Here is a 113,740-nt window from a genome sequence, read left to right as displayed (position 1 = left end):
AGGAGGGCGAGCAGCTGCCGCCCGAGTCGACACGGGTGCAGGTCAAGGCCGAGGACGTGCTGCGGGAGACCGCGGCCACGCTCACCCGGCTGTTCGACGTCACCGCCACGAAGGACTGGGCCAACTGCACCGCCCGCGCCGACGTGACGGTCGACGGCCGTGTTCTCGTCGCCGACGTACCGGTGTCCTATCTGCTCTTCCTCGAGAAGCAGCTCGTCGACCTGAGCGCCTTCGTGCGCAGGCTGCCCGTGCTCGACGCCTCCGAGTCCTGGGCGCAGGACCCGTCCACCGACGCGTGGAAGACCGAGCCGGTGCGGACGCTGCGCACCAAGAAGGTGCCGCGCAACCATGTGAAGGCGGAGGCGACCGACAAGCACCCGGCGCAGGTCGAGGTGTACTACGAGGACGTGCCGGTCGGCTACTGGACGACCGTGAAGTTCTCGGGAGCCCTCCCGGCCCGCCGGGTCAACGAGCTTCTGACGCGCCTGGAGAAGGTGCAGCAGGCGGTGAAGTTCGCCCGGGAGGAGGCGAACGGCGCCGATGTCGTCGACCAGCGGGTCGGTGACGCCGTGTTCGGCTATCTGTTCGGGTAGCCTTCGAGACTCCCCGGCCCTTCGAGACCGGGGTGCGCGAGGAGCGCAAGCTGAACCTGAAGCTTGTCGTGACGAGCGAACCGTACCCGCCGGGCAATCCTGGGACGGATCGCGTTGAATCTCAGACTCTTGCTCCAGACTCAGCATTCGCCGCCGATCGCCGGAGCGACCGGGCCCAGGCCCCCGGACGTCGAATTGCCGGTTCAAGTCCGGCCCGCGCAGCTCGATGCGCGGTGGTCCAAAGGCAGGACGCGACGACATCACGACTGACCTGGGTCCTCAAGTGCGCCGGTGTGCGACATGGGTGGCTCGACAGGGGCCGGGGGCAGGCTACGCCCCCGGTCCCGCTCCCGTTTCCGCCCTTGCGTTCATAAAGAACGCGGGATCCGGGCCAGGCGTCACCTCGCCGAAACACAACCGTTCCCACCTCTCCAGGACCGCGCCGTACCGTGGACATCACAGCTCACAGCTGACAAGCCCCGGCCACCGTCGCCCGAAGGCACACCCCGCCCTCGCCCCGACAGGAGCTCCGTGTCCCCGCGCCCGCACATTCCCGCACGCGCATCCGCCTCCCTCGCCGCTCTTCCGCCCTGGCTCGCCCACGCCCTGCGTGCCCAGCGCGGGCCCGTCCCCTGGAGCGCGGTCACGCGGGGGGCGCTGGCCGCCGGGCCGCTGCTCCTGGTGTCCGTCCTCGCCGACCGGATCTCCCTCGGGGTCGTCGCCGCCATCGCCGCGATGCTCGCCGGGATCAACGACCGGCCGGGCAGCAGGCGGACCGCCGTGAAGCGGCTGGGGGCGCCCGCGCTCGTGGGTGCGGGAGGTCTGCTCGTCGGGACCTATGTCGGGGATCACGTCGGGGCCGTCGCGCTGACGGCCGTCCTCACCGGGCTCGGACTCCTCGCCGGCGGGATGAGTGCCATCGGGCCCGTCGCGTCCGGCGCCGGGACGCAATTGCTCGTCGCGGCGGCGATCGGGGCCGGGATGCCCGTCCCGGAGGCCGGATGGATCCGCGCCCTCGCCTTTCTCGCCGGCGCCGGATGGCTGCTCGCGCTGCGGCTCGTACTGCCCACGCCCGGGGCGATGACCGGCGACTTCCGCTTCGACGGCGAACGGGACGCGGTGGCCCGCGTGTACGACGCCGTCGCGGAGCTGCTCGACGCCGTGGGTACCGGACAGGCCACCGCCCGCCGCGCCGCGCTCACCGCGGCCCTCGATCATGCCCAGGACGCCCTCGCCGGACCCCGGCTCCGGCGCGGTGCCGGCTCCGCCGCCGAACGCCGGCTGCACGCCCAGTACGCCGCCGCGCTGCCCTTGGCCGAGGCCGCGACCGCCCTCGCCTGGGCCGCTGAGCCGCTGTCGGAGCGGGCCTCGGCCGGGCCCCGACGCCTCGCCGCCGCCGTCCGCGAGAACACCCACACCGGGCCGCTGCCCGCGCCCTCCCGGTCCGCCCCCGCGCTGCGCGCCCTCGACGACGCCCTGCTGCACGCGGCCGACGCCTTCGACCAGGGCAGCGGCGGTGACCTGCACGCGCGCCGGCGCGGTGCGCGCGACCTGCTGCGCACCGCGTTCGGGGCGGGCGGCCGTGAGTACGGGCTGCGGGTCGCCCTCTCCTTCGGGGCCGGCGCCGCCGTCGCCCAGGCCCTCTACCACTCCCAGTGGTACGGCCGGCACACGCACTGGTACTGGCTGCCCGCCACGGCTGTCTTCCTGGTCAAGCCCGACCTCGGGCCCCTGGTGTCCCGGGTGCTGTGCCGGGCCGCGGGGACCGTCCTCGGGGCGCTGTTCTTCGCCGGTCTCGCCGCCGTGCTGCCCCGGCCGGAGGGGCTCGTGGCGCTGGTCGCGCTGTGCGGAGCGCTGATCCCCGTGTCCACCCGGCACTTCGCGGCCCAGACGGCCGTCGTCACCGTGCTCGTGCTGTCCCTGGTGATGGTCGGCGGAGAGCCCCAGGCCTCCGCGGCCCGGATCGCGGAAACCCTGCTGGCCTGCGCGATCGTGCTGATCGTCGGGCATCTGCCGATGCCGGGGGAGCGCGGCGGCCAGGTGCGGGCCCGGCTCGCCGCCGCCGTGGACGCCGCGCACGCCTACCTCACCCATGTCCTCGACGGCCCCGACGACCGTGCCGTCCGCTGGACCCTGCGCCGCGAGGCCTACCGCGCCCTCGCCGAGGCCCGCACCACCATCGCGCTCGCCGCCCACGAACTGCCCGCCGTCGCCCGGCACACGGAGGGCACCGACGAGGTCGCCGCCGTTCTCGAACGGCTCGTCGACACGACCACCGCCTGCGCCGTCCACCTCGACGACACGGGACGGCTCGGCGCACGGCACAGGGAGCGCCTCGCCGAACTCCTCGACGAACTCGCCGCGGGGCGGGACCGGTTGGGGCTGCGGGCCCCCGTGCCGGATCTGCCGGTGGCCGGATAGGGCCCTGCCCCTGCCCCTGCTGCTGCCGCTGCCCCCGCTTCTGCCCCTGCCTCTGTGACGGCGGGGCCGTCTCCACCGCGAGGAAGCCACGGCCGGACCGCCTGAGGTGGCCGCGGAGCCGTCCGTCTGCACGGGCCGCGGTCGTGCCGGGTACGCGCGCGTGTCGGCCGCATCCCCCCAGCGGCGTACGGGGCTGGTCACGCCGACCTGGACGCCCGGCCGTCGCGGTGCGCGGACAGCGCCGCGTGCCAGGTGCCGCCCATCGTCTTCAGAAGCACCGTCTGCCGGCGCCCCGGGTTCCCCGACCTCCGGACGCCGAGCACGTCCGGGCCGTCCAGGAGTACGACACCGGAAATCCGTTCCGCGCGGGCGATGAGTTCCGCGCCGCCCGTGAGTCACCCCTCCGACGGACCGTCGCACAGGAGGGGCAGCCATGGCGCATCCGGAGCTTCCGGAGATCGTCTCGCGCGAGGAGTGGCGCACCGCGCGCGCGGAACTGCTGGCCAAGGAGGAGGCGGTGACACGCGCGCGTGACGCGCTGTGCGCCGAGCGGCGTGCACTGCCCATGGTCGAGGTCGACAAGGAGTACGTCTTCGAGGGCGGTGACGGCAAGGCCCGGCTCCTCGACCTCTTCGGCGGCCGACGTCAACTCGTCGTCCACCACTTCATGTTCGCCCCCGAATGGCAGTCCGGCTGCCGCTGCTGCGCGGCCTTCCTCGACCAGGTCGGTCATCTCGCGCACCTCAACGCGCAGGGCGCCTCGTTCGCCGTGGTGTCCCGGGCGCCGTTCACGCGGATCCTGCCGTTCAAGGCGCGCATGGGCTGGACGGTGCCCTGGTACTCCTCGTACGACGACGACTTCAACGGCGACTTCGAAGCGACGGTGGGGCAGCCCGGCGGTTTCGCCGAGCGGCCCGGGGTCAGCTGCTTCCTCCGGGAGGGCGAGCGGGTCTTCCACACCTACTCGGTGTTCGACCGCGAGCTCGGCCGGCTCGGCCCGGCGACGAGCTTCCTGGACCTGACGGCGCTGGGACCGCAGGACGGCGCGCGGGTCCGCTACCACGACGAGTACGAGTTCTGACACGCAGCGTGCCCGACGTGTTCGTAAGGTGACGGGATTCTCACCCTCTGCGCTGAACGAGTGTCAACTGCGTCTCAGTCCCGCAACCGGCCGAGGCCTTCGACCTCCCAAGAGCGTTAACTCCTACAAGCAGCAGCTGATCGGAGGTGCGAGATGGTGAACGGGCGAACCGTGCTCGAGCGCTTTCCCGCGGGTGGGCCGCGGGGCTCGTGGCCGGCGGAGGAGTTCGCGCAGGCACGACGGATGGAGGGGCTGGCCGCCGAGGTCGTCATGGACCTCGCCTCGGACACGTTCCTGGTGGTCGTCCGGGGCGGCGACACCGCGCGGTGAGCCGTCAGCCCGCCTGGGACGGGGCGGGCACCTGCGCCGTGAACTGTTCGGCCTGGAGCGTGTACAGCTCGGCGTAGACGCCACCGCCCGCCAGCAGCTCGTCCGGGGTTCCGGACTCCACCAGCCGGCCCTGGTCCAGGACGTGCACCAGATCCGCGTGCCGGACCGACGCCAGCCGATGCGTGATCAGCACGACCGTCTGGCCGCTGTCGGCCAGCGCGCGGATCTTCTCGAAGACCTCCAGCTCGGCGCGGGCGTCCAGGGCTGGCGTCGGCTCGTCCACGATCAGGATCCGGCCGCGCCGGTACGCGGCCCGGGCGATGCCTAGGCGCTGCCACTGGCCGCCGGACAGCTCGTGACCGCCGCTGAAGTGCCGGGCCAGCAGGGTGTCCAGGCCGCGCGGCAGGTCGTCCACCACCTCCTGGGCACCCGCCTCCGCGACCGACGCGGCCAGCCGTTCCTCGGTGAGCGGCGCGGCGGACCGGCCGATGGCGACGTTGACCCGGGCCGTGAACGGCCACCGCTTGAAGTCCTGTGCCACCATCGCGATGCGCTCGGCCAGCTGGTGGCGGTCCGCTGCCGCCGCGTCCACGCCGTCCCACAGGATCCGCCCCCGGTCCGGGTTGTACAGCCCCGCCAGCAGCTTCACCAGGGTCGTCTTGCCGGAGCCGTTCTCGCCGACGAGCGCGATGATCCGGCCGAGCGGGAGCGAGAGGCTGACGTCGTCGAGGGCGGGGACGCGCCGACTCCCCCGGATAGCCGAACGTGACGTTCTCGAAGCGGATCTCGCGCGGCTCCTCCGGCAGGGCCGCGCCGCCCACCGGGATCGCCCGTTCGGCCGCCTCCACGTAGAGGCGTTGCAGATCGCCCACGAACAGGGCCTCCTCGTGCAGCTGGTTGACCTCCAGGACGAGGGTGTTCAGGCTCCCGGAGCCGCTGCGGATCGCGATCACGGCGGTGCCCGCCATCGCCAGCGCCATCGTCCCGGTGAGCAGCAGGCCGCCCAGCGTGACGTACGTCGCCAGCGTCGCCAGGCCCGTCCAGGTCGCCGCGAACAGTCCGGTGCGGGCCGCGAGCCGGGCCAGCCGGGCCTGCTCCGCCTCCGCCGTCTCCGACATCGCGCGGAAGTGCCGCAGCAGGAAGGGGCCGACGCCGTGGACGCGGATCTCGGGCGCGGCCGCCGGTTCGGTGAGGAGACCGGCGATCAGGTGACCCGCGCGCGCGTGCTGCACCCAGGTGTGGAAGGACTCGTAGCGGCGCCGGGCGTTGGTCAGCGCGCTCCAGGCGCTCGGCAGCGTCATCGTGACCAGCAGCGGCAGCAGGAGCGGGTGGAGCACGGTGAGCACCCCGGCCGACGCGGCCAGCGAGATCATGGCGTTCACCACGCGCGTGCCGTGACTGATCATGTAGCGGCTGGACCGGGCGCCGTACTGAGCGGTGTCCAGCAGCTTGTGGAAGGCGTGGTCGATCGCGGCCAGCTCGACGGCGGCCGCCCGCTCCAGATAGAGCTCGGTCGCCACCCGCTCCACCTTGGGCTCGAGCCGCCCGGTGGCATAGATCGACGCGGCCCGCAGCAGCGCTCCGATCAGCAGGACGGCGGCCATGGCGGCCAGTGCGGGGGCGGCGCCGCGCAGCCGGTCCTCGATCGGGCCGCCGGTGATGAGCCGGCCCAGCACGGCGTTCATGGCGAGCAGGCCGATCGCCTGCGCCACGCCCCGGGCGATCTCCGCGGACAGCACGATCCGGGCGGCCTTCGGGTCGGCCTGCCGGGCCAGCCGGAGGCTGGTGCGCAGAAGGGACGGCAGCCGGGTGATCATGGCGCGGAAGTTCAGCTCCAGAAAGGCGTCCCGGTGCTGGTTCCACCCCGTGTCGTAGCGGAGCGGGCCGCCGAAGAGGAGCCGCTCCGACCCGGACACGTCACGCTCGTCGGAACCCTGTGGTTTGCGTGCCGTGCCCGGCTCCGGTGCCCTGCCCGCCTCCCCAGCCGTGCCCGCCTCCCCAGCCGTGCCCGACCCTCGTGCCTCTCCCACCGTCGGCCTCCCCGGTCGCGATAGTCGACGAACGGCCACTATCCCGGGACGGGGCGGGTGAGGGCAGGGCGCGGGACGGGAGAGCCGGGACGCGCGGGCGTGCGCCGGGACAGCCCCGGGGCCGTCCCACGCAGGGGCGCCGGGCTACGCGCTGATCGCCCGCGACCAGGTGGGCGTCGTGCCCGTGAGGCGGCACATGGCCAGGTAGAGAGGGATCGGCGGGGTGTACGGAACCGTGCCGTCCGGTCGGTGGATGAGGCCCGGAACGTGCGGTGAGTCCGGCAGGAGGGCGCCCGTGGCGTAGTGCGCGGGGGCGGGCCACTCCAGGGCGTAGTCGGAGTCGGACGGCACCAGCCACCACCAGCGCGCCTCGTCGGCGTAGACGCAGCCCACGCGCGGCAGGCGGGGCATGAGCAGCGGGCCGAGGCGGGCGGGGACGGAGACGGCGTCGCAGCCCAGCGGGACCGTCATGCCGTCGGGCACGGCCAGTCGGCGCGGCGGCACCGGGGGGTGTGTTCCGCCCGGCCCGCGCTGGAGGCGGACGAGGGTGTCGAGGGTCAGCAGCGGAATCCGGCCGGAGACCGCGCTCATGCCCTTCCCCGCTCGCGGCCGTGCTCGAGCGGGAGGGGTCCGGCCAAGTGGCCGGCCGGCCTTCCGTCGCGACCGCCCTCGTATCCTCCGTGGCCGCCGGGCGTGCGGTGCCACTGCGGCGCGATACGGGGAGCCGGACCGTCGGGTGCGGCGGGTGCGGGCTTGACGGAGGCGGGCAGGGCCGGCGGCGCGGGGTGCGGTCGGGCGGCCCGGCCGGCCATGGCGCGGTACCACTGCTCGGCCTGCTCGTCCTCGTCGGCCGGGCCGTCGGACGGTCCCGGCTTCGGGCGGGACCCCCAGCCGAGGTCGTTGCGGGGCCCGGCGGGGCCGGTGCGCGGCTCGGCCGGACCGTCGTGGAACTCGTCGAGGGTGTCGAGCAGCTCGCCCAGGTCGGCGTGGTGCGGTTCGGCCGCGTCCAGGCTGTTGCAGGGCTCGGCGGGATCGCGCAGGGCGTCGGCCTTGCGCGTCAGGTCGGCCCAGACCAGCAGGCCGGGTCCGTGCTCCTGGGCGCCCCAGGCATGACAGAGGGCTTCGACGAGGAGCAGTCCCCTGCCGTGCTCCTCCTCGGGGCGCTGCGGGGAGGGGTGCGGCTCACCCGGCGCGCACCCCTGGTCGCGCACGGCTATGCGGACCAGGTCGTCGCCGTCGTGCAGCTCGCAGACGACGGTGTCGCTCGCGGTGTGCACGATCGCGTTGGTGACCAGCTCGGATATGACCAGGGCGGCGGTGTCACAGGTGTCCTCGCACACCGACCAGCCGGTCAGCCGGGCCCTCGTCAGGCGTCTGGCCTGGGCGGGGGAACCCGGATGGGCGGCCAGTTCGAATCGGAACCGGCGCTCGGCAGCGGCCTGGTCTGGGCCTGCTCCCGCGCTGGCACCGAGACCCTGGGGGTGGCCTGCGGCGGCGTCTGTTCCTAAGGGCGCGGACGGAATCACGCTTGCCACTATCTCCCCGCCATGAACACTTGGCAAGTGTCACTCTGAAAAATGCAGAGTGCTGTGTGACGCGGTGGGGGGCCGTGGCACACTGCTCGCAACAGCACGTTGAACGGCGCCACTTGGGATCGTCGAAGATCCGTACGTATGCGTACAGACCTTCGGACGGATCTCGAGCGGCGCCGTAAGGCTGTCGGGATTCTTTTCGTGACCGGCCGGGTCGGGGCTCGTTCGGCCCCCGCATGAGCGGCCGGGCTCTTCGTGGAGGTGGAGCGTGAGCGAACCGCGGTCCGCGCCGACGGTCGGACAGGTCGTCCTCGGCCGGCGCCTGCTGGACCTGCGGGAACGCGCCGGGCTCAAGCGCGAGGAAGCCGCCCGCATCCTGCGCGTCGCGCCCGCCACGGTCCGTCGTATGGAGATGGCCGAGGTCAGCCTCAAGATTCCGTACCTCCAGCTGCTGCTGAAGGCCTACGGAGTCACCGACGAGGAGGCCGAGGGCTTCGTCCAGCTCGCCGAGGACGCGAACAAGCCGGGTTGGTGGCAGCGGTTCCACGACGTCCTGCCCGGCTGGTTCTCGATGCATGTCAGCCTCGAGGGCGCCGCCGCCCTGATCCGCCAGTACGAGCCCCACTTCGTGCCCGGCCTGCTCCAGACCAAGGACTACGCGCGCGGTGTCCTGACGTCCGGAGCCATCGGCCAGACCCGCCCGGAGGACATCGAGCGCCTCGTCGACCTGCGCATACAACGCCAGGATCTGCTCACCCGTCAGGACGCCCCCCGGCTGTGGGTCGTGATGGACGAGACGGTGCTGCGTCGCCCGGTCGGCGGCCCGGAGGTGATGCGCGCGCAGATCGACACCCTGCTCCAAGCCGCGAAGCTGCCCAATGTGACCTTGCAGATCGCCCCGTTCGAGAACGGGCCGCATCCGGGCACGTACGGGCCCTTCGTGCTGTTCCGATTCGCCATGCCGGAGCTTCCGGACATGGTCTACAGCGAGTACCTGACCGGCGCCGTCTATCTCGACGCCCGCACCGAAGTGGCGACCCACCTCGAGGTCATGGACCGCATGGCGGCGCAGGCCGCTACAGCACATCGCACGAAGGAGATCCTCCGGGATCTCCGCAAGGAGTTGTGAATGAATCACATCAGGACCCAGTCCAGGCCGAGGATCCGCGCGCAGCGGATCTACAACGGCATGCCCGCCCGGGAACTGGGCAGCGAGGGCTGGCACAAGCCGTGGAGCGGCGGCAACGGAGGCAACTGCCTGGAAGCGATGAAGCTCGCCGACGGCCGGATCGCCGTCCGGCAGTCCACCGACCCCGACGGACCGGCGCTGATCTACACCTCCGACGAGATGACGGCCTTCATCGAAGGAGCCAAGGCGGGGGAGGCGGACTTCCTGCTGTCCTGAACGGACCTGAACGCACCTTTGCTCAGCGCACCCCCCACCCCGTTTGATCCACCCGTCCACCTCGTCCGTCTTCGTCCCCCCGGCTTCCGGCCCCGCCCCCGCCTTCGCTCGACTTCCTCAACTTCCTTAATTTGGTGCTGACTTGAACACTATCCACGTCACATGCTTACGGAGTGCCTCATGACCGGGCAGGACCCCACCGGAGCCGTCGAGATCGACACCAGCAAGCCCCATCCCGCACGCATGTACAACTGGTACCTCGGCGGGAAGGACAACTACCCCGTCGACGAGGCGATGGGCCGGCAGATGCTCGCCCTCGACCCGCGCGTGCCGGTGATGGCACGAGTCAACCGGGCCTTCATGCACCGCTCCACCCGTTGGCTGGCGCAGAACGGCGTACGGCAGTTCCTGGACGTCGGCACGGGCATCCCGACCGAGCCCAACCTGCACCAGGTCGCGCAGCGGATCGCGCCCGACGCCCGCGTGGTCTACTGCGACAACGACCCGATCGTCCTGGCCCACGCGGCCGCCCTGCTGCGCAGCACGTCGGAGGGCGTCACCGAGTACCTCCAGGCGGACGTCCGTGATCCGGACGCCATCGTCGAGGGGGCCGGGAAGATCCTGGACCTCGGCCGGCCGGTGGCGCTGTCGCTGGTCGCGCTGCTGCACTTCGTCTCCGACGAGGACGGCGCGCACGAGCTGGTGAACCGGCTGCGCGCCGTACTGCCCTCCGGCAGCTACCTGATGATGACCCACGCCACCGCGGACTTCTCCCCGGAGGAGTCCGCGGCGGCCACGGAGAAACTGAAGGCGGCGGGCGTCACCCTCGCCCTGCGGTCCCGCGAGGAGTTCACCCGCTTCTTCGACGGGCTCGACCTGGTCGAACCCGGCGTCGCGGTGGTGCCCGAGTGGCACCCCGAGCTCGGCGAACCCGTGCCGGGGCAGGACGACGGCGTGATCCCGGGCTACGGGGCGGTGGGCCGCAAGCGCTGAGGACGCCGCGACCGGTGCCGTGCGCGCCGTGGGACGTCCCCGGGACGCCCCACGGCGCCCCCTCATCCGGGGGCGGGGCGCCGCCGCGCGTCCGGCGGCGGCAGGATCCGGCACAGGGCGTCCAGCGCCGCCCCGTAGGCGTGCTCCGGCGGCGTCGCGTACCCGACGACGAGACCGTCCTCCGCCGCCATCTCGGTCGCCGGATGCCGGAAGGCGGCCAGGCCGTCCAGGGCGACGCCCTGCCAGACGGCCGCCTTGAGCGCGGACCGCTCGGTGCCGGGCGGCAGCCGCAGCACCGCGTGGAGACCGGCCGCGACCCCGGTGACCTCGACATGGGGCGCCTGCGCGGTGAGCGCCTCGACCAGCCGGTCCCGGCGACCGCGGTAACGCTGCCGCATGCGCCGGACATGACGGTCGTACGCCCCGGAGGCGATCAGGTCGGCCAGGCTCAGCTGGTCGAGGACGCTCGCCCAGGCCTCCCGCTCGCCCTTGGCCGCCAGGACGCCGTCGACATACCGCTCGGGCAGCACCATCCAGCCCAGGCGCAGCGCGGGCGACAGGCTCTTGCTGACCGAGCCGAGGTAGATCACCCGTTCGGGATCGAGCCCCTGGACGGCGCCGACGGGTTTGCGGTCGTAGCGGAACTCCCCGTCGTAGTCGTCCTCGAGAAGCACCCCGCCACGCGCGCGTGCCCAGTCGATCACGGCTGTCCTGCGGCTCGCGTGCAGGGGGCCACCGGTCGGGAACTGGTGCGCAGGGGTGAGCAGCACCGCCCGCTCGCGGTCCAGCCGCTCCACGCGTGCCCCGTCCGCGTCCAGGGGCAGCGGAACCGTTCGCACGCCGGCCGCCGCCAGCAGCCCCCGGTGGAAGTCCAGGCCGTACGCCTCCACGGCCAGCGGACCGCGCAGGAGCCCGCCGCCCGGGCCGAACAGCAGCCGCAGCGCATGGGCGAACCCCGAGCAGATCACGATGCGCTCGGGCTCGGTGCGCACGCCACGCGCGCGTGCCAGGTACTCGGTCAGGGCCTCCCGCAGTTCCCGGCGGCCGGCCGGGTCGCCGGGACCGAACACCTCGTGGGGCGCCTGCTGGAGCGCTCGGCGGTAGGAGGCCAGCCAGGCCGCGCGCGGGAACGACGACGCGTCCGGAGTGCCCTGCCGCAGGTCGTGCCGGGGGCCACGCGCGCGCGTGGGCGCCTTGACGGGCGTGCGCTCCGCGGGCCGCAGCGGTCCGGTCCGGTCGGCGACCCGCGTACCCGATCCCTGCCGGGCGGTCAGCCAGCCCTCCGCGACGAGTTCCGCGTACGCGTCGGCCACCGTGTTGCGGGCGACGCCGAGATCGGCGGCGAGTGAACGATAGGGCGGCAGGCGGGTGCCCGGAGGCAGGCGTCCACCGCGCACGGCCTCGCGCAGCGCCCGGGTCAGGGCGGCCCGCCGACCGCCGGGACCGGCCAGCTCCACATGCAGGTCGGCGCCGATCCGCTCCGCGGAATTGACCCACGAATCCACCATGGAACTGCACCCTACAGGGGGTCTTTCAGGCCCGTAGGTTGGGGACATGACGACGGAGACGACGACGCCGACCATGACCGTACGTGACGAGGGGCGGGGCGAGGGGCGGGACAGGGGGCGGGACATGACGGCCGGCGTGACGACGGGCGGGACGGCGCACGCGACCGGTACCGGTGTGGCGGCCGCGGTGGCCGGACGGTCCCGCCTGGACTTCGGGGAGACCGCCCCGAAGGCGTTCCGCGCCCTCATCGGCTTCGACGCCGCCGCCCGACAGGGCCTCGAGCCGGCGCTCGTCGAACTGATCCAGATCCGCGCCTCGCACCTCAACCACTGCGCGTACTGCCTTCACCTGCACACGAGCGACGCCCGCACGGCCGGCGAGAGCGAGGAGCGGCTGCACATGGTCGCCGTCTGGCGCGAGGCCCGCCACTTCTTCACCAGGAGGGAACAGGCGGCGCTGGCCCTGACGGAGGCCGTCACGCTGGTGGCCGACGGCGGCGTCCCGGACGCCGTCTACGACGAGGCCGCCGCCCGCTTCGACGAGCAGGAGCTGGCGCAGGTGCTGGCCCTGATCTGCGCGATCAACATCTGGAACCGGGTGGCCCTGGCCACGGGGAAGGTCGCCGGGACGGACGAGCGCCGCTGAAACGATCCCGCCCGGCGCCGCCCTGAGCGCCCGGTCCAGGACGCCCGGTTCCGGATGCCCGGTCGGGACGCCCGGTTCCGGATGCCCTTTCCAGGAGGTGGCGGAGGGCCAGGAGGTCCAGGCGGTCCGGGCGGTCCAGGAAGTCCAGGGCTAGCTGGTCATCGGACGGTCGTACGGGCCGATCGGGGTCGGCAGCCGCGAACTCCCCGTCAGATGGCGGTCGACGGCCGACGCCACCGCCCGCCCCTCCGCGATGGCCCACACGATCAGCGACTGCCCGCGCGCCGCGTCCCCCGCGGCGAACACGCCGGGGACGTTCGTCGCGAAGTCGCCGTCCCGCGCGATCGTGCCGCGCGGCTCCAGCGTCAGCCCCAGCTGCTCGACGAGCCCGTCCTCCCGGTCGGGCCCGGAGAAGCCGAGGGCGAGCAGCACGAGGTCGGCGGGGAGTGCCCGCGCGGTGCCTTCCACCGGCCTCCGTCGCGCGTCGACCTCGACGAGGTGCAGCGACCGCACGTGGCCGGTCCCGTCGCCGGTGAAACGGAGCGTGGACGCCGCGAACAGCCGTGCGTCCGCGTCCGCGGCCGGCGCGGACTCCAGATCGCGCGCCTCTTCGTGCGCCGCCGAGAGCCGGTAGATCCTCGGATAGGTCGGCCAGGGGTCGGTGTCCTCGTCGCGCTCCGGACCGGGCTGCGCGTAGATGTCCAGCTGGGTCACGGACGCGGCGCCCTCACGCACCGCCGTGCCCAGACAGTCGGCTCCCGTGTCGCCACCGCCGACGATGACGACGTGCTTTCCGGCGGCGGACATCGGGGACGACTCCAGGTCTCCCTCGCCGACCCGGTTGGCCAGCGGCAGATACTCCATCGCCTGCTGTATGCCGGTCAGCTCCCGCCCCGGAACGTGCAGTTCCCGCCATTCGGTGGCACCGGTGGCGATCACCACGGCGTCGTAGCGGACCCGCAGATCCGCGGCCATGACGTCCCGCCCGATGGTGGTCGAGGTGCGGAACTTCGTGCCCTCGGCCCGCATCTGCTCGATCCGCCGCTCCAGATGGTGCTTCTCCATCTTGAAGGAGGGGATCCCGTACCGCATCAGTCCGCCGATCCGGTCGTCCTTCTCGTAGACGGCGACCGTGTGCCCGGCCCGGGTCAACTGCTGTGCGGCGGCCAGCCCGGTGGGCCCGGAACCGATCACCGCGACCGTCTTGCCGGACAGCCGGTCCGGCGGTCGCGGCGGCGTGAGACCGTCCGCCCAGGCCCGGTCGGCGATGGCGGCCTCGACGTTCTTGATGGTGACGGCCGGCTGGTTGATGGCGAGGACGCACCCGGCCTCGCACGGTGCAGGGCACAACCGGCCGGTGAACTCGGGGAAGTTGTTCGTCGCGTGCAGCCGGTCGCTCGCCGCCCGCCAGTCCTCCCGGGACACCAGGTCGTTCCACTCGGGGATCAGGTTGCCGAGCGGACAGGCCTCGTGGCAGAACGGGACGCCGCAGTCCATGCAACGGTCGGCCTGTCTGCTGACGATGGGCAGCAGCCCCCCGGGGACGTACACCTCGTCCCAGTCCCGCACCCGTTCCTCGACCGGCCGCCGGGGCCAGTCCTCGCGGGGTGTGGTCATGAATCCCTTGGGATCGGCCATGGGCGTCTTCCTCGCGTACGCGTACTGCAGGCCGAGCGTCATCGGGTGGCACTCTTTTGGCCACGATACGTCGCGTCGGCCACCCACGCAGAGTGGCGGACAGCGCTTTCCGCAGTGGGCGTCCGGTGCCCTGCCCGGAGTCCGTTCCCCTTCCTTCCACGAGTCCGTGCCCTGTTCCCTTTACGAGTCCGTTCCCTGTCCGTCTACGCTTCCGCTTCCGCTTGCGCGCCGGGTCAGACCAGGGCCAGGACGTAGACGACCGCCGAGGCCACGGAGGCGACCGCGCGCACGTGGTTCCATCGCGTCCACTGACGCAGATAGACCGGCCAGTACGTGACGGCCTCCGGCGTGCCCGGGTCCAGCTTCGCCAGGGCCTCGTTGCGCGGCACGTTGGCCGTCACGGTCACCCCCAGAGCACCGCACAGGTACAGCGCGCTGCCCAGCAGCAGGTGGACCGTCCCGCCGTCCGGCCACAGCACGAAGGTGACGACGGCGATCACCGCGCACACCGCCGCCGCACCGAGGAACAGGACCATGAACGCCGGTGTCATCGCCGAGGAGTTGATCGCGTTCATCGCCGCGACGCCCTGCGCGGGCGGGAGCGCGGCGAGTCCCCGCATCACCAGGACCGAGAAGGCGCAGAAGACCCCGGCCATCAGCCCCGTGGTCACAGTGCCCACCGCCGCGAGCACCTCGTAGGGTCCATCGATCATGACAACGTCAACTCCCACCCGTAGAGCGGAGATCCTGCCCGGGACCGTCCGCCGGCTCAAGTGAAATCCCGTTCATGAGCCGTGACCATGGGCGAGACGCGCGGGACCATGCGCGGACGTCCACCGGACGGTCGTCCGCACGCCGGATCCGTCCCGTCGGTCCCGTGGGTCGCGTCGGTGCCGTCGGTCACGTCTGTGCCGTCAGTCCCTCCTGGCCCTCCCGCCACGTCCGCAACAGGGCCTCCACGTCCGACGCGATCCTCCGGCGTGCCTCGGGCCGGGGTACGCCGATCATCAGCAGCCGGTCGTACGGCGTGTCCAGATGACGTACGGACGCCACGACCGCCGAGACGACGGCCCCCTCGGACAGCGCCCGCCCGGCGGCGCTGCGTCCCCACCCGGCCACTGCCCCGCAGTGAGGCGTGCACGGCGATCCCGCGCGCCCGCTCTCCCGGGCAGCCGGGAAGCAGCCGCAGGATCTTCGCCGCGAACGCCTCCGCGAAGCGCTCGTCCTGCGCCGCCCGAAGCCGCGCGTCCCGGTCCGGCGCCGCCGTGCCTCGGCGTCCGCCAGGCACCGCTCCTCGGCCCGGACGAGCGCCGTCTCCTCCACCAGGACGCCCTGGCGCTCATAACGCCCCTTGCGCCGGTTGAACCGGACCACCACCGCCGACAGGCCGCTCTCCTCCCGCGACCGGCGCGTCAGTGCGGTGTCACCGCGCGGCAGGAACACCAGGTGCCCGAGATCGGCGCAGTCGAGGCAGCGTGGCGCGGCATCCTCCATGACCAGCATCGGCAGCGGCCCGCTTCGGCACCCGGCGCAGTGCTTCCGCCGCAGCGGCTGGACGACGAGAAGGCCGGTGCGGGGCGCGGGAGCGGGGAGGACTGCGGCTGCCATAGGGCCTTCATGCCCTGTGACGCACGCGGCAGCACTTGGCCACCGGACGCGAGCCTTGGCCACCGGCCCGGGCGGATGGACCGTGGCCGGCCCCCGCCGTGTGGCCGCCGTGCCGGGCGACCAGCCGCGTGCCTTCCGGCGCCAGTTGGCCCGGCCGCTGACCCGGGCCCGGGTCCCGGCCGTCGGCCCTCGACTCCGGGGACTCGGTCGCACCAAGGTCGGACGGCTGGAGCGGCTGCTGCGCGCCTCCCCGCAGCAGCCGGAGCGACTGCCCGCCCGGCCTCGGCCCCCGGCCGCGCTGCCCGGCCCCCGGCCCGCAAGCTCCGGTCGTGCCAGGGCGAGGCGGCCGGGTCGGCGACTGACGCATCATGGGGCGTGTGCGACTCGAAGCGATCACCTGGGAACGGCTCGGCGACCTCCTCGCCGAGCGGCTGCTCGATCTGAAGCCCGACGACGGCATCCGTCGGCCACGCATCGCCTTCGACGGCGCACCCGCCGCCCGTCCCGGTGACCTCGCCGAGCGGGTCGCCGAGGCCCTGCGCACCCGCGGGCGTCCCTCCCGGGTCGTCGACACGCACGGTTTCCTGCGCCCCGCCTCCCTCCGCCTGGAGTACGGCCATCACGATGTGGACGCGTACTACGACGGCTGGTTCGACACCGGGGCCCTCTGGCGCGAGGTGTTCGATCCCCTCGAACCCGGCGGCGACGGCCGGATCCTCCCCGATCTCCGGGACCCCGTCACCGACCGCGCCACGCGCAGCCCCTACGTCCCTCTCCCGCCCGGCGGTTTCCTGCTGCTGCACGGCCCCTTTCTGTTGCGGCACTGGTTCCCCTTCGACCTGACCGTCCACGTCCTTCTCTCCCCGCCCGCCCTGCGCCGGCGCACCCCCGAAGCCGACCGATGGACGCTGCCCGCCTTCGCGCGGTACGTCGAGGAGACCGATCCGGCCGCCGTGGCCGACGTCCTCGTCCGCGCGGACGACCCCCGCCATCCGGCCTGGGGCGGCTGACCCCGCGTCGGCGTGCCGCCGGACGACTCCGCTCCCTGCGCGGGACGACACGTCCTCCGCGGGTGGCTGCGCCGCCGCAGCGGGACCGGAGCCCCGGATCCGGAGCGCCGGGTCCGGGGTGCCGCCCTCCGGATGCGGGCGCCGTGCGGCGCGGCAAGAATGTAGGGCGCCGGGACCAGCGGTGCCCCTTCCCGCGCCGCGCCGGCCGTCCGGGACCGGAGGTACTCCATGACCACCGCCGCAGACATCATGCACCGGGGCGCCCAGTGGATCCCCGCACACGAGACCCTCGACCGCGCCGCCCAGCTGATGCGTGAACTGAACGTCGGCGCGCTGCCCATCAGCGACGAGAACGAGCGGCTCTGCGGGATCCTCACCGACCGGGACATCGTCGTCGGCTGCGTGGCCATGGGGCACGACCCCGCCAAGGTCACCGCCGGCGAGATGGCCCGGGGCACGCCCCGCTGGATCGACGCGGGCGCCGATGTCGGCGAGGTCCTCCACGAGATGCAGGAACACCAGATCCGTCGGCTGCCCGTCATCGAGAACAAGCGCCTGGTGGGCATGATCAGTGAGGCAGACCTCGCCCGGCACCTGCCCGAGGAGCAGATCGCCACCTGGGCCGAGACCGTCTACGCCCGGTCCCGACCCGGCCGCCACTGACAGCGGTGACAGCGGTGACAGTACGGAACCGACCAACGTGGCGATGAGAGCGGCGGCCGGAACACTGCGGGCACGGCAGGCAGCCGTGCCCGTGCCCGCAGCGGTTGCCCGGGGCGGCAGCGAGGTTGCCCGGGGCGGCAGCGGTTGCCCTGGGCGGAGCGGTCGTTCAGAGCCAGCCGTTGCGCCGGAATCCGCGGTACAGAACCCAGCAGGCCACGGAGATCACACCGATGACCAGGGGGTAGCCGAACCTCCAGTGCAGCTCCGGCATGTGGTCGAAGTTCATGCCGTACACACCGCAGACCATCGTCGGCACGGCGATCACCGCGGCCCAGGCCGTGATCTTCCGCATGTCCTCGTTCTGCGCGACGGTGACCTGTGCCAGGTGCGCCTGGAGGATCGAGTTGAGCAACTCGTCGAAGGCGGCGATCTGCTCCGTGGCACGCAGCAGATGGTCGGAGACGTCCCGGAAGTACGCCTGTATCTCCGGGTCGACCACCCGGACCGGCCGGTCCGCGAGGTCCAGAAGCGGACGCCCGAGCGGCACCACAGCCCGCTTCAGTTCGAGGAGTTCACGCTTGAGCTGGTAGATGCGACCCGGATCCGCCCGTGCGCCGTTCGCCGCGAAGACATCCGTCTCGACCCGGTCGATGTCCTCCTGCACGGAGTCGATGACGTCGAGATAGTCGTCCACCACGTGGTCCGCTACCGCGTGCAGCACCGCGGACGGCCCCTTGGCCAGCTGAGTGGTGTCGGACTCCAGCTCCTCGCGCAGGGGGCCCAGCGACCCGTGCCGGCCGTGGCGCACCGTGATCACGAAGTCCCGGCCGACGAACACCATGATCTCGCCGGTGTCGACCACCTCACTGGTCTCCGTGAGCTCCTCGTGCTCGACGTAGCAGACCGTCTTGAACACCGCGAACAAGGTCTCCCCGTACCGCTCGACCTTCGGCCGCTGATGAGCCTCGACGGCGTCCTCGACGGCCAGCGGGTGCAGGTCGAACAGCTCGGCGATGCCCGCGAACTCGTCGTTCGTCGGCTCGTGCAGCCCGAGCCACACGAAACCGTGACCCTGCTTGCGCACCCGTTCCACCGTGTCGACCAGATCAGCGCCGCTCGGGGCGCGGACGCCGTCGCGGTACGCCACACAGTTCACCACCGAGGAACCCAGCGGGGAGCGCGCGGGGTGACTCAAATCGACCCGCGGCCGTCGCCGGGCCAACCGCGCCACCCTGCGCAGGCCGCCGACCCCTCCGAGGCCGGTGACCTTCCGCAGATTCCCTGCCATGGTCATCTGGGTCTCCTTGCGTGTCTTGCCGAGAGGCGCGCTCCTGCGTCCTGGCGCGCCAGTCTGCCAGGCCCGCGTGTGCTGAAGGTAAGCCTGTGGAAGGGGCCGGTTCCGCTTTGTTCCCGCCTGTGGACGACGGACACCCCGGGAGCGTTCGCACGTCCCGTGAGTGCCGTCCCGGTACGGGTTCCCGGCGCCGTCTACCGCATCCGGGGCCCGGGCTCCGGTACCCCGTCGCGGCCGCGTCGACGCCCTCCGGCGAGCGGGACAACTGGGATGATCGCCGCATGACGCGATCCGACGGGTACCTCCTCGACAACCGGCAGCCCGAGGCGGGGGAACGCTTCGACGCCTTCGCCGCCCTCTTCGACGCCACGACGATCCGCCACTTCGAGGCGTTCGGGGTCGGAGCCGGCTGGCGTTGCTGGGAGGCCGGTGCCGGCGGCACCTCCGTGGTGTCCTGGCTGGCGAAGAAGGTCGGCCCGACGGGCAAGGTCCTCGCGACCGACATCGACACCTCCCGGCTGACGTCGGTCGCCCGTCCGCCGGTCGAGGTACGTGTCCACGACCTCGGCGTCGAGGAACCGCCGATGGACGGCTTCGACCTGGTGCACGCCCGGCTCGTGCTGGTCCATGTGCCGGACCGGGAGCGGGCGTTGCGCTCGATGGTCAAGGCACTGCGACCGGGCGGACGGCTCCTGATCGAGGACGCCGATCCCGCCCTCCAGCCGCTGATCTGCCCCGACGAACACGGTCCGGAACAACAACTGGCGAACCGCTTGCGGCACGGCTTCCGCGAGCTCTTGGCCGCCCGGGGCGCCGACCTCTCCTACGGCCGTAAGCTTCCGCGTCTGCTCCGCGAGGCAGGACTGCGACGGATCGAGGCCGACGCCTACTTCCCCGTCACCTCGCCCGCCAGTGCGGCCCTGGAGTCCGCGACGGTCCGCCAGATCCGCGGCGAACTCGTCGGGGCGGGCCTCGCGACCGACGAGGACATCGACCGGCATCTGGCGAACGTCGCCTCCGGAGACATGGACCTGGCCACGGCGCCGATGATCTCGGCATGGGGGCGCAAGAGCTAGCGGCCTGAGCGGGTGCAGGGGCTGGTGTCCTCGGCGGGTGCAAGGCGTGAGCGGGTGGTAGGCGTGATCGGGCGCCGGCCGTGAAAGGCGGGAGGAGCCCGCCGGAGGTCTGGGCCGGACTGTCGGGTCGTCCTTCCACCGACGGGTCAGACCGGAGGCCGACGAGTTGCCCTCAGCCGACGAGTTGCCCTCAGCCGACACGTCGTCCTTCCGCCGACGGGTCGTGCTTCCGCCGAGGGGTCGCCTCAGCCGGCGTGCGCCCGGTACGTCGTCGACGTCGCGCCGTCGCCACGCGCGGGTGCGTCAACGCCCCGCGCGGGTGGTCTGCCGCCCACGCGTTCCACCGCCCGGGCCCCCGCCCGGCACCCCTCGGCCGCCGCGGCCCCGGCATCGGCGCCCGCGAGCAGCGCGACGAGGAAGGCTCCCGTGAAGGCGTCGCCTGCGCCCGTGGTGTCCAGCGGTGTCGCCGGAACGGCCGGGACGCGGACGAGCACAGTCCCGTCACGGGCCACCAGCGCGCCGTCGGCGCCCTCCTTGGACACCACCAGCGGGACCAGGCGGCTCAGCGCGGCCGCCGCGCCCGCCCCGTCGAGCTGCCCGGTCAGCAGACAGGCCTCGGCCCGGCTGGGCAGCAGCACGTCCACCGCCTCGACGAGGGACAGGAAGCGGTCCACGCCCAGGTCCTCCAGGAAGCCCGCCGACGCCGGATCGAGACTCACCGGCACTCCACGCGCGCGTGCCGCCGCCGACGCCGTACCCACCAGCGCGCGCCCGGACTCCGAGAACAGCAGGTAGCCCGACAGGTGCAACCGGCCGACCCCGTCCAGAAGGGCGTCCGACCAGTCACCCGGGTCGAGCCGCAGGGACGCGCCGCTGTCCGTGAGGAAGGTCCGCTCGCCCGCGGCACCGGTGTCCACCAGGCAGATCACCGTCCCGGTGGTCGCCTGCGGGTCGACGACGAGCCGCGGCCGCACCCCGCACGCGGTCAGCTCCCGCTCGTGCCAGGCCGCCGACTCCGCGCCCACCCGGCCGAGTAGCCGTACGTCCGCGCACCCCCAATGTGCCGCCCAGGACGCCACGTTGGCGCCCGCCCCGCCCGGCAGGGTCCGGATGACCGAGGCCGTGTCCGTACCCGAGGCGAGCGGGCCCCGATGGCGGGCGACGACGTCCGTCACGACGTCCCCGACGACCAGCAAGGCCCCGTTACCCGAGCCCCCGGCAGCGGATGCCCCGGCCCCCCGCCCGCCCGAGTCGCAGCCGGATCCCGGGCCTTCCCCCGATCCGGGCCCCGGGCCTGCCCCCGATCCCCGCCCCGGCCTACCCCCCGAAGCCGCATTCCGGGTCGGCTCGCCGGGGCCGCCTCGGCCGCCGTCCGTCCCGCCCGATCGTGCGGTCATGCCTCGGACCACGCCGTCGCGATCCGCGCCGCCAGCCGCACGTTGCCGCGCACCGCCGCCAGATTGGCGCTCAGGGACGCGCCGTCGGTGTGCCGGACCAGGTAGTCGAGCAGGAACGGCGTGACGCCCTGGCCGGTGACGCCGGCCTCCTCGCATGCGTGCAGGGCGTCGGTGAGCACACGCGCGTGCAGCTCGGGATCGAGCTGCTCCTCCTCGGGAACCGGGTTGGCGACGATCAGCGCCGAGTCCGGCACTCCCAGCGTGTCCTGAGCCCGCATCACGTCGGCCACCTGCCGCGGGGACCGCACCGTCCAGTCCACGGGATGGCCCGAGTCGGACAGATAGAACCCGGGGAAGCGCTCGGTGTCGTACCCGGCGACGGCGACGCCCAGCGTCTCCAGCCGCTGGAGGGTCGCCGGCACGTCCAGGATCGATTTCACCCCCGCGCACACCACCGTGATCCGGGTGCTCGCCAGCAGCCCCAGGTCGGCCGACTCGTCCTGGGTGACCGTCCACTCCCGGTGCACCCCGCCCAGCCCGCCCGTCGCGAACACCCGCACCCCCGCGAGCGCCGCCAGCAGCGCCGTGGCCGAGACGGTGGTCGCCCCGCTCGCCCCCGAGGCCACAGCGAGCGGCAGGTCGCGATGGCCCAGCTTGCGAAAGCCGTCCTCGTTCGCGACTCGCTCCAACTGGCCCTTGTCCAGGCCCACATGGGGCCGCCCGTCCAGCACGGCGATCGTCGCCGGTACGGCGCCCTCCGCGCGTACGACCGCCTCCAGCTCCAGCGCCACCTGGAGATTGCGCGGGCGGGGCAGCCCGTGCGAGATGATCGTGGACTCCAGGGACACCACGGGTCGACGCGCGTCGACCGCGTCCCGCACCTCTTCCGACACCACCAGCACCACGCGCCCGCCTCCTGTCCGTCGGTCTCCCCTCATCTCTGGCGGGCGGCGCGCCCGGTCAAACCCTTGCGGCCTGTGGGGCGGGACACCAGCCTGGGACGTATGACGGACAACACGACACGTCTCGACCACGTCGTCCTGTGGGTACGCGACCCGATCGCCGCCGCCGACTTCTACGAGAAGGCCGTCGGCCTGGAGCCCGGCCGGCTCCCCGAGTTCGCCGCCGGCGAGGAACCGTTTCCCTCCGTACGCGTCAACGAGGAGGCACTTCTCGACCTCATGCCGTTGTCGATGGCCGAGCGGATGACGATGCTCCCCGGCGCCGCGGAGAGCGCGGGGCACCCGGTGAACCACGTGTGCCTCGCCCTGCCGCGGGGCGACTTCGACACGCTGCTCGCCCGCCTGGAGGAGCACGCCGTCCCCGTGTCGGACGTGTCACGGGGCTCCTTCGGCGCCCGCGGCGAGGCCACGCGCAGCTTCTACTTCCGCGACCCGGACGGCAACGTCGTCGAGGCGCGGCACTACGACTGACGCACCTATGGGCGACGCGCCACGGCCGCACACCTACAGCTGACACACCCATAGCTGACCCACCGCCGACCTACGGCTGGCGTGACCGCACCTGTCATGGCTGCACATGTCGTGCGCGTGGCGCGCCCGCCCGTGCTCATGGCGCCGTGCCCGTGGCGCCTGTCCTCCCGTGACCGCTGTCCCTAGGGCTGCCGTACGCCCGGCGGGCTGTCCGCGGCCGTCCTGGTCCCGGCCGCGTTCTTGCTTCCGGTGCGGGTGAACAGCACCAGGGCGGTCAGGGGGACGAGCAGACTCGCCGCGGCGAGGTTGAGCCAGGCGTAGCTCGCCTGCGCGACGATCAGCCCGGCGATCGCTCCGCCGACCCCCGCCGAGGTGTTCATGGTGAGGTCGGAGAGTCCCTGGGCGGCGGCCCTCGCGGCCTGCGGCACCGCGTCCGTCAGCAACGCGGAGCCCGACACCAGGCCGGCCGACCAGCCGAGCCCGAGTACGAAGAGTCCGGCGGCGGTCTGTCCGTGGCTGTCGCCCGCCGTCCCGGCCAGGAACATCGCGACGGCCAGCAGCCCGGCGGCGAGTCCCGCCACCGAGAGCCGTCCCACCCGGTCCGCCAGCCGTCCCATCAGCGGCGCGAAGGCGTACATGCCCGCGATGTGCCCGCTGATGACGAGCCCGATGAGATCGATGCTCGCGCCGTGGCGGGCGAGGTCGAGCGGCGTCATCGACATGACCGCGACCATCGCCGTGTGCGACACGGCGACCGTCACGAGCGCGAGCCGCACGCGCGGGGAGGCGGCGACGGCCGCCAGACCGGCACGCAGCGAACGGGCCTGCGGGGATCGCTCCTCCCGGGGCGCGAGTGCGCGGGCCGTCAGCAGCGGGTCGGGGCGCAGCAGCACGGCCACCAGGACCGCCGCCAGGACGAAGATCCCGGCCGCCCAGAGGAAGGGGCCCGCCGCCGCGGGTATCCCGAGTCCGGCGACACTCCGACCGGCGGGCGCGGCGATGTTCGGACCCAGGACCGCGCCGATGGTGGTCGCCCACACCACGTTCGAGATGGCCCGGGCGCGACGCTGCGGCTCGGCCAGGTCGGCGGCGGCGAACCGCGCCTGGAGGTTCGCCGAGGAGGCCGCGCCGAAGGCGGCCATGCCGCCCAGCAGCAGCGGGTAGTTCCCGGCCCGCGCCGCCGCCACGACGACACAGGCGCCCGCAGCGCCCACCAGATAGGCCAGGACCAGCCCCGGCCGACGCCCGCGCGCGGTCATCAGCGCGGCCATGGGCATCGACAGCACGGCCGTACCGGCGACGGTGGCGGTGGGCGCCAGCCCGGACAGCGCCTCGCTGCCGCTGACCTGCCGGGCCAGTACGGCGGACAGCGCGATGCCGGTGGCGACGCCGAGCCCACCGAGGATCTGGCTCGCGACGAGCACCGCGGTCGTGCGGCGCCGCAGCGCGGGCAGGAGCGCGGCGTCGACGGGCGCGGCGGCGGGCTCGACGGCGGTCACGGCTCGCGCCGGACCGTCGCGCGGCCGTGGCGACGACCTGGAGATGTGGTCACCGGCGCAGTGTCTCCTCAGAACAGCGGCTCGGGTAGTACCCCCTCCAGCGCGAGCAGCCTCCGCTTGGTCTCCAGACCGCCTCCGAATCCGCCGATGCCGCCGTCGCTCGCCACCACCCGGTGGCAGGGCACGACGACCGGCAGCGGGTTGGAGCCCATCGCCACCCCCACGGCCTGCGCCGCCAGCGGCTGTCCCACCCGCCTGGCGAGATCGCCGTAGCCGACCACCGCTCCGTACGGGACGCCGGAGGCGAGTTCGCGGAGCACCTGCCGGTTGAAGCCCGAGATCAGCGACCAGTCCAGCGGCAGCTCGAAGGCCCGCCGCTCACCGGCGAAGTAGGCCTTCACCTGGCGTATCGCCTCGGCCAGCAGCGGGGAGCCGGGCGCCTCGACGGGCTCCGTGCCCCGTCGGGCCGCGAGCCGGCCGAGCGCCTGGTCGCGTATCGCGCCGGTGGCGTGGAACACGACGTTGAGCAGGCCCTCACCGGTCGCGGCCAGCAACAGCGGACCGATGTCGGTATCCACGACGGTCCACACGACCCGCTGCTCGTCCTGCCCAGGGCTGTCCATGTGCCCACGGTACGGCCCGCCACTGACAACGCCCGGGGGCGGCGGTCCGGCCCACCACCGCAGCACCGCGCCACCGCCCCGGGCCGCCGGGCGTCAGTACCCGTACAGGGCTCGCCGCACGACGTCGGGCTTGTTGGTGATCACGCCGTCGACGTCGTACCCCGCGACGGCCTGGGCGGTCGCGGGGTCGTCGACGGTCCAGGCGAAGACCTTCATCGGCTTGCCGTGCGGTCCGGCGAGCGCGTGCACGGCGGAGACGTAGGCGGGGGAGAGCGAGGCGTACGACGGGTTGACCAGGTCGGCGAAGCCCGCGTACCCGGGCAGGTCCGCGACGGCCGGCATCCCCAGCAGACCGGTCCGCACCCCCGGCTCCAGTTCGTGGACGGTCCGCAGGCTGTCGGCGCTGAAGCTCTGCACGATCAGCCGGTTCGTGAGGTGCCGCCGGTCCAGCCAGCCCTCGTTGCTCAGCACCTCGAGGGTCTGCCGCTCGATCCCCGGATAGAGCTCGGGGTTCTTGACCTCCAGGAGCAGCTTCTGGTGGTGGTGCTCGACCCGGTCGACGTACTCCTCGAGCGTCGGCACCCGCGCGCCCGTGTACCCGGCGCCGAACCAGCTCCCCGCGTCCAGCCGGGCCACCTCGGCCGCCGTGAAGTCACGCACCTTCCACGGGGCGCGGCCGGGATAGACCTCCTCGGCGTCCGTCGTACGGCGGAGACTGTCGTCGTGGATGACCACGAGCCGGCCGTCCTTGGTGCGCTGGACGTCGTTCTCCACCCACGGAATGCCCAGCGAGGCCGCCTCGTCGACGGCCTCCAGGGTGTTCTCGGGGGCGCGGGCGGAGGCCCCTCGGTGGGCGATCACCGACGGCCGCAGGGCGCTGCCCGCCCGGGCGTCGTGAACGGGCAGCAGGAGGGCGACGATGCCCAGGACCGCGGTGGTCGTGGCGGCGGCTGCGCGCGCGTGCATGCGCACTCCTCACGTCGGGCCATCACATACAGCTCAACAGTGACAGCACAGAGTCGACGGCGGGGGAGTGCAGGACGACCACAGAGGGGAACGCGACGGGGGAGGCCGCTCACCAGTGCCGCACATGTGCGACCAGGGCGTGTTTCTTTGCCGGAAAATCGTTCGACCATTCCGGTGGGAGTCATACTCTCTCTCAGCCTTGACCGCGCTCAGCGGTCCCGGGGAGGGGCGAGTTTCAGGAAAACCGAGCAACAGGGCGAAGGGCTACCGCGCATGCAAGGCACGGTCGACGGTTTCAGCTACGGACTCGTCACACCGCTGGTGGCCTACCTCATGGCCTGCCTCGGCGGTGCTCTCGGTCTGCGCTGCACCACCAGAGCCCTGCTCGTCGCCCAGTCCTGGCGCCCGGGCTGGCTCGCCCTCGGCTCGGCGGCGATCGGCTCCGGCATCTGGACCATGCACTTCATCGCGATGATCGGCTTCACGGTCGACGGCGCCCCGATCCACTACGACAAACCGATGACCTACGCGAGTCTGGGCGTCGCCATCGTCATGGTGGGTGTGGGGATCTTCATAGTCGGCTACCGGGGCGCGACCGGAACGGCGCTGTTCACCGGGGGCACCATCACCGGTCTGGGGATCGCGTCGATGCACTACCTGGGCATGGCCGGCATGCGCTTCAACGGCACGTTCCGGTACAACACCCTCACCGTCGCCGTCTCCGTCGCCATCGCCATGGTGGCCGCCACCGCCGCCCTGTGGGCCGCGGGACAGGTCAGGGGCTTCCTGTGGAGCGTGGGCGCCAGCCTGGTCATGGGTCTGGCCGTCACCGGCATGCACTACACCGGGATGGCCGCCATGAGCGTCCATCTGCACACGGGTTCTCCGACCGTGGGCGACTCTCCCGCCGCCCTCCTGGCGCCGATGCTGATCGGTCCTCTCGCCTTCCTCTGCCTCGCGGGTGCGGTCGTGGTGTTCGACCCGCTGATGGTCATGGGCAAGCCCGACTGGACCCCCGCCGATCACAAGCCCGGCGTCCCGGCGCACCCGCCCGTCCCGCACCCGTCGCGCAGTTCGCAGCCCCGCATCCGCCGCAAGGTGACGCACCGCGAGTCCCGGACCCCGCAGAACCGCTGACTCCGGTACCCGCGGATCCCCGGGGGCCGGCGACCGCGAACCCCTGATCGGACCCCGTTGTCAGTGGCGGGTCGTACGGTGGATGACATGCGGCCCGTTTCCCACATCGAACGCACGGTGGCGCCTTTCGAGGTCGTCAGCCCCTACCAGCCCAGCGGCGACCAGCCGGCGGCCATCGCCGAGCTGGCCAAGCGCGTCGAGGCAGGTGAGAAGGACGTCGTCCTGCTCGGCGCGACCGGCACCGGAAAGTCCGCGACCACCGCGTGGATGATCGAGAAGCTCCAGCGCCCCACCCTGGTGATGGCGCCGAACAAGACCCTGGCCGCCCAGCTGGCGAACGAGTTCCGCGAACTGCTGCCGAACAACGCGGTCGAGTACTTCGTCTCGTACTACGACTACTACCAGCCCGAGGCGTACGTCCCGCAGTCGGACACCTACATCGAGAAGGACTCCTCGATCAACGAGGAGGTCGAGCGCCTGCGCCACTCCGCGACCAACTCGCTGCTCACCCGGCGTGACGTCGTCGTGGTCGCCTCGGTCTCCTGCATCTACGGCCTCGGCACCCCGCAGGAGTACGTGGACCGCATGGTCCCGCTCCGCGTCGGCGACGAGGTCGACCGGGACCAGCTGCTGCGCCGCTTCGTCGACATCCAGTACACGCGCAACGACCTGGCGTTCAGCCGTGGCACCTTCCGGGTGCGCGGCGACACCATCGAGATCTTCCCGGTCTACGAGGAGCTCGCCGTCCGCATCGAGATGTTCGGCGACGAGATCGAGGCCCTGTCCACGCTGCACCCGCTCACCGGCGAGATCATCAGCGACGACCAGCAGCTGTACATCTTCCCGGCCACGCACTACGTGGCGGGACCGGAGCGCCTGGAGCGGGCAGCCAACGACATCGAGAAGGAGCTGGGCGAGCGCCTGGCCGAGCTGGAGAAGCAGGGCAAGCTCCTGGAGGCCCAGCGCCTGCGCATGCGCACCACGTACGACCTCGAGATGCTGCGCCAGATCGGCTCCTGCTCCGGCGTCGAGAACTACTCGATGCACTTCGACGGCCGCTTGCCCGGCTCCCCGCCCAACACCCTGCTCGACTACTTCCCCGACGACTTCCTGCTCGTCATCGACGAGTCCCATGTCACCGTCCCCCAGATCGGCGCCATGTACGAGGGGGACGCCTCCCGCAAGCGCACCCTCGTCGACCACGGCTTCCGGCTGCCCTCCGCCCTGGACAACCGCCCGCTGAAGTGGGAGGAGTTCCAGGAGCGCATCGGGCAGACCGTCTACCTGTCGGCGACCCCCGGCAAGTACGAGCTCTCCCGTGGGGACGGCGCCGTCGAGCAGATCATCCGGCCCACCGGCCTGATCGACCCGGAGGTCGTGGTCAAGCCCACCGAGGGCCAGATCGACGACCTGGTGCACGAGATCCGCACCCGCGTGGAGAAGGACGAGCGCGTCCTGGTCACCACGCTCACCAAGAAGATGGCCGAGGACCTCACGGAGTACTTCCTGGAACTCGGCATCCAGGTGCGCTATCTGCACAGTGACGTGGACACGCTGCGCCGGATCGAGCTGCTGCGCGAGCTGCGCGCCGGCGAGTTCGACGTCCTGGTCGGCATCAACCTCCTGCGGGAGGGCCTCGACCTGCCCGAGGTGTCCCTGGTGGCGATCCTGGACGCCGACAAGGAGGGCTTCCTGCGCTCCGGCACCTCGCTGATCCAGACCATCGGCCGCGCGGCGCGCAATGTCTCCGGCCAGGTCCACATGTACGCCGACAAGATCACCCCGGGCATGGAGCGGGCCATCGACGAGACCAACCGCCGCCGGGAGAAGCAGGTCGCCTACAACACGGCGAACGGCATCGACCCGCAGCCGCTCCGCAAGAAGATCAACGACATCGTCGCGCAGATCTCGCGCGAGGAGGTCGACACGGAGCAGCTGCTGGGCTCGGGCTACCGCGCGAAGAAGGACGGTCGGGGCACCAAAGCCCCGGTGCCCTCCCTCGGTGACAAGGCGGCCAAGGGCGCCAAGTCCAGGTCGGCCAAGGGCAAGGCCGAGAAGTCGGTGCCGACGGACCGTCCGGCGGCCGAACTCGCCGAGCAGATCGAGGAGATGACGCAGCGGATGCGGGCCGCCGCCGCCGACCTCCAGTTCGAGGTCGCCGCCCGGATCCGCGACGAGGTCTCCGAGATGAAGAAGGAACTGCGCCAGATGAGGGAGGCGGGTCTGGCCTGACGGTCCCGGCGGTCGCTGTGCCCTCGCCCCGCACGCGCTGTGTTGCAAGACCGACACAAAGTGCGGGCCTGGGTACGGCACTGTCAGTGCCTTTGCGTAGGGTTTCCGTCAACCGCGGGCTCGCGGCAACAGGGGACAGCTCGAGAGGGGAATCAGCGCGTGACCGTCAACATGACCAAGGGTCAGGCCATCAGCCTTCAGAAGAACGACGGGGGCAGCCTGACCGCGGTGCGCATGGGTCTCGGCTGGCAGGCGGCCCCGCGTCGCGGCCTGTTCGGCTCCCGGACCCGGGAGATCGACCTCGACGCCTCCGCGGTTCTGTTCGCCGACAAGCAGCCGGTGGACGTCGTCTTCTTCCGCCACCTGGTGAGTGACGACGGCTCGGTCCGTCACACCGGTGACAACCTCGTCGGCGGGGTCGGCCAGGGCGGCGACGACGAGGCGATCCTCGTCGACCTCGCGCGTGTGCCGGTCCACATCGACCAGATCATCTTCACGGTGAACTCCTTCACCGGCCAGACCTTCCAGGAAGTGCAGAACGCCTTCTGCCGCCTGGTCGACGAGACCAACGGCCAGGAGCTCGCGCGCTACACGCTGGCGGGCGGCGGCGCCTACACGGCCCAGATCATGGCGAAGGTGCACCGGGTGGGCGGGGGCTGGAACATGACGGCTCTCGGCGCTCCGGCCAACGGCCGCACCTTCCAGGACCTCATGCCCGCGATCCTGCCCGCGCTGTAGGGCGGAGAGCGGCACCTCGGACAACACCACACGCGACGCGGGGGGAGACAGGCGATGACGGCCGAGCTGGTGCGGGGGCAGAACCACCCGCTCTCCCAGGTCCGCCTCGAGATCCGGGTCTCGGCCGGCAGGCCGGTCATGGCGGTTGCCACACTCGGGGACGAGAGCGGCAAGGTCCCCGGCGTCGAGTGGGTGGCCCACCCGGGCGTACCCACCCTGCCCGGCCTGGAGGTCTCCCGGCAGGCGGCCGCCGACCACCGCCTCGCGGTGGACCTGGACGCCGTGTCGGCGGCCGTGCACCGGGTCAGCGTGCTGCTGGCGCTGCCGACGGGCGTCGGCGGGCCGGTCAGCTTCGGCTCGGTCGCGGCCCCCTTCGTCGCGGTCACCGGCCTCGACGGCACCGAGGTCGCCACCTACACCATCACCGGTCTGGAGGCGGAGTCGGCGGTCGTCGCGCTGGAGCTGTACCGACGGCAGGGCGCCTGGAAGGTACGCGCCGTCGGCCAGGGCTACGCGGGCGGTCTGGCCGAACTCCTCACCGACCAGGGCCTCTCGCAGGCCCACCGACTCGCGGCCGGCATCAACGACGCCGTGGTCCAGGGCCTGGCCCGCTCGGTGCCGGCGCCGCCGCGTACGGCCGACGGCGACCGCTCCCGGCAGGCGGCCGCGTCCGCCCTCGGCCCGGACCAGGGCGGCTCGCCGTACGGCGCGCAGGGCACCCCGGGCGGTGCGGGCCCGTACGGGAGCGCCCAGAACCCGCAGGGCCCCGCGGGCACGGGTTACCCGCCGGGCGCCACACCGGCGGATCCCGACGCCACCCAGCCGACACCGACGGCACCCGCCACCGGTGGCTCGATCGACTACAGCCACCCACGTCGGCAGAACGCCGCTCCGCCCCCGCCTCCGCCCACCGCGCCCCCGGCCCAGCCCGGACAGCCCGCCCGGCCCGTCGCGGGTGACGCGACCGGCTGGTCCATGGAGGAGCGGCTGTACAACCAGGTCTGGGGCATGTTCGAAGACCTGGCCCGCAGCACGGCCGCGTACCGCAGCGCCGTCGACTTCGCCGATACGCGGATGGAGAAGGAGCTGGACCAGGTCCTGTCGGATCCGCGCAGCAGGATGGGCGGCCAGGGGGACGCCGCCCGCGAGGCGGCCCAGGCCAAGCACATCCAGCTCGTCGACCAGGCCCGGGAGGCACTGGACCGGGATCTCGTCCAGCTCGGCGCCGAGGCCGACGTGGTCGAACCGGCCCTGCCCGCGGCGTACGCGCGCTGGGACAGCCCCGTCTGGCACGCCTATCGCGTCCCCATGGAGATGCCCATGGCCGTGCGGCTGGGCGACCTCACCCTTCCCGAGAGCGACCCGCTGCGCATCCCGATGCTGGTCAGGCTCCCGCTCGAACGCGGCCTGTGGATCGACAGCGGGCGGTCGGTTTCGTCCGACGGGTCGTTCGCCGACTCGCACGACCTGCGCCGCCTCGCCATGGAGTCGGCCGTGGCGCACACGGCCCGGCTGCTGGCCGTGCATCCGGCGGGCGAATTCACGGTGCATGTCGTCGATCCAGCCGGTTCCGGAGCCAGGGAACTCGCGCCGCTGGTGCGCAGCGGTGTGCTCGCGGCCCCGCCCGCGGTCGGCGCGGCAGGCGTCGCGGCGGTCCTGAGCCAGCTCACCGAGCGGGTCGACCTCGTGCAGATGGCGGTGCGCGGCGGCATGGCCGACTCGCTGCCGCCCGGCTTCGACACGGCCCAGCAGCTGCTGGTCGTCAACGACTTCCCGCACGGCTTCGACGACCGTGCCGTGACCCAGCTGCGCTACCTCGCGGACGAGGGGCCCGAAGTCGGCGTGCACCTGATGATGGTCGCCGACCGGGAGGACGCCGACAGTTACGGTCCGTTGCTGGACCCGCTGTGGCGGGCGCTGCTGCGGTTGACGCCGGTGCCCGAGGATCACCTCGCCGACCCCTGGGTGGGGCATGCCTGGACGTATGAGCCGAGCCTCGTGCCGCCCGGCAGCCAGGTCCTCCAGCAGGTCCTCGCTCACGTCGCGGCGGCTCGCACCAAGTACTAGTAAAGGCCTCTGACCAGCGGATTTGGTCTTTCTTTTGCCAATCGCTTTACCTTTTCTTGGTGGTTGGGGTACTGTTTTCCTCACGGAGGGGAGTACTCCTGCTGCGGCGTACCCGTCAATACGGATCAGGCCTGATCCCGGGGCGTCGGCCCGATTCGGGTGGAAGAGACCTCCGGCAGCGCGACGACGCTGATCACCTGCCGTTACGTACTGTCGGAGGCGTAGTGAATGTTTCCCTGGCCCTATGGGTCTTCACCATCGTGGGCCTTGCCGCCCTCATCGCGGTCGACTTCTTCATCGGCCGCAAGCCGCACGACGTGTCGATCAAGGAAGCGGGGATCTGGACCGTCGTCTGGATCGCCCTGGCCGGGCTCTTCGGAGTCGGGCTGCTCGTCTTCAGCGGCGGTGAGCCGGCCGGCGAGTTCTTCGCGGGCTTCATCACCGAGAAGTCGCTCAGTGTCGACAACCTCTTCGTCTTCGTCCTGATCATGGCGAAGTTCTCGGTCCCCTCGCAGTACCAGCAGCGAGTCCTGCTCGTCGGCGTCCTCATAGCCCTCGTCCTGCGGGCCGTCTTCATCGCCGCGGGTGCCGCGATCCTCGCCAGCTTCGCGTGGGTGTTCTACCTCTTCGGCGCCTTCCTGATCTGGACCGCCTGGAAGCTCATCCAGGAGGCCCGCGCCGACGAGGAGGACGAGGAGTTCGAGGAGAACAAGCTGCTCAAGGCGGTGGAGAAGCGATTCGGTGTCGCCGACCGCTACCACGGTACGAAGCTGTGGATCGAGCAGAACGGCAAGCGGGTCATGACCCCGATGCTGGTCGTGATGCTCGCGATCGGCACCACCGACGTGCTCTTCGCCCTCGACTCGATCCCCGCGATCTTCGGCCTGACGCAGGACCCGTACATCGTCTTCACGGCCAACGCGTTCGCCCTGATGGGTCTGCGGCAGCTCTACTTCCTCATCGGTGGCCTCCTGAGGAAGCTGGTCCACCTCAGCTACGGCCTGTCGGTCATCCTCGGCTTCATCGGCGTGAAGCTGGTGCTGCACGCCCTGCACGAGTCCGGGGTCCACGTCCCCGAGATCAGCATCCCGGTCTCGCTCGGCGTCATCTGCTCCGTCCTGATCGTCACCACGCTCACCAGCCTGCGGGCTTCGAAGAAGCAGGCGGCGGCCGAGGCGGCGCGGACGGAGAGCGAAGGCGCTCCGAAGGACAGCATCCAGGCCTGACACGCAAGACGTAGGAACAACCATCCCGGGAGCGGTGCGCGGCGGATTGCCGGGCACCGCTTCCGGGTGTTCCGTTGGGAACCGGTCGTTTCCGCCCGGGAACGCCGGTTCCGGGTGGAGGCACCATGGGCACATCGCAGAGGTTCGTCCAGATCCTCGAGTTCGAGACCGACCGCATCGATGAGATGCGGGCGCTGGCCGAGGAAGGGGAACGGCGCATCACGGGCCGGCCCGACGGCCCGACGCGCCGCCTCGTCCTCAAGGACCGCGACCAGCCGAACCGCTATCTCGTCGTGATCGAGTTCGACTCCCACGAGGAGGCCATGCGCAACAGCGAGGACCCGGAGACGGGCAAGTTCGCGGAGCGGATGGCCGCGCTCTGCACCCGGCCCCCGTCCTTCACCGACTGCGACGTGCAGGACACGACCGAGTTCAGGTGACGCCCGGCCGCACACCGCCCCTCCGGCCGGTCCTGCCCGCGAGGGCGGGGCGGGCCGGAATGCGGGGCGTCGACGGCTCTGCGACGATCGCTGCATGATCGCTCGGCTCAGGTCGGTCACGACCCGGTGGACGGCCCTCGTGCCGGTACTGGCGGTCGTCCTGCTGGCCCTGACCTGGGGGCGCGGACTGCCCGGCGCGGTCGTGGCCGTGGTGACACTGGTCCTCGCCGGAGCGGTCCTGGCCGCCGTGCACCACGCGGAGGTCGTCGCCCACCGGGTGGGCGAACCCTTCGGATCCCTCGTCCTCGCGGTGGCCGTGACGATCATCGAGGTCGCCCTGATCGTCACCCTGATGGCGGACGGCGGCGACAAAAGCTCGACTCTGGCCAGAGACACGGTCTTCGCGGCCGTGATGATCACCTGCAACGGCATCGTCGGTCTGTGTCTCCTCGTCGCGTCGCTGCGCCACGGCACGGCCGTCTTCAACCCGGAGGGCACCGGTGCGGCGCTGGCGACCGTCGCGACCCTGGCCACGCTCAGCCTGGTCCTGCCGACCTTCACCACCAGCAAACCGGGCCCGGAGTTCTCCGCCGTCCAGCTCACCTTCGCCGCCCTGTCCTCACTGGTGCTGTACGGCCTGTTCGTGACGACGCAGACCGTCCGGCACCGCGACTACTTCCTCCCGGTCACCCGGCAGGGAGACGTGATCACCGCCGACGTCCACGCCGGTGCCCCCACCTCCCGGACCGCCTGGATCAGCCTCGGGCTGCTCGGCCTGGCCCTGGTCGGTGTGGTGGGCCTCGCCAAGGGCGTCTCGCCCACGATCGAGTCAGGAGTGGAGGCGGCCGGACTGCCCCAAGCGGTGGTCGGTGTGATCATCGCGCTGCTCGTGCTGCTCCCCGAGACGATCGCCGCGCTGCGCTCCGCCCGCCGCGACCGGGTGCAGACCAGCCTCAACCTCGCGCTCGGCTCCGCGATCGCCAGCATCGGTCTCACCATCCCCGCGGTCGCCCTGGCCTCCGTCTGGCTTGCCGGGCCGCTCGTCCTCGGCCTCGGCCCCACCCATATGGTGCTGCTCGCGCTGACCGTCGTGGTCAGCTCCCTGACGGTGGTCCCGGGACGGGCCACGCCGCTGCAGGGCGGCGTCCATCTCGTCCTGTTCGCGGCCTACCTGGAACTGGCGGTCAATCCGTAGCCGGCCGCACGGCGGCCACCCGTGCCGGCCGGGTCTCCGGCAGCAGCGCGAAGCAGCCCAGGCTGAGCAGCGCGATCCCGGTCAGATAGGCACCCACTCCCCACGGGACACGCCCCGAATGCTCGGCGAGCGCGGTCGCCACGATCGGCGTGAGCGCGCCCCCGAGGACGCCGCCGAGGTTGTAGCCGACCGCCGCACCGGTGCAGCGCACACGCGGCGCGTAGAGCTCCGGCAGATACGCCGAGATCACCGCGAACATCGCGACGAAGGCGAGCAGCGCCCCCAGGAAGCCGAGGAACATCGGCAGCGGCTCGCCGGTCGAGAGCAGCGCGACCAGCGGGAACATCCACAGCGCGGCCGCCGTGCAGCCCACGAGGCACAGCGGCCGCCGGCCGAAGCGGTCACCGAGCATGGCCACCGCGGGCGTCAGCGCACCCTTCACCACCACGGCGGCCATGATGCAGACCAGCACGACCGTGCGGCTGACCCCGAGCCGTTCCGTCGCGTACGCCAGGGACCACGTCGTCACGGCGTAGAAGATCGCGTACCCGACGGCGAGCGCGCCCGCGGTCAGCAGGACGAGCCGCCAGTGGTCGCGCACCACCTCGACGAGCGGCACGCGCGCGTGGTCGTCGATCTCCAGGAACCGCGGGCTCTCGGGCAGCGACGACCGCAGCCACAGCCCGAGCACGGCCAGCGCCCCGGCCGCCCAGAAGGGCACCCGCCACCCCCACCGCGCGAACTGCGCCTCCGTCAGCGTCACCGACAGGGCCAGCACCACCCCGTTGGCGAGCACGAAACCCACCGCGGGGCCGACCTGCGGGAAGCTCGACCACAGCCCGCGCCGCTCGGCGGGCGCGTGCTCCGCGGTCAGCAGCACCGCGCCGCCCCACTCCCCGCCGAGCCCCAGCCCCTGGAGGAAACGCAGGACGAGCAGCAGCAGGGGAGCGGCCACCCCGATCGTGTCGTACGCCGGCACGCAGCCGACCGCGACCGTCGAGGCACCGGTCAGCAGCAGGGAGACGACCAGGACCGGCCGACGCCCGCGCCGGTCCCCGATGTGCCCGAACAGCACCGAGCCAAGCGGCCGCGCCACGAAGCCCACACCGAACGTCGCGAACGCGGCCAGTGTCCCCGCCGACGGCGAGAACGTCGGGAAGAACAGCGGCCCCAGAACCAGCGCGGCCGCCGTCCCGTAGACGAAGAAGTCGTAGAACTCGATGGCCGTCCCGGCGAGCGAGGCGGCCGCGACCCGTGGCATGGAGGGCGCCTTCACGGTGTGTACGTCGTGCATGCCGCGACAACTACCCGCAGTGATCACGGGTTACGGGGGCGTGCGGGGGCGCGGACCGCCGCGCGGGGGCTCAGTAGGTCACGGTGATGCGCCGGGCGGGACCGTCGACACGGATCGTGCCGCCGTAAGGGATGACGACCTGCGGATCGGTGTGGCCGAAGTCCACGTCGAAGACGGCCAACGTGTCGGGCGCGTACATCCGGAGGGCGCGCTCCACCGCCGCACGCTGCTCGACCGCGTAACGGGCCGCCTCCTCCGCGCCGTTGGGGTGCTCGAAGGACCAGGTCTTGGCCCGGGCCATCAGCAGCGCGGGGAAGCACCGCAGCAGACCGCGCTCGCCCATGTTGCGCAGGATCCGGAAGACCTCCGTGGCGCTCGGCAGTTCCTCCGACGTCTCCAGGACCAGCACCCCGCCGTCGTACACCGCCGGGTCGCGGGCGATCTCGCGGTCGGCCATCAGCAGCCAGGAGAGGATCTCCAGGTTGCCGCCCCAGCTGCGCCCCTCCACCACGCGTTCGGCGTTGACCCAGCTCCAGCCGGCGCCGGGCCGGGTTTCGGGCTCCGCCTCGAAGGTCGCCGGATCGGCCCAGTCGCCGTTGACGTCGTTCCACCGCTCGGCGGGCCGCAGTTCGTAGGGGCCCGAGGTGAACAGCGCGGCGCGCAGCGAGTCGGCGGTCTGCGGGTGCATGGCCCCGGGGCGTCCCAGCTCGCACATCACACTCGCGCCGTGGTAGCCGACGAGCCCGGAGTTGTACAGGAACGCCAGCAGGTTGGTGTTGTCGCTCCACCCGAAGAACGGCTTCGGGTCGGCGCGCAGCAACTCCCGGTCCAGCAGCGGCAGAACGGTGATCTGGTCCTCGCCGCCGATCGACGCGATGACCGCCCGCACGCTCGGGTCGGCGAACGCCGCGTGAATGTCGTCGGCGCGCTCCTGCGGCGTCGCCCCCATCCTGCGCGTCGCCGGGTACTCGACGGGCTCCAGACCGAACTCCTCGCGCAGCCGCTCCAGACCCAGCTCGTAGGGGCGCGGGAAGAGGCCGGGCAGGCCCGAGGAGGGCGAGACGACGGCTATGCGATCGCCGGGAGCGGGCTTCGGGGGATACGAAGGCATCGTCATGGCGGGAGGGTACGGGCTGCTGCCCTGCGGTTTCACCGTGATAAACCGGTCCGAGCGGCGGCCTTCGGCGGGTCGCCCACGAACGGACCGGAGGAACCGTGCCCCGCAGCCTGGCCAACGCCCCGATCATGATCCTGAACGGGCCCAACCTGAACCTCCTGGGCCAGCGTCAGCCGGAGATCTACGGTTCCGACACGCTCGCCGACGTCGAGGCGCTGTGCGCCGAGGCGGCGGCCGCGCACGGCGCCACCGTGGACCTCCGGCAGTCCAACCACGAGGGGCAACTGGTCGACTGGATCCACGAAGCGCGGTTGAACCACTGCGGCATCGTGATCAACCCGGGCGCCTACTCGCACACCTCGGTCGCGATCCTGGACGCCCTCAACACCTGTGACGGCCTGCCGGTGCTGGAGGTGCACATCTCCAACATCCACCAGCGCGAGTCCTTCCGGCACCACTCGTACGTCTCGCTGCGCGCCGACGGCGTCATCGCGGGCTGCGGGGTGCAGGGATACGTGTTCGGCGTGGAGCGCGTCGTCGCGCTGGCGGGGGCGGCCAGGGCGGACACGTAAGCATCGCTCTCCAGGCCGACGCCCCTTACCGCGCCCCTCAGAGGCGGCCCGCTTCCACGATCCGCCGCAGGAAGCGCCGGGTGCGCTCCTGCTGCGGGTCGCCGAAGAGCTGCTCGGGGGTGCCTCGTTCCAGCACGACGCCCGCGTCCAGAAAACAGACCTGGTCGGCGACCTCGCGCGCGAAGCCCATCTCGTGGGTGGCGAGCACCATGGTCATGCCGTCGGCCTTCAGGTCGCGGACGACGTTCAGGACCTCCCCCACCAGCTCCGGGTCGAGCGCCGCCGTGATCTCGTCGAGCAGCAGCAGCCGGGGACGCACGGCCAGCGCGCGCACGATCGCGACCCGTTGCTGCTGGCCGCCGCTGAGCCGATCGGGATACTCGTCGGCCCTGCCGGCCAGCCCGAGCCGCTCCAGGAGCTCCCTGGCGTGCTTCTCGGCCTGCGCACGGGAATCGCCGTGCACGCGGCGTGGAGCGAGCGTGATGTTCTCCAGCACCGTCATGTGCGGGAACAGGTTGTACGCCTGGAAGACGACGCCGATCCGGCGCCGTACCGCGTCCTGGTCGACGCGCGGGTCGGTGATCTCCTCGCCGTCCAGCCAGATCGCGCCGTCGTCGATGTCCTCCAGCAGGTTGGCGCAGCGCAGCAGTGTGGACTTGCCGGAGCCGGAGGCGCCGATCAGCGCCGTCACCGTGTGCGGGGCGACCTCCAGGCCGACGTCCCGCAGGACGACGGACCCGCCGAAGGTCTTGCGGACGGACTCCATCCGCAGCACCGGAGCCGGCGGTGCCGCCGGGGTCCGGGCTGTCGGGGACTGGGCTGCCGGGCTCTGTGGTGCCGGGCTCTGCGGTGCCGGAGCGTCGCTCATGTCGTTCCTCCCTGGGCCCGCTGACGGTCCATCCGGGCCGTCACCCAGTCCGTGAAGCGGGTCATCGGGATGGTCAGGGCCACGAAGACCAGCCCGGCGACGACGTACGGCGTGTAGTTCAGGCTGCGGCCCGCGATGATGTCCGCCGCGCGGACGGCGTCGATCGCGCCGCCGATCGACACGAGCCCGGTGTCCTTCTGGAGCGACACCAGGTCGTTCAGCAGCGGCGGCACCTGGCGGCGCACGGCCTGCGGGAGCACCACGAAACGCAGCGCCTGCCGGTTGCTGAGGCCCAGCGAGCGGGCCGCGGCGCGCTGGGAGGGGTGCACGGACTCGATGCCCGCGCGGAACACCTCGGCGACGTAAGCCGAGTACGTCAGCGTCAGTGCCGTGCCGCCCAGGAGTACGGGGTCGACGGTCACGCCCTGGAGCCGCAGCGCCGGGACGCCCAGCACCACGATCATCAGGTTGATGATCAGCGGCAGACCGCGGAAGAAGTCCGTGTACGCCGCCGCCAGCACCCGCAGCGGGAAGAACACGGGCCCGCGCAGGGTGCGGGCCACGGCGATGAGCATGCCGAGGACGAGCACGGCGGCCCCGCAGACCAGCAGCAGCCTGACGTTCAGCCAGAGCCCTTCGAGAACCTTGGGGAACGCCTCGCGCGCGTACTGCCCGTCGAAGAACGTCTCCTTGGTGCGCGGCCAGCCGGGCGCGCCGACGACCACCAGGTAGAGGACGGCGCCCGTGACCAGCGTCGACAGCGCGGCGATGGCCGTGGCGCGGCGGGCACGCGTGCGCTGGTGGCGTTCGCGCTCCAGCCGCCGCTGCGAGGGGACGTAGCCGTCGTCGGGGGCGCCCTTGCCGCTCCCGGACGCGCCGTCCCCGGACGGGCCGTCCGAGGCATACGAGCCGCCCGGGGCCCGCGAGGTGTCCTCGCCGTCCTCGTCGTCCGCGCCTTCCCGCCCCGACTCGTCCTCGGTGACCGTCACTTGAGCACCGGGGCGTCGACGGCGTCGGAGAGCCACTGCTGCTCGATCTTCGCCAGGGTGCCGTTCTCGCGGAGCGCGTCCACGGCCCCGGTCACGCAGGAGGTGAGCGCGCTGCCCTTGTCGAGCACGAGCCCGAACTGCTCGGGTGAGCCGCCCTGGTTCTCGAACTGACCGACGATCTCGGCGTCCGTGACCTCGGCGGACGTGATGTAGAACGCGGTCGGCAGGTCGGTGACGACGGCGTCGACCTGACCGTTCTTCAGCGCGGACTTGGCCTGGTCGTTCTTGGCGTACACGGCCGCCTGTACGGTCGGCTTCACCACGTCGTCGATGTAGTCGAGGCTGGTCGTGCCGACCTGGGCGCCCAGCTTGAGGCCCCTGAGGTCCGCGACGCTCGTCGCCGCGGCGGCCTTCGTGCCCTTCAGGGCGATGACGGCCTGGCGCACGTCGTAGTAGCCGGACGAGAAGTCCACGGCCTTCTTGCGTTCGTCGCTGATCGACACCTGGTTGATGTCGAAGTCGAAGGTCTTCGCGCCCGGCGCGAAGGCCTTGTTGAACGGCACGCTCTGCCAGACCACGGCGCTCTTGTCGTAACCGAGCTGCTCCGCCACGGCGTAAGCCACCGCCGACTCGAAACCCTCGCCGTTGGCCGGCTTGCCGTCCTTGAACCACGGCTCGTACGCGGGCTCGTCGGTCGCGATGGTCAGCTTGCCGGACGTCCGGGTGGCCAGCCCGCCCTTGACGCAGGTGTTCGCACGCGAACCGGAAGGCGTCGACGCCGCCTTGTCCTCCGGCTGAGGGGCACAGCCGACAGCGGTCGCGAGCAGGGCCACGGTGGCGCCGGCGACGACGCGGCGCAGTACAGGAAGGGCGAGGTGCATGGCGGGAGAGTGGCAGCGAAACCCCTGCTTGTCGAGGTCGCACCATGACCTGTCCGCATACTGGGAGCGGGTGTTGCGTTCTCGTGAACGGGCGCCGCGGACCGCCTGGGCCGCCGGCCGAGGACGGGGATCGTGGGCCGGCGGCCCGACCCGCGACGGAGCCGTCGTCCCGCGCGGAACCGCTGCCGGTCGACCGCGCCACCACACCCGCCGCAGCGCGTGCGGAGGACCGGCGCGTGCGCACGATGCACACGGGGCGCGCCGTCACCGACGCGCGCCCCTGGAGGACTCGTCGCGGTGGCGCGCGCCGCCCTGCGCTCGTCCTGCCGGGAGGCTGTGACAGCCGGTCCCGTCAGTAGTTCGCGTTGGCGAGGATTTCGCCGTCCTTGTCGTACACGGTCACCAGGCCGTTGTCGGATTCGTAGCACGACGTGAACGCGCTCGCGATCAGCTTGCCTTCGCCCTGGTTCGGTCCCATCAGTCCCCCCGTGAAGTCGGTGAACACCTCGGGGGCGTCGAGGATGTTGTTCCGCTTGTCCGCGCCGGTGACCTTCGTGACGTGCTTGATGGCGGCCTTCTCCGTGGCGGTGCCGGTCTTGGCCACGCAAGCCTGGAACGCCCCGGCCTGGCTCAGCCCGGCCGGACCCGCCTCCTGCGCCGGCGCCTCCTCGGCCCCGTCCGTCCCGGCGGGCGCGGTGGCGGTGACGGCCTTGTCCTTGTTGCTGTTGTCGGTGGAGTCGCCGTCGCCGCCGCTCGCCGCGATGGCGACGACGACGAACAGGCCGATGATGCCGAGGCAACCGAGACCGGCGATCTTGCCGACGCTGCGCTTCTTGGGCGGCGTGGGCATCGGAGGTCCGTAGCCCGGCTGTTGAGGCGGGTACGGCTGCTGCGGGTACTGCCGGCTCATGGTGCCCCCGAAGGATCGCGTGTCGTCTTGCAGGTCCTACGGGCGGGGGACCGGTGTGGTTACACGCATATCGGAAACCTCACTCGTTCGTGGCGAGTGAGAATCCACCACTACCGGGAGACAGGGGGAGAGGCCGGGCAGGGCGACGGCGCGGCGCCCGCCGGGCGTCTCATGGGAGCCCGGCGAGGCGCCGAGGCCTGTACCCGCGGCACCCACCGGGTGGTGATTCGGATTCTCGACGGGACGGGTCGGCTACCAGCCGCGCGCGTGCCACTCCGGAAGGTGCGGCCGCTCCGCGCCCAGCGTGGTGTCGTTGCCGTGGCCCGGATAGACCCAGGTCTCGTCCGGCAGCACGTCGAAGATCTTCGTCTCGACATCGTGGATCAGGCTGGCGAAGGCCTCCGGGTCCTCACGGGTGTTGCCCACCCCGCCGGGGAAGAGGCAGTCGCCCGTGAACACGTGGGGGTGGCCGTGCGGGTCGTCGTAGACCAGGGCGATCGAGCCGGGCGTGTGCCCCACGAGATGGCGCGCGGTGAGCTCCACGTCGCCCACCCGGATGACGTCGCCGTCGTCGACCGGGACGTCGGTCGCCACGGGGATGCCCTCGGCGTCCTCCCGGCCGGCGTAGGTACGCGCGCGCGTGGCCGCCACGACCTCGGCGAGCGCCTGCCAGTGGTCGCCGTGCTGGTGGGTGGTGACGACGGACGCGATGCCGTCGTCACCGATCGTGCCGAGCAGGGCGTGCGCGTCGTTGGCCGCGTCGATCAGCAACTGTTCGTCCGTGGCGCGGCAGCGCAGGAGATAGGCGTTGTTGTTCATCGGACCGACCGCGATCTTGGTGATCATCAGGTCCTTGAGCTCGTGCACGTCCGCCGGTCCGCCGACCGTCACCTCACCGCTGTACGTCATGGCGGCAGCCTATAGCGGCGGAAGGGCCGGCAGCGGCCCGCCGTCCGTCGTCAGCCCCGAGCCGTCCCGGCGCCCGGAGAGCCAGCCCAGGAGGTCCGCCGGGGCGCCGGTGACGGTCACCTCGGGCCGGTCGGCCGCGCGGCCCGTGAGCCACGCGCGGGGGCCGTCCGTCAGGCGCGTCGGCGGCACCTCGTCCCGCCCGGTGAACCGCTCCGCGAGGAACTCGATCTCCCGCGCGGTGAACTCCTCCGGCAGGTCCTCCAGCTCGTAGCCGATGCCGAGGTCCACGTGGTGCAGCTCCACCTCCACCCACCGCCGGAACGGCACCCGGGCCGCCGCGTCGACGACCCCGTTGCGCAGCTCCACCGTGCGCGACCAGTCCGCGGGCGCGGCTCCCGTCGCCTGGAAGCGGGCCGCGCTCTCCCGTACGTCCGTGAGCTGGACGTCCAGGGGGCGCGGGGCGTCCCGCTCGATGTCGGCGTCACGGACATGGGCGTCGGCGTACATGGGGCGGCCCTCGAGGACGTTCGCGAGGGCGTCCGCGTTGCGGGCGATGTGAGCCAGGACATGTCCGCGACTCCAGCCGGGCAGGCGTGACGGCCCGGCCGCCGACGCGTTGTCCAGTTTGGCGACTGCGGTGAGGAGCCGCTCCGTCGCGTCACGTACAGACTCCAGGTCATGAGCGTGATCAATCATGGTGCTGACCCTAGCCTCGCCACCCCTTCGGGTGAAGGTGGTCGACCGAGCCCGCTAGTCGAATGCGCGTGCTATAAGGTCGGTGGCGGCGTCGGGCATGCTGGAAGGCCGGGGATTGTTGTGAACCGGTGAATCCCGACCGGCGTTGTCAGTGGCTCGCCCTAGTCTGGAAAAGACGGGGGCCCCGCCCCTGTCACTTCTCTCAAGAAAGGTGCGGACCGGCGTGGCCGACCGTCTCATCGTCCGTGGCGCGCGCGAGCACAACCTCAAGAATGTCTCGCTCGACCTGCCTCGCGACTCGCTCATCGTCTTCACGGGCCTGTCGGGGTCGGGCAAGTCCTCGCTGGCCTTCGACACCATCTTCGCCGAGGGCCAGCGGCGCTACGTCGAGTCCCTCTCGTCGTACGCCCGGCAGTTCCTCGGCCAGATGGACAAGCCGGACGTCGACTTCATCGAGGGTCTCTCGCCGGCCGTCTCCATCGACCAGAAGTCGACCTCGCGCAACCCGCGCTCCACGGTCGGCACCATCACCGAGGTCTACGACTACCTGCGCCTGCTCTTCGCGCGCATCGGCAAGCCGCACTGTCCCGAGTGCTCCCGGCCGATCACCCGCCAGTCGCCGCAGGCCATCGTCGACAAGGTCCTGGAGCTGCCCGAGGGAAGCCGCTTCCAGGTGCTGTCGCCGCTGGTGCGCGAGCGCAAGGGGGAGTTCGTCGACCTGTTCGCCGACCTCCAGACCAAGGGCTACTCCCGCGCGCGGGTCGACGGCGAGACGATCCAGCTGTCCAGCCCGCCCACGCTGAAGAAGCAGGAGAAGCACACCATCGAGGTGGTCATCGACCGCCTCACGGTGAAGGAGTCCGCCAAGCGCCGGCTCACCGACTCGGTGGAGACCGCCCTCGGCCTCGCCGGCGGCATGGTCGTGCTCGACTTCGTCGACCTCCCCGAGGGCGACCCCGAGCGCGAGCGCATGTACTCGGAGCACCTGTACTGCCCGTACGACGACCTGTCCTTCGAGGAGCTGGAGCCCCGCTCCTTCTCCTTCAACTCGCCCTTCGGCGCCTGCCCCGAGTGCTCCGGCATCGGTACGCGCATGGAGGTCGACCCCGAGCTGATCGTCCCGGACGAGGACAAGTCCCTCGACGAGGGCGCCATCCACCCCTGGTCGCACGGCCACACCAAGGACTACTTCGGCCGGTTGATCGGCGCCCTCGCGGACGCGCTCGGCTTCCGTACGGACATCCCCTTCGCGGGGCTGCCGCTGCGTGCCAGGAAGGCGCTGCTGCACGGCCACAAGACGCAGATCGAGGTCCGCTACCGCAACAGGTACGGGCGCGAGCGCGTCTACACGACCCCCTTCGAGGGCGCCCTCCCGTTCGTGAAGCGCCGGCACGGCGAGGCCGAGAGCGACGCCAGCCGTGAGCGCTTCGAGGGCTACATGCGCGAGGTGCCCTGCCCCACCTGTGAGGGCACGCGCCTGAAGCCGCTCGTCCTCGCGGTCACGGTCATGGGGAAGTCCATCGCCGAGGTCTCCGGGATGTCCATCAGCGACTGCGCGGACTTCCTGGGCGAGCTGAAGCTCGACGCCCGCGACAAGAAGATCGCCGAGCGGGTCCTGAAGGAGGTCAACGAGCGACTGCGGTTCCTCGTCGACGTAGGCCTGGACTACCTCTCGCTCAATCGCGCGGCCGGCACGCTCTCCGGCGGCGAGGCCCAGCGCATCCGCCTGGCCACCCAGATCGGCTCCGGCCTCGTCGGTGTCCTCTACGTGCTCGACGAGCCGTCCATCGGACTGCACCAGCGCGACAACCACCGGCTGATCGAGACCCTGGTCCGGCTGCGGGACATGGGCAACACGCTGATCGTCGTCGAGCATGACGAGGACACGATCAAGGTCGCCGACTGGATCGTCGACATCGGTCCCGGCGCCGGCGAGCATGGCGGCAACGTCGTGCACAGCGGCGGCCTCAAGGAACTGCTCGCCAACCCCGATTCGCAGACCGGGCAGTACCTGTCGGGCAAGAAGGCCATTCCGGTGCCCGACATCCGGCGCCCGCAGGACCCGTCCCGCCGGCTCACCGTCCACGGCGCCCGGGAGAACAACCTCCAGGACATCGACGTGTCCTTCCCGCTGGGCGTGTTCACCGCGGTCACCGGTGTGTCCGGCTCCGGCAAGTCGACGCTGGTCAACGACATCCTGTACACGCACCTGGCCCGCGAACTGAACGGCGCGAGGAACGTGCCAGGGCGGCACACGCGCGTGGACGGCGACGACCTCGTCGACAAGGTCGTGCACGTCGACCAGTCGCCCATCGGCCGCACCCCGCGTTCCAACCCGGCCACGTACACCGGTGTCTTCGACCACGTCCGCAAGCTCTTCGCGGAGACCACCGAGGCGAAGGTCCGCGGCTATCTGCCCGGCCGCTTCTCCTTCAACGTCAAGGGCGGTCGCTGCGAGAACTGCGCGGGCGACGGCACGATCAAGATCGAGATGAACTTCCTGCCGGACGTCTACGTCCCGTGCGAGGTCTGCCACGGCGCCCGCTACAACCGGGAGACCCTGGAGGTCCACTACAAGGGCAAGTCCATCGCCGACGTCCTGAACATGCCGATCGAGGAGGCGACGGAGTTCTTCGAGGCCGTCCCCGCGATCGCCCGTCACCTCAACACCCTGAAGGACGTCGGCCTCGGCTACGTCCGGCTCGGCCAGTCCGCGACCACCCTGTCGGGCGGTGAGGCCCAGCGTGTGAAGCTCGCCAGCGAGCTCCAGCGCCGCTCCACGGGCCGCACGGTCTACGTCCTGGACGAGCCGACGACGGGTCTGCACTTCGAGGACATCAGCAAGCTCCTCAAGGTGCTCGCCGGCCTGGTCGACAAGGGCAACACGGTCATCGTCATCGAGCACAACCTCGACGTCATCAAGACCGCCGACTGGGTCGTCGACATGGGTCCCGAGGGCGGCGCCGGTGGTGGCCTCGTCATCGCCGAGGGCACGCCGGAGGAGATCGCCGGAGTGTCGACCAGCCACACCGGCAAGTTCCTGCGGGAGGTTCTCGGCGCCGACCGGATCAGCGACGCGGCTCCGGTGAAGGCCCCGCGCAAGACGGTGGCGAAGAAGACGGTCGCCGCGAAGACGACGCCGCGCAAGACCGCGACCGCCCGGACGACGGCCGCCAAGACGGCCACGGCCGCCAAGACGGCCACGACCAAGACGGCCGCGAGCAAGACGACGGCCGCGAACAACACGGCGGCCAAGAAGGCCGCCGCGGCGACGAAGGCGACACCCGCCAAGAAGGCCGCACGGGCCCGCAAGGCCTGACGGGACCCGGGACGCGATCCCGGCGACCTGCGTGAACGGTACGGCGCCTCGCGGGAACTCTCCCGCGAGGCGCCGTCCGTCGTTGCACCGACCGTCCGCCCGGCGCTAGGACAGGTCCGGGAAGCCGCCCAGTTCGAAGGCGTACGGCGGCTCCGCGCCGGCCCGGGAGCAGGTGATCGCCGCCGCGCGGGCGGCGAACCGCAGCAACTGTTCCCAGCCTGGGGCGTCCAGCTCCGCGAGCCCCGCCGGGGACAGGGCGTCCCGCGCCGCGAGGCCGTGCAGCAGAGCCGCGTTCACGGTGTCACCGGCGCCGATGGTGTCCACGACGTCCACCTGCTCGCCCGGCACCGAGTACACGGCCCCGCCTCGGGTGAAGGCGGTCAGCCCGTCGCCGCCCTGGGTGATCACGACGGCCGAGGGGCCCGCGGACAGCCACTCGCGCGGGGTGCCGCCGAGCCACCGGGCGTCCTCCTCGGAGAGCTTGAGCAGGGACACCGAGGGCAGCCAGCTCTTGAAGCGGGCCCGGTAGGCGTCGGCGTCCGGGATCAGCCCGGCCCGGATGTTCGGGTCGAGCGCCGTGAACAGCCCCCGGGCGGAGGCGGTCCGCATCAGCTCCTCGTACGCGCTCGCCCCCGGTTCGAGGACGAGGGAGCAGGTGCCGAACGACACCGCGCGCGTACCCGCGGGCCATGCGTCCGGGGCCGTGAACAGGCGGTCGGCGGTGCCGTCGACGTAGAAGGAGTAGGCGGCCGAACCGTGCCCGTCGAGGGTGGCGACCGCGAGCGTGGTCGGTTCCGGGCCACGCTGCACCGCTGACACGTCCACGCCCGAGTCCCGCAGCCCGGCGAGCAGCGCCTCGCCGAAGGCGTCGAGCGAGGTGCGCGAACAGAAGGCGGTGGGGGAGCCCAGGCGGCCGAGGGCGACGGCCGTGTTGTAGGGACCGCCGCCGCGGGCCGGCCGGAGCCCCGCGAGGGCGCCCGCGCCCTGCGGTACCAGGTCGATCAGGGCCTCACCGGCGACGACGATCACGGGGCGATTCCTTTCGCTGGCTTTCTGCGACTGCTCGGACCGTGCTCGCGGGGCAGCGGCACGAGGTGCGACGGACGAGGGAGCGGGTGAGCCGCAGGCCGGGAAGCTACCCCATTTCGGAGCCGCGCGTAAAAGCCCCCGGCGAGGGCTCTGGGGGGCCGTCGAAGCCTGCCGGGGGCCGTGGACGGCCGCCGTTCACTCCCAGTCCCAGCCGATGCCGACCATGCCGGACCGGACCCGCGGTTCCACGAGGTGCACCGAACGGTGCCGGCCGCTGAGCGGCAGCTCCTGTCGGCCGCCGCGCGGGGCCGCCGCCGAGTGCTGGGTGAACCGGTGGCAGCGCACGGGCACGGCGTGCTCGGCGAAGCGGACCTGGAGGGCGTACTGGCCGCCCGCGGAGCCGAAGCCGCGGACGTACTCACGGGACACGTCGGCCGTGCCGTCCTCGACGGCGTACCGGAAGAGGAAGGTGTCGCCGGCCCTCAGCCGGGTGTCGAAGAGGAGCTCGGCCACCAGCACTCCGGTGTCGTGGTGGCGGCGGACCCGGCCGGCCCGGCAGTTCTCCAGAGCGTGCACCGTCATGCGTTCCGGGGCGCAGCCCGGATCACCGTGATGGACGGCCACGAAGCGGTCGACGCCGTCGCGGTGGGCGCGCACGATGTGCTGCGACTCGCGTCCCGCGAGCTCGCGGCGCGGTCCGATGCGGACCCGCTCATGGTGCCCCAGGGTGTGCAGACCCCCGTCGACGGGGCACTCCAGTTCGCCGAGCAGCTGTTCGAGAATGCCGGAGGCCTGCAGGAGCGAGCGGTAGGAGCGGCCTGCGGACTGCCCGGACACCGTGCCGTCGTCGCCGCCCTCGGGCGCGGCCAGCAGCCGGATCAGGGACTCGTCCGGCAGGTGCAGGATCTCCTCCAGCGCACGCACGGCGCGCAGCGACTCGGGCCGCTGCGGTCGCCGGGCGCCCTGCTGCCAGTAGCTCAGACTGGTCACGCCCACTTTCACCCCGTACCGCGACAGATGGTGCTGGACGCGTTGCAGGGGCAGGCCACGGGCGGCGATCGCGGCACGCAGCGCCACATGGAAAGGGCCTCCGCGCAGGGCCGTGTCCAGTTCCGCGGAGACGGCGTCGAGGGAGGCGTCCGCGTGCTGTGTGGCGTGCGGCATGCAGGGGCCTTTCTGTGAATGCTCACGACGGCTGGTCGGACCGTTCGTGTGGGTGGTCGGGGCCTTCCCGGCGTCGCCGGCGCTCCTTCACATCCGTAGGGCGGCCCTCAGGGCCCGAGTCCCCCCGCATTGAAGCGTGTTGACCAAGCCCCGACAACACCTGATGCCCGAGTGGCACGTGCGTGTGGCCGAGTCGATGCCTTCGGGTCCGGGCGCCGCCGCCCCGCTCGTCCACAGCCCTCCCGGACACCCGGCCGTCGTCCACGGCCCGCCGGAGTGTCACCCCGCGCCAGTAGGGTGTGAGACATGGCCGACCCCTCCAGCTACCGCCCCAAGCCGGGACAGATCCCGGACTCCCCAGGGGTGTACCGATTCCGCGACGAGCACCGCCGGGTGATCTACGTCGGAAAGGCGAAAAGCCTGCGTCAGCGCCTGGCGAACTACTTCCAGGACCTGTCCGGCCTCCACCCGCGCACCCGCACCATGGTGACCACGGCCGCGTCGGTGGAGTGGACGGTGGTGTCCACGGAGGTCGAGGCGCTCCAGCTGGAGTACTCCTGGATCAAGGAGTACGACCCCCGGTTCAACGTCAAGTACCGCGACGACAAGAGCTATCCCTACCTCGCGGTGACGATGAACGAGGAGTTCCCGCGCGTCCAGGTGATGCGCGGCCACAAGAAGAAGGGCGTCAGGTATTTCGGACCGTACGCGCACGCGTGGGCGATCCGGGACACCGTCGACCTGCTGCTGCGGGTCTTTCCCGTGCGCACCTGCTCCGCCGGCGTCTTCAAGAACGCCGCCCGCACCGGCCGGCCCTGTCTGCTCGGCTACATCGGCAAGTGCTCCGCGCCCTGCGTCGGCCGGGTCTCCGCCGACGAGCACGGTGAGCTGTCCGAGGAGTTCTGCGACTTCATGGCGGGCCGCACCGGCGCCTACCTGCGCCGGCTGGAGAAGCAGATGGTGGAGGCGGCCGAGGCGATGGAGTACGAGCGGGCCGCCCGCCTGCGTGACGACATCGAGGCCCTGAAGAAGGCCATGGAGAAGAACGCGGTCGTGCTCGCGGACGCGACCGACGCCGACCTGATCGCGGTCGCCGAGGACGAGCTGGAGGCGGCCGTCCAGATCTTCCACGTCCGCGGCGGACGCGTACGCGGCCAGCGCGGCTGGGTGACCGACAAGGTCGAGGACGTCACGACCGGCGCCCTCGTCGAGCACGCCCTCCAGCAGCTGTACGGCGAGGAGCGGGGCGACTCCGTCCCCAAGGAGGTCCTGGTCCCCGCCCTGCCCGAGCCCGTCGAACCGGTCCAGGAGTGGCTCACCGGGCGCCGCGGGTCCAACGTGTCGCTGCGCATCCCGCAGCGGGGCGACAAGAAGGCCCTGATGGAGACCGTCGCGCGCAACGCGCAGCAGGCGCTCGTCCTGCACAAGACCAGGCGTGCCTCCGACCTGACCACGCGTTCGCGCGCGCTGGAGGAGATCGCCGAGGCCCTCGACCTGGACAGTGCGCCGCTCCGGATCGAGTGCTACGACATCTCGCACCTGCAGGGCGACGACGTGGTGGCCTCCATGGTCGTCTTCGAGGACGGCCTCCAGCGCAAGAGCGAGTACCGCCGCTTCCAGATCAAGGGCTTCGAGGGCCAGGACGACGTCCGTTCCCTGCACGAGGTGATCACCCGCCGCTTCAGGCGCTACCTCGCCGAGAAGGAGCGGACGGGGGAGTGGGCCGACGGCGAGGACCCGCTCGCCGACGCCGGTGCCACGACGCTCGCCGACGCCGGCGAGGCGCCCCTCACCAGCAGCCTCAAGGACGACGAGGGCCGCCCCAAGCGCTTCGCCTACCCGCCTCAGCTCGTCGTCGTCGACGGCGGACAGCCGCAGGTCGCGGCGGCCAAGCGGGCGCTGGACGAGCTCGGCATCGACGACATCGCGGTCTGCGGCCTCGCCAAGCGCCTGGAAGAGGTCTGGGTGCCGGACGACGACGACCCGGTCGTCCTGCCCCGCAGCAGCGAGGGCCTCTATCTGCTCCAGCGCGTCCGCGACGAGGCCCACCGCTTCGCCATCACCTACCAGCGCACCAAGCGGGCCAAGCGCTTCCGCGCCGGCCCCCTGGACGAGGTGCCCGGCCTCGGCGAGACCCGCAAGCAGGCACTGATCAAGCACTTCGGCTCGGTGAAGAGGCTGCGGGCCGCGACGATCGAGCAGATCTGCGAGGTTCCGGGCATAGGCCGCAAGACGGCCGAGACCATCGCCGCGACCCTCGCCCGGGCGGCACCGCCCGCCCCCGCCGTGAACACGGCGACCGGAGAGATCATTGATGATGAGGAACCCGATACGAAGGCGGGTTCCCCCGGGGATCCCGTGACGACGGGCGCCCCGGAAGAACCACGGGGGCAGGAGACATGACCGAGCACGACGCACACCCCACGGCGGAGCAGGAACAGGCGCCCACTACTGTGCCCACAGCCGCGTCCCAGCAGGGACCCGGGGAACCGGGCGAGGATTCCACCACGCACCACGCGGTCCCCGACAGCCCTCAGCAAGAAGTACGCCAGGAAGACGGAGCACAGGTGAGTACGGACGTCACGCCGCCCGGGATCCCCGATGCGGCCATCCCCGAGCTGGTGATCATCTCCGGCATGTCCGGGGCCGGCCGCTCGACGGCAGCCAAGTGTCTGGAGGACCTCGGCTGGTTCGTCGTCGACAACCTCCCGCCCGCCCTCATCCCCACCATGGTGGAGCTGGGCGCCCGCTCCCAGGGCAACGTGGCGCGGATCGCGGTCGTCGTCGACGTCCGCGGCAGGCGCTTCTTCGACAACCTCCGTGAGTCCCTCGCCGACCTCGAGGCGAAGGGGGTCACCCGGCGGATCGTCTTCCTGGAGTCCTCCGACGACGCCCTGGTGCGCCGCTTCGAGTCCGTACGCCGCCCGCACCCCCTCCAGGGGGACGGCCGCATCGTCGACGGCATCGACGCCGAGCGCGAGCTGCTGCGCGAGCTGCGCGGCGACGCCGACCTGGTGATCGACACCTCCAGCCTCAACGTGCACGAGCTGCGCGCCAAGATGGACGCCCAGTTCGCCGGTGACGAGGAGCCCGAGCTGCGGGCCACCGTGATGTCCTTCGGCTTCAAGTACGGCCTGCCGGTCGACGCCGACCTGGTCGTGGACATGCGCTTCCTGCCCAACCCGCACTGGGTCCCGGAGCTGCGCCCGTACACCGGCCTCAACGAGGAGGTGTCGGCGTACGTCCTCAACCAGCCCGGCGCCAAGGAGTTCCTCGACCGGTACGCCGAGCTCCTCCAGCTGGTTGCCGCGGGCTACCGCCGGGAGGGCAAGCGCTATGTGACCATCGCGGTCGGCTGTACGGGCGGCAAGCACCGCTCGGTGGCCATGTCGGAGAAGCTCGCCGCGCGTCTCGCGGGCGAGGGCGTGGAGACGGTGGTCGTGCACCGGGACATGGGACGGGAATGACGGGACGTTCTCCACGGCTCGGCCGACTGCGCAGGACCGCCCCCGACGGGCGTGTGGTCCGGCCGGTCGAGGCACGCGGCGGCAAACCGCGCCGCCGCGGCACCCAGCCCAAGGTCGTCGCCCTCGGCGGCGGCATGGGACTGTCCGCGTCGCTGACCGCGCTGCGCCGGATCACCGGCGACCTCACCGGTGTCGTCACGGTGGCCGACGACGGCGGCTCCAGCGGACGGCTGCGCGAGGAGCTGGGCGTGCTGCCGCCCGGTGACCTGCGCAAGGCGCTGGCCGCGCTGTGCGGTGACGACGACTGGGGCCAGACCTGGGCCCGGGTCATCCAGCACCGTTTCCAGTCGCAGGGCGAGATCAACGGCCATGCGGTGGGCAATCTGCTGATCGTCGCCCTGTGGGAGCAGCTCGGCGATCACGTGATGGCTCTGGACCTGGTCGGCAAGCTGCTCGGCGCGCAGGGGCGGGTGCTGCCCATGTCCGCCGTACCGCTGGAGCTCCAGGCGCTGGTCAAGGGACACGATCCGGAGCGGCCGGACGACGTCGACACCGTCCGGGGACAGGCCACCGTGGCGCTGACGCCCGGCGAGGTGCAGTCCGTGCACCTGGTGCCGCACGACCCGCCGGCCGTCCCGGAGGCGGTCGACGCCGTCCTGGACGCCGACTGGGTGGTGCTCGGGCCCGGCTCCTGGTTCTCCTCGGTCATGCCGCACCTGCTGGTGCCGGATCTGCTGGACGCCCTCGTGGAGACGAAGGCGCGCCGGGTGCTCTCTTTGAACCTCGCCCCGCAGCCCGGAGAAACCGACGGCTTCTCCCCGCAGCGTCATTTGGAGGTTTTGGGACGACACGCCCCTAAACTCGCCCTGGACGTGGTGCTGGCCGATGTGGCCGCCGTGCCCGACCGCGACTCGCTGACCGACGCCGCCAAGAGGTTCGGGGCCGCGGTCGAGCTGGCGCCGGTGGCACGGCCCGACGGAACCCCGAGGCACGACCCGGAGCTGTTGGCCGCCGCGTACGACCGTATTTTTCGGATGCATGGAAGGATCGGCCCATGGCGATGACGGCAGCGGTGAAGGACGAGATCTCCCGGCTTCCCGTCACCCGGACCTGCTGCAGAAAGGCGGAGGTCTCCGCCGTTCTGCGGTTCGCCGGCGGCCTCCACCTGGTGAGCGGGCGGATTGTGATCGAGGCGGAGCTGGACACCGCGATGGCGGCCCGCCGGCTCAAGCGGGACATCCTGGAGATCTTCGGCCACAGCTCGGAGCTGATCGTGATGGCCCCGGGCGGGCTGCGCCGCGGCTCGCGCTATGTGGTGCGGGTGGTCGCGGGCGGCGACCAGCTGGCCCGGCAGACGGGACTCGTCGACGGCCGGGGCCGCCCGATCCGGGGGCTGCCCCCGCAGGTGGTCTCCGGCGCGACCTGCGACGCGGAGGCGGCCTGGCGCGGGGCCTTCCTGGCGCACGGCTCGCTCACCGAGCCCGGCCGCTCGTCCTCCCTGGAGGTGACCTGCCCGGGCCCGGAGGCCGCGCTCGCGCTGGTCGGCGCCGCCCGCCGGCTGTCCATCGCCGCGAAGGCCCGTGAGGTGCGCGGGGTCGACCGGGTCGTGGTCCGGGACGGCGACGCGATCGGCGCGCTGCTCACCCGGCTGGGTGCGCACGAGTCGGTGCTGGCCTGGGAGGAGCGCCGGATGCGCCGCGAGGTGCGGGCCACGGCGAACCGGCTCGCGAACTTCGACGACGCGAACCTGCGCCGCTCGGCGCGTGCGGCCGTGGCCGCCGGGGCCCGCGTCCAGCGCGCCCTGGAGATCCTCGGCGACGAGGTGCCCGAGCACCTCGCGGCGGCCGGCCGGCTCCGCATGGACCACAAGCAGGCCTCCCTGGAGGAGCTGGGCGCGCTCGCCGACCCGCCGCTGACGAAGGACGCGGTCGCCGGACGGATCCGGCGGCTGCTGGCGATGGCCGACAAGCGGGCCTCCGACCTCGGCATCGCCGGCACGGACGCCAACCTCAGCGACGAGCTCGCCGACAACCTGGTCGGCTGATCACGCCTCAGAACGCCGGTGGTGTCGCCCGTTTGGGCGACACCACCGGCGTTTGCGTGGCTTTGAGGCGCTCTTGACTGGATCATGAACTGTCATGAGCCTGGCAGAGTTCGCTGCTGGGGCGAACTCAGGCTAGGGGGGTTCATGAGACGAAGAGCGAGATCGATCCTCGCTGTCGGCGCGCTGCTGCTCGGCGGAGCGGCACTCGCACCCATCGCCCAGGCACAGCCCGGCACCACGCCGGAACCCGACGCGGACGAGGTCAAGGTCTTCCGCGCGGAGGTCACCAAGCAGCAGGTACCCCTGCTGCTGGCGGCCGGCCAGGACGGTCACGAACTCAGTGAGCAGGCGCCCGAGAAGGGCACCGCGACGGTCGAGGTCTACCTCACCGACAAGCAGGCGAAGAAGCTCGGGAAGCAGGGCGTCGCCCTCACGGAGCACACCCTTTCGGCCAAGGCGGAGAGCCGTGTGGAGGCCGCCGCCGACGGTGTGTTCCGGCCGTACAGCGGCAGCGGCGGGCTCCGGGAGGAGATCCTCCGCACCGCCCAGGAGAACCCGGGCCTCACCAAGGTCGTGTCCATCGGCAGGACGGTCGAGGGCCAGGACATCCTCGCGCTCAAACTGACCAGGGACGCGAAGAAGTCCAAGGACGGCTCCAAGCCGTCGGTCCTCTACATGTCCAACCAGCACGCGCGGGAGTGGATCACCCCGGAGATGACCCGGCGGCTGATGCACCACTACCTGGACAGCTACAGGACCGACCGGCGCGTGAAGAGGATCGTCGACTCCAGCGAGCTGTGGTTCGTCCTGTCGGCCAACCCCGACGGCTACGACTACACCTTCGACAACGCCGACAACCGCCTCTGGCGCAAGAACCTGCGGGACGTCAACGGCGACGGCGCGATCTCCACCGGCGACGGCGTCGACCTCAACCGCAACTTCCCCTACAAGTGGGGCTACGACGACGAGGGTTCGTCCCCGAACCCGACCAGTCAGACCTACCGCGGCGCGAGTCCCGCCTCCGAACCCGAGACCCGGGCGCTCGACGCCTTCGAGAAGCGGATCGGGTTCACGTACGGCATCAACTACCACTCCGCCGCCGAGCTGCTGCTCTACGGCGTCGGCTGGCAGGTCGCCACCGACACCCCGGACGACGTCGCCTACAAGGCGCTCGCCGGCACCCCCGACAACTCCGCGGTCCCGGGCTACCACCCGCAGGTCTCCTCGGAGTTGTACACGACGAACGGCGAGGCCGACGGGCACGCGGCGAACGTCAACGGCACGGCGATGTTCACCCCCGAGATGTCGACCTGCCAGACCGCCTCGGCCGTCGACCCGAACGACCAGTGGAACGCCTCCGACTGCCAGTCGGTCTTCAACTTCCCGGACGACGAGAAGCTGATCCAGGACGAGTTCGCCAAGAACGTCCCGTTCGCGCTCTCCGTGGCGGAGTCCGCCGCGCAGCCCGACCAGCCGAAGTCCTCGGTCGGGCTGGCCGCCGCCGACTTCACCCCGGCGCCGTTCACCACCTCGTACGCGCGCGGCGCCGACCAGGAGGTCTCCGTCGTCGTACGCAAGGCGATCCGCGACAAGGAGCTCAAGTACCGGGTCAACGGCGGCCGTACCCGGGACCGGGCGCTCAAGGCCTGGAAGGGCGGCGAGACCTTCGGCGGTGACGACAACCTCTACTACGACGAGTACCGGGCGAAGGTGCGGGACGGCGGACCGGGCGACAAGGTCGAGGTGTGGTTCACGGGCGAGACCGAGAACGGCAAGAAGGTCTCCAGCGCGCACTTCACCTACACGATCGCCGCGCGGGCCGGGGCGGACACCCTCGTCGTGGCCGAGGAGGGCACGGCTGCCACCCAGGCGCAGACCTACGTCGACGCGCTGAGGGCCAACGGCCGCAAGGCGATCGTCTGGGACGTCGCCACCCAGGGCGCGCCCGACGCGCTCGGCGTGCTGAGCCACTTCGGCACGGTCGTCCACTACACGGGCGCCGGCGTCCCCGGCAATCCGACCCAGCTCGAGCTGCGCGCCTTCCTCAACGAGGGCGGCAAGCTGATCGAGGCGGGCGAGCTGGCCGGCGGCAACGTCGACCTCGGTGACGGCACCCCGTCGAACGACTTCAGCCAGTACTACCTGGGCGCCTACTCCCGCACCTCGACCCCGGGCGCCACCGGCTTCACGGGCTCCGGCGGGCTCGCCGGTGCCGGCGGGGCCCTCGGCCCGGCGGCCGGCAACCCGCTCGACAGGGCGGGCACCTACGGCGTCACCTCGGACGAGCTGCCCGCCTCCGCGTACCCGCAGTTCGCCAGCGCGGGCGCCGGCCGGTTCGCCGGGACGGTCAACCCTTACGGGCCGTACACGGGCTCGTACATGGCCGCCGCCGTACACACCGACGACGCCTACAAGCGCCTCACCCGCACCATCGACCTCAGTGGTGTCGGCGCGGCGAGCAAGCCGACCCTGCGCACCCAGCTGCTGTGGGACACCGAGCCCGGCTACGACAACGCGATCGTCGAGATCCACACGGTCGGCGCCGACGACTGGACGACGCTCCCCGAGGCCGGCGGCGCCGGCAGCACCGCAGTGCCCGCGGAGTGCGGCGGCGGCTTCTACATCGGCGAGCACCCGTGGCTGCGGCACTACCTCACCCTCGGCTCGGGCGACTGCGCGGCGACCGGCACCACCGGCTCCTGGAACGCCCTCACCGGCGCCTCCAGCGGCTGGCAGCAGGTGAACTTCGACCTGAGCGGTTACGCGGGCAAGCAGGTCGAGGTCTCGATCGCCTATGTCACCGACCCCGGCAGCGGCGGCCACGGCGTCCTCGCGGACGACGCCTCGCTGGTCGTCGGCGGTACCGCCACCGGGACCGAGGGCTTCGAGACCTCGCTGGGCGCCTGGCGGGTCGCGGGTCCGCCCGCGGGCAGCCCGACCGTCCTGAAGGACTGGACGCGCACCGGCGCCCTGTTCCAGACGTACGGAGCGGTCACCACCGAGGACACCGTGCTGCTGGGCTTCGGCCTGGAGCACGTGACCGCGGCGGCCGACCGGATCGCGCTCATCGGAAAGGCCCTCGCCTCACTTGAGGACTGAGGGACCGCGGTCAACTCCGCGTGACGGTTCGTAACCGGATCGAGCGACCGGGCCTTCCGGTCCGGGCGGTCCGTACCCCTACTGGCGGGTACGGACCGCCCTGCCGTGTATGGGCGAAGTCGATGTCACTCCGGCGGCCTCGGAGAGGTAGGGTCGTGGGTGGTCGGGGACATCCCAAATACAGCTCGCCGGCACCGCATAGCCGGCGTACCAACGAGGAGATCGGTTCGTGACGATCCGCGTAGGCATCAACGGCTTTGGCCGCATCGGTCGTAACTACTTCCGCGCGCTGCTGGAGCAGGGTGCTGACATCGAGATCGTGGCTGTCAATGACCTGGGTGACACCGCGACCACCGCACATCTGCTCAAGTACGACACCATCCTGGGCCGCCTGAAGGCCGAGGTGTCGCACACCGCCGACACGATCACCGTCGACGGTCGCACCATCAAGGTGCTGTCCGAGCGCAACCCGGCGGACATCCCGTGGGGCGACCTGGGCGTCGACATCGTGATCGAGTCGACCGGCATCTTCACCAAGAAGGCCGACGCCGAGAAGCACATCGCAGGCGGCGCCAAGAAGGTCCTGATCTCGGCTCCGGCCAAGGACGAGGACATCACGATCGTGATGGGCGTCAACCAGGACAAGTACGACGCGGCCAACCACCACGTCATCTCCAACGCCTCCTGCACCACCAACTGTGTGGCGCCGATGGCCAAGGTCCTCGACGAGAACTTCGGCATCGTCAAGGGTCTGATGACGACGGTCCACGCGTACACCAACGACCAGCGCATCCTGGACTTCCCGCACTCGGACCTGCGCCGCGCCCGCGCCGCCGCCGAGAACATCATCCCGACCACGACGGGCGCCGCCAAGGCCACCGCCCTGGTGCTCCCGCAGCTCAAGGGCAAGCTGGACGGCATCGCCATGCGCGTCCCGGTCCCGACCGGCTCGGCCACCGACCTGGTCGTGACGCTCCAGCGCGAGGTCACCAAGGACGAGGTCAACGCCGCGTTCAAGAAGGCCTCCGAGGACGGCGACCTCAAGGGCTACCTGACCTACACCGAGGACCCGATCGTCTCCTCGGACATCGTCGGCGACCCGGCTTCCTGCACCTTCGACTCCTCCCTGACCATGGTCCAGGAGGGCAACTCGGTGAAGATCCTCGGCTGGTACGACAACGAGTGGGGCTACTCCAACCGCCTCGTCGACCTGACCGTCTTCGTCGGCAACCAGCTCTGATCGTCGGATCAGGCACCTTGATGTGAGTGCAGGGCTCGGGCGGCGCAGGGACGCGCCGCCCGAGCCCTGACGCACGTACGGATCAGCCTTCTTCACGGTTGCCGGCGATCACGAGCGATCACGAGCACCACGAGCTTTCCTCAGGAGCCCCCGTAATGAAGACGATCGACGAACTTCTGGCCGAAGGCGTCGCAGGCAAGCGGGTCTTCGTCCGCGCCGACCTCAACGTGCCGCTCGACAGCGGCACCATCACCGACGACGGCCGTATCCGCGCCGTCCTGCCCACCGTCAAGGCCCTCGCGGACGCGGGCGCCAAGGTGGTCGTCGCCTCGCACCTGGGCCGCCCCAAGGGTGCGCCGGACCCCGCCTTCTCCCTCGCCCCCGCCGCCGACCGGCTGGGCGAGCTCCTCGGCTCCGCCGTGGCCTTCGCGACCGACACGGTCGGCGAGTCCGCCCGGTCCACGGTCGCGGGCCTCACCGACGGCCAGGTCGCCGTCATCGAGAACCTGCGCTTCAACGCGGGCGAGACCAGCAAGGACGACGCGGAGCGTGGCGCCTTCGCCGACAGCCTCGCCGAACTCGCCGACCTCTACGTCGGTGACGGCTTCGGCGCGGTGCACCGCAAGCACGCCTCCGTCTACGACCTCCCGGCACGCCTGCCGCACGCGGCCGGCTTCCTGATCGCCACCGAGGTCGGCGTCCTGAAGAAGCTCACCGAGGACGTCAAGCGGCCCTACGTCGTCGCCCTCGGCGGCGCCAAGGTCTCCGACAAGCTCGCCGTCATCGACCAGCTGCTCGGCAAGGCCGACCGCATCCTCATCGGCGGCGGCATGGCCTACACCTTCCTCAAGGCCCAGGGGCACGAGATCGGCATCTCGCTCCTCCAGGAGGACCAGCTCCCGGCCGTGCGGGAGTACATCGAGCGCGCGGAGCGGACCGGCGTCGAGCTGGTCCTGCCCGTCGACGTCCTCGTCTCCGCCGGGTTCCCTGACCTGAAGGCCAAGGCCCCGACGGACTTCGCCACCGTCGCCGCGGGCGAGATCCCCGGTGGCCAGATGGGGCTGGACATCGGTCCCGAGTCCCGCAAGCTTTACGCCTCGAAGCTCGCCGACGCCGGCACCGTCTTCTGGAACGGCCCCATGGGCGTCTTCGAACACCCCGACTACGCCGAGGGCACCAAGGCGGTCGCCCAGGCCCTCATCGAATCCCCGGCCTTCACGGTCGTCGGCGGCGGAGACTCCGCCGCGGCCGTCCGGCTCCTGGGCTTCGACGAGAACGCATTCGGCCACATCTCGACCGGTGGCGGCGCCTCCCTCGAATACCTCGAGGGCAAGACGCTCCCCGGCCTCGCCGCACTGGAGGGCTGACCCCGCATGACCACTCGCACGCCGCTGATGGCGGGCAACTGGAAGATGAACCTCAACCACCTCGAGGCCATCGCCCACGTCCAGAAGCTCGCTTTCGCCCTGTCCGACAAGGACCACGAGGCCGTCGAGGTCGCCGTCCTGCCGCCCTTCACCGACCTGCGCTCCGTGCAGACCCTGGTCGACGGCGACAAGCTGAAGATCAAGTACGGCGCCCAGGACATCTCGGCGCAGGACTCCGGCGCCTACACCGGCGAGATCTCCGGCTCGATGCTCGCCAAGCTGAAGTGCACGTTCGTGGCGATCGGCCACTCCGAGCGCCGTCAGTACCACAACGAGACCGACGAGCTCGTGAACGCCAAGGTCAAGGCCGCCTACAAGCACGGCCTGACCCCGATCCTGTGTGTCGGTGAGGAGCTGGACGTCCGCGAGGCGGGCAACCACGTCTCCCACACCCTCACCCAGGTCGAGGGCGGTCTGAAGGACCTCCCGGCCGAGCAGGCCGAGACGATCGTGATCGCCTACGAGCCCGTCTGGGCCATCGGCACCGGCAAGGTGTGCGGTGCCGAGGACGCGCAGGAGGTCTGCGCCGCCATCCGCGGCAAGATCGCCGAGCTCTACACCCAGGAGCTGGCCGACAAGGTCCGCATCCAGTACGGCGGCTCCGTGAAGTCCGGCAACGTCGCCGAGATCATGGCGCAGGCCGACATCGACGGCGCGCTCGTCGGCGGTGCTTCGCTGGACGCCGACGAGTTCGTCAAGATCGTGCGCTTCCGCGACCAGTGATCCGAGCTGTGAGTATGCGGTAGCGGCGATCCGTCGTACCCTTGCGGGGGCATAGCGGTTGTCGCTATGCCCCCGTCGTTCGTCCGAGTCGTTATCCGAATCCGAGGAAGTTGGTCCAGCCGTGGTTTTGGGGTTCTCGATCGCCCTGATCGTCTTCAGCCTGCTGCTGATGCTGCTGGTGCTGATGCACAAGGGGAAGGGCGGCGGTCTCTCCGACATGTTCGGTGGCGGCATGCAGTCCTCCGTCGGCGGTTCCTCGGTCGCCGAGCGCAACCTCGACCGCATCACCGTCGTCATCGGTCTGCTGTGGTTCGCCTGCATCATCGTTCTCGGCATCGTGATGAAGACGAACAGCTGATCAGCTTCGCACAGTCACACACATTCCGGTACGTATGGCCCCATGTTCGGTACGCGCAGCTGAGCGCGGCCTATCATGGGGCTTGCGTCTAGGTGTGGGAGCTGTAACTCCAATCACTGGACGCGCGTTGGGCCTTACGTAGACTGAGGCGCTCGCAGCGAAGCGAAACGCCGACTCGCTTTGCGGCACCATCACGCAGGGAGTTACGACCGTGGCAAGTGGCAACGCGATCCGAGGAAGCCGGGTCGGGGCGGGGCCGATGGGCGAGGCCGAGCGGGGCGAGTCCGCGCCGCGTCTGCGCATCTCCTTCTGGTGCTCCAACGGACACGAGACGGTGCCCAGCTTCGCCAGCGACGCGCAGGTTCCCGAGACCTGGGACTGCCCGCGCTGCGGCTTTCCCGCGGGGCAGGACCGGGACAACCCACCGGACCCGCCGCGCACCGAGCCCTACAAGACCCACCTCGCCTATGTGCGGGAGCGCCGCAGCGACGCGGACGGCGAGGCGATCCTCGCCGAGGCGCTCGCCAAACTGCGGGGCGAGATCTAACGACCGGGTCCGGCCGGGCACCCGAGGGTGCCCGGCCGGACGTGTGTCGCGCACGGGCGGCTGTCCGCCCGCGGGCCGTCCGTCAGCGGACCGCCCGTCGGCGGTGTCTTCCACGCGCCCGCGCGGCGCGCCTCCGTCCTCATCGGGGCCCTCGGCGGGGCCCGCGACTGCCTGACGACCGGTCACCACCCGTCCGCCTCCGCCTGGCGGACCGTTCGCGCCGCTAGGGCGAGGCAGCCCCTCCCGGTTCGTGCTCGCCGCCGCCGCGTTGATACCCGCGGGCCAGGTGGACGTACCTGTTGTCGCCCCGTACGACCGTGGCACGTCGGCTCGTCCGACGCGCTGATCAACTAGGTTGGAACCGGCGGGGCAAGGCGTGCGCAGCACGGACAGATGAGGAAAGAGGGCTGAAGTCCGACATGAACGCAGACGGCCGTACGAGGCTCAACCAGACGCCCGAGTGGACCGCTCTGGTCAAACACCGCGAGGAACTCGGCGAGGTGCGGCTGCGGGAGCTGTTCGCCGCCGACCCCGGGCGCGGATCGGGATACACGCTGCGGGTCGGTGACCTGCACATCGACTACTCCAAGCACCTCGTCACCGACGAGACCCTGCGGCGCCTGCGCGAACTGGCCGTCGCCACCGACGTCTTCGGCCTCAGGGACGCGATGTTCCGCGGCGAGAAGATCAACATCACCGAGGACCGTGCGGTCCTGCACACCGCTCTGCGCGCCCCGCGCGACGCGGTGATCGAGGTCGACGGGGAGAACGTCGTCCCGGCGGTGCACGCGGTCCTCGACAAGATGGCCGGCTTCGCCGACCGCGTCCGCTCCGGCGCCTGGACCGGCCACACCGGCCGGCGCATCCGGAACGTGGTGAACATCGGTATCGGCGGTTCCGACCTGGGCCCGGCCATGGCCTACGAGGTGCTGCGCGGCTACACCGACCGCGACCTCACGGTCCGTTTCGTGTCCAACGTGGACGGCGCCGACCTGCACGAGGCCACCCGCGACCTCGACCCGGCGGAAACACTGTTCGTCATCGCGTCGAAGACCTTCACCACCATCGAGACGATCACCAACGCGACCTCGGCCCGCAGCTGGCTGCTGGACGCGCTCGACGGGGGACAGGCTGCCGTCGCCAAGCACTTCGTCGCGCTGTCGACGAACGCCGAGAAGGTCGCGGACTTCGGCATCGACACGGCCAACATGTTCGAGTTCTGGGACTGGGTCGGCGGACGCTACTCCTTCGACTCGGCGATCGGCCTGTCCCTGATGATCGCCATCGGCCCGGAACGCTTCCGCGAGATGCTCGACGGCTTCCACCTCGTCGACGAGCACTTCAGGACCGCGCCCGCCGAGTCCAACGTGCCGCTGCTGCTGGGCCTGCTGGGCATCTGGTACGGCAACTTCCACGACGCCCAGTCGCACGCCGTGCTCCCCTACAGCCACTACCTGTCCAAGTTCACCGCCTACCTCCAGCAGCTGGACATGGAGTCCAACGGCAAGTCCACGGGCCGGGACGGCAAGGAGGTCGACTGGCAGACCGGCCCGATCGTCTGGGGCACGCCGGGCACCAACGGGCAGCACGCCTACTACCAGCTCATCCACCAGGGCACGAAGCTCGTCCCGGCCGACTTCATCGGTTTCGCCGAGCCGGCCGCCGAGCTGCGCGACGAGCTCAAGGCCCAGCACGACCTGCTCATGGCCAACTTCTTCGCCCAGACCCAGGCGCTGGCCTTCGGCAAGACACCCGAGGAGGTGCGCGCCGAGGGCGTGCCGGAGGAGCTGGTGGCCCACAAGACGTTCAAGGGCGACCACCCCACGACCACGATCCTCGCCCGTGAGCTGACCCCCTCGGTCCTCGGCCAGCTCGTGGCGCTCTACGAGCACAAGGTGTTCGTGCAGGGCGCGGTGTGGAACATCGACTCCTTCGACCAGTGGGGAGTGGAGCTCGGCAAGGTGCTCGCCAAGCGTGTCGAACCCGCCCTCACCGAGGGCGCCGAGGTTCCCGGCCTGGACGCGTCCACCAGGGCCCTGGTCGCCAAGTACCGGGAGCTGCGCGGTCGGTAGCGGTCACCGCGGGGGAGAGGCGGGAAGCGGACGGCGGTCGGTCGTCCGCTTCCCGTAGAATCCCGGCGATCATGAGGCCGATCTCTCGGGGGAGAGCAACGTGACCAGTGCACGCAGAAGTTGGACCGCCGGCTCGCTGACCGTCCGCTCGTTCCTGAAGCCCCACAAGGTGGCGTGGGCGGTGTTCCATCCGGCGTGGATACCCGAAGCGCTCGATCCGACGGTGGAACGGCTCAAGCGCGGCAGGGTCGTCGCCGGGGCGGTCGCGGCCGTCGGCGTCTACACCTTCGTCGAGGGCGGTTTCGCCTTCGAGGAGATGCTGGAGAACACGGCGATCGCCTCCGCCGTGCTGTTCTTCCTCACCCCCGTGACGGTCGGCGTGATGCTCTTCGTCTGGCGGCGTACGGGCACCGTACGGCAGTTGAAGAGGCCGCTCGTCGACTCGCTCAAGCTGCTGCTGCTCTTCATCGGCTGTGTCCTGACGACCGTGGGGGTCTTCCGGTCGAGCGAGACGTTCGGGCTGGTGCCGAGGATGCTGCTCACGCTCGTCGGCCTGTGGATGGCCTTCTTCGTGATGGCCGGCGCGGTCCGGCTCTCCGGTAACTTCTTCGGTTCCGCCGCGGTGCACCGCTGTCTGCCGCCGCTGCTCGCCACGGTGACGACCTGGCTGATGGCCGTTCCCGACCTGATCACCGGTGACCTGCACGGCCTCAGCCTCACCATGGGCATCGTCTTCATCCTGGGCGCACCGGTGACGGTCACGGGGCTCGCGCTGCTGGAGATGCGCCGCCTCAAGCGGCGGTACGGCATCCGGCTCGCGGCCCACCCGGCCACCCTGCCGCCGACCCCCGCCGGCCCGCCGCTCCGGGTTCCGCCGCAGGGACACCCGTACGGGCACCCGCAGGGACACCCGTACGGGCAGCCCTACGCACCGCACCCGGGGCAGCCGTACCCCCAGGGCAACCCGTACGGGTCCTACCGGGCCCACAACGGGCAGAACCCGTACGGCGGTTGACCGTACGGGTTCTGGGGAACGGCGAGCGCGTCAGGCGGACGCCGGTGGGTACAGCGACCTCGGGAGCCGGGAGGCCGCCGCCGTGTCCAGCAGCCACAGGGTGCGCGAGCGGCCCCGGGCGCCCGCCGCGGGGGCCTGGATCTCGCCCGCGCCGGACAGGGCGATCGCCGCGGCCTGGGCCTTGTCCTCGCCGGCCGCGAGCAGCCACACCTCACGGGCCGCCCGGATCGCCGGGAGGGTGAGGGTGACCCGGGTCGGCGGGGGCTTGGGCGCGCCGCGTACGCCCACCACCGTGCGCTCGGTCTCCCGCACGGCCGGCAGCTCCGGGAAGAGCGAGGCCACATGGGTGTCCGGGCCGACGCCCAGCATCAGCACGTCGAAGGCGGGCACGGCCCCGTGGTTCTCGGGACCGGCCGCGCGGGCCAGCTCCTCCGCGTAGGCGGCCGCGGCCGCTTCCACGTCGGCGCCGTACGGACCGTCGGACGCGGGCATGGCGTGCACGCGTTTCGGGTCCACCGGGACGGAGTCCAGCAGGGCCTCACGGGCCTGCGTGACATTGCGCTCCGGGTCGCCCTCGGGCACGAAGCGTTCGTCGCCCCACCACAGGTCGAGCCGGGCCCAGTCGACGGCGTCACGTGCGGGCGCGGCGGCCAGCGCGGCCAGCAGACCGTTGCCGTTGCGGCCGCCCGTGAGGACGACGGACGCCTGGCCCCGGGAGGCCTGGGCGTCCACGATCTTCGTGATGAGGCGGGCCGCGGCGGCCTGCGCCATCAGTTCCTTGTCGTGGTGCACGACCAGCTGGGGAGTGCTCACTGCGGGTCCGCTTTCCTGACCGGGGGCATCTGCGCCGGAGTGGGCCGGTCGGCGTCACCCTGACCCGCCGGGGCGGCGGACGGCTGAGCCGGTGCGGCGTCACGGCCGGCGGGCGCCGGGTCCGGCACCCCGCGGACCGGAAGGGACGGCGTGGGCCGAGCGGCGGCCTGGGCCCGCTCCGCCTCCCGTTCCGCGGCCGACTGGATCCCGCCGAGCCGGTCCACGCCGAACCGCAGGGCGGACGCGTACGTGTCGTCGGGGTCGAGCCTGCGCAGCTCCTCCGCGAGCAGCTCGGACGTCTCGCGGCGCTTCAGCGCCACCGCGCGGTCCGGCTGGCCCGGCAGGGCCAGGACGGCCATCGCACCGTCCGAGCGGTGCAGCGTGATCGGACCGCCGGTCGTCTCCATCCGGACCTGGGTCAGCCCCGGGCCGGCCGAGATGGCGCGGCGGACGTGCACATGGAGCCGGTCCGCGAGCCACATGGCGAGCAGCTCGACGCTCGGATTGGACTCCTCGCCCGCCACCTCGGCGGAGACGATCTCGCAGCTCACCTGGTCGAGAGCGGCGGCCAGCATCGAGCGCCACGGGGTGATCCGGGCCCACGCCAGGTCGGTGTCGCCCGGCTCGTAGCTCTCGGCACGGGCGCGCAGCTCGTCGACGGGCTTCTCGGCCGCGTAGCTGTCGGTGACCCGGCGCTGGCCCAGGGCGCCCAGCGGGTCGCCCGCCGGGTCGCGCGGGGCGTCCACCGACCACCAGACCACCACCGGCGCGTCCGGTAGCAGCAGCGGCAGGACGACGGACTGGGCGTGGTCGGAGACCTCGCCGTACAGCCGGAGGATCACCGTCTCGCCGCTGCCCGCGTCCGCGCCCAGCCGTACCTCGGCGTCGAGCCGGGACTGGGTGCGGCCCCGGGGGGACCGCGAGACGCGCTTGATGACCACGAGCGTGCGCGAGGGGTGCTCGTGCGACGCGTCATTGGCGGCCTTCAGGGCGTCGTAGGCGTTCTCCTCGTCCGTGACGACGACGAGGGTCAGCACCATGCCCACGGCGGGCGTGCCTATCGCACGCCGGCCCTGCACCAACGCCTTGTTGATCTTGCTGGCAGTGGTGTCCGTGAGGTCTGTCTTCATGGCCGGCGCCAGCTCCGTCCGTCTCGCTCGAGCATCTCGTCGGCCTCGACGGGTCCCCACGTGCCCGACGGGTACTGCGCGGGCTTGCCGTTCTTGTCCCAGTACCGCTCGATCGGGTCGAGGATCTTCCAGGACAGCTCCACCTCTTCCGTGCGGGGGAAGAGGTTCGAGTCGCCCAGCAGCACGTCGAGGATGAGGCGCTCGTACGCCTCGGGCGAGGACTCCGTGAAGGACTCGCCGTAGGCGAAGTCCATCGACACGTCCCGGATCTCCATCGAGGTGCCCGGAACCTTGGAGCCGAACCGGACGGTGATGCCCTCGTCGGGCTGGACGCGGATGACGATCGCGTTGGCGCCCAGCTCCTCGGTGGCCGTGGAGTCGAAGGGGGAGTGGGGAGCGCGCTGGAAGACCACCGCGATCTCGGTGACCCGGCGGCCGAGGCGCTTGCCGGTGCGCAGATAGAAGGGGACGCCCGCCCAGCGGCGGTTGTCGACCTCCAGCTTGACGGCCGCGTAGGTGTCGGTCTTCGACTTGGGGTCGATGCCGTCCTCTTCGAGGTAGCCGACGGCCTTCTCGCCGCCCTGCCATCCGGCCGCGTACTGGGCCCGCACGGTGGCGCGGCCCAGGTCCTTCGGCAGCCGCACGGCGCCGAGCACCTTGGTCTTCTCGGCGGCCAGCGCGTCCGCGTCGAAGGAGGCCGGCTCCTCCATGGCCGTGAGGGCCATGAGCTGGAGCAGGTGGTTCTGGATGACGTCACGGGCGGCGCCGATGCCGTCGTAGTAACCGGCCCGGCCGCCGATGCCGATGTCCTCGGCCATCGTGATCTGTACATGGTCCACGAAGGACCGGTTCCAGATCGGCTCGAACATCGTGTTGGCGAAGCGCAGCGCCAGGATGTTCTGGACGGTCTCCTTGCCCAGGTAGTGGTCGATGCGGAAGACCTGGTCCGAGCCGAAGACCTCGTGGACGACCTTGTTGAGCTCCTCGGCCGAGGCGAGGTCGTGACCGAAGGGCTTCTCGATGACCGCGCGTCGCCAGGAGCCGTTCTTCTGGTCGGCCAGCCCGTGCTTCTTCAGCTGCTGGATGACCACCGGGAAGGAACGCGGCGGCACGGAGAGGTAGAAGGCGAAGTTGCCGCCCGTGCCCTGTGCCTTGTCGAGTTCCTCGATCGTGCCGCGCAGCCGCTCGAAGGCGTCGTCGTCGTCGAAGGTGCCCTGCACGAAGCGCATGCCCTGGACGAGCTGCTGCCAGACCTCCTCGCGGAAGGGCGTGCGGGCGTGCTCCTTGACGGCGTCGTGGACCTCCTGCGCGAAGTCCTCGTGCTCCCACTCGCGGCGCGCGAAGCCGACCAGCGAGAAGCCCGGCGGCAGCAGACCCCGGTTGGCGAGGTCGTACACCGCGGGCATGAGCTTCTTCCGGGACAAATCGCCCGTGACGCCGAAGATGACCAGACCCGACGGCCCCGCGATACGCGGGAGCCGTCGGTCGGCGGGGTCACGCAGCGGGTTGCTGCTCGACAGAGTTCAGCCCTCCGAGGGGGCGAGGCGCTGGAGCTCCGCCTCGGTCGACTTGAGCAGGTCGTTCCAGGACGCCTCGAACTTCTCCACGCCCTCGTCCTCGAGGAGCTGGACCACCTCGTCGTAGGAGATGCCGAGCTTCTCGACGGCGTCGATCTCGGCACGGGCCTGCTCGTAGGTGCCGGTGACGGTGTCGCCGGTGATCTGCCCGTGGTCCTCGGCGGCGAACAGGGTCGCCTCCGGCATGGTGTTCACCGTGTTCGGGGCGACCAGGTCGTCCACGTACAGGGTGTCCTTGTAGGCGGGGTCCTTCACACCGGTGGAGGCCCACAGCGGACGCTGCTTGTTGGCGCCGGCCTTCTCCAGCGCGGCCCAGCGCTCGCCGGCGAAGACCTCCTCGTACGCCTGGTAGGCGAGCCGGGCGTTGGCGAGGCCCGCCTTGCCGCGGGCGGCCTTGGCCTCGTCGGTGCCGAGCGCGTCGAGCCGCTTGTCGATCTCGGTGTCCACCCGGGACACGAAGAAGGACGCCACGGAGTGGATCTTCGACAGGTCCAGGCCGCGCTCCTTGGCCTGCTCCAGGCCGGCCAGGTAGGCGTCCATGACCTGGCGGTAGCGCTCCAGGGAGAAGATCAGCGTGACGTTGACGCTGATACCGAGGCCGATGACCTCGGTGATCGCCGGCAGGCCGCCCATCGTGGCCGGGATCTTGATGAGGGTGTTGGGGCGGTCGACCAGCCAGGCGAGCTGCCTGGCCTCGGCGACCGTCGGCTTGGTGTGGTGCGCCAGGCGCGGGTCGACCTCGATCGAGACCCGGCCGTCCTGGCCGCCGGTGGCGTCGAAGACCGGGCGCAGGATGTCGGCGGCGTCACGGACGTCCGCCGTCGTGATCATGCGGATGGCCTCTTCGACGGTGACCTTGCGGGCGGCGAGGTCCGACAGCTGCTGGTCGTAGCCGTCGCCCTGCGAGATCGCCTTCTGGAAGATCGACGGGTTGGTGGTGACGCCCACGACGTGCTGCTGGTCGATCAGTTCGGCCAGGTTGCCGGACGTGATCCGCTTGCGCGACAGGTCGTCCAGCCAGATCGCGACGCCTTCTTCGGAGAGGCGCTTGAGTGCGTCTGTCATGGAATTACATCTCCTACGTGTCGTATGTGAGCGTCAGCGCTGGGCGGCGGCGAGGGATTCCCGGGCCTTGGCGGCCACGTTCTCCGCGGTGAAGCCGTACTCCTGGAAGAGGACCTTGCCATCGGCGGACGCACCGAAGTGCTCCAGGGAAACGATGCGTCCCGCGTCCCCGACGTACTTGTGCCAGGTGAGTCCGATACCCGCCTCGACCGCGACGCGGGCCTTGACGGACGGGGGCAGCACGCTGTCCCGGTACCCCTGGTCCTGCTCCTCGAACCACTCCACGGACGGCATGGACACCACGCGCGTGGGCACACCGTCGGCTTCCAGCCGCTCGCGCGCCTCGACGGCGACGTGCACCTCGGAGCCGGTGGCGACGAGGATCACCTCCGGCGTCCCCGTGGAGGCCTCGAACAGGACGTACCCGCCCTTGGCCGCGTTCTCGTCGGGCTCGTACGTCGGCACGCCCTGGCGGGTGAGGACCAGACCGTGCGGGGCGCCCTTGCCGAAGACCTTCGTCCAGCGCTTGAGGATCTCGCGCCAGGCGATCGCCGTTTCGTTGGCGTCGGCCGGCCGTACGACGTTCAGGCCCGGGATGGCGCGCAGCGAGGCCAGGTGCTCGACCGGCTGGTGGGTGGGGCCGTCCTCGCCGAGGCCGATGGAGTCGTGCGTCCACACGTACGTCACCGGCACGTGCATCAGGGCGGAGAGTCGCACGGCGTTGCGCATGTAGTCGGAGAACACCAGGAAGGTGCCGCCGTAGATGCGGGTGTTGCCGTGCAGCGCGATGCCGTTCATCTCCGCGGCCATGGAGTGCTCGCGGATACCGAAGTGGACGGTACGGCCGTAGGGGTCCGCCTCCGGCAGCGGGTTGCCCGCCGGGAGGAACGACGACGTCTTGTCGATCGTCGTGTTGTTGGAACCCGCGAGGTCGGCGGAGCCGCCCCACAGCTCGGGGATGACCGCGCCGAGCGCCTGGAGCACCTTGCCGGACGCGGCACGGGTGGCGACACCCTTGCCGGGCTCGAAGACCGGGAGCTTCTCCTCCCAGCCGGTGGGCAGCTCGCCCGCGGCGACGCGCTCGAACTCGGCGGCGCGGTCGGGATTGTTGTCCCGCCACTGCTGGAAGGACTTCTCCCACACGGCGCGGGCGGCCTGGCCGCGCTCGAGCGCGCCCCGGGTGTGGGCGATGACCTCGTCCGCGACCTCGAAGGACTTCTCCGGGTCGAAGCCGAGGACGCGCTTGGTGGCCGCGACCTCGTCGTCGCCGAGCGCCGAGCCGTGGGCGGCCTCGGTGTTCTGCGCGTTCGGGGCGGGCCAGGCGATGATCGAGCGCATCGCGATGAAGGACGGCTTGTCCGTCACCTGCTTCGCGGCCTCGATCGCGTCGTAGAGGGCGTGCGGGTCCAGGTCGCCGTCCGGCTTGGGGGCGACCCGCTGCACGTGCCAGCCGTACGCCTCGTAGCGCTTGGCGGTGTCCTCGGAGACGGCCGTCTCGGTGTCGCCCTCGATCGAGATGTGGTTGTCGTCCCACAGCAGGACCAGGTTGCCGAGCTTCTGGTGACCGGCCAGCGAGGACGCCTCGGCGGAGATGCCCTCCTGGAGGCAGCCGTCACCGGCGATCACGTAGACGAAGTGGTCGAACGGCGACTCGCCGAGCGGGGTCTCCGGGTCGAACAGACCGCGCTCGTAGCGCGCGGCCATCGCCATGCCCACGGCGTTCGCGACACCCTGGCCCAGCGGGCCGGTCGTCGTCTCGACGCCCGTGGTGTGGCCGTACTCCGGGTGACCCGGCGTCTTGGAACCCCAGGTGCGGAACGACTTCAGGTCGTCCAGCTCCAGGCCGAAGCCGGCCAGGTACAGCTGGGTGTAGAGCGTCAGGGACGAGTGCCCCGCGGACAGCACGAAGCGGTCGCGGCCGACCCAGTCGGCGTCCGCCGGGTCGTGCCGCATCACCTTCTGGAAGAGGGTGTACGCGGCAGGCGCCAGGCTCATCGCCGTACCGGGATGGCCGTTGCCGACCTTCTGTACGGCGTCGGCGGCCAGGACGCGGGCGGTGTCCACCGCCCGCTGGTCCAACTCGGTCCACTCGAGGTCTGTGGTGGTCGGCTTGGTGCTCACCCTGGGTCAGGGCTCCTCTCCACATGTCACGCATGTCGAATGCCGGTGCACGCGGCGCCCACCGGCCGTTGTCGAGCCTACCCCCGTGAGAACGCGCATTTTTTCGAGTCATTCCAGACTGCCGGGAGACTTGGTGATCCGCCTCCCGACCGGTGTGTTCCCTGTTCGGCAAGTGAATACGGAGCCGCTCGTACGAGTGCTCAACAGAGTGCCCTCCGGCTCTTCCGCAGGCGCCGTCCAACACGACCCCACCCCCGCGAATGTCGGGGTCTGGGCAACGTCTACAGTGGCGTGGTACGCGCGAGCCTTTACCCGGCATTCACCTGGGGAGGCTCGCTGGGAGTCTCTGTCAGGGGTGTGCGTGACGGCCGTTGAATCCCGTCCAGCGGGGCTTATCGGGACGAGCCAGAGCCCGAGCCGGCGGCCGTTCGGGGCCCGGGTCAAGGCGTTCGTGGCGCTGACCAAGCCGCGGATCATCGAGCTGCTGCTGATCACCACCGTCCCGGTGATGTTCCTGGCGCAGCAGGGCGTTCCCGATCTCGGCCTGGTGGTCCTGACCTGCCTCGGGGGTTACCTCTCCGCAGGCGGCGCCAATGCGCTGAACATGTACATCGACCGCGACATCGACGCGCTGATGGACCGCACCTCGCAGCGCCCGCTGGTGACCGGAATGGTCAGCCCGCGTGAATGTCTCGCCTTCGGCATCACTCTCGCGGTGGTCTCGACACTCCTGTTCGGTCTGACCGTCAACTGGCTGTCGGCCTGGCTCGCCCTCGGCGCGCTCCTCTTCTACGTCGTCGTCTACACGATGATCCTCAAGCGCCGTACCTCGCAGAACATCGTGTGGGGTGGCATCGCCGGCTGCATGCCGGTGCTGATCGGCTGGTCGGCCGTGACGGACTCGGTGTCCTGGGCGCCGGTCGTCCTCTTCCTCGTCATGTTCTTCTGGACGCCGCCGCACTACTGGCCGCTGTCCATGAAGGTCAAGGAGGACTACGCGCGCGTGGGCGTGCCGATGCTGCCGGTCGTCGCGTCCAACAAGACCGTCGCCAAGCAGATCGTCCTCTACAGCTGGGTGATGGTCGCCGTCTCGCTGCTGCTGACCCCGCTGGGCTACACCGGGTGGTTCTACACCTCGGTCGCGCTGGTGGCCGGCGGCTGGTGGCTGTGGGAGGCGCACGCGCTCCAGACCCGTGCGAAGGCGGAGGCGACGGGCGGGAAGCTGAAGGAGATGCGGCTGTTCCACTGGTCCATCACCTATGTGTCGCTGCTGTTCGTGGCGGTCGCGGTGGACCCCTTCCTGCGCTGACGCCTCTCCTTCCTTTCCGTCCTCACCGCCGAACGGCCGGGGTGCGTGGCCAACACCACGCACCCCGGCCGTCGCCGTTCTATCTACCCGTCGGTAGCATCCTGGCCATGGCAGACACCAAGCAGGTTGACGAGACCGCCGACGCCAAGCAGGCCGCGAAGGCCGAGCGCAGGGCGGCCCGGCTCGCCAAGCAGATCAGCGCCTTCGCCCGGCAGCACGGCGGGGCCGAGGGCCAGATCGCGTACCTCGGCGAGCGCGGCGCCCGTATCGTCCTCGTCGGCGAGGACGGCGGCTGGGGCGACCTGGTGGCCCCCTCGGTCGCCATCGCCGAGCTGGCCGCAGGGAAGGCCGGCATCACCGTCCACGAGACCTTCGACGGAGAGTTCGCGGCGAAGGTGAGGACGGGGCCGTACGAATGGACGCGGATGGCCGGGATCCAGGTCGGCGGACCGAAGAACGGCTGAGCAGAACAACCTGACACCCCGGTCACCCGTTAGGACCCCGTAGGCACCACGTGGTCCGTCTCCCGGGAGTCCGGATGATCGAAACGCCGTCCTTGGTGGACCAGTACTGCCACGGCGTCCTGAGAACGGAGCTGGGTCTCGGTACCTTCGAGGCCCAGTTGGCCCGCACCGAGGGCCCGCCGGCCCCGGGCACGACGCTGTTCGACACCCAGACCGGGTTCGCGGTACGCCGCTGGTGCCCCCCGCTCCTCGGCCTGGAACCGCACGCGCCGCCCGCCCGTTATCTCGCCCGGCGTCGTGAACTCGGCGTACTGGAAGCGGGCCGCCGGCTGCTGCGCGGCAGCGGCATCACGACCTACCTGGTCGACACGGGCCTGCCCGGCGACCTCACCGGGCCGGGTGAGCTGGCCTCGGCCGGCGCCGCCGAGGCGCGGGAGATCGTGCGCCTGGAACCCCTCGCCGAGCAGGTCGCCGACACCTCCGGAACCGTCGAGTCCTTCCTGGCCAACCTCGCCGAGTCGGTCCACGGGGCCGCCGCGAACGCCGTGGCCTTCGCCTCCGTCGCGGGGGTCCGGCACGGCCTCGCCCTCGCGCCCGAGCCGCCCGGGCCGGGCGAGGTACGGGGTGCGGCGGGCCGCTGGCTGGCGGGCCGCAGGGTCGGTGGCGAGCTGAGCGACCCGGTGCTGCTGCGGCACGTGCTGTGGATCGCCGTCGCCTCGGGGCTGCCGCTCCAGCTGCACGCGGGGCTCGGCGAGCCGGGGGCGCGCGTCGACCGCACGGATCCGGTGCTGCTGACGGACTTCGTGCGGGCCACGGCAGGCCTCGGCACCGACCTCGTCCTGCTGCACGGCTACCCCTACCACCGGCACGCCGCCCACCTCGCGGGCGTCTTCCCGCACGTGTACGCCGACTCCGGCGCCGCACTCGTACGGACCGGCGCGCGCGCCGCGACGATCCTCGCGGAGATCCTGGAGCTGGCCCCCTTCGGCAAGATCCTCTTCTCCAGCGGCGCCGGGGGGCTGCCCGAGCTGCACGTGGTCGGGGCACGGCTGTTCCGCGAGGCGCTGGCGCGGGTGCTCGGCGCCTGGGTCGCGGAGGGAGCGTGGTCGCCGACGGACGCGCAACGGGTGGCGGGCCTGATCGCGGCGGGCAACGCGCGCCGGGTGTACGGGCTCGGCTGAGGTGGACAGACTGGGCGCATGACCACCCGTACGGAAGCCTTGCTGGACCGTTTCCTGGACGGACTCCAGGCCCCGGACCCCGTCGCCGTGTGGGCCCACGGGTCGCTCGCCGGGGGCGACTACCAGGAGGGCCGCAGCGACCTGGACCTCATCGCCGTCCTGGACGGCCCCCTCGCGCCGCGCACGGTGTGGCACCTGGCCCGGCTCCACGCCCGCCTGCGGAACGAGCCGCTCGCCCCGCTGCTGCACTGCACCTACCTCACCCCCGACCGGACGGCCGACCCGGAGCGGCGGCACCTCACCTGGGCGCACAGCCGACTGTTCCGGCGGACGGTCACCCCGGTGACCCGGCGCGAACTGCTCGACTTCGGCCGGGTGCTGTACGGCAAACCGCCCGGCGCGCTCCTGCCGCCGGTCCCGGACCGCGCACTGGCCGACTTCGTCGTCCGCGACCAGCGCGACTTCTGGCGGCCCACCGTCGACAAGGCCCACCTGTGGCATCAGAACGTCTGGGTGGATCTGGGGCTGCTGACCTTCGCGCGGGCGACGGTGACCGTGCGGGACGGCCGGCTGATCTCCAAGCGCCAGGCCCTCGACGAACTGTCCGCGCTGGGGGCGCCCCAGGAGGTCGTGGCGGACATCGCCCGCCGCCGCTACGACGAGGGGGACGGGGCGGCGGACGACGGGTGGCCGAGCCGCCGGGCCGTGCTGACCCGGGACTACCTGGGGCCGGCGATCGACGGGCTGGTCACCTCGTACGGGTAAAGCCGACGGGCGACTTACGCGCGCGTGCCGACCGTCGCCTCGGCCGCCGGGCCCGGCAGGTCGATCGTCGTCTCGGGGCGCTCGCGCAGCGCCAGCAGCACGCGCAGCACCGCGATCCACACCAGGCAGGAGCCGAGCATGTGCAGTCCGACCAGGACCTCGGGGAGGTCCGTGAAGTACTGGACATAGCCGATGACACCCTGTCCGAGCAGCACCAGGAACAGGTCCCGGGTACGGTCCAGCGGGTTCTTCGGCGCGTCCACCGCCTTGAGGATGAACCACAGGGCGAAGGTCAGCGTCACCACGATCCAGGCGAGCACCGCGTGCAGCTTGGCGACCGTCTCCCAGTCCAGCGGCATCCGCTCGACCTCGCTGGAGTCACCGGCGTGCGGGCCCGCGCCGGTCACCACCGTGCCGACGGCGATCAGCAGCGTGGAGGCCACGACCAGGAACCACACCAGTTGCTGCACGGGCTTGCCGACCAGTGGCCGGGCCTGCCCGTCGCCCTCCCGGGCGCGCTGCCACATCACCGCGGCGACCGCGATCAGCGCCGAGGCGGCCAGGAAGTGCGCCGCGACCGTGTAGGGGTTGAGGCCGACGAGCACCACGATCCCGCCGAGCACGGCGTTGCTCATCACCAGCCAGAACTGCGCCCAGCCCAGCCGGGTCAGGCTCCGCCGGTACGGCTTCTCGGAGCGCGCGGCGATGATCGCCCAGCCGACGGCCGCGCACAGCACGTACGTCAGCATGCGGTTGCCGAACTCGATGGCGCCGTGGAAGCCCATCGCGCCGGTCGCGGTGAGGGAGTCGTCGGTGCACTTGGGCCAGGTCGGGCAGCCCAGGCCGGACCCCGTGAGCCGTACGGCACCGCCGGTGACCACGATGATCACCGACATCACGAGCGAGGCGAGGGCCGCACGCCGGACCGTCCCGCGGGCGGGCGTCCAGCGGGCGGCGATGAAGGCGAGGGGGTTGCGCACGGCGGCTAGGGCGTCGGCACGGGTCACGTTCGGCACGCCTCCCATCGTAGGCGGACGCTTGTGCACGCGTTCACGAGGGGCCCCCGGGCCGCGCGTCCGGCTACTCCCAGCGGAAGAACCGGCCGGCCGCCGCGAGTCCCGCGACCGCCCACACCGCGAGGATCCCCAGGTCGCCCCAGGGCATGCCCGCGCCGTGCTGGAGCACGTCCCGCAGGCCGTCCGAGAGGGCAGAGACGGGCAGCAGCCTGAGCACGTCCTGGGCGCCGGACGGGAACTTCTCGAGCGGGACGATCACCCCGCCGCCCACCAGCAGCAGCAGGAAGACCAGGTTGGCCGCGGCCAGCGTCGCCTCCGCCTTCAGGGTGCCCGCCATCAGCAGGCCGAGACCCGAGAAGGCGGCCGTGCCCAGGACCAGGAGCAGCACCACGGCCACCGGGTTGCCGTGCGGGTTCCAGCCGAGGGCGAGGGCGATCGCCGTCAGGAGGATCACCTGGAGGACCTCGGTGACCAGGACCGACAGCGTCTTCGCCGTCATCAGGCCCCAGCGGGGCAGCGGCGAGGAGGCGAGCCGCTTGAGCACCCCGTAGCGGCGTTCGAAGCCGGTCGCGATGGCCTGGCCGGTGAAGGCCGTCGACACCACGGCGAGCGCGAGGATGCCGGGCGTGAGGAAGTCCACCGCCTCGCCCGCGCCGGTGTCGACGATGTCCACGGTGCTGAACAGCACCAGCAGCAGGGTGGGGATCACGACGGTGAGCAGCAGCTGCTCGCCGTTGCGCAGGAGCATCCTGGTCTCCAGCGCCGCCTGGGCCCGGATCATCCGGGACAGCGGCGCCGCGCCGGGTCGGGGGCTGTAGGTACCCGTGGCGGTCATCAGCGCAGCTCCTTGCCGGTCAGTTCCAGGAAGACGTCCTCCAGGGTGTGCCGTTCGACCGAGATCCGGTCCGGCATCACCCCGTGCTGCGCGCACCACGAGGTGACCGTCGCCAGCAGTTGCGGGTCGACCTTGCCCATCACCCGGTAGGAACCCGGGGTCAGCTCGTCGGCCGAGCTGTCGGCGGGCAGGGCCTTGAGCAGGGACGTCATGTCGAGGCCGGGCCGGCCGGTGAAGCGCAGCGTGTTCTCGGCGCCGCCGCGGCACAGCTGCTCCGGGGAGCCCTGGGCGATGACCCGGCCCGCGTCGATGATCGCGACGTCGTCGGCGAGCTGCTCGGCCTCGTCCATGTAGTGGGTGGTCAGGATGACGGAGACGCCGTCCGCCCGCAGGTCCCGTACGAGTTCCCAGGTGGCGCGGCGGGCCTGCGGGTCGAGGCCGGCCGTCGGCTCGTCCAGGAACACCAGTTCGGGGCGGCCGACGACGGCCATCGCCAGGGCGAGTCGCTGCTGCTGGCCGCCGGAGAGGCGGCGGTACGTCGTCCGGCCGCAGGAGCCGAGGCCGAGGCGTTCGACGAGGGCTTCGACGTCCAGCGGGTGGGCGTGCAGCCCCGCCACGTGGCGGAGCATCTCGTCGGCCCTGGCCCCGGAGTACACGCCTCCCGACTGCAGCATCACGCCGATACGGGGGCGCAGGTCGCCGGCCTGCCGCTGCGGGTCGAGGCCGAGGACGCGCACCGTGCCCTCGTCCGGCCTGCGGTATCCCTCGCAGGTCTCGACGGTGGTCGTCTTGCCGGCCCCGTTGGGTCCGAGGACGGCGGTGACGCCCGCCCGGGCCGTCAGGTCGAGGCCGTTCACCGCGGTCTTCGTCCCGTACCGCTTCACCAGGGCCTCGACCCGGACGACAGGCTCACTTCGCATGGCTCAAGAGTCTAGGTTCGCCGGTGGGGACTCCGAGCGGGGGGTGCGGGAACCGGCCGGACGCGCGGGCGACACGGGGCGGGCGGAGTGCGGGCGGATTCAGCATTCCTCCTCGCGGGACCGGTGCAGCGGCAGCCACCGCTGCGCGTAGGCCACGGCGTCAGCGACCGGGAACAGGCGCACGTCAGCCGCCCCGACCGTGCCCCGTACGACGTCACGGTCGCGTTCGAAGTCATGGCCCAGCTCGTCGAAGCGGTAGGAGTCGATCGACACCTCGGTCACGACCTCCCACCCGCCGGGCCCCGGCCTGCCCACGTCGACGAGCGGGGCCGCGATCCGGTACTCGGCCAGGTGGAAGGCGGTGCAGGTGTCGTAGCCGGTGCCCAGGAGCAGCACCCGGGCGCCCGCCTTCTCCAGCCGGGCCAGCGGGCTGTGCTCGCCCAGCCGGCAGTCGGGGGCGTGGCCCTCGACCAGTTCCGCCGCCCGCGCCCCGAGCGCCGCGAAAGAGGTCTGCGGGTGGGCGCTGCGGAGGGCGCCCGGCCAGGTGCGGACCGTCTCGGGGATCACCCCGACGCCGCGGGAGGGGGTGATGAGGGGGTCGTACGCGGGCATGGCGGCCCGGATCCGCTCCCACCAGTCGGCGGGGACCGGCGGCCGGTGCCACAGGGCCGGGTCGGACAGGTCGCCGGACTGGCTGGGGACCACGAGCGTGCCGTCCGGGCCGACCGCGTCGAGGAGTCCCCGCACCACCGCGACGGAGCCTCCGCAGACCCAGCCGAGCGAACTGAGCGAGGAGTGCACGAGGAGGATTTCTCCGGGTTCGACACCCAGGGCGCGAAGCTCCGCGGCGAGGGTGTCGCGGGTGACAAGTGGGCCGGTGGGAGGGGGTGTGGACATGGTCCGGCAGTGTCCTGGAAGGGGGCTCGGCAGACCAGTGGTTTTATCGCGCCTCGTTCCGCGTCCGATCGATCAAAGATCGTTTCCGCAGGTCAGATTAGGTATACCTAAGTGACGCAGGGCACCGCCCGGTGATCCGGACGTGGGTTGCCTGCCTCTGAGGAATTACGCAACAATGGCGTTGTGAAAAACGTCGGCGAGGTTCGGGAGACCCCCACGGGGACCCCCCAGGAGGAGATCGCGACCGGTGAGCGCTCGACGCGCAACCGGGTCGCGCGGTCCATCCTGGACCACGGGCCGTCGACCGTCGCCGAGCTGGCCGGCCGGCTGGGTCTCACCCAGGCCGCCGTACGCCGCCATCTGGACGCGCTGGTCGCCGACGACATCGTGGCGGCCCGCGAGCAGCGGGTCTACGGCGCGCGGACCCGCGGGCGCCCCGCCAAGGCCTTCGCGCTCACCGACTGCGGCCGCGACGCCTTCGACCAGTCCTACGACAAGCTCGCCGCCGACGCCCTGCGCTGGATCCAGGAGCGCTTCGGCGGGGACGAGGCCGTCGTCGCCTTCGCCCGCGCGCGGATCGCCGAACAGGCCGCCGGGTACCGCCGGGCGATCGAGGCGGCCGCTCCGGAAGAGCGGACCGAAGCCCTGGCCAAGGCCCTGAGCGCGGACGGGTACGCTGCTACGGCGCGTAGCGCGCCGGTCGGTGAGCAGCTGTGCCAGCACCACTGCCCCGTCGCCCATGTCGCCGAGAAGTTCCCGCAGCTCTGCGAGGCGGAGACCGAGATCTTCTCCCAGCTGCTCGGGACTCACGTCCAGCGGCTGGCGACCATCGCCCACGGCGACGGCGTGTGCACGACGTTCATCCCCAGAGTTTCCACAGCCACCCACAACGCATCTGCCAGCACCGCCGGGAGGAACCCCGCATGACGCTCCCCATCGAGGAGACTGCCCACCCCGAGCTCGAGGGTCTGGGCAACTACGAATATGGCTGGGCCGACTCGGACGCGGCCGGTGCCTCTGCCAAGCGCGGCATCAACGAGGATGTCGTCAAGGACATCTCCGCGAAGAAGTCCGAGCCGGAGTGGATGACGAAGCTGCGTCTCAAGGGCCTCAGGCTCTTCGGCAAGAAGCCCATGCCCAACTGGGGCTCGGACCTCTCCGGCATCGACTTCGACAACATCAAGTACTTCGTGCGCTCCACGGAGAAGCAGGCGGAGTCCTGGGAGGACCTGCCCGAGGACATCAAGAACACGTACGACAGGCTCGGCATCCCGGAGGCGGAGAAGCAGCGCCTCGTCGCCGGTGTCGCGGCCCAGTACGAGTCCGAGGTCGTCTACCACCAGATCCGCGAGGACCTGGAGGAGCAGGGCGTCATCTTCCTCGACACCGACACCGCGCTGAAGGAGCACCCGGAGCTCTTCAAGGAGTACTTCGGCACCGTCATCCCGGTCGGCGACAACAAGTTCGCGTCGCTGAACACCGCGGTGTGGTCCGGCGGCTCCTTCATCTACGTGCCCAAGGGCGTGCACGTGGAGATCCCGCTCCAGGCCTACTTCCGTATCAACACGGAGAACATGGGCCAGTTCGAGCGCACCCTGATCATCGTCGACGAGGGCGCCTACGTGCACTACGTCGAGGGTTGTACGGCCCCGATCTACAAGTCGGACTCGCTGCACAGCGCCGTGGTCGAGATCATCGTCAAGAAGAACGCCCGCTGCCGTTACACGACCATCCAGAACTGGTCGAACAACGTCTACAACCTGGTCACCAAGCGCGCCGTGGCGTACGAGGGCGCGACCATGGAGTGGATCGACGGCAACATCGGCTCCAAGGTGACGATGAAGTACCCGGCCGTCTACCTGATGGGCGAGCACGCCAAGGGCGAGACGCTCTCCATCGCCTTCGCGGGCGAGGGCCAGCACCAGGACGCCGGCTCCAAGATGGTCCACATGGCGCCGAACACGTCGTCCAACATCGTGTCGAAGTCGGTGGCGCGCGGCGGCGGCCGGACGTCCTACCGCGGTCTCGTCGAGATCGGCGAGGGCGCCCACGGCTCCAAGTCCAACGTGCTGTGCGACGCGCTGCTCGTCGACACGATCTCCCGCTCCGACACGTACCCCTACGTGGACGTCCGCGAGGACGACGTCTCCATGGGCCACGAGGCGACCGTCTCCAAGGTCTCCGACGACCAGCTCTTCTACCTGATGAGTCGCGGTCTGAGCGAGTTCGAGGCGATGGCGATGATCGTGCGCGGCTTCGTCGAGCCGATCGCCAAGGAGCTCCCGATGGAGTACGCCCTCGAACTCAACCGGCTGATCGAGCTGCAGATGGAAGGCGCGGTCGGCTAGACCCCGCCCCGAAGCAGTCGCCAGATTTCTGACGTAGGAAGAGAGCAGACCGACAGCCATGGCTGAGGCTCAGCAGAACATCCCGGTGGGGTCCACCACCGCCGGCCAGATCGCGGTGGCCGCCGAGTCGACCGTCGCCACGCGCATGAGCGCGCCCCCGTCCTTCGACGTGGCGGACTTCCCCGTCCCGCACGGTCGCGAGGAGGAGTGGCGGTTCACGCCGCTGGAGCGGCTGCGCGGGCTGCACGACGGCACCGCCGTCGCGACCGGCGACGGCGTGACGGTCGCCGTCGAGGCGCCCGAGGGCGTCACCGTCGAACTCGTGGACCGCGACGACCCGCGTCTCGGCAGGGCGGGCACCCCGGTGGACCGGGTCGCCGCCCAGGCGTACTCCGCGTTCGAGAAGGCCGGCGTGGTCACCGTCCCCAAGGAGACGGTGCTCACCGAGCCGATCCGCATCGCGGTGCACGGCGAGGGCGGGGTCTCCTACGGCCACCAGGTCATCGAGCTGGGAGCCTTCGCCGAGGCCGTCGTCGTCATCGACCACACCGGTGACGCGGTGATCGCCGCCAACGTCGACTACGTCCTCGGGGACGGCGCGAAGCTGACCGTCGTCTCCGTCCAGGACTGGGACGCCAAGGCCGTGCACGTGGCCCAGCACAACGCCCTCGTCGGGCGCGACGCGAGCTTCAAGTCGGTCGTGGTGACCTTCGGCGGCGACCTCGTCCGCCTCCACCCGCGCGTGACGTACGCCGGCCCGGGCGCCGAGGCCGAGCTGTTCGGTCTGTACTTCACGGACGCCGGTCAGCACCAGGAGCACCGCCTCCTGGTCGACCACAACGTCCCGCACTGCAAGTCCAACGTCGTCTACAAGGGCGCCCTCCAGGGCGAGGCCGCGCACGCCGTGTGGATCGGCGACGTGCTCATCGAGGCCAAGGCCGAGGGCACGGACACCTACGAGATGAACCGCAACCTGGTCCTCACGGACGGCGCGCGGGTCGACTCGGTGCCCAACCTGGAGATCGAGACCGGCGAGATCGTCGGCGCCGGGCACGCCTCCGCCACCGGCCGGTTCGACGACGAGCAGCTCTTCTACCTGATGGCCCGCGGCATCCCGGCCGACGAGGCCCGTCGCCTGGTGGTCCGCGGCTTCTTCGCCGAGCTGGTCCAGCAGATCGGTGTCCACGACATCGAGGAGCGCCTGCTCGCCAAGATCGAGACCGAGCTCGAGGCCACGGTCTGATGGCGGCCTTCGTACGCGCCTGCGGGCTGAGCGAGCTGGAGGAGGACACCCCGAAACGGGTCGAACTCGACGGCACGCCGGTCTCGGTCGTACAGACCGAGGGGGAGGTGTTCGCCATCCACGACATCTGCTCCCACGCGAACGTCTCGCTCTCCGAGGGCGAGGTGGAGGACTGCCAGATCGAGTGCTGGCTGCACGGCTCCAGCTTCGACCTCCGTACCGGCAAGCCGTCCGGCCTTCCCGCGACGCGCCCCGTCCCCGTATATCCCGTAAAGATCGAAGGGGACGACGTGCTCGTCTCCCTCACCCAGGAGTCCTGAGGCACCCATGGCAACGCTTGAAATCCGAGACCTGCACGTCACCGTCGAGGCCGACAACGCCACGAAGGAGATCCTCAAGGGCGTCGACCTCACCGTGAAGCAGGGCGAGACGCACGCCATCATGGGCCCGAACGGCTCCGGCAAGTCGACGCTCGCCTACTCGCTCGCGGGCCACCCGAAGTACACGATCACCGGCGGCACCGTCACCCTCGACGGCGAGGACGTCCTGGAGATGTCCGTCGACGAGCGCGCCCGCGCGGGCCTGTTCCTGGCGATGCAGTACCCGGTCGAGATCCCCGGCGTCTCCGTGTCGAACTTCCTGCGCACCTCCGCCACCGCGATCCGTGGCGAGGCCCCCAAGCTGCGTACCTGGGTGAAGGAGGTCAAGGAGACCATGGAGCGTCTCCACATGGACACCTCCTTCGCCGAGCGCAACGTCAACGAGGGCTTCTCCGGCGGTGAGAAGAAGCGCCACGAGATCCTCCAGCTGGAGCTGCTCCGGCCGAAGGTCGCGATCCTCGACGAGACGGACTCCGGTCTGGACGTCGACGCCCTTCGCATCGTCTCCGAAGGCGTCAACCGCGTCCGCGAGACCGGCGAGGTCGGCACCCTGCTGATCACGCACTACACGCGCATCCTGCGCTACATCAAGCCCGACTTCGTCCACGTCTTCTCGGCCGGCCGCATCGTCGAGTCCGGCGGCGCCGAGCTCGCCGACAAGCTGGAGAACGAGGGCTACGAGGCATACGCGAAGCACGACGACGTCGACACGAAGGGTGGCGTATCCGCGTGACGCAGCTGCCGGGCCTCCTCGACACCGAGGCGATCCGCAAGGACTTCCCGATCCTGGACCGACAGGTCCACGACGGCCGGAAGCTCGTGTACCTGGACAACGCGGCGACCTCACAGAAGCCGCGCCAGGTGCTGGACGCCCTCAGTGAGTACTACGAGCGCTACAACGCCAACGTCCACCGCGGTGTGCATGTGCTCGCCGAGGAGGCCACGGCGCTGTACGAGGGCGCGCGCGACAAGGTCGCCGCGTTCATCAACGCGCCGAGCCGCGACGAGGTGATCTTCACCAAGAACGCCTCCGAGTCGCTCAACCTCGTGGCCAACATGCTCGGCTGGGCCGACGAGCCCTACCGGGTGGACTCCGAGACCGAGATCGTCATCACGGAGATGGAGCACCACTCCAACATCGTGCCGTGGCAGCTGCTGTCGCAGCGCACCGGCGCGAAGCTGAAGTGGTTCGGCCTGACCGACGACGGCCGGCTCGACCTCTCCAACATCGAGGAGATCATCACGGAGAAGACGAAGATCGTCTCCTTCGTGCTGGTGTCGAACATCCTCGGCACCGTGAACCCGGTCGAGGCGATAGTGCGCCGTGCGCAGGAGGTCGGGGCCCTCGTCCTGATCGACGCCTCGCAGGCCGCGCCGCACATGCCGATGGACGTGCAGGCACTGCAGGCCGACTTCGTGGCCTTCACCGGCCACAAGATGTGCGGCCCGACCGGCATCGGCGTCCTCTGGGGCCGCCAGGAGCTGCTCGAGGACCTGCCGCCGTTCCTCGGCGGCGGCGAGATGATCGAGACGGTGTCGATGCACTCGTCGACGTACGCCCCGGCGCCCCACAAGTTCGAGGCGGGCACCCCGCCGATCGCGCAGGCGGTCGGACTGGGCGCGGCCATCGACTACCTGTCCGCGATCGGCATGGACAAGATCCTCGCCCATGAGCACGCGATCACCGAGTACGCGGTGCGGCGTCTGAGCGAGGTCCCCGACCTGCGGATCATCGGCCCGGCGACGGCCGAGGACCGGGGCGCGGCGATCTCCTTCACGCTCGGCGACATCCACCCGCACGACGTGGGCCAGGTGCTGGACGAGCAGGGCATCGCGGTCCGGGTGGGCCATCACTGCGCCCGGCCCGTCTGCCTGCGCTACGGAATTCCGGCGACCACACGAGCGTCGTTCTATCTGTACTCCACCCCGGCCGAGATCGATGCTCTGATCGACGGCCTGGAGCACGTACGGAACTTCTTCGGCTGAGGGGCGTGAGCTGAGACCGTGAAGCTGGACTCCATGTACCAGGAAGTCATCCTGGATCACTACAAGCACCCGCACGGGCGTGGTCTGCGCGACGGCGACGCCGAGGTGCACCATGTGAACCCGACCTGCGGTGACGAGATCACCCTTCGTGTGAAGTACGACGGCACGAAGATCGAGGACGTCAGCTACGAGGGCCAGGGCTGCTCCATCAGCCAGGCGAGCGCGTCCGTCCTGAACGACCTCCTGGTCGGCAAGGACCTGGCCGAGGCGCAGAAGATCCAGGAGGCCTTCCTGGAGCTGATGCAGTCCAAGGGCCGGCTCGAGCCCGACGACGCGATGGAGGAGGTGCTGGAGGACGCGATCGCGTTCGCCGGCGTCTCCAAGTACCCGGCCCGGGTCAAGTGCGCCCTCCTCAGTTGGATGGCGTGGAAGGACGCGACGGCCCAGGCCCTGGGCGGAGCCGACGCCGAAAGGAAGACGGCATGACCGAGACCGTTGAGATGAAGCCGGCCTCCGAGGAGGAAGTCCGCGAGGCGCTGTACGACGTCGTCGACCCCGAACTGGGCATCGACGTCGTCAACCTCGGGCTGATCTACGGCATCCACATCGACGACGCGAACATCGCGACGATCGACATGACCCTGACCTCGGCGGCCTGTCCGCTGACGGACGTGATCGAGGACCAGGCGAAGTCCGCCACGGACGGCCTGGTCAACGAGCTGCGGATCAACTGGGTCTGGATGCCGCCGTGGGGCCCGGACAAGATCACGGACGACGGCCGCGAGCAGCTGCGCGCGCTCGGGTTCAACGTCTGAGATCCTCCCCCGCGCACCGAACGCGTACGAAAGCGGCGGCACCCACCGGGTGCCGCCGCTTTCGTATCCGCTTTTCGTGCGTGCTCAGGCGAGTCCGTCCACCAGGTTGAACGAGAAGTCCCGGTAGTCGGAGCCGTAGCCGTACGCGTCCAGACGCAGGGCGAAGTTCTTGTGGCGCAGGAAGCGGCCGGGGTAGTTCACCGACTCCAGCATGACCGCGCCGGAGGAGGAGACCGCACAGAAGGTGGCGTCCTGCTTGAACAGGGTCGAGCCGTCGTTGCGCTCGGCGCGCAGGACGAAGTCGCGGTGGCGCAGGTACTTCCCGTCCGCCGTGACGAAGGTGGAGCAGGAGCTGTCGGCCAGGCCCTTCACCACGGTGAAGGTGGAGTCCGCACGGGACTCCGGGCCGCCGACCGGGTCGAGTCTCACCAGGCCGCCGCTCACGTGCCAGTAGCGGTCGGGGTAGTTGACCGAGCGGACCGAGCGCTGGATGGTGGCGGGCTCGGGGGAGGACGGCTTCTTCGTCGGTGACGCGGAGGCCGTGGCCGGGGCGTGCGGTGCCGAACTGCCCTGCGGCCCGGGGGAGGAGGAGGTCTTCGGCGAGGCGGAGGGGGACGCGCTCTTCTTCCCCGCCGGCGTGGTGGACCCGCTCGCGGAGGGCGTGGCGAAGGAGATCAGGCCGCCCTCCGTCTCCTCGTCCGACAGCGCCTGCCCCTGGGGAGCTTCCGACGAGTCGTCAACGGGCTTGTCGTTCAGGGCGATCGCGGTCACGCACGCCACGATGGTGGCCACGGCGAGACCGCCGGCCAGCCAGAGGCGCCGTGTTCCGGGTGCCCGGGAGGTGTCCGGGGCCCAGCCGTTCTCCCAGGGTTGCTCCTGAGAATGCCGGGACTTGTTGTCTGGCATGCGCTGTTCCTCCAGCGGCGTCCCTGACGGCGGCCGCGGCTGCGATGACCCGGTGTGTGAACGGTGAAACAGTAGTGGAACGGGTGGCTCACGTTCAGCCGTTTGGGTGAGCGCTTTCCATAACGCTTTCGACTCCACGGCACATCCACGGCGGGCGACGCTTCCGGCTTCGTGGCGACTTGGGCCGACTTGGGTCCGCTGGGGACGGGGAGGGTCGTGGTCGACGTCGTTATGTACACCTGTACGCATCGATGTGTACGCTTGTACGCATGGGATACCTGACGCTCGCCGGCGCCATCGCCGCCGAGGTGGCCGCGACGACCGCCATGAAGTACAGCGACGGCTTCAGCAGGCTCTGGCCCTCGCTGCTGACGGCCTCCGGCTATGTCATCTCCTTCCTCCTCCTCGCCCAGACCCTCAAGACCGTCGGCATCGGTACGGCGTACGCGATCTGGGCCGGGGTCGGCACCGCGGCCATCGCCCTCATAGGACTGGCCCTGTTCGGCGAGTCCCTGACACCCGCCAAGACCGTCGGCATCCTGCTGATCGTCGGGGGAGTGGTCGTGCTGAACCTGGGAGGCGCGCACTGATGCCCCGGCGCCACGACCCCGAGCGGCGGCAGCGGATCATCGACGCGGCGATCCGGGTCGTCGGGGAGAAGGGGCTGGCCGGGCTGAGCCACCGCTCGGTCGCCGCCGAGGCGGACGTGCCCCTCGGCTCCACCACCTACCACTTCGCCACCCTCGACGAACTGATGATCGCCGCCCTGCGCCAGGCCAACGAGGGCTTCGCCAAGGCGGTCGCGTCGCACGGCGGGCTGACGGACCCCCGCCTCGACCTGCCCGCCGAACTGGCGGGACTGCTCGGCGAATGGCTGGCCGGCGAGCGTTCCGGCGTCGAGCTGGAGTACGAGCTGTATCTGGCCGCGCTGCGACGGCCCGCCCTGCGTCCCGTCGCCGCCGAGTGGGCCGAGGACCTCGCCACCCTGCTCGCCACGCACGTCGACCCTCTCACCGCACGCGCGCTGGTCGCGCTGATGGACGGGATCTGTCTCCAGGTGCTGCTGACGGACGCGCCCTACGACGAGGAGTACGCGCGCGAGGCGCTGACCCGGCTCATTCCCGCCGCCCCCGATTCCCCGGGGCCCCCGCGTCCGCCGGGTCCCGGTACGGCACCCGCGTGAGCACCTCCGCCTCGACGAGAAGCCGCAGCCGCTCGGCCTTGGCGCAGCCGGCATCCTCCAGGCTCGTCCTGCGGGCCATGGCCCCTCCTCCCGTCGTCGGCGGTCATGCTGACACCGTTGGTTTCCAGGAGGAGCTCACGAGGTCCGTGCGGGGGTCGGGCCCGCCCCCTGAGACACCGCTGTGCGGGTTGGCCTCCGCGGGCCCCCGCCGGTTAGGTTGCCCTCATGACCGACACGACTGTTCCCCGCACCACCGGCGCCGCGGCCGCCGGCCTCGCCACGATCGCCGCCGACGGCACTGTTCTCGACACCTGGTTCCCCGCGCCCGCGCTCGTCGCCGAGCCCGGCCCGTCCGGCACCGAGCGCCTGTCCGCCGGGAAGGCCGTGGAGCTGCTCGGCGAGGGCGCGGCGAAGGCGGTCGGTCCGGACGCGCGCCGGGGCGTCGAGGTGGTCGCGGTCCGCACGGTCATCGCCTCGCTCGACGACAAGCCGCTCGACGCGCACGACGTCTACCTGCGCCTGCACCTGCTCTCCCACCGGCTCGTGAAGCCGCACGGGCAGAGCCTGGACGGCATTTTCGGCCACCTCGCCAACGTCGCCTGGACCTCGCTCGGCCCGGTCGCCGTGGACGACGTCGAGAAGGTCCGTCTGAACGCCCGCGCGGAGGGGCTGCACCTCCAGGTCACGTCCATCGACAAGTTCCCGCGCATGACGGACTACGTCGCTCCCAAGGGCGTCCGGATCGCCGACGCCGACCGCGTGCGTCTCGGTGCCCACCTCGCCGAGGGCACCACGGTCATGCACGAGGGCTTCGTCAACTTCAACGCGGGCACGCTCGGCACGTCGATGGTCGAGGGCCGCATCTCCGCGGGCGTCATCGTCGGCGACGGCTCGGACATCGGCGGCGGCGCCTCCACGATGGGCACGCTGTCCGGCGGTGGCAACGTGATCATCTCCATCGGCGAGCGCTGCCTGATCGGCGCCGAGGCGGGCGTCGGCATCGCCCTCGGCGACGAGTGCGTGGTCGAGGCGGGCCTCTACGTCACCGCGGGCACCCGGGTCACCATGCCCGACGGCCAGATCGTGAAGGCCCGCGAGCTCTCCGGCGCCTCGAACATCCTCTTCCGCCGCAACTCGGTCACCGGCGCGGTCGAGGCCCGCCCGAACAACGCGGTATGGGGCGGCTTGAACGACATCCTGCACAGCCACAACTGATCACCGGCGACCATCACCGGCGGCCGTGACCTGCGGCCGCCTCCTCGGTCACCGCTCGCACACGCGGCCGCCCGAAGCGGCCGACTCCCCGACCGTGGCCGAGGCGCCGGCAGCCGTCGGCACCGGCCGTCGTCGAGCGCCCTCCCGCCCCGCCCCGCGCGGCCCGGGAGGGCGCTCGCGTGTGCGGTCACCCCTGTGACCCGGGCGCCGACGGCAGCCGGTCACACCGACGGGAGCGCGCTGTCGGCTTCCGGGGGTCCCAGCTCCCGGAACGGAAGGGTTCCTCCCCACCGCCCACGCGCGTGACAGCGGCTTTCGCCGTCCGCCTGACGGAGCCCGGCCGGGCTCCCGGGCGGGCTCCGTCAGGCGGGCAGTGCCGCCGCGAAGTGCGTCAGTAGCGTGAAGTCCTCCTCGCGCAGGCCGAGTCGGGGGTTCACGTGATGCAGGAGAGCCGGGGCCGGATGGTGGTCGGTGACGTAGGTCGCGTCGGCAGGGGACTGTTCGTCGTCCACCCAGGCGAAGGGGCGGCCCGCCGCGTGGGCGACGATCGCCTCCGTCTTCCAGTGGACTCCGTCGGCTCGGTACCGGAACAGCGCCTCGCCGAAGTCGACGTAGGGGAGCTCGGGCAGTCCCACCACCGGCGCGATCCAGCGGTTGGCCTGCGCCATCCAGGTGGTCGCCCAGCACAGGTCGTAGGGCAGGCGGAGCAGGGCGGCGCCGTGCCCGGGGTGCAACCAGACCCGCAGCGGCCGCTCACGACCCACGGATGCCCTGATGGTCGTGTAACCCGCCGGTCGCTTCGAGGGCTTGGCCGCGTACGGGTTGAGGGGACCGTCGACGTCGAGGTAGAGCAGCGGTCGGCTCATGCGTTCACCGTACGGGAGTGCGTTCGGGTGGTTGCCGGACTTTTCGTGCGGGTGGACCGCTGACCGCGCCGCGTCCGCCGCTCACGTACCGGGTGGGGTCACGAGCCGCTCGTAGGCCGCGCGCAGCCGGTGGACCGTCTCGCGGTCGGCGGGTCGCAGTGGCGCCCGGACCGGGCCGGCCGGCAGGCCCAGGTCGTCGAGGAGTGCCTTGGCGGTGACGGTTCCGGGCAGGCCCGAGGCCATCATCGACTCCACCAGTTCGATGGCCCGTTGCTGAAGCCTGGCGGCCTCGGCGGTGTCGCCCGCGTCGAACGCGTCCAGGACGGACCGGAGCCGGTCCGGCACCACGTTCGCGACCGTGCTGACGTAGCCGGCCCCGCCCACCGCGTACAGCGCGAGATGGTGCTCCTCGCAGCCCGCGTAGTACGCCAACTCGGTGCGGGAGAGTACCTTCTGGGCGCCGAGGAAGTCGTACGAGCAGTCCTTGACCGCGACGATCCTGGGGTGCTCGGCGAGCCGGAGCATGGTGTCCGGCTCGATCCTGGTGCCCGTGCGGCCGGGGATGTCGTACAGCATCACCGGCAGCCCGGACGCGTCCGCGACCCTCCCGGAAGTGCTCCTCCAGGGCGTCCTGCGGAGGCCTGCTGTAGTACGGACTGACGACCAGCACCCCGTCCGCGCCCGCCTTCTCGGCGGCCCGGGCGAGCGCGATGGTGTGCCGGGTGTCGGACGTGCCCACCCCGGCCACGATCGACGCCCGGTCGCCCACCGCCTCCCGTACCGCGGACACCAGGTCCGCCTTCTCGGTGTCCGACGTGGTCGGCGACTCGCCCGTCGTACCGGAGAGCACCAGTCCGTCGCAGCCGGCGGACACCAGCCGGTCGGCGAGCAGCCGTGCCCCGTCGAGGTCCAACGCGCCGGCACCGGTGAACGGCGTGACCATCGCGCAGAGCGCGCGGCCGAAAGCCGGGGCGGCGGGCGAGGCGGGGCGCGGGGCGGTGGTGGGAGTCGGGGCGGCGGCAGGACTCGGGGGTGTCGGGCGAGCTCTCGTCATACGGGCAGTCTGGGTCGTACGACAGTGAAGCTCTACTTAATTCTTCTACGGGATACGGGTAAGTGTTCCTGTATGGATGTTTCGCCGTGCGGGTAGCGGGGACCGGCGGGGGTACCCGGGTGTTCTGTAACCGAGAGGAGGCGGAACACCGTGACCGGGACCACGGACGTCCGACCCGTCAGCGATGTGCAGCACCACAACGATGTGCACCGCGCCAACGGGCCCCACGGCGTCAGCAACGGGCATCACAGCGTCGGCGAACTCGTCAGCCAGGCCACCGAACAGGTCTCCCGGCTCGTACGGCAGGAACTCGCCCTCGCCAAGCACGAGTTCACCGAGAAGGGACGGCGCGCCGGGCGCGGCGGAGGACTGCTCGGCGCCGCGGGCGCGTTCGCCTACGCGGGGCTGCTCGCCCTCGCCGGTACGGGCGTCGCCGCCCTCGCGCTGACGCTGCCCCTCTGGGCGGCCGCGCTCATCGTGACGGCGGTGCTCTTCGCGATCGCCGGCGTGCTGGCCGTCGTGGGCCGTGGCCAACTGCGCCGGGCCGCGCCGCCCACCCCCGAGGAGACCCTCGGCAGCGTCCGGGCCGACGTCGCGGAGATCAGGGAAAGGGCGCACCGATGACGGACAGGAGGGCGGCCGACCTGCGTCGGCAGATCGAGCGCACCCGGCACCGCCTGGGGACCAAGGTCGAGGGGCTGGCGGCCAAGGCGGACGTCCGGGGCCGCACCCGGACCCGCACCGCCGACCTCATGGACCGCGCCGGCGCGATGACCGTACAACTGCGCAGCACGGCGTCCCAGGCCGGCCATCACCTGCAGGAACGGGCCGGGCGGGCGGGGCACGCGGTGCAGGAACGCGCGGGCCGCGCGGGGCACGCGGCTCAGGCGAGGGCGGGCCGGGCGGGCCGTACGGTGCACGGACGCGGGAGCCACGCGCGGCACGCCGTGCAGGATGCCGCCGTCCGCGTCGGCCACACCGCACAGGAGCACGCGCTGCACGCCCGCCATGGCCTCCGGGACAACGCGGCCCGGGCGGGTCGCAGCGCGGAGCGGACGGCCCCCGCTCCGGCCCCCGCTCCGGTTCGCGAACCCGTGCGGTTCGCCCTTCGGCACCCGCGCCCGGTGGTGATCGTGGGTGCGGCGGCGGTGGCTCTGGTCGCGGCCGGGATCATCGGCCGACGCAGGACCGGGCAGCAGGTGCTGTAGGTCCTCCGGTCACGGGTGTCGACGACGCCCGTGACCGGCAACGTACCGCGTCGCAACCGAGCGAGCGGAAGGCGTCGGCGTTTCGGGCCGCTCGCCGGTGACGACGCACCCGGCGGGTTCGTCCCGGCGGCTGAGCCACACTGACGCCCGGCCCCCGGGCACAGCTGACGACCGAACCCGGGTGACGCACTTCGACGGTCGGCCGGTCGCCTTCGTCACCTTCGACGGGCCCGACGTGTCCAAGGCGCCCGACGCCCTGACCGCCGTGGCGCACGCGCTGGGCCTCGCCGACGACACGGCCGGAGGAACGCGCGTCCAGGCCGGCGGCCCCGGGGGACGGCTCCGCCAGGCCGTGGTCGACTTCCGCGACCCGTGCTTCGTCGGACCGCGCGGCGACCACGCCCCCGTCCACTTCTGGGCCGCAACCACTGGGGTCGCCCGGTCGGCGTCAGCGTCCACGACTTCGCGCCGGACGCCGACGCCGAGGCGAACGAGACCGCCTGGCGGGGCCGGCTGGACGGAGTGTTCGGCCGGCCCCGCTGACGGCGGCCGCAGGCGTCACGGTTGGAAGCGCAGCACCTGCGGGTCGTGGTCGCTGATCTGGTCGTGGAACTCCGAGTTGATGTGCACGCTGTCGTACTCGAAGTCGCAGCCGCGCCGGATCGACGGGCTCACCAGGATCTGGTCCAGGACCTGCTGGTTGCCCTGGTAGTCGTAGGTGTAACGCTCGCTCTTCGGCAGCGACTTGATCGCCGACCACAGCTCGCCGTCACCCTCGAGGAGCTGCGCGGTGCCGGAGAACTCGAAGTCGTTGATGTCGCCCAGCGCGACGACGTCCGCGTTCTTCTGCGTGGCGAGGATGTCCTTGACGAACGCGTTGACCAGCGTCGCCTGCTGGTGGCGCTGGGCCTCCGAGCTGCGCACCACCGGCTGGTACTGCGCGGTGAGACCCTGGTCGCCGCCCTTGGAGTTGAAGTGGTTGGCGATCACGAACACCGTACGGCCGCGGAAGACGAACTCGCCGGCCAGCGGCTTGCGGCTGGTGTTCCAGGCCGTGTTCGCCGGGTCGATGCGGCCGGGCGAGGCGGTGAGCTGCGCCTTCCCGCGCACCTTGGTGACACCGACGGCGGTGGCCGCGTCGCCGCCCGCGCGGTCGGTGAAGGAGACCCGCTCCGGGTTGAACAGGAACACCTGACGGATGTTTCCGCCCGGCTCGCCGCCGTCGGTGTTGTTCGCCGGGTCGATCGAGCGCCAGTCGTAGCGCGGGCCGCCCGCGGCCACGATCGCGTCGATGAGCTTGCCGACCGTCACGTCGGCGGCGACCGTACCGTCGTTGGTCGCGCCGTTGTTGTCCTGGATCTCCTCCAGGGACACGATGTCGGGCGACTTCAGGTTGTCCACGATCGCGGAGGCGTGCTCCTCGAACGTGGCGTCGGACGGGTCGAGGTTCTCGACGTTGTACGTCGCGACCGCCAGCTCGCCCTTCTTCTGCTGCTGCGTCGTCTCCCGCTCCAAACCGCCGTTCTCCAGCGTGCCGAGCCGGTTCGCGACGAGGGTGTAGCCGCCGAACTGGTTGTAGTCGAGCGGGCCCGCGGTGACGCCGGTGAGGGTGTCGCCGACGTTGGCGACGGGGAAGTCCGCCGTGGCGCCGAGCGACTGGACCTGGAGCCGGCCGGTGTTCTGCGAGGTGTACGAGCCGTACAGCGTGCCGCCGCGACGGCCGGCGTTCTCGCGCGGTTTCACCGTGACCCACAGTTCGCTGTACGGGTCGGTGGCGGTGACCACGCGGGCGTCGGCGACCTGGACGTTCATGCCTTCGAGGGACTCGTAGTAGTCCAGGGCGTACGTGCCGGGCCGCAGGGTGAGGCCGTTGACCGAGTTGCTCGCGGCGGCGTCGCCGGCCGGCGTGTACGCGGCCGGGACCGACTTCGCGTTCACGACGGTCGCGGCGGGGACCGCGTTGCCGCCGGAGACGACGGTCACCGTCGGCTTGGTGATCTCCGTGACCGTCTGGTTGCCGGTGGCGGCACCGCCCGGTACGAACTCCGCGACCGTGCCGGTGACCGTGACGGAGTCACCGACGGCGACCTTCGGGGTGGAGCTGGTGAAGACGAAGACGCCCTCACTGGTGGCCGCGTCGGCGTCCGGGTTCGGATCCTGGATCCAGAAGCCTCTGGACGAGCCGTAGGCGCGCACACCGGTGACGATTCCGGCCACACCCGTGACCGTCTGGCCGGCGTACGGCGACAACCGGGTCGTGCCCTGGATGTCGTGAATGGCCACCGTCTCCGCGTGCGCGGGCGCGGACAGGGCGACGGTGGAGGCCGCGGAACAGGCGGCGGCGACGGTGAGCGCGGCGAGACGCGCGGACTTCTTGCTCGGCAACGGAAATCCCTCCGGGGACGTACATGAGCGCCGGGACGAGGGTGGAGCTGGATCTGAGGGTGAAGCGGAGAAGCGAGGGTGCTGCGTGGAGCCGGGGGTGGTGCGTGGAGCCTGGGGCCGCGTTCCGCGAGCGGACGCGACGCGCGTAGAAAATACAGTGAACAGATGTCCATCGGATTTCTACGCGCGTCAATCTCCTGCCTGGCCACGCCACTTGTCAAGGTTTCGGCCATGTACGCCGCCCGGCGGGGACATGAACCGGGCGGCATGGGTCCATACCCGTCTAGGCTGAGTGGCCCAGCGCCCCCAGCGGGCGGTGGTACCACGCGCCCTAGGAGAACCAGCCGATGTCAGACAGCTCCCCCCTCCCGCCGGTGCTGCTGCACCCCGAAGCGGAGCTGGCGCGCGACGCGCTGTCCACGCCGTTGCTCTCCCGGGCCGCCCTGCTCGCCCGCTGGGCGGGTCCCGACACCCGGGTGGACGCCGGGGGCGGACTCGTCGAGGACCAGCTGGCGTCCGCCGCCGAGGTGCTGGGGCTGACCGGGGAAGACGCCGCCGCCTACGCGAGCGAGGCCTGGCGGGTCGCCGTGGACGCCGGTCTCGTGGAGATTGTCGACGAGGAGGCCGGCACCGTCACGGCCGGCGAGGACCTGGCCCTGCTGACCGGCGGGTCCCCGCAGGACATCCTCGCCGTCTGGCTCGGCGCCCTGGAGACCGTGCTCGCCGACGCGTCCGTCCCCGACCTGGACGAGCTGATGGAGGCGATGGACGAGGGCGGCGAGGTCGACTTCGCCCGGCTCGACTGGAACCCCGAGGCCGAGGCCGAGTTCCTCGACGGTGTCCTCGGCAACCTCTACCTGCTCACCGTCGGCGAGGACGGCCCCGGTGACGCCCCGGTCCCGCTGCCCGCGCTGGCCGCGTCGATGATCATTCCCGGTGACATGGACGAGCCCACCAACGACGTCCTGGAGCAGGTCTCCGACGCGATGATGCGGCTCGACGACCAGTTCCGGCTCCTGGAGCCGATCGGGATCGTCGCCTACCGGCCCGTCGACGAGGACCTCATGGCGGACCCCGAGGAGGAGCCCGCCGCCCCCGTCGACGAGACCGACGTCTCCCGCTACGGCATGGTCCGGCTCACCCCGCTCGGCGTGTACGGGCTGCGGGCCCGGCTGCTGGAGGCCGGCTTCGACGCCCCGGCCGTCGGCGACCTCGCCGACAAGGGCGCCGACGTCCTCCTCGACGGCAGCGCCGGCTACGGCTCGCGGGCGGCTCTCGCCGAGACCGAGCAGTGGCTGGTGCGCCGCGAACCCCTCGACGCCGCACGGGAGTTGCTGGCCGCCGCCCGCGGTTCGGACTCCGGCGCCCCGCTGCGCCGGCTGCGCTGCCAACAGGCTCTGTCCCTCGTCGGCGGCCAGGCCGAACCCGCCGTCCGCGAGGTCCTCGACGACCCCGAACTCGGCGGCCTCGCCCGCGTCTGGCTCAGCGAGCTCGGCGCGACGGACGTGCCGGCGCCCTCCGAGCACCTCATCTTCTGGCTCACCATCGACACGGTGGCGGCGCAGCTCGCCGCCGAGGGCAACTCCGAGGAGCTCCAGGCCCTCGTCGAGGGGCTGGCCCAGCAGCACGGCGGATTCTTCTCGGCGGCCTGGCGCGTCGACCACCCGGCGACCCCGGACGTCCTGGAGGCGATGGGCCGGCTGCACCCGGACAAGCGCATCGCGAAGGAAGCCCGCAAGGCGGCGTTCAAGGCACGCTCGCAGCAGGGCGGATGAGCCGGAGCGGATGAGTCGGGCGGGAGGGCTCGGAGTCGAGGACTCAGGGCCGTGAGCCAGGGCCGGTGAGCCGGGCGGGACAGCCGGGCGGGATGAGCCGGGCCGGAGGGCTTGGAGCGGAGGACTCAGGGCGGATGAGTCGGGGCCGGTGAGTCGGGCGGGACGAGTCGGGCCGCCTGGCTCGGAGTGGAGGGGTCCCGGGGCGTGGGTCCAGGTGCCGGGTCGGGGCCGGTGAGGCCCCCGCCGCGCGGGGCTCTTTCGGCTCCCGTGGCCTGATCCTTACGGATTCATGGAAGCGGGTCCCCTGAAGTCGCCCTCCGTTCAACCCCTGTTCAGGCGTGGGCGGGACGGTGACGCCGAACCGAGGTCAGCCACCCTCCACGGCACCTTCACCGCGTCACAGGAGACACCATGTCGCTCACCCGCAGGGACTTCGCCAGACAATCCGCGATCACCGGTGCCGGCGTCGCACTGGCGGGCAGCGTAGGCGCCCTCGCCACCGCGCCCAACGCCCTCGCGTCCACGGAGACCGCGTCCACGGCGGACACCGCGGAGGCGAAGGATGCGTCGGCGACCGGACACCACGGGGTCGGCTACGGGCCGTTGCTGCCCGACCCCGACGGCATCCTCGCGCTGCCCGCAGGCTTCAAGTACCGCGTCATCACCTACAGCGGCAGGACCAAGCTGGAGTCCGGGGAGATCACCCCGTCCAACCACGACGGCACCGCCACCTTCTGCGGCCCGCGCGGCGCGACCCTGCTCGTCAACAACCACGAGCTGAAGGGCCCGCGCGCGAGCTGGCCGTACCCGGTGCCGCTCACCGAGGGACTCGTGTACGACCCGGCGGCGGCCGGCGGCTGCACGGTCGTCGAGGTGCGCCCCGGCGGCCATGTCGCCGAGTGGGTCGGCATCGCCGGCACCTCCACCAACTGCGCGGGCGGCACCACGCCTTGGGACACCTGGCTCACCGGCGAGGAGACCGAGGACAAGGCCGGCCAGAACGGCATGACCAAGGACCACGGCTACATCTTCGAGGTCGACCCCGAGGACCGCCGCGCCAACCGCGACCCCAAGCCGATCAAGGCGTTCGGCCGGTACGCCCACGAGGCGGTGGTCATCGACCCCAAGCGCGGGCACGCCTACCTCACCGAGGACGCCTCGGGTCCGAACGGCCTGCTCTTCCGCTGGACCCCGCCGGCCGGCTTCCGCCACGGGCGCGGCAAGCTGCGCACGCTCGCCGACGACGCCGGCGTCCTCCAGGCCTTCAAGTGCTTCGACTCCGGCGGCAAGTTCGTCGACGACCTCTCCCGGGCGACGAAGATCGGCACCGTCTACGGCGTCGACTGGATCGACGTGCCGGACCGTGACGCCAGGTCGGTCTCCGTCCGCAAGCAGTTCACCGACGGCCAGGTCACCCGCGCCCGCAAGCTGGAGGGCATGTGGTGGGGTGACGGCGGCACCTACATCGTCTCCTCCTACGCCCGTGGCGAGAGCCCGGTCCAGCACGACGGCGCCGTCTGGTTCTACGACCCGCAGCGCCGCACCCTGACCCTGAAGGTGCTGCTCGGCGTGAACCCCGACCCGTCCGCCGACGGCGCCTTCGACGGCCCCGACAACATCACCGTCTCCCCGTACGGCGGTCTCGTCATCGCCGAGGACGGTGAGGGCGTCCAGCACCTGTTCGGCGCCACCGACAGCGGCCGCACCTACCCCATCGCCCGCAACGAACTGAACATCGGCACCGCGGACGAGCCGGAATACAGCGAGTTCACCGGCGTCACCTTCTCGCCCGACGGGCACACCCTTTTCGCCAACATCCAGACCCCGGGCATCCTGCTGGCGATCACGGGTCCGTGGAAGCGGCAGAAGCGGTGAGTGCCCAGCCGTAATTAATTCACTCGCTCGATCCGCGGCCGCACTCCTAAAGTGGTGCACGTCCAGGTGCGAAGGCAGGACCTACTTCCACTGATAATGGGGCGGCCGCGGGTTCGAGTCCCGCCACCGGCACAACGCGCCGGTGTAGCTCAGGGGTTAGAGCACCTTGTCGGTTCCGCCGGCTTCGATCTCTGGACACCACAATTTCACAGCACCTCCCGGTGCGCAGGCTGCGGCTCCTTCTTTGCAACAGAATTCCAGGCCGCCGCCGACTTTATCTCGGGAGGCGCAGCACGTGGTGGGTGCCCGGTGCGCAGGCAGCGGTTACTTCATTGGATCGGACGGTCGCGGGTTCGAGTCCCGTCATCGGCTTCAGGCCGGTGTAGCTCAGTCGGTAGAGCATCTGGCTAAGTCCGTCGCCGACCCCTGATCTCGGGCACCTTCCTTTTGCTGCGCCTCTCCCGATGGACGACTGAATGAACAACGAATTCGGGGGAATTCACCATGGCGCGCTTCAATGTCCGTGCCCGTAAACCGCCGCCCGTCTCGCCCGTGACCACCACGGGCCGGAGGCTCCGTACCCACCAGGGCGGCCGAGGCCATGAGCGGGACGCCCGCTCCGAGCTGTTCCTGCTGGCGATCGCCGACTTCGTCTCCCAGCAGACGTTCTACGAGTCCGGCGCCGCCCGCGACGACCGTTTCGCCGGGCTCGTGCGTGAGCTCGCCGTCAGCGACCCGGCCTGGACGGCCGGTCTGCTCGGCTGGCTGCGCGGCGAGGGCAACATCCGCACCGCCGCGATCGTGGGCGCCGCCGAGTACGTGCACGCCCGTCTGACGGCGGGCGCCACCGACGGTCCCTCGAACCGGCAGGTCGTGGACTCCGTGCTGCGGCGTCCCGACGAGCCGGGCGAGCTGCTCGCGTACTGGACGGAGACGTACGGCCGCAACATCCCCAAGCCCGTCAAGCGCGGCGTCGCCGACGCCGTACGGCGGCTCTACAACGGCAAGTCGCTGCTGAAGTACGACACGGCCTCGAAGGGCTACCGCTTCGGCGACATCCTCAACCTGGTGCACGCCGCGCCGGACCCGGCCAAGCCGTGGCAGGGCGAGCTGTTCCAGTACGCCCTCGACCGCCGGCACAACCCCGACACGGCCGTGGTGCCCAAGTCGCTGCCCGTGCTCGTCGCGCACCGCGACCTGATGGCGCTGCGGCCCGCCAAGAGGCGCAGGGTCGTGACCGGAGCGGGCGGCGCGCGGCGCCTCGCCGAGGCGGGCATGACCTGGGAGGCGCTGGCGGGCTGGCTCCAGGGGCCGATGGACAAGGCGGCCTGGGAGGCGGTCATTCCGACGATGGGGGCGATGGCTCTGACGCGGAACCTGCGCAACTTCGACGAGGCCGGGGTCTCCGACGAGGTCGCCGCGCAGGTGGCGGCGAAGATCAGCGACCCGGCGGAGGTCGCGCGCTCGCGGCAGTTCCCCTTCCGGTACCTCGCCGCCTACCAGCACGCGCCGTCGCTGCGCTGGGCCTACCCGCTGGAGCGGGCGCTCGGTCACTCGCTGGCCAACGTGCCCGCGCTGCCCGGCCGGACGCTGGTGCTCGTCGACCGGTCCGGTTCGATGTTCTACGCCCGGCTGTCGGACCGTTCCGAGCTCAACCGGGCCGACGCGGCGGCGATCTTCGGGACGGCGCTCGCACTGCGGGCGGCCGACGCCGACCTCGTCGAGTTCGGCACCAGCAGCAACACGATCACGTTCCGTGAGGAGGAGTCGATGCTGAAGATTCTGGAGCGCTTCGGAGACCTCGGTGGTACGGACACCACCGAGGCCGTGCGCCGGCACTACCGCGACCACGACCGGGTGCTGATCGTCACCGACGAGCAGTATGCCGCGAGCCGGCACGGCGACCCGACCGGTCAGGTCCCGGCCGACGTGCCGGTCTACACCTGGAACCTGGCCGGCCACCGCGTCGGCCACGGCCCCTCGGGCAAGGGGAACCGGCACACCTTCGGCGGGCTGTCGGACGCCGCCTTCCGGATGGTGCCGCTGCTCGAGGCCGCCGACGACACCCGCTGGCCGTGGGCGGCCTGAGAGCCGGTGACGGCTAGCCGAGCCGTGAGACCTGGTAGTGGCCGATGTGCCACTCCCCGTCCTCGCGCCTCAGCAGAACACCGAGGTACACGGCGATCGTGGGCCGGTCGGTGAACGAGAACTCCACGTCCAGATAGCCGAGAACGAGGTCGTCGGCGAGGCGTCTGGTCTCGAGGAACCGGTAGTCGGCCGTCATGCCGAGGGGCTGGGAGTCGTAGTAGTCCGCGACTCCCGGCCTCCCCGTGCTGTAGGGGTGCAGGCCCTGGAAGATCGCGTCCTCGGTGAAGAGGGCGGCGACCCGGTCGGGTTCGTGCGCGTCGACCGCGGCCTTCCACCGGTCCAGGACGCCACGCAGGATCGCTTCGTCGTCCGTCGTACCGCTGCTCATCACTGTGCTCCTGTCCGCCGGTCAGTGGCCGGCGCTCATGCCGCCGTCGACGTGGAGGATCTCGCCGGTGACGAAGGGGGCGTTCTCCAGGTAGACGACCGCGTCGACGATGTCGCTCTGCTCGCCCATCCGGCCGACCGGGTGCAGGGCGGCGAGGAAGTCGTGCGTCTCCTCGGCGTGCATCGGCGTCTTGATGGTGCCCGGCGATACGGCGTTGGCCCGGATGCCCCGGCTGGCGTACTCGATGGCGAGCGACTTGGTGGCGGACTGGAGACCGCCCTTCGTCAGCGAGGCCAGCACCGAGGGCACCTTGGCGTCGGCGTTGTCGACCAGGCTGGTGGTGATGTTGACTATGTGTCCGCCGCCCTGGGCCAGCATCCGCTCGACGGCGAGCCGGGTGAGGTGGAAGAACCCGGCCAGGTTCACGCCGGTCACGGTGGCGTAGTCGTCCGGGGTGTAGTCGGTGAAGGGCTTCGCGACGAACACGCCCGCGTTGTTGACCAGGGTGTCGATCCTGCCGAACCGTTCCATTCCCGCCGCGACGACGCGTTCGGCGGTGGCGGGGTCGGCGATGTCGCCCTGGACGGTGACGAGATCGAGATCGGTGGAGGGGGCGATGGTGCGGGAGGTGGCGACGACGGCGTATCCGAGCTTGCGGTAGGCGTCGACCAGCCCGGCGCCGATGCCCTGCGACGCCCCGGTGACGACGGCGACCTTCTGGTGCTGAACGCTCATGGTGACCTTCTCCGAAGGGATGCGATGACCGGTTACTAGCCAACCGGTCGACTATCTGAAAGGTAGGACGGTCACCGGGCGACGTCAAAGGCCGGAAGGGTCCTCGCCGGGACCTGTTTCCTCTCGTCTGGGAGGAACAGACTCCCAGCGCAGCTCAGCGGGGGAGCGCGTACGGGTCGTCGGCGGGCAGCCAGGCGTCCGGGGCGTGGATGCCGAGGCCGTCGGCGGCGACGCCGTCGCAGAGCGCGTCGACGACAGCCAGGACCCCGGCCCGCTCGTCGGTCTCGCGCCGCACCAGGGACCAGGTCCAGTACACCTTCGGCGCGACGACCTCACGGCGCACCAGGTCGGACGGCAGCGCGGTCGTCTGCCCCTTGGGCGAGTTGAGGACGGGACGGCGGCAGCGGCGGACGTGGTCGAAGAAGGCGGGACCGGTCACGGCACCGTCGCGGATGCGCACCGCGCGGGCGCCGGTGGCCCCCGTCAGCTCTTCGGCGTACGCGTTCCAGGACGCCCAGGAGGTGACGTCGTCGTCGATGAGGACATCGGTGTCCCCGGCGGTCACGGCGCGTACGGCGGACAGTTCGTCCGTGTCCGTGTCCGTGTCCGGTGTCTCGGTGTCCGTGTCGGTGCTCCTGGCGACGGCGTACAGCCGGTCGGCGCCGAGGAGCCGGGCCCGCAGTCCCTGCCGCTTCACGTCCTCGTTCCGTATCCAGCACACGGCGAGGTCGAGGCTGCCGTCGGCGACCCGGGCGGCCTGGGTGTGCGAGGGCGCGACCCACGCGTCGACATGCACCTGGGCCACCGCGGCGGTGCGCCGGGTCAGGTCCGCCGGAAGCCAGTTGACGTAGCCGAGGCGTACCGCCTGCGAGCCGGACAGCCGACGGGCGCGGCCACGGAGGTCGTCGGCGCGTTCCAGCAGGGCGCGCGTGTGCGGGAGCAGGTCGGCGCCGGCCGGGGTGAGCGAGACCGACCGGCGGTCCCGGTCGAAGAGCCTCACGCCGAGGTCGCGTTCGAGTGCCTTGATCTGCTGGGACAGGGAAGGACCGGCGATCAGGAGCCGCGCGGCGGCCCGCCCGAAGTTCAGTTCCTCGGCGACCGCGACGAAGTACCGCAGCTGGCGCAGCTCCACGTCCGCCATGTTACGTCCGGGCGACGCGGTAGGAGGCTGTTCCTACCAGTGACCGTGGGCGCCGAGGATTCTCTCGCGGGCATCGCTTGTCCGTCCCATGGACCGCCGGGTGCGCGATCGGTCGTTCACCCTCCCGGATGCGTCGGAAGCCTTGCTGCCGAAGGAACTGATATCTAACATGTCAGTTCATGGAGGCTGTGCCACGCACTCTGCTCAGGGACCGCGCCTACGCGGCGATCCGGGACGCCATCGTGGCCGGGGACATCGCCCCGGGCGCGGTGGTGCGCGACGCCGATCTCGCCGAGCGGCTCGGGCTGTCGCGGGCGCCGGTGCGGGAGGCGTTCGCCCGGCTGGTCGACGAGGGGCTGCTGGAGAGCAAGCCGCAGAGCTACACACGGGTGACCTCGGTCGTGACCGCCGACGTACGGGACGCGGCGGCCGTGGTCGGCGCGATGCACGAGCTGGTCACCCGGGTGGCGGTGCCCCGGCTGTTCGCGGCGGACGTCGAGGGGATGCGCGCGGCCAACGAGCGGTTCGCCGCCGCCGTACGCGCGGGGGACGTGGACGCCGCCCTGCGCGCCGACGACGCGCTGCACGACGTCCTCGTCCGGGCCGCCGGCAACCGAGCGGCGGCCGCGACCATCGCCCGCTACACCCCCCTCATCCGGCGGTTGGAGCGACGGCGCTTCGGCGAGGGCGGCACCTGTCGTTCGGCCGGACTGCACGGCCGGCTGATCGAGGCCTGCGCCGACGGTGACGTGGACCGGGCGGTCCACGTCACGGCGGAGATCTGGCGCACCCTCGCGGACCTCGCCGACTCCGACGACCTGGTGCCGGAGTGAGCGCTCGGCCGAGCGGCCTGGCGGCCGAATGGACCGAGTGACCACATGACCGAGTGACCGAATGACCGAGTGACCGAGTGACCGATCGATCCTTCGTTCCGGGCGACCCGTTGCACCAGGAGGCCTCATGTCCTTGTCCTCGTACGCGCGTTATCCCCTCCTCTTCGGTCCCTCCCCGCTGCACCCGATGGAACGGCTGACCGCTCACCTCGGCGGAGCCGCCCTCTGGGCGAAGCGGGAGGACTGCAACTCCGGGATCGCGTACGGCGGGAACAAGACCCGCAAGCTGGAGTACCTGGTCGCCGACGCGCTCGCGCAGGGCTGCGACACGCTCGTGTCGATCGGCGGGGTGCAGTCCAACCACACCCGTCAGGTCGCGGCGGTCGCCGCCCGCGCCGGACTGAAGTGCGTGCTGGTGCAGGAGAGCTGGGTGGAGTGGCCCGACTCCGTGTACGACAAGGTCGGCAACATCCTGATCAGCCGACTGGCCGGGGCCGATGTGCGCCTGGTGCGGGCGGGGTTCGGGATCGGCTTCAAGGAGAGCTGGGAGCTGGCGCTCAGGCAGGTCGAGGAGTCGGGCGGGAAGCCCTACGCCATCCCGGCCGGGGCCTCCGACCACCCGCTCGGCGGGCTGGGCTTCGCCGGATGGGCGTACGAAGTCGCCGAGCAGGAACGGGATTCGGGCGTCTTCTTCGACACCGTGATCGTCTGCTCGGTGACCGGGTCGACCCAGGCCGGCATGGTCGCCGGGTTCGCCGCGCTGGAGGAGGCGGGCGGACGGTCCCGGCGCGTCATCGGGATCGACGCCTCGGCCAAGCCCACCGAGACCCGTGAGCAGATCGCCCGCATCGCGCACCGCACCGGCCGGCTCATCGGGCTGGGACGTCAGTTGACCGTCGAGGATGTCGAGCTGGACGAGCGGTACCACGCCGGCGTCTACGGCGTCCCGGACGAGACGACCCTGGAGGCGATGCGGCTCGCCGCGCGGACCGAGGGCATGGTCACCGACCCGGTCTACGAGGGGAAGTCGATGGCCGGGCTCGTCGACCTGGTCGGGCGCGGCGAGATCGGCCGCGACTCCACCGTGCTGTACGCGCACCTGGGCGGGCAGCCCGCGCTGAACGCGTACAGCGCGCTGTTCTGAGGACCTGTCCGGACGGCGGGTCCCGGCCGCCCGGGACCGGAGTCCCGCGCCTGCCCCTGTGGAGCGGGGGCGGCTCCCTGTCTGGTGTCCCCGCGTGAAGTGGTGGAACATGCGGGCAGCACGAGAAGACGCTGGTCGTGGACCCGCAGGGACGAGCACACCGAGCGGGGGCCGTCTCCTGCGAGAGTCTGCCAGAATGCGGAGAGAGTCCCCGGTTCGCGAGGAGTAACTGGATGACGCAGGTCAGGCCCATGCGTGCGGACGCTCGCCGCAACTACGAGCGCTTGCTGAAGGTGGCGGCGGAGGCCTTCGCCGAGCATGGGGAGGGTGCCTCCCTGGACGACATCGCCAAGCGGGCGGGCGTCGGATCCGGCACGCTGTACCGGCATTTCCCGACGCGTCAGGCACTGCTGGAGGCGGCCTACCTCGACCGGATCGAGGCGCTCGCCGTGCGGGCCGACGAGCTCGGCGGGGAACTCCCGCCGGGCGTGGCGCTGGTGGAGTGGCTCAACGAGCTGTGTGTCGGCACGATCCAGGTCCGCGGGATGAAGGCCCTGCTGGGCTCCGCCGTCACGGACAGCGCGGCGGCGGTCACCGCCTGCGGCGCGAACATGAAGGAGGCGGCGGCCCGGCTGGTGGAGGCGGCGCAGCGGGAGGGAACCCTGCGGGCGGACATCGAGCCGATCGACGTACTGCGCCTCGCGCACGGGGTGGCGACGGCGTCGGAGCTGGCGAAGGGCGACCGCACCGCCATCCGCCGGTATGTGTCGCTGCTGACGGAGGGGCTACGGCCCGCACGCTGACGGCGGCCCGGACGGTGGCTGCGGCCCGCACGGTGGCGGCGGCCTGCACGGTCACGGCGGCTCGCACGGTGACGGCGCCCCGCACGGTGGCGGGCGCCGGCAGTGGCTGACGGCAGCGGACAAGGGAGCAGTGGCTGACGGCAGCGGGCGCCCCCGTGGTGGCGGGCGCCCGTGGCTGAGCGGTCGGCGGGCCGGGGCCGGCCCGGGCGTGGCTACAGGGCCTGGGCGCCCGGCTTCACCATGTTCCGTACGGTGCGGGCCTTGACGAAGTCGCCCATGGCCGTCATCTCCCACTCGCCGGAGAACTGCTTGATCAGCTTGGCCATCAGCACGCCCGTCTGCGCTTCGGCGCCGGTGAGGTCGAAGCGGACGAGCTCCTCGCCGGTCGAGGCGTCCAGGAGACGGCAGTAGGCCTTGGCGACCTCGGTGAACTTCTGGCCGGAGAAGGAGTTCACCGTGAAGACCAGCCCGGTCACCTCCTGCGGGAGACGGCCGAGGTCGACGACGATCACCTCGTCGTCACCGCCGCCCTCGCCGGTGAGGTTGTCACCGGAGTGCTTGATCGCGCCGTTCACGATGTCGAGCTTGCCGAAATAGCAGCTGTCGATGTGGTTGCGCTGGGGCCCGTAGGCGATGACCGAGGCGTCCAGGTCGATGTCCTTGCCGCGGAACGCCGGCTCCCAGCCCAGGCCCATCTTCACCTGCGAGAGCAGCGGCCGGCCGCCCTTGACGAGAGAGACGGTCTGGTTCTTCTGGAGGCTGACCCGGCCCTTGTCCAGGTTGATCTTCCCCGTGGCCGCGGGTGCCGCGGCGGGCGGTGCCGGGGGCATCGGCGGGGCCGCCGGGGTCACCGGGGACTGCGGCGCGGGCGGCGCGGCGACCTGCCGGGGCGGGGCGGCGGGTACCGGTTCCTCCACCGTCACCCCGAAGTCGGTGGCGATGCCGGCCAGGCCGTTCGCGTAGCCCTGGCCGACCGCGCGGGCCTTCCAGACGCCGTTGCGGAGATAGATCTCCACGACGACCAGAGCTGTCTCCGAGCCGAGCTGCGGGGGCGTGAACGTGGCCAGCACGCTGTTGTCGTCCGCGCCGCGGATCGTGGCCGTCGGCTCGACGCCCTGGAACGTCTGCCCCGCGGCGTCCGGGCTGGCGGTGACGACGATCTTCTCGATGCCCGGGGGGACCGCGGCCGTGTCGACGATGATCGCGTCGGGTGCCGCACCGCCGCCGGAGCGGTAGGTCACGCCGGGGCCGTTCGGCTGGTTGTAGAAGATGAAGTCGTCGTCGGAGCGCACCTTGCCGTCGGCGGTGAGCAGCAGGCCCGAAACGTCGAGCCGCACCGGAGCGGCGACGTCCACCGTGACGCGCGCGGTGGGGAGAGGGATGTTCGAGCCGGGGGTCATAGCTGTCATGCCGGGTGAACGAGCGAGACCACTTTGCCGTTCCCTTACCCGGACCCGAACGGGTCCGGGCAGGGACATCATTAGGCATATCGCGGAGAAACGGGCCTACGGGACCACGACGATCTTGCGGCCGACGCCCGCCGCGAACTGTTCCAGCGCGCGCGGGTACTCCTCCAGCGGCATCCGGTCGCTGATGAAGACCTCCGGGTCCAGCACCCCGTTCGCGAACAGCTCGGCGGCCCGTTCGAAGCTGTGCAGGACGGCCATCGAGCCGGTGATGGTGATCTCCTGGTTGTAGATCCGGTACGGGTCGATGGTGACCCGCGTCGCGTAGTCGGCGACGCCGAACTGGAGGAAGGTCCCCGCCTTCGCCACCCGGCCCAGGCCGTCCTGGATCGCGGCCGCGTTGCCGGTGGCGTCCACCACCAGGTCCCAGCCGCTCGGCCGCTCCAGCTCGTCCGCGTTCGCCGCCGTCCCCGAGACGCCCAGCCGGCGCGCCGTCTCCAGCCGTGCCGGATTCAGGTCCACCACGTCCACGCTCGCCGCACCGGTGCGCTTGGCCAGCTCCAGCATCATCAGCCCCATCGTCCCGGAGCCGTAGATCAGTACGTGCGCGCCCAGCCGCGAGCGGAGCACGTCGTAACCGCGTACCGCGCACGACAGGGGCTCGACGAGGGCCGCGTCCTGGGTGCGGATGTGCTCGGGCAGCCGGACGCAGTTCGCCACCGGCGCCACCGCGTACTGGGCCGCGCCCCCCGCCGTGGTGACGCCGATCGCGGCCCAGCGTTCGCAGAGGTTGTTGTGGCCGGTACGGCAGTACCGGCACTCGTGGCAGTACAGCGAGGGGTCCACCGCCACCCGGTCGCCCACCGACACCTCCGTGACCTGCGTGCCGACCCCCACGACCGCGCCCGCGAACTCGTGCCCCGGCACGATGGGCAGCTTCGGCGCGAACTCGCCCTGGAGGATGTGCAGATCGGTGCCGCACAGACCGCAGGCGGCGACCTCCACGACCACCTCGCGCGGCCCTGGCGTCGGGTCGGGGACCTCGGTGACGACGGCGCGGCCCACGGACTCGATGACGGCGGCCTTCATTTCACGGCTCCCAAGGACAGCCCCTGGACCAGTTTGTCCTGGGCGGCGAACCCCGCGGCGAGCACCGGCAGGGAGATGACCAGCGACGCGGCGCACACCTTCGCCAGGAACAGGCCCTGGCTGGTGATGAAGCCGGTCAGGAAGACGGGGGCGGTCTCCGCGACCACGCCGGTGAGCACCCGCGCGAACAGCAGCTCGTTCCAGCTGAAGATGAAGCAGATCAGGGCCGTCGCCGCGATGCCGGGCAGGGCGATCGGGGCGACCACGCGCGCGAGGATCGTCGGCAGCCGTGCCCCGTCCACCCGCGCGGCCTCGATGATCGCCACCGGGACCTCGGCGAGGAACGACTGCATCATCCACACCGCGATCGGCAGGTTCATGGAGGTGTAGAGGATGACCAGCAGCCAGATGTTGTCCAGCATCCCCGCGTTCTTCGCGAACAGGTAGATCGGCAGCAGGCCCGCCACCACCGGCAGCATCTTGGTGGACAGGAAGAAGAACAGGACGTCGGTCCACTTCTTCACCGGCCGGATCGACAGCGCGTAGGCCGCCGGGAGGGCGAGGAGCAGGACGAACAGGGTCGACGCGAGGGACGCCACCACCGAGTTGGCCAGCGCCGGCCAGGGGCTCGCGCCGCCTCCGGTGCCGAAGAACTCGCGGTAGCCGTCGAGGGTGAGGGCGGCGGTGAAGGACGGGGGGTTGGTGGCCGCGTCCTGCTCGGAGTGGAAGGACGTCAGGGCCATCCAGGCGACGGGCAGGAAGAACACGATTCCGGTCACCCAGGCCAACAGCCCGAGGCCGCCTCTGCGTACGACGTTCATGCGCGGGACACCTCCTCGCGGAACAGGGACGAGACGACCCGCAGGGCGAAGGTCGCGATGACGATCGAGCCGATGACGACCAGGACGCCGGCGGCCGAGGCGAGGCCGTTCTCATGGGCCTGGTAGAAGCTCTGGTAGACGGTGTAGGGGAGGTTCGCCGTGCCGAGGCCTCCCGAGGTGATGGTGAAGACCGCGTCGAAGTTCTGCACGATGTAGATCGAGCCGAGCAGGGCGCCCAGTTCCAGGTAGCGGCGCAGGTGGGGGAGGGTCAGATGGCGGAAGATCTGCCAGTCGCCCGCGCCGTCCACCCGTGCCGCCTCGATCTGCTGCTGGTCCCGGCTCTGCAGGCCGGCCAGCAGGATCAGCATCATGAACGGCGTCCACTGCCAGACCAGGGAGGCCTCCACGGCGAGCAGCGGAGTGTCGGAGATCCAGTCCGGCTGAGGGCCGCCCACGTAGTGCAACAAACCGTTGAGCAGGCCGTATTCGGGGTTGTAGAGGACGTGCTTCCAGAGCAGGGCCGCCGCCACCGGCACCACAAGGAAGGGTGCGATCAGCAGCGTGCGGACCACGCCCCGGCCCCGGAACCGGCGGTCCAGGAGCAGGGCCAGGCCCAGTCCCAGCACCAGGCTGGCCAGCACCACGGTCGCCGTCAGCAGGACGGTCGTCCACACCGAGTGGCGCAGGTCGGCGTCGGTCAGGACCTGGTGGTAGTTGTCGAGCCCGGTGAAGCGGCGGGCCCCGGGGTACAGCGCGTTCCAGTCGAAGAAGGAGATCACCACCGTGGCCACGAACGGGAGTTGGGTGACCACGATCATGAAGACCAGGGCGGGGAGCAGCGGGGCCCGGGTCGCCCAGGCGCGCAGCCGGGCGTTCGGCCCGTGCGGGGTGCGTACGGGAGGTGCGGCCACGGGGGCCGTCGTCGTCGCGGTCATCGTCCCTCGTACTCCTCGGAGATCCGCTCGGCGAGCTGCTGGGACTTCTTCAGGGCCGACTCGACGGACTGGCGTCCGGCGATGGCCGCGCTGATCTCCTGGGAGACCTTGGTGCCGAGGTCGGTGAACTCGGGGATGCCGACGAACTGGATGCCGGGCGCGGGCCGCGGCTGCGTACCCGGGTCGTTGGGCTTGGCCGCTTCGATGGCCTGCTTCGTCATGTCCTGGAAGGCGGAGGCCTGTTCGCGGTAGGCCGCGTTCTCGTAGGTCGACGCGCGCTTGCCGGCCGGCACGTTCGACCAGCCGATCTCCTCGCCGACCAGCTGCTCGTACTGCTTGCCCGACGCCCAGGAGACGAACTTCCAGGCCTTGTCGGCGTTGCGGGAGGCCTTCTGGATGCCCCAGGCCCAGGTGTAGAGCCAGCCGGAGGACTCCGTCTCCTCGACAGGCGCGGGCGCGTAGCCCATCTTGCCCTTGACCGGGGACTTCGCCGCCTCCAGGGACCCGGCCGCGGAGGTGGCGTCGTACCACATGGCGACCTTGCCCTGGGTCATGTTGTTGAGGCACTCGGCGAAGCCGGACTGGGCGGCTCCGGACTCGCCGTGGTCGCGGACGAGGTCGACGTAGAACTTCGTCGCCTTCTCGAAGGCGGGCGCATCGAGCTGTGCCTTCCAGTCCTGGTCGAACCAGGTGCCGCCGAAGGTGTTCACGACGGTCGTCAGGGGCGCCATCACCTCGCCCCAGCCGGGCAGTCCGCGCAGGCAGATGCCCTTCATGCCGGGCTCGGCGCCGTCCGTCTCGGCCGCGAGGTCGGCCACCTGCTGCCAGGTGGGGCGGGCGGGCATCGTCAGCCCCTTCGCCGCGAACACGTCCTTGCGGTACATCAGGAAGGAGGACTCGCCGTAGAAGGGCTGGCCGTAGAGTTTTCCGTCGTCCCCGGTGAGGGACTCGCGCATCGGTGCCAGGACGTCCTGCTCGTCATAGGCGGGGTCCGCCGCCACGTACGAGTCCATCGCGTGCAGCCAGCCGTTGCGGGCGTAGATCGGTATCTCGTAGTTCGACAGGGTCGCCACGTCGTACTGGCCCGCCTGGTTGGCGAAGTCCTGGCTGATCTTGTCGCGGACGTCGTTCTCCGGCAGCAGGGTGAAACTCACCTTGATGCCGGTCTCCTTGGTGAAGTGGTCGGCGGTGAGCTTCTGCAGCTCGGCCATCTGGGGGTTGTTGACCATGAGGACGTTGAGGGAGTCACCGCCGGAACCCGCCCCGCCGGCTCCGGCCCAGCAGCCGGAGAGCAACGGGGCGAGCAGCGTCCCTGCGGCGACCGCGGCGAGCGTGGCTCGCGGCCTCCGTCGGCTCTGGGTGCGCATGGATCGCTCCTGGACATAGAGGGATGTATCGGGCGTCCCGAGGCGTGGCAGTGCCCTCGGGACGGGTGGTCAGGGGGTTCAGACCCGGATGACCTGAGGGCCCAGCAGTGAGTAGCGGTGGGCCTCGGCCGTCGGCAGCAGCGTGCTCGTCACGATCGCCTCCAGCGCGCCCACCTCGGCGAACCGGCAGAAGCCGACCGCCCCGAACTTGGAGTGCACGCCCGTGAAGACCACCCGCCGGGCCGCCCGCACGGCCTGCGCCTTGACCTCGCCGACCGCCGGGTCCGGGGTGGTCAGGCCGTGTTCGCGGGAGATGCCGTTGGCGCCGATGTAGGCGAGGTCGACGACGAAGCCGGCCAGCATCCTCGTCGTCCAGTGGTCGACGGTGGCCAGGGTGCCGGAGCGGACCCGGCCGCCGAGCAGCAGCACGGACATGTTCTCGGTCTCGGCGAGCGCGCCCGCGACCGGGAGGGAGGCGGTGACCACGGTCAGCGGGCGGTCCCTGGGCAGCGCCTCGGCGATGAGCTGCGGGGTGAAGCCCTCGTCGACGAAGACCGTCTCGGCGTCCCCGAGCAGCCCGGCCGCCGCGGCGGCGATCCGGCGCTTCTCGGGCACATGGCTGGTGGCGCGGAAGGCCAGCGTCGTCTCGAAGCCGGCGCTCTCCACGGGATAGGCGCCGCCGTGCGTACGGCGCACCAGGCCGTGGTTTTCCAGCGCGCGCAGATCCCGCCGTACGGTCTCCCTGGCCACGCCCAGTTCGGTGGCGAGCGTGGTCACGTCGACCGCGCCGGTGGCGCGCGCGGCCCGCACGATCTCGCGCTGGCGCTCCTCCGCCGTCCTGGGGGTCATGTCGTCACCTCGCTCTCCCGCTGTCCTGCCCGTTCGGGCCCGGTGGGGTCCATGGGGGAAGTTCTACAGCGGGTGCGCGGCACTGACCAGGCCTGTTGCGGGCCCGATACTGCCCGGGTGGGCCCGTTTCCCGCGCGGCCTGTCCGGCTCGGACCTGCGGGGCGGCCGGGAGGCGGGTGGGATCGGGCAGGGCACGTGCCCGGATACGGCGGCGGGCGGGCCCGTTCGGTGCCCGCCCGCCGTCCACGAGGTCCGCTCTCGGGTCAGTACGGCCAGATCGGGGGGTCGCTGACGAAGTGGCCGCCCAGGTAGGCGTGGGCGATGTTCTCCGGGTCCAGCTCGCCCTGTTCGGCGATCAGCTTCTCGGCGTACGGCTCGGAGTCGTCCTGGGGCTCGTAGCCGAGCGCCCGCGCGGTGCCGAGGTCCCACCACAGGCGGGTGTTGGCGGACGAGCCGTAGACGACGGTGTGGCCGACGTTCTCCGCGGTCAGGGCCGCGTGGAAGAGACGGGCGCCGTCGGCCGGGCTCATCCACAGCGACAGCATCCGCACGCTGGTGGGCTCGGCGAAGCAGGAGCCGATGCGCACCGACACGCTCTCCAGGCCGTGCTTGTCCCAGTAGAGCTGGGCGAGATCCTCGCCGAAGGACTTGGACAGGCCGTAGAAGGTGTCCGGGCGGCGCGGGGTGTCGATCGGGATCAGTCCGCCCTCGTCGGGCGACGCGTCGGCCGGAGGGCGGGGGGTGAAGCCCACCGCGTGGTTGGAGGAGGCGAAGACGACGCGCTGCACGCCCTCTTCGCGGGCCGCCTCGTACAGGTTGTACGTGCCCGTGATGTTCGCGCCGAGGATCTTCTCGAAGGGGGCTTCCAGCGAGATGCCCGCGAGGTGGATGATCGCGTCGACGCCCCGCACGGCCTCCCGGACCGCGTCCCTGTCGGCCAGGTCCGCGACGATCGCCTGCGGCGCGTCGTCGATCGGGCGCACGTCGAGCAGGCGCAGCTCGTAGCCGTGGGCGGGCAGCAGCTCCCGCATCAGGGTGCCGAGGCCGCCGGCGGCGCCGGTGAGCAGGACGGTGCGCGGAGCGGGCATCCTCGGGTCTCCTTGGATCACGGGGAGGGTGGATGCATGTGTGGCCACAGTTCACATGCATGGACACGCTAAGGAGCGGTGGCGGCACCCGTCAAGTGTCCCGCAGGAGAGACAAAACTGCTGGTGTCTTCGGGGTGGGCACGCTTGACCCGGCTCGATCGGGCACTTTAGCGTGAGCCTGTTCAGGAATATGGACGCCGCTCAAGAATATGGACTGCCAAGAAGATGGACCCGTTATGGACCCGGGAGAGCCCGTGACGTCAGCCCCGCTCGCCGACCGCCTCCGCGTCCCCAGCGGACCGCTGTTCTTCCCCGTCACCGCCTTCGGCTTCGACGGCTCGCTCGACCTCGACACCTACCGCGAGCATGTCCGCCGCGGCGTCGAGGCGGGGGCCGCCGCCGTCTTCGCGGCCTGCGGGACCGGGGAGTTCCACGCGCTGGCCCCGGAGGAGTTCGAGGCCTGTGTGCGGGCCGCCGTGACCGAGACCGCCGGGCGGGTGCCCGTCGTCGCGGGCGCCGGCTACGGGACCGCGCTCGCCGTGCGCTACGCACGGCTGGCCGAGTCGGCCGGGGCGGACGGCCTGCTCGCGATGCCGCCCTACCTCGTCGTGGCCGCCCAGGAGGGCCTGCTGCGGCACTACCGGGAGGTGGCGGCCGCGACCGCCCTGCCGGTCGTCGTCTACCAGCGCGACAACGCCGTCTTCACCCCCGGGACCGTCGTCGAACTCGCCCGTACCGAGGGGATCATCGGCCTCAAGGACGGCCTCGGCGACCTCGACCTGTTGCAGCGGACCGTCAGCGCCGTCCGTACCGAGGCCCCCGGCGACTTCCTGTACTTCAACGGTCTGCCGACCGCCGAGCAGACCCAGCTCGCCTACCGGGCCCTCGGCGTCACCCTCTACTCCTCGGCGGTGTTCTGCTTCGCCCCGGAGATCGCGCTCGCCTTCCACCGGGCCCTGACCACCGGCGACGACGCCACCGCCCACCGCCTCCTCGACGGTTTCTACCGGCCGTTCGTCGAGCTGCGGGCCCGGGGCCGCGGTTACGCCGTCTCCCTCGTCAAGGCCGGGGTCCGGCTGCGCGGCCTCGACGTGGGCGAAGTGCGCCCGCCGCTGCACGAACCGAGCGAGGATCACATCAAGCAGCTGGCCCAGGTGATCGACCGCGGCTACGCGCTGCTGGAGGAGGACGACTGAGTGA

Annotated in this window: 100 protein-coding genes, 1 tRNA gene and 4 pseudogenes (2 of these 105 running past the window's edge); 59 read left to right on the top strand and 46 right to left on the bottom strand. The window is 71.3% G+C overall.

The window, feature by feature from the left end; all coding sequences use genetic code 11:
• From QF030_RS12410 to QF030_RS12395, 4 genes are all read left to right on the top strand, one after another.
• Positions 1-593 carry the 3' portion of a DUF7873 family protein gene (locus QF030_RS12410; RefSeq protein ID WP_307162717.1) on the top strand. The gene continues 139 nt to the left of window position 1, outside the view, so the window shows 593 of its 732 coding nt (coding positions 140-732); its start codon lies beyond the left edge, outside the window; the stop codon is at positions 591-593.
• Positions 594-1,124: 531 nt separating this feature from the next.
• The gene (locus QF030_RS12405) at positions 1,125-3,014 is read left to right on the top strand and encodes an FUSC family protein (RefSeq protein ID WP_307162716.1); all 1,890 of its coding nucleotides are present in this window, start codon (positions 1,125-1,127) and stop codon (positions 3,012-3,014) included.
• A gap of 433 nt (positions 3,015-3,447) precedes the next feature.
• Complete coding sequence (locus QF030_RS12400; protein ID WP_307162715.1) at positions 3,448-4,095, top strand: DUF899 domain-containing protein; 648 nt, start codon at positions 3,448-3,450, stop codon at positions 4,093-4,095.
• A gap of 153 nt (positions 4,096-4,248) precedes the next feature.
• Positions 4,249-4,425 (top strand): hypothetical protein, encoded by a 177-nt coding sequence (locus tag QF030_RS12395; RefSeq protein WP_307162714.1) that lies wholly within the window; start codon positions 4,249-4,251, stop codon positions 4,423-4,425.
• 4 nt (positions 4,426-4,429) lie between these two features.
• Here QF030_RS12395 and QF030_RS12390 read toward each other — a convergent pair.
• The 3 genes and pseudogenes from QF030_RS12390 to QF030_RS12380 all read right to left on the bottom strand — a co-directional run.
• Positions 4,430-6,341: pseudogene (locus tag QF030_RS12390) on the bottom strand (ABC transporter ATP-binding protein).
• Positions 6,342-6,599: 258 nt separating this feature from the next.
• On the bottom strand, positions 6,600-7,046 hold the full coding sequence (locus tag QF030_RS12385) for a hypothetical protein (RefSeq protein WP_307162713.1): 447 nt from the start codon (positions 7,044-7,046) through the stop codon (positions 6,600-6,602).
• 245 nt (positions 7,047-7,291) lie between these two features.
• Positions 7,292-7,990, bottom strand: a pseudogene (locus QF030_RS12380) (ATP-binding protein); the annotation flags it as partial.
• A gap of 265 nt (positions 7,991-8,255) precedes the next feature.
• On the opposite strand from QF030_RS12380, the gene QF030_RS12375 reads away from it, so the two are divergent.
• From QF030_RS12375 to QF030_RS12365, 3 genes are all read left to right on the top strand, one after another.
• Positions 8,256-9,116: a helix-turn-helix domain-containing protein gene (locus tag QF030_RS12375; protein ID WP_307162711.1), complete on the top strand. Its 861-nt coding sequence runs from the start codon at positions 8,256-8,258 to the stop codon at positions 9,114-9,116.
• Positions 9,117-9,392, top strand: coding sequence for a DUF397 domain-containing protein (locus QF030_RS12370; RefSeq protein WP_307162710.1), 276 nt, complete (start codon positions 9,117-9,119; stop codon positions 9,390-9,392).
• A 180-nt stretch (positions 9,393-9,572) separates the two neighbouring features.
• Positions 9,573-10,385 carry an SAM-dependent methyltransferase gene (locus tag QF030_RS12365; protein WP_307162709.1) on the top strand — a complete coding sequence of 271 codons (813 nt, stop codon included), beginning with the start codon at positions 9,573-9,575 and terminating at the stop codon, positions 10,383-10,385.
• A 62-nt stretch (positions 10,386-10,447) separates the two neighbouring features.
• Here QF030_RS12365 and pdxR read toward each other — a convergent pair whose 3' ends face one another.
• Positions 10,448-11,893: a MocR-like pyridoxine biosynthesis transcription factor PdxR gene (pdxR, locus tag QF030_RS12360; RefSeq protein WP_307162708.1), complete on the bottom strand. Its 1,446-nt coding sequence runs from the start codon at positions 11,891-11,893 to the stop codon at positions 10,448-10,450.
• A 124-nt stretch (positions 11,894-12,017) separates the two neighbouring features.
• On the opposite strand from pdxR, the gene QF030_RS12355 reads away from it, so the two are divergent.
• Positions 12,018-12,539: a carboxymuconolactone decarboxylase family protein gene (locus QF030_RS12355; protein WP_373428889.1), complete on the top strand. Its 522-nt coding sequence runs from the start codon at positions 12,018-12,020 to the stop codon at positions 12,537-12,539.
• A 150-nt stretch (positions 12,540-12,689) separates the two neighbouring features.
• Here the strand turns inward: QF030_RS12355 and QF030_RS12350 are convergent, their stop codons facing one another.
• The 3 genes and pseudogenes from QF030_RS12350 to QF030_RS12340 all read right to left on the bottom strand — a co-directional run bounded on the left by QF030_RS12350 (position 12,690) and on the right by QF030_RS12340 (position 15,785).
• On the bottom strand, positions 12,690-14,177 hold the full coding sequence (locus QF030_RS12350) for a glutamate synthase subunit beta (protein ID WP_307167546.1): 1,488 nt from the start codon (positions 14,175-14,177) through the stop codon (positions 12,690-12,692).
• A gap of 233 nt (positions 14,178-14,410) precedes the next feature.
• Entirely contained in the window at positions 14,411-14,890 is a 480-nt protein-coding gene (locus QF030_RS12345) for an anthrone oxygenase family protein (RefSeq protein ID WP_307162706.1), read from the bottom strand.
• 187 nt (positions 14,891-15,077) lie between these two features.
• Positions 15,078-15,785: pseudogene (locus QF030_RS12340) on the bottom strand (DUF2293 domain-containing protein).
• Between the two features lie 368 nt (positions 15,786-16,153).
• Between QF030_RS12340 and QF030_RS12335 the strand changes: the two are divergent.
• Both QF030_RS12335 and QF030_RS12330 read left to right on the top strand, forming a co-directional pair.
• Entirely contained in the window at positions 16,154-16,795 is a 642-nt protein-coding gene (locus tag QF030_RS12335; protein ID WP_307162705.1) for a uridine kinase, read from the top strand.
• A gap of 228 nt (positions 16,796-17,023) precedes the next feature.
• The gene (locus tag QF030_RS12330; protein WP_307162704.1) at positions 17,024-17,458 is read left to right on the top strand and encodes a CBS domain-containing protein; all 435 of its coding nucleotides are present in this window, start codon (positions 17,024-17,026) and stop codon (positions 17,456-17,458) included.
• 166 nt (positions 17,459-17,624) lie between these two features.
• Here QF030_RS12330 and QF030_RS12325 read toward each other — a convergent pair whose 3' ends face one another.
• Positions 17,625-18,752 (bottom strand): magnesium and cobalt transport protein CorA, encoded by a 1,128-nt coding sequence (locus QF030_RS12325; protein ID WP_307162703.1) that lies wholly within the window; start codon positions 18,750-18,752, stop codon positions 17,625-17,627.
• A 281-nt stretch (positions 18,753-19,033) separates the two neighbouring features.
• Between QF030_RS12325 and QF030_RS12320 the strand changes: the two genes are divergently transcribed.
• Positions 19,034-19,828, top strand: a complete 795-nt coding sequence (locus tag QF030_RS12320; RefSeq protein ID WP_307162702.1) for a methyltransferase — start codon at positions 19,034-19,036, stop codon at positions 19,826-19,828.
• 245 nt (positions 19,829-20,073) lie between these two features.
• On the opposite strand, the gene QF030_RS12315 is transcribed toward QF030_RS12320, so the two are convergent.
• Both QF030_RS12315 and QF030_RS12310 read right to left on the bottom strand, forming a co-directional pair.
• Positions 20,074-21,024, bottom strand: coding sequence for a carbohydrate kinase family protein (locus QF030_RS12315; RefSeq protein WP_307162701.1), 951 nt, complete (start codon positions 21,022-21,024; stop codon positions 20,074-20,076).
• 197 nt (positions 21,025-21,221) lie between these two features.
• The gene (locus QF030_RS12310) at positions 21,222-22,130 is read right to left on the bottom strand and encodes a pseudouridine-5'-phosphate glycosidase (RefSeq protein ID WP_307162700.1); all 909 of its coding nucleotides are present in this window, start codon (positions 22,128-22,130) and stop codon (positions 21,222-21,224) included.
• Between the two features lie 99 nt (positions 22,131-22,229).
• On the opposite strand from QF030_RS12310, the gene QF030_RS12305 reads away from it, so the two are divergent.
• Complete coding sequence (locus QF030_RS12305) at positions 22,230-22,658, top strand: VOC family protein (RefSeq protein WP_307162699.1); 429 nt, start codon at positions 22,230-22,232, stop codon at positions 22,656-22,658.
• Positions 22,659-22,840: 182 nt separating this feature from the next.
• Here QF030_RS12305 and QF030_RS12300 read toward each other — a convergent pair whose 3' ends face one another.
• The 3 genes from QF030_RS12300 to QF030_RS12290 all read right to left on the bottom strand — a co-directional run bounded on the left by QF030_RS12300 (position 22,841) and on the right by QF030_RS12290 (position 25,746).
• The gene (locus tag QF030_RS12300) at positions 22,841-24,157 is read right to left on the bottom strand and encodes an MFS transporter (protein WP_307162698.1); all 1,317 of its coding nucleotides are present in this window, start codon (positions 24,155-24,157) and stop codon (positions 22,841-22,843) included.
• A gap of 68 nt (positions 24,158-24,225) precedes the next feature.
• A complete protein-coding gene (locus tag QF030_RS12295) occupies positions 24,226-24,780 on the bottom strand; it encodes a methylated-DNA--[protein]-cysteine S-methyltransferase (RefSeq protein ID WP_307162697.1) in 555 nt (184 codons plus the stop codon).
• A 93-nt stretch (positions 24,781-24,873) separates the two neighbouring features.
• Positions 24,874-25,746 carry a glycerophosphodiester phosphodiesterase gene (locus tag QF030_RS12290; RefSeq protein WP_307162696.1) on the bottom strand — a complete coding sequence of 291 codons (873 nt, stop codon included), beginning with the start codon at positions 25,744-25,746 and terminating at the stop codon, positions 24,874-24,876.
• Between the two features lie 273 nt (positions 25,747-26,019).
• On the opposite strand from QF030_RS12290, the gene QF030_RS12285 reads away from it, so the two are divergent.
• The 7 genes from QF030_RS12285 (at position 26,020) to QF030_RS12255 (ending at position 34,781) form a co-directional block, all read left to right on the top strand.
• The gene (locus tag QF030_RS12285; RefSeq protein WP_307162695.1) at positions 26,020-26,883 is read left to right on the top strand and encodes an MHYT domain-containing protein; all 864 of its coding nucleotides are present in this window, start codon (positions 26,020-26,022) and stop codon (positions 26,881-26,883) included.
• A gap of 87 nt (positions 26,884-26,970) precedes the next feature.
• A complete protein-coding gene (uvrB, locus tag QF030_RS12280) occupies positions 26,971-29,115 on the top strand; it encodes an excinuclease ABC subunit UvrB (protein WP_307162694.1) in 2,145 nt (714 codons plus the stop codon).
• 159 nt (positions 29,116-29,274) lie between these two features.
• Positions 29,275-29,853 carry a TerD family protein gene (locus tag QF030_RS12275; protein ID WP_057599421.1) on the top strand — a complete coding sequence of 193 codons (579 nt, stop codon included), beginning with the start codon at positions 29,275-29,277 and terminating at the stop codon, positions 29,851-29,853.
• Between the two features lie 54 nt (positions 29,854-29,907).
• The gene (locus QF030_RS12270; protein WP_307162693.1) at positions 29,908-31,920 is read left to right on the top strand and encodes a TerD family protein; all 2,013 of its coding nucleotides are present in this window, start codon (positions 29,908-29,910) and stop codon (positions 31,918-31,920) included.
• Positions 31,921-32,144: 224 nt separating this feature from the next.
• Positions 32,145-33,146 carry a TerC family protein gene (locus QF030_RS12265; RefSeq protein ID WP_307162692.1) on the top strand — a complete coding sequence of 334 codons (1,002 nt, stop codon included), beginning with the start codon at positions 32,145-32,147 and terminating at the stop codon, positions 33,144-33,146.
• 125 nt (positions 33,147-33,271) lie between these two features.
• Complete coding sequence (locus QF030_RS12260) at positions 33,272-33,586, top strand: hypothetical protein (RefSeq protein ID WP_307162691.1); 315 nt, start codon at positions 33,272-33,274, stop codon at positions 33,584-33,586.
• A 94-nt stretch (positions 33,587-33,680) separates the two neighbouring features.
• Positions 33,681-34,781 (top strand): calcium:proton antiporter, encoded by a 1,101-nt coding sequence (locus QF030_RS12255; protein WP_307162690.1) that lies wholly within the window; start codon positions 33,681-33,683, stop codon positions 34,779-34,781.
• Here QF030_RS12255 and QF030_RS12250 read toward each other — a convergent pair.
• Both QF030_RS12250 and QF030_RS12245 read right to left on the bottom strand, forming a co-directional pair.
• Positions 34,771-36,075, bottom strand: a complete 1,305-nt coding sequence (locus tag QF030_RS12250; RefSeq protein WP_307162689.1) for an MFS transporter — start codon at positions 36,073-36,075, stop codon at positions 34,771-34,773. The two genes, QF030_RS12255 and QF030_RS12250, sit on opposite strands and share 11 nt — an antisense overlap.
• Positions 36,076-36,145: 70 nt before the next feature.
• Positions 36,146-37,192 carry a S66 family peptidase gene (locus QF030_RS12245; RefSeq protein WP_307162688.1) on the bottom strand — a complete coding sequence of 349 codons (1,047 nt, stop codon included), beginning with the start codon at positions 37,190-37,192 and terminating at the stop codon, positions 36,146-36,148.
• 98 nt (positions 37,193-37,290) lie between these two features.
• Here QF030_RS12245 and aroQ point away from each other — a divergent pair, with 98 nt between their 5' ends.
• The gene (gene aroQ, locus QF030_RS12240) at positions 37,291-37,764 is read left to right on the top strand and encodes a type II 3-dehydroquinate dehydratase (protein WP_307162687.1); all 474 of its coding nucleotides are present in this window, start codon (positions 37,291-37,293) and stop codon (positions 37,762-37,764) included.
• A 37-nt stretch (positions 37,765-37,801) separates the two neighbouring features.
• On the opposite strand, the gene QF030_RS12235 is transcribed toward aroQ, so the two are convergent.
• From QF030_RS12235 to QF030_RS12210, 6 genes are all read right to left on the bottom strand, one after another.
• The gene (locus QF030_RS12235; RefSeq protein WP_307167545.1) at positions 37,802-38,530 is read right to left on the bottom strand and encodes an amino acid ABC transporter ATP-binding protein; all 729 of its coding nucleotides are present in this window, start codon (positions 38,528-38,530) and stop codon (positions 37,802-37,804) included.
• A gap of 98 nt (positions 38,531-38,628) precedes the next feature.
• Complete coding sequence (locus QF030_RS12230) at positions 38,629-39,621, bottom strand: amino acid ABC transporter permease (RefSeq protein WP_307162686.1); 993 nt, start codon at positions 39,619-39,621, stop codon at positions 38,629-38,631.
• Positions 39,618-40,502: an ABC transporter substrate-binding protein gene (locus QF030_RS12225; RefSeq protein ID WP_307162685.1), complete on the bottom strand. Its 885-nt coding sequence runs from the start codon at positions 40,500-40,502 to the stop codon at positions 39,618-39,620. Before QF030_RS12225 ends, QF030_RS12230 begins: the two co-directional genes overlap by 4 nt.
• A gap of 352 nt (positions 40,503-40,854) precedes the next feature.
• Positions 40,855-41,352 (bottom strand): hypothetical protein, encoded by a 498-nt coding sequence (locus QF030_RS12220; protein ID WP_307162684.1) that lies wholly within the window; start codon positions 41,350-41,352, stop codon positions 40,855-40,857.
• 312 nt (positions 41,353-41,664) lie between these two features.
• Positions 41,665-42,321: an MBL fold metallo-hydrolase gene (locus QF030_RS12215; RefSeq protein ID WP_307162683.1), complete on the bottom strand. Its 657-nt coding sequence runs from the start codon at positions 42,319-42,321 to the stop codon at positions 41,665-41,667.
• 9 nt (positions 42,322-42,330) lie between these two features.
• Entirely contained in the window at positions 42,331-43,017 is a 687-nt protein-coding gene (locus tag QF030_RS12210) for a maleylpyruvate isomerase family mycothiol-dependent enzyme (RefSeq protein ID WP_307162682.1), read from the bottom strand.
• 223 nt (positions 43,018-43,240) lie between these two features.
• On the opposite strand from QF030_RS12210, the gene uvrA reads away from it, so the two are divergent.
• Complete coding sequence (uvrA, locus tag QF030_RS12205; RefSeq protein ID WP_307162681.1) at positions 43,241-46,336, top strand: excinuclease ABC subunit UvrA; 3,096 nt, start codon at positions 43,241-43,243, stop codon at positions 46,334-46,336.
• Between the two features lie 105 nt (positions 46,337-46,441).
• Here the strand turns inward: uvrA and QF030_RS12200 are convergent, their stop codons facing one another.
• Together QF030_RS12200 and QF030_RS12195 are read right to left on the bottom strand one after the other, a co-directional pair.
• Entirely contained in the window at positions 46,442-47,365 is a 924-nt protein-coding gene (locus tag QF030_RS12200; protein ID WP_307162680.1) for a carbohydrate kinase family protein, read from the bottom strand.
• A gap of 195 nt (positions 47,366-47,560) precedes the next feature.
• Complete coding sequence (locus QF030_RS12195; RefSeq protein WP_307162679.1) at positions 47,561-48,529, bottom strand: hypothetical protein; 969 nt, start codon at positions 48,527-48,529, stop codon at positions 47,561-47,563.
• 306 nt (positions 48,530-48,835) lie between these two features.
• Here QF030_RS12195 and uvrC point away from each other — a divergent pair, with 306 nt between their 5' ends.
• The 12 genes from uvrC (at position 48,836) to QF030_RS12135 (ending at position 64,521) form a co-directional block, all read left to right on the top strand.
• On the top strand, positions 48,836-50,932 hold the full coding sequence (uvrC, locus tag QF030_RS12190) for an excinuclease ABC subunit UvrC (RefSeq protein ID WP_307162678.1): 2,097 nt from the start codon (positions 48,836-48,838) through the stop codon (positions 50,930-50,932).
• On the top strand, positions 50,929-51,996 hold the full coding sequence (rapZ, locus tag QF030_RS12185) for an RNase adapter RapZ (RefSeq protein ID WP_307162677.1): 1,068 nt from the start codon (positions 50,929-50,931) through the stop codon (positions 51,994-51,996). The genes uvrC and rapZ overlap by 4 nt, the downstream gene beginning before the upstream one ends.
• A complete protein-coding gene (locus QF030_RS12180) occupies positions 51,993-53,060 on the top strand; it encodes a gluconeogenesis factor YvcK family protein (RefSeq protein ID WP_307162676.1) in 1,068 nt (355 codons plus the stop codon). Before rapZ ends, QF030_RS12180 begins: the two co-directional genes overlap by 4 nt.
• Positions 53,051-54,040: a DNA-binding protein WhiA gene (whiA, locus tag QF030_RS12175; protein WP_020131902.1), complete on the top strand. Its 990-nt coding sequence runs from the start codon at positions 53,051-53,053 to the stop codon at positions 54,038-54,040. The genes QF030_RS12180 and whiA overlap by 10 nt, the downstream gene beginning before the upstream one ends.
• A 144-nt stretch (positions 54,041-54,184) precedes the next feature.
• A complete protein-coding gene (locus tag QF030_RS12170) occupies positions 54,185-57,139 on the top strand; it encodes a M14 family metallopeptidase (protein WP_307162675.1) in 2,955 nt (984 codons plus the stop codon).
• Between the two features lie 229 nt (positions 57,140-57,368).
• Positions 57,369-58,379, top strand: coding sequence for a type I glyceraldehyde-3-phosphate dehydrogenase (gap, locus tag QF030_RS12165; protein WP_307162674.1), 1,011 nt, complete (start codon positions 57,369-57,371; stop codon positions 58,377-58,379).
• 155 nt (positions 58,380-58,534) lie between these two features.
• Complete coding sequence (locus QF030_RS12160; RefSeq protein WP_307162673.1) at positions 58,535-59,746, top strand: phosphoglycerate kinase; 1,212 nt, start codon at positions 58,535-58,537, stop codon at positions 59,744-59,746.
• Between the two features lie 6 nt (positions 59,747-59,752).
• Entirely contained in the window at positions 59,753-60,529 is a 777-nt protein-coding gene (tpiA, locus tag QF030_RS12155; RefSeq protein ID WP_307162672.1) for a triose-phosphate isomerase, read from the top strand.
• Between the two features lie 127 nt (positions 60,530-60,656).
• Positions 60,657-60,887, top strand: coding sequence for a preprotein translocase subunit SecG (gene secG, locus QF030_RS12150; RefSeq protein WP_020131907.1), 231 nt, complete (start codon positions 60,657-60,659; stop codon positions 60,885-60,887).
• Between the two features lie 211 nt (positions 60,888-61,098).
• Complete coding sequence (locus QF030_RS12145; protein ID WP_078615979.1) at positions 61,099-61,434, top strand: RNA polymerase-binding protein RbpA; 336 nt, start codon at positions 61,099-61,101, stop codon at positions 61,432-61,434.
• Between the two features lie 419 nt (positions 61,435-61,853).
• Positions 61,854-63,506, top strand: coding sequence for a glucose-6-phosphate isomerase (gene pgi / locus QF030_RS12140; RefSeq protein ID WP_307162671.1), 1,653 nt, complete (start codon positions 61,854-61,856; stop codon positions 63,504-63,506).
• Between the two features lie 100 nt (positions 63,507-63,606).
• The gene (locus QF030_RS12135; protein ID WP_307162670.1) at positions 63,607-64,521 is read left to right on the top strand and encodes a hypothetical protein; all 915 of its coding nucleotides are present in this window, start codon (positions 63,607-63,609) and stop codon (positions 64,519-64,521) included.
• A 30-nt stretch (positions 64,522-64,551) separates the two neighbouring features.
• On the opposite strand, the gene pgl is transcribed toward QF030_RS12135, so the two are convergent.
• Genes pgl through tkt form a run of 5 tightly spaced genes read right to left on the bottom strand, consistent with a single transcriptional unit; the run spans position 64,552 to position 71,227 of the window.
• A complete protein-coding gene (gene pgl, locus QF030_RS12130) occupies positions 64,552-65,334 on the bottom strand; it encodes a 6-phosphogluconolactonase (protein WP_307162669.1) in 783 nt (260 codons plus the stop codon).
• Positions 65,331-66,464: a glucose-6-phosphate dehydrogenase assembly protein OpcA gene (gene opcA / locus QF030_RS12125; protein ID WP_307162668.1), complete on the bottom strand. Its 1,134-nt coding sequence runs from the start codon at positions 66,462-66,464 to the stop codon at positions 65,331-65,333. The genes pgl and opcA overlap by 4 nt, the downstream gene beginning before the upstream one ends.
• The gene (zwf, locus tag QF030_RS12120) at positions 66,461-67,984 is read right to left on the bottom strand and encodes a glucose-6-phosphate dehydrogenase (protein WP_307167544.1); all 1,524 of its coding nucleotides are present in this window, start codon (positions 67,982-67,984) and stop codon (positions 66,461-66,463) included. Before zwf ends, opcA begins: the two co-directional genes overlap by 4 nt.
• 3 nt (positions 67,985-67,987) lie before the next feature.
• The gene (gene tal, locus QF030_RS12115) at positions 67,988-69,106 is read right to left on the bottom strand and encodes a transaldolase (RefSeq protein WP_307162667.1); all 1,119 of its coding nucleotides are present in this window, start codon (positions 69,104-69,106) and stop codon (positions 67,988-67,990) included.
• 33 nt (positions 69,107-69,139) lie between these two features.
• Positions 69,140-71,227, bottom strand: coding sequence for a transketolase (gene tkt / locus QF030_RS12110; RefSeq protein WP_307162666.1), 2,088 nt, complete (start codon positions 71,225-71,227; stop codon positions 69,140-69,142).
• 355 nt (positions 71,228-71,582) lie between these two features.
• Here tkt and QF030_RS12105 point away from each other — a divergent pair, with 355 nt between their 5' ends.
• The 4 genes from QF030_RS12105 (at position 71,583) to QF030_RS12090 (ending at position 74,946) form a co-directional block, all read left to right on the top strand.
• Positions 71,583-72,536, top strand: a complete 954-nt coding sequence (locus QF030_RS12105) for a heme o synthase (RefSeq protein WP_307162665.1) — start codon at positions 71,583-71,585, stop codon at positions 72,534-72,536.
• 107 nt (positions 72,537-72,643) lie between these two features.
• Complete coding sequence (locus QF030_RS12100; protein WP_307162664.1) at positions 72,644-73,000, top strand: hypothetical protein; 357 nt, start codon at positions 72,644-72,646, stop codon at positions 72,998-73,000.
• Positions 73,001-73,074: 74 nt separating this feature from the next.
• On the top strand, positions 73,075-74,181 hold the full coding sequence (locus tag QF030_RS12095; protein ID WP_307162663.1) for an amidohydrolase family protein: 1,107 nt from the start codon (positions 73,075-73,077) through the stop codon (positions 74,179-74,181).
• A gap of 18 nt (positions 74,182-74,199) precedes the next feature.
• Positions 74,200-74,946: a nucleotidyltransferase domain-containing protein gene (locus tag QF030_RS12090; RefSeq protein WP_307162662.1), complete on the top strand. Its 747-nt coding sequence runs from the start codon at positions 74,200-74,202 to the stop codon at positions 74,944-74,946.
• Between the two features lie 14 nt (positions 74,947-74,960).
• On the opposite strand, the gene QF030_RS12085 is transcribed toward QF030_RS12090, so the two are convergent.
• From QF030_RS12085 to QF030_RS12070, 4 genes are all read right to left on the bottom strand, one after another.
• Complete coding sequence (locus QF030_RS12085; RefSeq protein ID WP_307162661.1) at positions 74,961-75,971, bottom strand: COX15/CtaA family protein; 1,011 nt, start codon at positions 75,969-75,971, stop codon at positions 74,961-74,963.
• Positions 75,972-76,026: 55 nt separating this feature from the next.
• The gene (locus QF030_RS12080) at positions 76,027-76,797 is read right to left on the bottom strand and encodes an ABC transporter permease (protein WP_307162660.1); all 771 of its coding nucleotides are present in this window, start codon (positions 76,795-76,797) and stop codon (positions 76,027-76,029) included.
• Positions 76,797-77,717 (bottom strand): ABC transporter ATP-binding protein, encoded by a 921-nt coding sequence (locus QF030_RS12075; protein WP_307162659.1) that lies wholly within the window; start codon positions 77,715-77,717, stop codon positions 76,797-76,799. The genes QF030_RS12080 and QF030_RS12075 overlap by 1 nt, the downstream gene beginning before the upstream one ends.
• Positions 77,718-77,816: 99 nt before the next feature.
• Positions 77,817-78,614, bottom strand: coding sequence for an aminoglycoside N(3)-acetyltransferase (locus QF030_RS12070; RefSeq protein WP_307162658.1), 798 nt, complete (start codon positions 78,612-78,614; stop codon positions 77,817-77,819).
• Between the two features lie 183 nt (positions 78,615-78,797).
• On the opposite strand from QF030_RS12070, the gene QF030_RS12065 reads away from it, so the two are divergent.
• From QF030_RS12065 to QF030_RS12030, 8 genes are read left to right on the top strand one after another with little or no spacing between them, the layout of a single operon-like run.
• On the top strand, positions 78,798-79,541 hold the full coding sequence (locus QF030_RS12065; protein ID WP_307162657.1) for a helix-turn-helix transcriptional regulator: 744 nt from the start codon (positions 78,798-78,800) through the stop codon (positions 79,539-79,541).
• The gene (gene sufB / locus QF030_RS12060; protein WP_307162656.1) at positions 79,538-80,962 is read left to right on the top strand and encodes a Fe-S cluster assembly protein SufB; all 1,425 of its coding nucleotides are present in this window, start codon (positions 79,538-79,540) and stop codon (positions 80,960-80,962) included. Before QF030_RS12065 ends, sufB begins: the two co-directional genes overlap by 4 nt.
• Before the next feature lie 58 nt (positions 80,963-81,020).
• Positions 81,021-82,205 carry a Fe-S cluster assembly protein SufD gene (gene sufD / locus QF030_RS12055; RefSeq protein ID WP_307162654.1) on the top strand — a complete coding sequence of 395 codons (1,185 nt, stop codon included), beginning with the start codon at positions 81,021-81,023 and terminating at the stop codon, positions 82,203-82,205.
• Complete coding sequence (locus QF030_RS12050) at positions 82,205-82,525, top strand: non-heme iron oxygenase ferredoxin subunit (protein WP_307162653.1); 321 nt, start codon at positions 82,205-82,207, stop codon at positions 82,523-82,525. The genes sufD and QF030_RS12050 overlap by 1 nt, the downstream gene beginning before the upstream one ends.
• A 7-nt stretch (positions 82,526-82,532) precedes the next feature.
• Positions 82,533-83,318 carry a Fe-S cluster assembly ATPase SufC gene (gene sufC, locus QF030_RS12045; protein WP_307162652.1) on the top strand — a complete coding sequence of 262 codons (786 nt, stop codon included), beginning with the start codon at positions 82,533-82,535 and terminating at the stop codon, positions 83,316-83,318.
• Positions 83,315-84,571 carry a cysteine desulfurase gene (locus tag QF030_RS12040; protein ID WP_307162651.1) on the top strand — a complete coding sequence of 419 codons (1,257 nt, stop codon included), beginning with the start codon at positions 83,315-83,317 and terminating at the stop codon, positions 84,569-84,571. Before sufC ends, QF030_RS12040 begins: the two co-directional genes overlap by 4 nt.
• An 18-nt stretch (positions 84,572-84,589) precedes the next feature.
• Positions 84,590-85,057 (top strand): Fe-S cluster assembly sulfur transfer protein SufU, encoded by a 468-nt coding sequence (gene sufU, locus QF030_RS12035; RefSeq protein WP_307162650.1) that lies wholly within the window; start codon positions 84,590-84,592, stop codon positions 85,055-85,057.
• Positions 85,054-85,386, top strand: a complete 333-nt coding sequence (locus QF030_RS12030; protein ID WP_062649699.1) for a metal-sulfur cluster assembly factor — start codon at positions 85,054-85,056, stop codon at positions 85,384-85,386. Before sufU ends, QF030_RS12030 begins: the two co-directional genes overlap by 4 nt.
• 84 nt (positions 85,387-85,470) lie before the next feature.
• On the opposite strand, the gene QF030_RS12025 is transcribed toward QF030_RS12030, so the two are convergent.
• Positions 85,471-86,292, bottom strand: coding sequence for an AbfB domain-containing protein (locus QF030_RS12025; RefSeq protein WP_307162649.1), 822 nt, complete (start codon positions 86,290-86,292; stop codon positions 85,471-85,473).
• Positions 86,293-86,561: 269 nt separating this feature from the next.
• On the opposite strand from QF030_RS12025, the gene QF030_RS12020 reads away from it, so the two are divergent.
• The 3 genes from QF030_RS12020 to dapD all read left to right on the top strand — a co-directional run bounded on the left by QF030_RS12020 (position 86,562) and on the right by dapD (position 88,690).
• Entirely contained in the window at positions 86,562-86,882 is a 321-nt protein-coding gene (locus tag QF030_RS12020) for a DMT family transporter (RefSeq protein WP_307162648.1), read from the top strand.
• Complete coding sequence (locus QF030_RS12015; protein ID WP_307162647.1) at positions 86,882-87,475, top strand: TetR/AcrR family transcriptional regulator; 594 nt, start codon at positions 86,882-86,884, stop codon at positions 87,473-87,475. The genes QF030_RS12020 and QF030_RS12015 overlap by 1 nt, the downstream gene beginning before the upstream one ends.
• A 225-nt stretch (positions 87,476-87,700) precedes the next feature.
• Positions 87,701-88,690 (top strand): 2,3,4,5-tetrahydropyridine-2,6-dicarboxylate N-succinyltransferase, encoded by a 990-nt coding sequence (gene dapD / locus QF030_RS12010; RefSeq protein ID WP_307162646.1) that lies wholly within the window; start codon positions 87,701-87,703, stop codon positions 88,688-88,690.
• Between the two features lie 362 nt (positions 88,691-89,052).
• Here dapD and QF030_RS12005 read toward each other — a convergent pair whose 3' ends face one another.
• Together QF030_RS12005 and dapA are read right to left on the bottom strand one after the other, a co-directional pair.
• Complete coding sequence (locus QF030_RS12005) at positions 89,053-89,556, bottom strand: hypothetical protein (RefSeq protein ID WP_307162645.1); 504 nt, start codon at positions 89,554-89,556, stop codon at positions 89,053-89,055.
• Between the two features lie 81 nt (positions 89,557-89,637).
• Positions 89,638-90,499: pseudogene (dapA, locus tag QF030_RS12000) on the bottom strand (4-hydroxy-tetrahydrodipicolinate synthase).
• A 261-nt stretch (positions 90,500-90,760) separates the two neighbouring features.
• Between dapA and QF030_RS11995 the strand changes: the two are divergent.
• Complete coding sequence (locus tag QF030_RS11995) at positions 90,761-91,234, top strand: phage holin family protein (protein ID WP_373428757.1); 474 nt, start codon at positions 90,761-90,763, stop codon at positions 91,232-91,234.
• Positions 91,231-91,818, top strand: a complete 588-nt coding sequence (locus QF030_RS11990; protein WP_307162644.1) for a DUF3618 domain-containing protein — start codon at positions 91,231-91,233, stop codon at positions 91,816-91,818. The genes QF030_RS11995 and QF030_RS11990 overlap by 4 nt, the downstream gene beginning before the upstream one ends.
• Before the next feature lie 558 nt (positions 91,819-92,376).
• Here QF030_RS11990 and QF030_RS11985 read toward each other — a convergent pair.
• Positions 92,377-94,203, bottom strand: coding sequence for an endonuclease/exonuclease/phosphatase family protein (locus tag QF030_RS11985; protein WP_307162643.1), 1,827 nt, complete (start codon positions 94,201-94,203; stop codon positions 92,377-92,379).
• A 347-nt stretch (positions 94,204-94,550) separates the two neighbouring features.
• On the opposite strand from QF030_RS11985, the gene QF030_RS11980 reads away from it, so the two are divergent.
• From QF030_RS11980 to QF030_RS11965, 4 genes are all read left to right on the top strand, one after another.
• Complete coding sequence (locus tag QF030_RS11980; protein WP_307162642.1) at positions 94,551-95,978, top strand: hypothetical protein; 1,428 nt, start codon at positions 94,551-94,553, stop codon at positions 95,976-95,978.
• A 411-nt stretch (positions 95,979-96,389) separates the two neighbouring features.
• Positions 96,390-97,853, top strand: coding sequence for an alkaline phosphatase PhoX (locus QF030_RS11975; RefSeq protein ID WP_307162641.1), 1,464 nt, complete (start codon positions 96,390-96,392; stop codon positions 97,851-97,853).
• Between the two features lie 59 nt (positions 97,854-97,912).
• Positions 97,913-97,982: transfer RNA gene (locus tag QF030_RS11970), tRNA-Ile, on the top strand.
• A gap of 375 nt (positions 97,983-98,357) precedes the next feature.
• Positions 98,358-99,941 (top strand): TROVE domain-containing protein, encoded by a 1,584-nt coding sequence (locus QF030_RS11965; protein ID WP_307162640.1) that lies wholly within the window; start codon positions 98,358-98,360, stop codon positions 99,939-99,941.
• A 13-nt stretch (positions 99,942-99,954) separates the two neighbouring features.
• On the opposite strand, the gene QF030_RS11960 is transcribed toward QF030_RS11965, so the two are convergent.
• The 3 genes from QF030_RS11960 to QF030_RS11950 form a co-directional block, all read right to left on the bottom strand.
• The gene (locus tag QF030_RS11960) at positions 99,955-100,329 is read right to left on the bottom strand and encodes a YybH family protein (protein ID WP_307162639.1); all 375 of its coding nucleotides are present in this window, start codon (positions 100,327-100,329) and stop codon (positions 99,955-99,957) included.
• Between the two features lie 21 nt (positions 100,330-100,350).
• Positions 100,351-101,064, bottom strand: a complete 714-nt coding sequence (locus tag QF030_RS11955) for an SDR family NAD(P)-dependent oxidoreductase (protein ID WP_307162638.1) — start codon at positions 101,062-101,064, stop codon at positions 100,351-100,353.
• A gap of 154 nt (positions 101,065-101,218) precedes the next feature.
• Entirely contained in the window at positions 101,219-102,205 is a 987-nt protein-coding gene (locus QF030_RS11950) for a LysR family transcriptional regulator (protein ID WP_307162637.1), read from the bottom strand.
• A 179-nt stretch (positions 102,206-102,384) separates the two neighbouring features.
• Between QF030_RS11950 and QF030_RS11945 the strand changes: the two genes are divergently transcribed.
• The 3 genes from QF030_RS11945 to QF030_RS11935 all read left to right on the top strand — a co-directional run bounded on the left by QF030_RS11945 (position 102,385) and on the right by QF030_RS11935 (position 104,985).
• Entirely contained in the window at positions 102,385-103,038 is a 654-nt protein-coding gene (locus QF030_RS11945) for a GntR family transcriptional regulator (protein WP_307162636.1), read from the top strand.
• Between the two features lie 127 nt (positions 103,039-103,165).
• Positions 103,166-104,182, top strand: coding sequence for a 1-aminocyclopropane-1-carboxylate deaminase (locus QF030_RS11940; protein WP_307162635.1), 1,017 nt, complete (start codon positions 103,166-103,168; stop codon positions 104,180-104,182).
• A gap of 233 nt (positions 104,183-104,415) precedes the next feature.
• On the top strand, positions 104,416-104,985 hold the full coding sequence (locus tag QF030_RS11935) for a TetR/AcrR family transcriptional regulator (protein ID WP_307162634.1): 570 nt from the start codon (positions 104,416-104,418) through the stop codon (positions 104,983-104,985).
• Positions 104,986-105,197: 212 nt separating this feature from the next.
• On the opposite strand, the gene QF030_RS11930 is transcribed toward QF030_RS11935, so the two are convergent.
• The 7 genes from QF030_RS11930 to QF030_RS11900 all read right to left on the bottom strand — a co-directional run bounded on the left by QF030_RS11930 (position 105,198) and on the right by QF030_RS11900 (position 112,540).
• The gene (locus QF030_RS11930; RefSeq protein WP_307167542.1) at positions 105,198-106,385 is read right to left on the bottom strand and encodes a TerD family protein; all 1,188 of its coding nucleotides are present in this window, start codon (positions 106,383-106,385) and stop codon (positions 105,198-105,200) included.
• 105 nt (positions 106,386-106,490) lie between these two features.
• Positions 106,491-107,480, bottom strand: a complete 990-nt coding sequence (locus QF030_RS11925; RefSeq protein WP_307162633.1) for a zinc-dependent alcohol dehydrogenase family protein — start codon at positions 107,478-107,480, stop codon at positions 106,491-106,493.
• On the bottom strand, positions 107,477-108,301 hold the full coding sequence (locus QF030_RS11920) for a carbohydrate ABC transporter permease (protein ID WP_307162632.1): 825 nt from the start codon (positions 108,299-108,301) through the stop codon (positions 107,477-107,479). The genes QF030_RS11925 and QF030_RS11920 overlap by 4 nt, the downstream gene beginning before the upstream one ends.
• A complete protein-coding gene (locus QF030_RS11915; protein ID WP_307162631.1) occupies positions 108,298-109,236 on the bottom strand; it encodes a carbohydrate ABC transporter permease in 939 nt (312 codons plus the stop codon). The genes QF030_RS11920 and QF030_RS11915 overlap by 4 nt, the downstream gene beginning before the upstream one ends.
• On the bottom strand, positions 109,233-110,603 hold the full coding sequence (locus QF030_RS11910) for an ABC transporter substrate-binding protein (RefSeq protein WP_307162630.1): 1,371 nt from the start codon (positions 110,601-110,603) through the stop codon (positions 109,233-109,235). The genes QF030_RS11915 and QF030_RS11910 overlap by 4 nt, the downstream gene beginning before the upstream one ends.
• A gap of 78 nt (positions 110,604-110,681) precedes the next feature.
• Complete coding sequence (locus tag QF030_RS11905; protein ID WP_307162629.1) at positions 110,682-111,452, bottom strand: DeoR/GlpR family DNA-binding transcription regulator; 771 nt, start codon at positions 111,450-111,452, stop codon at positions 110,682-110,684.
• A 263-nt stretch (positions 111,453-111,715) separates the two neighbouring features.
• Complete coding sequence (locus QF030_RS11900; RefSeq protein WP_307162628.1) at positions 111,716-112,540, bottom strand: NAD-dependent epimerase/dehydratase family protein; 825 nt, start codon at positions 112,538-112,540, stop codon at positions 111,716-111,718.
• Between the two features lie 236 nt (positions 112,541-112,776).
• Between QF030_RS11900 and QF030_RS11895 the strand changes: the two genes are divergently transcribed.
• Positions 112,777-113,736, top strand: a complete 960-nt coding sequence (locus tag QF030_RS11895) for a 5-dehydro-4-deoxyglucarate dehydratase (protein ID WP_307162627.1) — start codon at positions 112,777-112,779, stop codon at positions 113,734-113,736.
• Positions 113,737-113,740, top strand: partial view of a hypothetical protein gene (locus tag QF030_RS11890; protein ID WP_307162626.1) — the beginning only. Its footprint extends 1,172 nt past the window's final position; the window shows 4 of its 1,176 coding nt (coding positions 1-4); it begins with the start codon at positions 113,737-113,739; its stop codon lies off the right edge, out of view.

The organism is Streptomyces rishiriensis (assembly GCF_030815485.1).
GTDB classification, from domain to species: Bacteria; Actinomycetota; Actinomycetes; order Streptomycetales; family Streptomycetaceae; genus Streptomyces; species Streptomyces rishiriensis_A.
Note: the sequence above shows the minus strand (reverse complement) of the source record. Positions and strands in the feature narration are given on the sequence as shown.

What these genes read in the sequence shown, in the direction of transcription:
- QF030_RS12400 (WP_307162715.1), top strand. Translation starts at nt 3,448, where the DNA reads ATGGCGCATCCGGAGCTTCCGGAGATCGTCTCGCGCGAGGAGTGGCGC.
- QF030_RS12395 (WP_307162714.1), top strand. Translation starts at nt 4,249, where the DNA reads ATGGTGAACGGGCGAACCGTGCTCGAGCGCTTTCCCGCGGGTGGGCCG.
- QF030_RS12385 (WP_307162713.1), bottom strand. Translation starts at nt 7,046, where the DNA reads ATGAGCGCGGTCTCCGGCCGGATTCCGCTGCTGACCCTCGACACCCTC.
- QF030_RS12370 (WP_307162710.1), top strand. Translation starts at nt 9,117, where the DNA reads ATGAATCACATCAGGACCCAGTCCAGGCCGAGGATCCGCGCGCAGCGG.
- QF030_RS12365 (WP_307162709.1), top strand. Translation starts at nt 9,573, where the DNA reads ATGACCGGGCAGGACCCCACCGGAGCCGTCGAGATCGACACCAGCAAG.
- pdxR (WP_307162708.1), bottom strand. Translation starts at nt 11,893, where the DNA reads ATGGTGGATTCGTGGGTCAATTCCGCGGAGCGGATCGGCGCCGACCTG.
- QF030_RS12355 (WP_373428889.1), top strand. Translation starts at nt 12,018, where the DNA reads ATGACGGCCGGCGTGACGACGGGCGGGACGGCGCACGCGACCGGTACC.
- QF030_RS12350 (WP_307167546.1), bottom strand. Translation starts at nt 14,177, where the DNA reads ATGGCCGATCCCAAGGGATTCATGACCACACCCCGCGAGGACTGGCCC.
- QF030_RS12345 (WP_307162706.1), bottom strand. Translation starts at nt 14,890, where the DNA reads ATGATCGATGGACCCTACGAGGTGCTCGCGGCGGTGGGCACTGTGACC.
- QF030_RS12335 (WP_307162705.1), top strand. Translation starts at nt 16,154, where the DNA reads ATGGGGCGTGTGCGACTCGAAGCGATCACCTGGGAACGGCTCGGCGAC.
- QF030_RS12330 (WP_307162704.1), top strand. Translation starts at nt 17,024, where the DNA reads ATGACCACCGCCGCAGACATCATGCACCGGGGCGCCCAGTGGATCCCC.
- QF030_RS12325 (WP_307162703.1), bottom strand. Translation starts at nt 18,752, where the DNA reads ATGACCATGGCAGGGAATCTGCGGAAGGTCACCGGCCTCGGAGGGGTC.
- QF030_RS12320 (WP_307162702.1), top strand. Translation starts at nt 19,034, where the DNA reads ATGACGCGATCCGACGGGTACCTCCTCGACAACCGGCAGCCCGAGGCG.
- QF030_RS12305 (WP_307162699.1), top strand. Translation starts at nt 22,230, where the DNA reads ATGACGGACAACACGACACGTCTCGACCACGTCGTCCTGTGGGTACGC.
- QF030_RS12295 (WP_307162697.1), bottom strand. Translation starts at nt 24,780, where the DNA reads ATGGACAGCCCTGGGCAGGACGAGCAGCGGGTCGTGTGGACCGTCGTG.
- QF030_RS12290 (WP_307162696.1), bottom strand. Translation starts at nt 25,746, where the DNA reads ATGCACGCGCGCGCAGCCGCCGCCACGACCACCGCGGTCCTGGGCATC.
- QF030_RS12285 (WP_307162695.1), top strand. Translation starts at nt 26,020, where the DNA reads ATGCAAGGCACGGTCGACGGTTTCAGCTACGGACTCGTCACACCGCTG.
- uvrB (WP_307162694.1), top strand. Translation starts at nt 26,971, where the DNA reads ATGCGGCCCGTTTCCCACATCGAACGCACGGTGGCGCCTTTCGAGGTC.
- QF030_RS12270 (WP_307162693.1), top strand. Translation starts at nt 29,908, where the DNA reads ATGACGGCCGAGCTGGTGCGGGGGCAGAACCACCCGCTCTCCCAGGTC.
- QF030_RS12260 (WP_307162691.1), top strand. Translation starts at nt 33,272, where the DNA reads ATGGGCACATCGCAGAGGTTCGTCCAGATCCTCGAGTTCGAGACCGAC.
- QF030_RS12255 (WP_307162690.1), top strand. Translation starts at nt 33,681, where the DNA reads ATGATCGCTCGGCTCAGGTCGGTCACGACCCGGTGGACGGCCCTCGTG.
- QF030_RS12250 (WP_307162689.1), bottom strand. Translation starts at nt 36,075, where the DNA reads ATGCACGACGTACACACCGTGAAGGCGCCCTCCATGCCACGGGTCGCG.
- QF030_RS12245 (WP_307162688.1), bottom strand. Translation starts at nt 37,192, where the DNA reads ATGACGATGCCTTCGTATCCCCCGAAGCCCGCTCCCGGCGATCGCATA.
- QF030_RS12235 (WP_307167545.1), bottom strand. Translation starts at nt 38,530, where the DNA reads ATGGAGTCCGTCCGCAAGACCTTCGGCGGGTCCGTCGTCCTGCGGGAC.
- QF030_RS12225 (WP_307162685.1), bottom strand. Translation starts at nt 40,502, where the DNA reads ATGCACCTCGCCCTTCCTGTACTGCGCCGCGTCGTCGCCGGCGCCACC.
- QF030_RS12220 (WP_307162684.1), bottom strand. Translation starts at nt 41,352, where the DNA reads ATGCCCACGCCGCCCAAGAAGCGCAGCGTCGGCAAGATCGCCGGTCTC.
- QF030_RS12215 (WP_307162683.1), bottom strand. Translation starts at nt 42,321, where the DNA reads ATGACGTACAGCGGTGAGGTGACGGTCGGCGGACCGGCGGACGTGCAC.
- QF030_RS12210 (WP_307162682.1), bottom strand. Translation starts at nt 43,017, where the DNA reads ATGATTGATCACGCTCATGACCTGGAGTCTGTACGTGACGCGACGGAG.
- QF030_RS12195 (WP_307162679.1), bottom strand. Translation starts at nt 48,529, where the DNA reads ATGCCGCACGCCACACAGCACGCGGACGCCTCCCTCGACGCCGTCTCC.
- uvrC (WP_307162678.1), top strand. Translation starts at nt 48,836, where the DNA reads ATGGCCGACCCCTCCAGCTACCGCCCCAAGCCGGGACAGATCCCGGAC.
- rapZ (WP_307162677.1), top strand. Translation starts at nt 50,929, where the DNA reads ATGACCGAGCACGACGCACACCCCACGGCGGAGCAGGAACAGGCGCCC.
- QF030_RS12180 (WP_307162676.1), top strand. Translation starts at nt 51,993, where the DNA reads ATGACGGGACGTTCTCCACGGCTCGGCCGACTGCGCAGGACCGCCCCC.
- whiA (WP_020131902.1), top strand. Translation starts at nt 53,051, where the DNA reads ATGGCGATGACGGCAGCGGTGAAGGACGAGATCTCCCGGCTTCCCGTC.
- QF030_RS12170 (WP_307162675.1), top strand. Translation starts at nt 54,185, where the DNA reads ATGAGACGAAGAGCGAGATCGATCCTCGCTGTCGGCGCGCTGCTGCTC.
- QF030_RS12160 (WP_307162673.1), top strand. Translation starts at nt 58,535, where the DNA reads ATGAAGACGATCGACGAACTTCTGGCCGAAGGCGTCGCAGGCAAGCGG.
- tpiA (WP_307162672.1), top strand. Translation starts at nt 59,753, where the DNA reads ATGACCACTCGCACGCCGCTGATGGCGGGCAACTGGAAGATGAACCTC.
- pgi (WP_307162671.1), top strand. Translation starts at nt 61,854, where the DNA reads ATGAACGCAGACGGCCGTACGAGGCTCAACCAGACGCCCGAGTGGACC.
- opcA (WP_307162668.1), bottom strand. Translation starts at nt 66,464, where the DNA reads ATGAAGACAGACCTCACGGACACCACTGCCAGCAAGATCAACAAGGCG.
- tal (WP_307162667.1), bottom strand. Translation starts at nt 69,106, where the DNA reads ATGACAGACGCACTCAAGCGCCTCTCCGAAGAAGGCGTCGCGATCTGG.
- QF030_RS12100 (WP_307162664.1), top strand. Translation starts at nt 72,644, where the DNA reads ATGGCAGACACCAAGCAGGTTGACGAGACCGCCGACGCCAAGCAGGCC.
- QF030_RS12095 (WP_307162663.1), top strand. Translation starts at nt 73,075, where the DNA reads ATGATCGAAACGCCGTCCTTGGTGGACCAGTACTGCCACGGCGTCCTG.
- QF030_RS12090 (WP_307162662.1), top strand. Translation starts at nt 74,200, where the DNA reads ATGACCACCCGTACGGAAGCCTTGCTGGACCGTTTCCTGGACGGACTC.
- QF030_RS12085 (WP_307162661.1), bottom strand. Translation starts at nt 75,971, where the DNA reads ATGGGAGGCGTGCCGAACGTGACCCGTGCCGACGCCCTAGCCGCCGTG.
- QF030_RS12080 (WP_307162660.1), bottom strand. Translation starts at nt 76,797, where the DNA reads ATGACCGCCACGGGTACCTACAGCCCCCGACCCGGCGCGGCGCCGCTG.
- QF030_RS12075 (WP_307162659.1), bottom strand. Translation starts at nt 77,717, where the DNA reads ATGCGAAGTGAGCCTGTCGTCCGGGTCGAGGCCCTGGTGAAGCGGTAC.
- QF030_RS12070 (WP_307162658.1), bottom strand. Translation starts at nt 78,614, where the DNA reads ATGTCCACACCCCCTCCCACCGGCCCACTTGTCACCCGCGACACCCTC.
- sufB (WP_307162656.1), top strand. Translation starts at nt 79,538, where the DNA reads ATGACGCTCCCCATCGAGGAGACTGCCCACCCCGAGCTCGAGGGTCTG.
- sufD (WP_307162654.1), top strand. Translation starts at nt 81,021, where the DNA reads ATGGCTGAGGCTCAGCAGAACATCCCGGTGGGGTCCACCACCGCCGGC.
- QF030_RS12050 (WP_307162653.1), top strand. Translation starts at nt 82,205, where the DNA reads ATGGCGGCCTTCGTACGCGCCTGCGGGCTGAGCGAGCTGGAGGAGGAC.
- sufC (WP_307162652.1), top strand. Translation starts at nt 82,533, where the DNA reads ATGGCAACGCTTGAAATCCGAGACCTGCACGTCACCGTCGAGGCCGAC.
- QF030_RS12030 (WP_062649699.1), top strand. Translation starts at nt 85,054, where the DNA reads ATGACCGAGACCGTTGAGATGAAGCCGGCCTCCGAGGAGGAAGTCCGC.
- QF030_RS12025 (WP_307162649.1), bottom strand. Translation starts at nt 86,292, where the DNA reads ATGCCAGACAACAAGTCCCGGCATTCTCAGGAGCAACCCTGGGAGAAC.
- QF030_RS12020 (WP_307162648.1), top strand. Translation starts at nt 86,562, where the DNA reads ATGGGATACCTGACGCTCGCCGGCGCCATCGCCGCCGAGGTGGCCGCG.
- QF030_RS12015 (WP_307162647.1), top strand. Translation starts at nt 86,882, where the DNA reads ATGCCCCGGCGCCACGACCCCGAGCGGCGGCAGCGGATCATCGACGCG.
- dapD (WP_307162646.1), top strand. Translation starts at nt 87,701, where the DNA reads ATGACCGACACGACTGTTCCCCGCACCACCGGCGCCGCGGCCGCCGGC.
- QF030_RS12005 (WP_307162645.1), bottom strand. Translation starts at nt 89,556, where the DNA reads ATGAGCCGACCGCTGCTCTACCTCGACGTCGACGGTCCCCTCAACCCG.
- QF030_RS11990 (WP_307162644.1), top strand. Translation starts at nt 91,231, where the DNA reads ATGACGGACAGGAGGGCGGCCGACCTGCGTCGGCAGATCGAGCGCACC.
- QF030_RS11980 (WP_307162642.1), top strand. Translation starts at nt 94,551, where the DNA reads ATGTCAGACAGCTCCCCCCTCCCGCCGGTGCTGCTGCACCCCGAAGCG.
- QF030_RS11975 (WP_307162641.1), top strand. Translation starts at nt 96,390, where the DNA reads ATGTCGCTCACCCGCAGGGACTTCGCCAGACAATCCGCGATCACCGGT.
- QF030_RS11965 (WP_307162640.1), top strand. Translation starts at nt 98,358, where the DNA reads ATGGCGCGCTTCAATGTCCGTGCCCGTAAACCGCCGCCCGTCTCGCCC.
- QF030_RS11960 (WP_307162639.1), bottom strand. Translation starts at nt 100,329, where the DNA reads ATGAGCAGCGGTACGACGGACGACGAAGCGATCCTGCGTGGCGTCCTG.
- QF030_RS11955 (WP_307162638.1), bottom strand. Translation starts at nt 101,064, where the DNA reads ATGAGCGTTCAGCACCAGAAGGTCGCCGTCGTCACCGGGGCGTCGCAG.
- QF030_RS11950 (WP_307162637.1), bottom strand. Translation starts at nt 102,205, where the DNA reads ATGGCGGACGTGGAGCTGCGCCAGCTGCGGTACTTCGTCGCGGTCGCC.
- QF030_RS11945 (WP_307162636.1), top strand. Translation starts at nt 102,385, where the DNA reads ATGGAGGCTGTGCCACGCACTCTGCTCAGGGACCGCGCCTACGCGGCG.
- QF030_RS11940 (WP_307162635.1), top strand. Translation starts at nt 103,166, where the DNA reads ATGTCCTTGTCCTCGTACGCGCGTTATCCCCTCCTCTTCGGTCCCTCC.
- QF030_RS11935 (WP_307162634.1), top strand. Translation starts at nt 104,416, where the DNA reads ATGACGCAGGTCAGGCCCATGCGTGCGGACGCTCGCCGCAACTACGAG.
- QF030_RS11930 (WP_307167542.1), bottom strand. Translation starts at nt 106,385, where the DNA reads ATGACCCCCGGCTCGAACATCCCTCTCCCCACCGCGCGCGTCACGGTG.
- QF030_RS11925 (WP_307162633.1), bottom strand. Translation starts at nt 107,480, where the DNA reads ATGAAGGCCGCCGTCATCGAGTCCGTGGGCCGCGCCGTCGTCACCGAG.
- QF030_RS11920 (WP_307162632.1), bottom strand. Translation starts at nt 108,301, where the DNA reads ATGAACGTCGTACGCAGAGGCGGCCTCGGGCTGTTGGCCTGGGTGACC.
- QF030_RS11915 (WP_307162631.1), bottom strand. Translation starts at nt 109,236, where the DNA reads ATGACCGCGACGACGACGGCCCCCGTGGCCGCACCTCCCGTACGCACC.
- QF030_RS11910 (WP_307162630.1), bottom strand. Translation starts at nt 110,603, where the DNA reads ATGCGCACCCAGAGCCGACGGAGGCCGCGAGCCACGCTCGCCGCGGTC.
- QF030_RS11905 (WP_307162629.1), bottom strand. Translation starts at nt 111,452, where the DNA reads ATGACCCCCAGGACGGCGGAGGAGCGCCAGCGCGAGATCGTGCGGGCC.
- QF030_RS11900 (WP_307162628.1), bottom strand. Translation starts at nt 112,540, where the DNA reads ATGCCCGCTCCGCGCACCGTCCTGCTCACCGGCGCCGCCGGCGGCCTC.
- QF030_RS11895 (WP_307162627.1), top strand. Translation starts at nt 112,777, where the DNA reads ATGGACCCGGGAGAGCCCGTGACGTCAGCCCCGCTCGCCGACCGCCTC.